At 60.1% G+C, this 115343-nt stretch carries 89 protein-coding genes, 1 pseudogene and 2 riboswitches (1 of these 92 running past the window's edge); of the genes and pseudogenes, 47 read left to right on the top strand and 43 right to left on the bottom strand.

The window, feature by feature from the left end:
• Positions 1-868, bottom strand: partial view of a cobalamin biosynthesis protein CobW gene (gene cobW / locus J1G33_RS20060; protein WP_032875935.1) — the 5' portion only. It extends 194 nt beyond the left edge of the window; the window shows 868 of its 1062 coding nt (coding positions 1-868); its start codon is at positions 866-868; its stop codon lies beyond the left edge, outside the window.
• 91 nt (positions 869-959) lie between these two features.
• A riboswitch (cobalamin riboswitch) is annotated at positions 960-1160 on the bottom strand.
• A gap of 264 nt (positions 1161-1424) precedes the next feature.
• On the opposite strand from cobW, the gene J1G33_RS20055 reads away from it, so the two are divergent.
• The 5 genes from J1G33_RS20055 (at position 1425) to cobM (ending at position 4535) form a co-directional block, all read left to right on the top strand.
• Positions 1425-1994, top strand: a complete 570-nt coding sequence (locus J1G33_RS20055) for a hypothetical protein (protein WP_177327389.1) — start codon at positions 1425-1427, stop codon at positions 1992-1994.
• A gap of 118 nt (positions 1995-2112) precedes the next feature.
• Positions 2113-2327: riboswitch (cobalamin riboswitch) on the top strand.
• Between the two features lie 96 nt (positions 2328-2423).
• A complete protein-coding gene (locus J1G33_RS20050) occupies positions 2424-2612 on the top strand; it encodes a CbtB-domain containing protein (RefSeq protein WP_032875937.1) in 189 nt (62 codons plus the stop codon).
• A gap of 11 nt (positions 2613-2623) precedes the next feature.
• A complete protein-coding gene (locus J1G33_RS20045) occupies positions 2624-3328 on the top strand; it encodes a CbtA family protein (RefSeq protein WP_032875940.1) in 705 nt (234 codons plus the stop codon).
• A complete protein-coding gene (locus tag J1G33_RS20040) occupies positions 3325-3717 on the top strand; it encodes a cobalamin biosynthesis protein (RefSeq protein ID WP_032875943.1) in 393 nt (130 codons plus the stop codon). Before J1G33_RS20045 ends, J1G33_RS20040 begins: the two co-directional genes overlap by 4 nt.
• Positions 3718-3788: 71 nt before the next feature.
• On the top strand, positions 3789-4535 hold the full coding sequence (cobM, locus tag J1G33_RS20035) for a precorrin-4 C(11)-methyltransferase (RefSeq protein WP_078821508.1): 747 nt from the start codon (positions 3789-3791) through the stop codon (positions 4533-4535).
• Between the two features lie 123 nt (positions 4536-4658).
• On the opposite strand, the gene nfuA is transcribed toward cobM, so the two are convergent.
• On the bottom strand, positions 4659-5243 hold the full coding sequence (nfuA, locus tag J1G33_RS20030) for a Fe-S biogenesis protein NfuA (RefSeq protein ID WP_003190728.1): 585 nt from the start codon (positions 5241-5243) through the stop codon (positions 4659-4661).
• Between the two features lie 414 nt (positions 5244-5657).
• On the opposite strand from nfuA, the gene J1G33_RS20025 reads away from it, so the two are divergent.
• Complete coding sequence (locus J1G33_RS20025) at positions 5658-9839, top strand: SET domain-containing protein-lysine N-methyltransferase (protein WP_347709538.1); 4182 nt, start codon at positions 5658-5660, stop codon at positions 9837-9839.
• A 41-nt stretch (positions 9840-9880) separates the two neighbouring features.
• Here J1G33_RS20025 and J1G33_RS20020 read toward each other — a convergent pair whose 3' ends face one another.
• Entirely contained in the window at positions 9881-10906 is a 1026-nt protein-coding gene (locus J1G33_RS20020; protein ID WP_223018594.1) for an acyltransferase, read from the bottom strand.
• An 81-nt stretch (positions 10907-10987) separates the two neighbouring features.
• Positions 10988-13279, bottom strand: coding sequence for a fatty acid cis/trans isomerase (locus J1G33_RS20015; RefSeq protein ID WP_223018593.1), 2292 nt, complete (start codon positions 13277-13279; stop codon positions 10988-10990).
• A 167-nt stretch (positions 13280-13446) separates the two neighbouring features.
• Here J1G33_RS20015 and metH point away from each other — a divergent pair, with 167 nt between their 5' ends.
• Complete coding sequence (gene metH, locus J1G33_RS20010) at positions 13447-17157, top strand: methionine synthase (protein WP_223018592.1); 3711 nt, start codon at positions 13447-13449, stop codon at positions 17155-17157.
• Positions 17158-17201: 44 nt separating this feature from the next.
• Here metH and J1G33_RS20005 read toward each other — a convergent pair whose 3' ends face one another.
• Entirely contained in the window at positions 17202-24443 is a 7242-nt protein-coding gene (locus J1G33_RS20005; RefSeq protein ID WP_223018591.1) for an NEL-type E3 ubiquitin ligase domain-containing protein, read from the bottom strand.
• Positions 24444-24622: 179 nt separating this feature from the next.
• Here J1G33_RS20005 and J1G33_RS20000 point away from each other — a divergent pair, with 179 nt between their 5' ends.
• Positions 24623-29470, top strand: a complete 4848-nt coding sequence (locus J1G33_RS20000; RefSeq protein WP_223018590.1) for a DUF6543 domain-containing protein — start codon at positions 24623-24625, stop codon at positions 29468-29470.
• A 114-nt stretch (positions 29471-29584) separates the two neighbouring features.
• Positions 29585-29803 carry a DUF2970 domain-containing protein gene (locus J1G33_RS19995; RefSeq protein WP_032875959.1) on the top strand — a complete coding sequence of 73 codons (219 nt, stop codon included), beginning with the start codon at positions 29585-29587 and terminating at the stop codon, positions 29801-29803.
• On the opposite strand, the gene J1G33_RS19990 is transcribed toward J1G33_RS19995, so the two are convergent.
• A complete protein-coding gene (locus J1G33_RS19990) occupies positions 29800-30867 on the bottom strand; it encodes an ABC transporter substrate-binding protein (RefSeq protein ID WP_032875962.1) in 1068 nt (355 codons plus the stop codon). The two genes, J1G33_RS19995 and J1G33_RS19990, sit on opposite strands and share 4 nt — an antisense overlap.
• Before the next feature lie 424 nt (positions 30868-31291).
• Here J1G33_RS19990 and J1G33_RS19985 point away from each other — a divergent pair, with 424 nt between their 5' ends.
• From J1G33_RS19985 to poxB, 3 genes are all read left to right on the top strand, one after another.
• Positions 31292-32950, top strand: a complete 1659-nt coding sequence (locus J1G33_RS19985; RefSeq protein ID WP_122734705.1) for a nitrite/sulfite reductase — start codon at positions 31292-31294, stop codon at positions 32948-32950.
• Positions 32934-33428: a DUF934 domain-containing protein gene (locus J1G33_RS19980; RefSeq protein WP_103734335.1), complete on the top strand. Its 495-nt coding sequence runs from the start codon at positions 32934-32936 to the stop codon at positions 33426-33428. Before J1G33_RS19985 ends, J1G33_RS19980 begins: the two co-directional genes overlap by 17 nt.
• Before the next feature lie 318 nt (positions 33429-33746).
• Complete coding sequence (gene poxB, locus J1G33_RS19975) at positions 33747-35471, top strand: ubiquinone-dependent pyruvate dehydrogenase (protein ID WP_103734337.1); 1725 nt, start codon at positions 33747-33749, stop codon at positions 35469-35471.
• A gap of 51 nt (positions 35472-35522) precedes the next feature.
• Here poxB and J1G33_RS19970 read toward each other — a convergent pair whose 3' ends face one another.
• Positions 35523-36080, bottom strand: a complete 558-nt coding sequence (locus tag J1G33_RS19970) for an NAD(P)H-dependent oxidoreductase (protein ID WP_005788734.1) — start codon at positions 36078-36080, stop codon at positions 35523-35525.
• 227 nt (positions 36081-36307) lie between these two features.
• Here J1G33_RS19970 and J1G33_RS19965 point away from each other — a divergent pair, with 227 nt between their 5' ends.
• Complete coding sequence (locus tag J1G33_RS19965; RefSeq protein ID WP_032875971.1) at positions 36308-36544, top strand: hypothetical protein; 237 nt, start codon at positions 36308-36310, stop codon at positions 36542-36544.
• A 62-nt stretch (positions 36545-36606) separates the two neighbouring features.
• Here J1G33_RS19965 and J1G33_RS19960 read toward each other — a convergent pair whose 3' ends face one another.
• Positions 36607-36945: a hypothetical protein gene (locus J1G33_RS19960; RefSeq protein WP_032880976.1), complete on the bottom strand. Its 339-nt coding sequence runs from the start codon at positions 36943-36945 to the stop codon at positions 36607-36609.
• A 183-nt stretch (positions 36946-37128) separates the two neighbouring features.
• Between J1G33_RS19960 and J1G33_RS19955 the strand changes: the two genes are divergently transcribed.
• The gene (locus J1G33_RS19955; RefSeq protein WP_032875974.1) at positions 37129-38037 is read left to right on the top strand and encodes a LysR substrate-binding domain-containing protein; all 909 of its coding nucleotides are present in this window, start codon (positions 37129-37131) and stop codon (positions 38035-38037) included.
• A gap of 8 nt (positions 38038-38045) precedes the next feature.
• Here J1G33_RS19955 and J1G33_RS19950 read toward each other — a convergent pair whose 3' ends face one another.
• From J1G33_RS19950 to J1G33_RS19930, 5 genes are all read right to left on the bottom strand, one after another.
• Positions 38046-38615 carry a GNAT family N-acetyltransferase gene (locus J1G33_RS19950; protein ID WP_078821556.1) on the bottom strand — a complete coding sequence of 190 codons (570 nt, stop codon included), beginning with the start codon at positions 38613-38615 and terminating at the stop codon, positions 38046-38048.
• A 23-nt stretch (positions 38616-38638) separates the two neighbouring features.
• The gene (locus J1G33_RS19945) at positions 38639-40894 is read right to left on the bottom strand and encodes an Orn/Lys/Arg decarboxylase N-terminal domain-containing protein (RefSeq protein ID WP_223018589.1); all 2256 of its coding nucleotides are present in this window, start codon (positions 40892-40894) and stop codon (positions 38639-38641) included.
• 105 nt (positions 40895-40999) lie between these two features.
• The gene (gene dnaQ, locus J1G33_RS19940) at positions 41000-41740 is read right to left on the bottom strand and encodes a DNA polymerase III subunit epsilon (protein WP_164699548.1); all 741 of its coding nucleotides are present in this window, start codon (positions 41738-41740) and stop codon (positions 41000-41002) included.
• An 84-nt stretch (positions 41741-41824) separates the two neighbouring features.
• A complete protein-coding gene (gene rnhA / locus J1G33_RS19935; protein WP_003173571.1) occupies positions 41825-42277 on the bottom strand; it encodes a ribonuclease HI in 453 nt (150 codons plus the stop codon).
• Between the two features lie 85 nt (positions 42278-42362).
• Positions 42363-43121 (bottom strand): methyltransferase domain-containing protein, encoded by a 759-nt coding sequence (locus tag J1G33_RS19930; RefSeq protein ID WP_032875979.1) that lies wholly within the window; start codon positions 43119-43121, stop codon positions 42363-42365.
• A 65-nt stretch (positions 43122-43186) separates the two neighbouring features.
• Here J1G33_RS19930 and gloB point away from each other — a divergent pair, with 65 nt between their 5' ends.
• The 8 genes from gloB to J1G33_RS19890 all read left to right on the top strand — a co-directional run bounded on the left by gloB (position 43187) and on the right by J1G33_RS19890 (position 53997).
• Positions 43187-43954 (top strand): hydroxyacylglutathione hydrolase, encoded by a 768-nt coding sequence (gene gloB, locus J1G33_RS19925; RefSeq protein WP_223018588.1) that lies wholly within the window; start codon positions 43187-43189, stop codon positions 43952-43954.
• 98 nt (positions 43955-44052) lie between these two features.
• On the top strand, positions 44053-45453 hold the full coding sequence (locus J1G33_RS19920) for a transglycosylase SLT domain-containing protein (RefSeq protein WP_216091547.1): 1401 nt from the start codon (positions 44053-44055) through the stop codon (positions 45451-45453).
• 210 nt (positions 45454-45663) lie between these two features.
• Positions 45664-47493: an extracellular solute-binding protein gene (locus J1G33_RS19915; protein ID WP_223018587.1), complete on the top strand. Its 1830-nt coding sequence runs from the start codon at positions 45664-45666 to the stop codon at positions 47491-47493.
• A complete protein-coding gene (locus J1G33_RS19910) occupies positions 47490-49328 on the top strand; it encodes an extracellular solute-binding protein (RefSeq protein WP_223018586.1) in 1839 nt (612 codons plus the stop codon). The genes J1G33_RS19915 and J1G33_RS19910 overlap by 4 nt, the downstream gene beginning before the upstream one ends.
• On the top strand, positions 49329-50402 hold the full coding sequence (locus tag J1G33_RS19905) for a microcin C ABC transporter permease YejB (RefSeq protein ID WP_005788756.1): 1074 nt from the start codon (positions 49329-49331) through the stop codon (positions 50400-50402).
• Between the two features lies 1 nt (position 50403).
• Positions 50404-51423 (top strand): ABC transporter permease, encoded by a 1020-nt coding sequence (locus tag J1G33_RS19900; protein WP_005788757.1) that lies wholly within the window; start codon positions 50404-50406, stop codon positions 51421-51423.
• A 1-nt stretch (position 51424) separates the two neighbouring features.
• On the top strand, positions 51425-53026 hold the full coding sequence (locus tag J1G33_RS19895; protein ID WP_032875996.1) for an ABC transporter ATP-binding protein: 1602 nt from the start codon (positions 51425-51427) through the stop codon (positions 53024-53026).
• Positions 53027-53103: 77 nt separating this feature from the next.
• The gene (locus J1G33_RS19890) at positions 53104-53997 is read left to right on the top strand and encodes an AraC family transcriptional regulator (protein ID WP_223018585.1); all 894 of its coding nucleotides are present in this window, start codon (positions 53104-53106) and stop codon (positions 53995-53997) included.
• Here J1G33_RS19890 and J1G33_RS19885 read toward each other — a convergent pair.
• Positions 53939-54526 (bottom strand): LysE family translocator, encoded by a 588-nt coding sequence (locus tag J1G33_RS19885; protein WP_032803577.1) that lies wholly within the window; start codon positions 54524-54526, stop codon positions 53939-53941. The two genes, J1G33_RS19890 and J1G33_RS19885, sit on opposite strands and share 59 nt — an antisense overlap.
• A gap of 173 nt (positions 54527-54699) precedes the next feature.
• On the opposite strand from J1G33_RS19885, the gene J1G33_RS19880 reads away from it, so the two are divergent.
• The gene (locus J1G33_RS19880) at positions 54700-56157 is read left to right on the top strand and encodes an alpha/beta hydrolase (protein WP_032876003.1); all 1458 of its coding nucleotides are present in this window, start codon (positions 54700-54702) and stop codon (positions 56155-56157) included.
• A 58-nt stretch (positions 56158-56215) separates the two neighbouring features.
• Here J1G33_RS19880 and J1G33_RS19875 read toward each other — a convergent pair whose 3' ends face one another.
• Positions 56216-58285 carry an EAL domain-containing protein gene (locus J1G33_RS19875; RefSeq protein WP_032876006.1) on the bottom strand — a complete coding sequence of 690 codons (2070 nt, stop codon included), beginning with the start codon at positions 58283-58285 and terminating at the stop codon, positions 56216-56218.
• Between the two features lie 343 nt (positions 58286-58628).
• Here J1G33_RS19875 and J1G33_RS19870 point away from each other — a divergent pair, with 343 nt between their 5' ends.
• Both J1G33_RS19870 and J1G33_RS19865 read left to right on the top strand, forming a co-directional pair.
• Positions 58629-58883, top strand: a complete 255-nt coding sequence (locus J1G33_RS19870) for a hypothetical protein (protein WP_228309798.1) — start codon at positions 58629-58631, stop codon at positions 58881-58883.
• Positions 58884-58893: 10 nt separating this feature from the next.
• The gene (locus J1G33_RS19865; protein WP_032876009.1) at positions 58894-59223 is read left to right on the top strand and encodes a DUF6388 family protein; all 330 of its coding nucleotides are present in this window, start codon (positions 58894-58896) and stop codon (positions 59221-59223) included.
• Between the two features lie 8 nt (positions 59224-59231).
• Here J1G33_RS19865 and J1G33_RS19860 read toward each other — a convergent pair whose 3' ends face one another.
• Genes J1G33_RS19860 through tssA form a run of 15 tightly spaced genes read right to left on the bottom strand, consistent with a single transcriptional unit; the run spans position 59232 to position 76539 of the window.
• Positions 59232-60074, bottom strand: coding sequence for a serine/threonine-protein kinase (locus J1G33_RS19860; RefSeq protein WP_032876012.1), 843 nt, complete (start codon positions 60072-60074; stop codon positions 59232-59234).
• Entirely contained in the window at positions 60071-60832 is a 762-nt protein-coding gene (locus J1G33_RS19855) for a PP2C family serine/threonine-protein phosphatase (protein ID WP_223018584.1), read from the bottom strand. Before J1G33_RS19855 ends, J1G33_RS19860 begins: the two co-directional genes overlap by 4 nt.
• Complete coding sequence (gene tssM, locus J1G33_RS19850) at positions 60799-64167, bottom strand: type VI secretion system membrane subunit TssM (protein WP_223018583.1); 3369 nt, start codon at positions 64165-64167, stop codon at positions 60799-60801. The genes J1G33_RS19855 and tssM overlap by 34 nt, the downstream gene beginning before the upstream one ends.
• 16 nt (positions 64168-64183) lie before the next feature.
• Complete coding sequence (gene icmH, locus J1G33_RS19845) at positions 64184-65044, bottom strand: type IVB secretion system protein IcmH/DotU (RefSeq protein ID WP_223018582.1); 861 nt, start codon at positions 65042-65044, stop codon at positions 64184-64186.
• Between the two features lie 5 nt (positions 65045-65049).
• Positions 65050-66378, bottom strand: coding sequence for a type VI secretion system baseplate subunit TssK (tssK, locus tag J1G33_RS19840; RefSeq protein WP_223018581.1), 1329 nt, complete (start codon positions 66376-66378; stop codon positions 65050-65052).
• 1 nt (position 66379) lies between these two features.
• Positions 66380-66865, bottom strand: coding sequence for a type VI secretion system lipoprotein TssJ (tssJ, locus tag J1G33_RS19835; protein WP_032876027.1), 486 nt, complete (start codon positions 66863-66865; stop codon positions 66380-66382).
• Positions 66866-66870: 5 nt separating this feature from the next.
• Positions 66871-68067 (bottom strand): type VI secretion system-associated FHA domain protein TagH, encoded by a 1197-nt coding sequence (tagH, locus tag J1G33_RS19830; RefSeq protein ID WP_223018580.1) that lies wholly within the window; start codon positions 68065-68067, stop codon positions 66871-66873.
• A gap of 11 nt (positions 68068-68078) precedes the next feature.
• On the bottom strand, positions 68079-68210 hold the full coding sequence (locus J1G33_RS19825) for a type VI secretion protein (protein ID WP_223018579.1): 132 nt from the start codon (positions 68208-68210) through the stop codon (positions 68079-68081).
• Positions 68211-68245: 35 nt separating this feature from the next.
• Positions 68246-69775: a sigma 54-interacting transcriptional regulator gene (locus J1G33_RS19820; protein WP_223018642.1), complete on the bottom strand. Its 1530-nt coding sequence runs from the start codon at positions 69773-69775 to the stop codon at positions 68246-68248.
• Between the two features lie 8 nt (positions 69776-69783).
• A complete protein-coding gene (gene tssG, locus J1G33_RS19815) occupies positions 69784-70797 on the bottom strand; it encodes a type VI secretion system baseplate subunit TssG (RefSeq protein WP_032876032.1) in 1014 nt (337 codons plus the stop codon).
• The gene (gene tssF, locus J1G33_RS19810; RefSeq protein WP_223018578.1) at positions 70761-72548 is read right to left on the bottom strand and encodes a type VI secretion system baseplate subunit TssF; all 1788 of its coding nucleotides are present in this window, start codon (positions 72546-72548) and stop codon (positions 70761-70763) included. The genes tssG and tssF overlap by 37 nt, the downstream gene beginning before the upstream one ends.
• Positions 72538-72939 (bottom strand): type VI secretion system baseplate subunit TssE, encoded by a 402-nt coding sequence (gene tssE / locus J1G33_RS19805; RefSeq protein ID WP_078821536.1) that lies wholly within the window; start codon positions 72937-72939, stop codon positions 72538-72540. Before tssE ends, tssF begins: the two co-directional genes overlap by 11 nt.
• 14 nt (positions 72940-72953) lie before the next feature.
• Positions 72954-74432 (bottom strand): type VI secretion system contractile sheath large subunit, encoded by a 1479-nt coding sequence (tssC, locus tag J1G33_RS19800; protein WP_005788785.1) that lies wholly within the window; start codon positions 74430-74432, stop codon positions 72954-72956.
• A gap of 27 nt (positions 74433-74459) precedes the next feature.
• Positions 74460-74957 carry a type VI secretion system contractile sheath small subunit gene (gene tssB / locus J1G33_RS19795; protein WP_032876040.1) on the bottom strand — a complete coding sequence of 166 codons (498 nt, stop codon included), beginning with the start codon at positions 74955-74957 and terminating at the stop codon, positions 74460-74462.
• 28 nt (positions 74958-74985) lie between these two features.
• On the bottom strand, positions 74986-76539 hold the full coding sequence (gene tssA, locus J1G33_RS19790) for a type VI secretion system protein TssA (RefSeq protein WP_223018577.1): 1554 nt from the start codon (positions 76537-76539) through the stop codon (positions 74986-74988).
• Positions 76540-77022: 483 nt separating this feature from the next.
• On the opposite strand from tssA, the gene J1G33_RS19785 reads away from it, so the two are divergent.
• On the top strand, positions 77023-77538 hold the full coding sequence (locus tag J1G33_RS19785; RefSeq protein WP_005788794.1) for an Hcp family type VI secretion system effector: 516 nt from the start codon (positions 77023-77025) through the stop codon (positions 77536-77538).
• Between the two features lie 53 nt (positions 77539-77591).
• Here J1G33_RS19785 and J1G33_RS19780 read toward each other — a convergent pair whose 3' ends face one another.
• On the bottom strand, positions 77592-78413 hold the full coding sequence (locus J1G33_RS19780; protein ID WP_032876043.1) for an aldo/keto reductase: 822 nt from the start codon (positions 78411-78413) through the stop codon (positions 77592-77594).
• 106 nt (positions 78414-78519) lie between these two features.
• Between J1G33_RS19780 and J1G33_RS19775 the strand changes: the two genes are divergently transcribed.
• The 12 genes from J1G33_RS19775 to J1G33_RS19720 all read left to right on the top strand — a co-directional run bounded on the left by J1G33_RS19775 (position 78520) and on the right by J1G33_RS19720 (position 94050).
• Complete coding sequence (locus J1G33_RS19775) at positions 78520-79014, top strand: DUF1543 domain-containing protein (protein WP_032876046.1); 495 nt, start codon at positions 78520-78522, stop codon at positions 79012-79014.
• A gap of 107 nt (positions 79015-79121) precedes the next feature.
• Positions 79122-79403 carry a peptidylprolyl isomerase gene (locus J1G33_RS19770; RefSeq protein ID WP_005788801.1) on the top strand — a complete coding sequence of 94 codons (282 nt, stop codon included), beginning with the start codon at positions 79122-79124 and terminating at the stop codon, positions 79401-79403.
• 130 nt (positions 79404-79533) lie between these two features.
• Positions 79534-81393: an extracellular solute-binding protein gene (locus J1G33_RS19765; protein WP_032876050.1), complete on the top strand. Its 1860-nt coding sequence runs from the start codon at positions 79534-79536 to the stop codon at positions 81391-81393.
• Positions 81393-82451 carry a microcin C ABC transporter permease YejB gene (gene yejB, locus J1G33_RS19760; RefSeq protein WP_032876053.1) on the top strand — a complete coding sequence of 353 codons (1059 nt, stop codon included), beginning with the start codon at positions 81393-81395 and terminating at the stop codon, positions 82449-82451. Before J1G33_RS19765 ends, yejB begins: the two co-directional genes overlap by 1 nt.
• The gene (locus tag J1G33_RS19755) at positions 82451-83473 is read left to right on the top strand and encodes an ABC transporter permease (protein WP_005788807.1); all 1023 of its coding nucleotides are present in this window, start codon (positions 82451-82453) and stop codon (positions 83471-83473) included. Before yejB ends, J1G33_RS19755 begins: the two co-directional genes overlap by 1 nt.
• A 10-nt stretch (positions 83474-83483) precedes the next feature.
• The gene (locus J1G33_RS19750) at positions 83484-85055 is read left to right on the top strand and encodes an ABC transporter ATP-binding protein (RefSeq protein ID WP_223018576.1); all 1572 of its coding nucleotides are present in this window, start codon (positions 83484-83486) and stop codon (positions 85053-85055) included.
• A 22-nt stretch (positions 85056-85077) separates the two neighbouring features.
• Positions 85078-86481, top strand: a complete 1404-nt coding sequence (locus J1G33_RS19745; RefSeq protein WP_032876059.1) for a sigma-54-dependent Fis family transcriptional regulator — start codon at positions 85078-85080, stop codon at positions 86479-86481.
• A 280-nt stretch (positions 86482-86761) separates the two neighbouring features.
• Complete coding sequence (locus J1G33_RS19740) at positions 86762-88153, top strand: GntP family permease (protein WP_005788811.1); 1392 nt, start codon at positions 86762-86764, stop codon at positions 88151-88153.
• Positions 88154-88160: 7 nt separating this feature from the next.
• Complete coding sequence (locus tag J1G33_RS19735) at positions 88161-88934, top strand: 3-hydroxybutyrate dehydrogenase (protein ID WP_032876062.1); 774 nt, start codon at positions 88161-88163, stop codon at positions 88932-88934.
• A gap of 162 nt (positions 88935-89096) precedes the next feature.
• Entirely contained in the window at positions 89097-91052 is a 1956-nt protein-coding gene (locus J1G33_RS19730) for an acetoacetate--CoA ligase (RefSeq protein ID WP_223018575.1), read from the top strand.
• Between the two features lie 141 nt (positions 91053-91193).
• A complete protein-coding gene (locus tag J1G33_RS19725) occupies positions 91194-93731 on the top strand; it encodes a PAS domain-containing protein (protein ID WP_223018574.1) in 2538 nt (845 codons plus the stop codon).
• Positions 93732-93774: 43 nt separating this feature from the next.
• A complete protein-coding gene (locus J1G33_RS19720; RefSeq protein ID WP_003174397.1) occupies positions 93775-94050 on the top strand; it encodes a peptidylprolyl isomerase in 276 nt (91 codons plus the stop codon).
• Positions 94051-94159: 109 nt separating this feature from the next.
• On the opposite strand, the gene J1G33_RS19715 is transcribed toward J1G33_RS19720, so the two are convergent.
• The 8 genes from J1G33_RS19715 to J1G33_RS19680 form a co-directional block, all read right to left on the bottom strand.
• Positions 94160-95065: a sugar kinase gene (locus J1G33_RS19715; RefSeq protein ID WP_148853688.1), complete on the bottom strand. Its 906-nt coding sequence runs from the start codon at positions 95063-95065 to the stop codon at positions 94160-94162.
• Between the two features lie 109 nt (positions 95066-95174).
• Positions 95175-96383, bottom strand: a complete 1209-nt coding sequence (locus tag J1G33_RS19710) for an amino acid deaminase (protein WP_223018573.1) — start codon at positions 96381-96383, stop codon at positions 95175-95177.
• Positions 96384-96392: 9 nt separating this feature from the next.
• Positions 96393-97157, bottom strand: a complete 765-nt coding sequence (locus J1G33_RS19705) for an IclR family transcriptional regulator (protein ID WP_032876076.1) — start codon at positions 97155-97157, stop codon at positions 96393-96395.
• Between the two features lie 167 nt (positions 97158-97324).
• Positions 97325-97714, bottom strand: a complete 390-nt coding sequence (locus J1G33_RS19700; RefSeq protein WP_005788829.1) for a RidA family protein — start codon at positions 97712-97714, stop codon at positions 97325-97327.
• A 15-nt stretch (positions 97715-97729) separates the two neighbouring features.
• Complete coding sequence (locus J1G33_RS19695; RefSeq protein ID WP_103734357.1) at positions 97730-98512, bottom strand: amino acid ABC transporter ATP-binding protein; 783 nt, start codon at positions 98510-98512, stop codon at positions 97730-97732.
• Complete coding sequence (locus J1G33_RS19690) at positions 98509-99171, bottom strand: amino acid ABC transporter permease (protein WP_032876082.1); 663 nt, start codon at positions 99169-99171, stop codon at positions 98509-98511. Before J1G33_RS19690 ends, J1G33_RS19695 begins: the two co-directional genes overlap by 4 nt.
• A gap of 12 nt (positions 99172-99183) precedes the next feature.
• Positions 99184-99846: an amino acid ABC transporter permease gene (locus J1G33_RS19685; RefSeq protein WP_005788836.1), complete on the bottom strand. Its 663-nt coding sequence runs from the start codon at positions 99844-99846 to the stop codon at positions 99184-99186.
• Positions 99847-99898: 52 nt separating this feature from the next.
• Positions 99899-100747: a transporter substrate-binding domain-containing protein gene (locus J1G33_RS19680; RefSeq protein ID WP_223018572.1), complete on the bottom strand. Its 849-nt coding sequence runs from the start codon at positions 100745-100747 to the stop codon at positions 99899-99901.
• Between the two features lie 325 nt (positions 100748-101072).
• Here J1G33_RS19680 and J1G33_RS19675 point away from each other — a divergent pair.
• A pseudogene (locus J1G33_RS19675) lies at positions 101073-101345 on the top strand (thioredoxin family protein); the annotation flags it as partial.
• A 37-nt stretch (positions 101346-101382) separates the two neighbouring features.
• Here the strand turns inward: J1G33_RS19675 and J1G33_RS19670 are convergent.
• The 3 genes from J1G33_RS19670 to rpiB form a co-directional block, all read right to left on the bottom strand.
• The gene (locus J1G33_RS19670) at positions 101383-102951 is read right to left on the bottom strand and encodes a TerC family protein (RefSeq protein WP_223018571.1); all 1569 of its coding nucleotides are present in this window, start codon (positions 102949-102951) and stop codon (positions 101383-101385) included.
• A 394-nt stretch (positions 102952-103345) separates the two neighbouring features.
• Positions 103346-104326, bottom strand: a complete 981-nt coding sequence (locus tag J1G33_RS19665; protein WP_005788844.1) for a sugar-binding transcriptional regulator — start codon at positions 104324-104326, stop codon at positions 103346-103348.
• A gap of 63 nt (positions 104327-104389) precedes the next feature.
• Entirely contained in the window at positions 104390-104851 is a 462-nt protein-coding gene (gene rpiB, locus J1G33_RS19660; RefSeq protein WP_032876090.1) for a ribose 5-phosphate isomerase B, read from the bottom strand.
• A gap of 283 nt (positions 104852-105134) precedes the next feature.
• Here rpiB and J1G33_RS19655 point away from each other — a divergent pair, with 283 nt between their 5' ends.
• The 7 genes from J1G33_RS19655 (at position 105135) to dhaL (ending at position 112500) form a co-directional block, all read left to right on the top strand.
• Positions 105135-106622: a sugar ABC transporter ATP-binding protein gene (locus tag J1G33_RS19655; protein ID WP_223018570.1), complete on the top strand. Its 1488-nt coding sequence runs from the start codon at positions 105135-105137 to the stop codon at positions 106620-106622.
• Positions 106619-107596, top strand: a complete 978-nt coding sequence (locus J1G33_RS19650) for an ABC transporter permease (protein WP_005788849.1) — start codon at positions 106619-106621, stop codon at positions 107594-107596. Before J1G33_RS19655 ends, J1G33_RS19650 begins: the two co-directional genes overlap by 4 nt.
• Before the next feature lie 34 nt (positions 107597-107630).
• On the top strand, positions 107631-108638 hold the full coding sequence (locus tag J1G33_RS19645) for a substrate-binding domain-containing protein (protein ID WP_148853687.1): 1008 nt from the start codon (positions 107631-107633) through the stop codon (positions 108636-108638).
• Positions 108639-108791: 153 nt separating this feature from the next.
• Positions 108792-109547 carry an SDR family oxidoreductase gene (locus tag J1G33_RS19640; protein ID WP_032876097.1) on the top strand — a complete coding sequence of 252 codons (756 nt, stop codon included), beginning with the start codon at positions 108792-108794 and terminating at the stop codon, positions 109545-109547.
• 28 nt (positions 109548-109575) lie between these two features.
• Positions 109576-110691: an alcohol dehydrogenase catalytic domain-containing protein gene (locus J1G33_RS19635; protein ID WP_032876099.1), complete on the top strand. Its 1116-nt coding sequence runs from the start codon at positions 109576-109578 to the stop codon at positions 110689-110691.
• 157 nt (positions 110692-110848) lie between these two features.
• Positions 110849-111850, top strand: coding sequence for a dihydroxyacetone kinase subunit DhaK (locus J1G33_RS19630; RefSeq protein ID WP_032876100.1), 1002 nt, complete (start codon positions 110849-110851; stop codon positions 111848-111850).
• 2 nt (positions 111851-111852) lie between these two features.
• On the top strand, positions 111853-112500 hold the full coding sequence (gene dhaL / locus J1G33_RS19625) for a dihydroxyacetone kinase subunit DhaL (protein ID WP_005788858.1): 648 nt from the start codon (positions 111853-111855) through the stop codon (positions 112498-112500).
• Here the strand turns inward: dhaL and J1G33_RS19620 are convergent.
• A complete protein-coding gene (locus J1G33_RS19620; protein ID WP_078821554.1) occupies positions 112457-113353 on the bottom strand; it encodes a LysR substrate-binding domain-containing protein in 897 nt (298 codons plus the stop codon). The two genes, dhaL and J1G33_RS19620, sit on opposite strands and share 44 nt — an antisense overlap.
• A gap of 150 nt (positions 113354-113503) precedes the next feature.
• On the opposite strand from J1G33_RS19620, the gene J1G33_RS19615 reads away from it, so the two are divergent.
• Positions 113504-115012, top strand: a complete 1509-nt coding sequence (locus J1G33_RS19615; protein ID WP_078821555.1) for an MFS transporter — start codon at positions 113504-113506, stop codon at positions 115010-115012.
• Positions 115013-115343 lie beyond the last annotated feature (331 nt).

Here is a 115343-nt window from a genome sequence, read left to right as displayed (position 1 = left end):
GCAAAATGCCGTGTTGCACCACCAATTGGGTCAGGGCGTCCAGCAACAGTGCTTCGTCGGCTTGAGGCAGGTCGATGGAGATGGAGTCGAAAGCATCGTGATCGTGGTCGTCTTCGCCTTCATGGTGATGATCGTGATGGCTGTGGCGAGCGTCGATATGCTCTTCGGAGCCGGCACCCAGGCCGATCAGCACGTCCAATGGCAGGCGACCGCTGCTGGCTTCGATGATCTTAACCGCCGGCGGCAGCTCCTCGGCCACTTCCAGGCGCACGCGGGCCAGGTCTTCGGTGCTGATCAGGTCGGCTTTGTTGAGGATCACCAGGTCGGCGCTGGCCAGTTGGTCGGCGAACAGCTCGTGCAAAGGCGACTCGTGGTCCAGGTTCGGGTCCAGTTTGCGCTGGGCGTCGACTTGATCCGGGAACGCAGCGAAAGTGCCGGCGGCCACGGCCGGGCTGTCGACCACCGTGATCACCGCGTCAACCGTGCAGGCGCTGCGGATTTCCGGCCACTGGAACGCTTGCACCAAGGGTTTTGGCAAGGCCAGCCCCGAGGTTTCGATCAGGATATGGTCAAGGTCACCACGACGGGCGACCAGTTCGCGCATCACCGGGAAGAACTCTTCCTGCACGGTGCAGCACAGGCAGCCGTTGGCCAGTTCGTACACGCGGCCGTTGGCTTCTTCTTCGGTACACCCGATGGAGCATTGCTTGAGGATTTCGCCGTCAATGCCCAGTTCGCCGAACTCGTTGACGATCACGGCTATGCGACGGCCCTGGGCGTTATCGAGCATGTGGCGCAGCAACGTGGTCTTGCCCGAGCCGAGGAAGCCGGTAACGATGGTGACGGGGAGTTTGGCCAGTGTTTTCATCGGATGCCCTTTGGGGCGGGCATACGGGACGACAGGCCCTGCGGCGCGCGCAGCAGCGGATTTCGTCACCGGATCACCCCGCCCGGTTGAATTGGAAAATCGGTGACGAGGCAGGTCTCCTGGCTTGGGGCGTGCAGGTCTTGTGACCAACGCTGACTGCGCCTTCCCGCCGTCTCGGCAGTGGCGTGGCAGTCAACTGAACCCTTCACAGTTGCGGGGGCAGCCGCGGCTTGAACCGCGTTCCCTTCTTAGCTTCGACCTGGGCCGAAGAACCTCGAGGGTGCAAGGCTACGCAGTGCAACGGAGCGGGTCAATGTCGCGCCGCCTAAAGCATAAACTTACCCAGCCTGTGCCTTGACCAACTCAGTCTTTGTAAGGCTTGCGCCGATCCCGCAAAAGCGCCCTGCAATATGATGTCATATTCAATACGGAACGGACGCGCAGAACGACACCACGCAGCAGTGCTCATTTCATACAGAGACTCCTGCCATTTCGCAATTAGCGGAGTGTTTTTGAAATGTGGCGAATTTTAATCCATTGGCTTCAGGAATGAATCATGCTGATATCGACTTCTAACGCGCCCACCCCCCTCGCTCTTTTTAACAATACGGGTGCACTCAATAACAAACAGCCCGTCAGTGCTGACGCTGTTGGGCGTGCGCCGCTGGATTCTCAGGACAACCCTCCCGCAGCCCTGAACGCTCGCGGCAACTTACCGCGATTCAAACGATCAGAGCCGCTTATGAGCAGCCTTGTGGAACAAGGGATCAGCAAACGTGGCCCCCTACTCCATTGCTTCCAAGACGATCTGATAAATGGGATAAAAAAGCACTTTCGTGAGTACGCCGCAGGCGAAAACGACCGATTTGTAAACTTTAACGAATTGAAAGAAGCGGCAGGTCAAATACCAACCACCAGAGCTTTTTCCGCCGAGGCAACCCTCTATGCCAAAATACTCCTGCAGAACCCTCGGGTACTTCGTGAGTTAGATATCGGAATTGGTGACCATGGCCGGCCCGGCGCGGAAGATGGGAGATTTGATATTGAAAACATCGAGCACATGTTAACAAAGCCAACTTATATGGGAGAGCACTTTGCGATTTTGCTGGATTACCGACTCACCTGATTAGTTCGGTCAGATACAACACAGTCGGCGGTGCTTGATACAAGATGGCAAGGTTTCGACAGGCAAGCTGCGTTCGTCACTACGTATCAGTTTGACGCACATCACTGCGTCATGCTCTCCTACACATCTTGTTTCGGGTGCCCTTCACAGGGTGAAACGGGAAACCGGTGCGTCATAGACTTATGGCCAGTCCGGTGCTGCCCCCGCAACGGTAAGCGAGCGAAGCGTCAAATCCACTGTGCTGTGCATGGGAAGGAGACGCTTGTCAGGATGGACTCTATCAAGAGCCGCCCCTCGCAAGCCCGGAGACCGGCCCGAAAATATCAGATAACAAACCCGCGGTGGGCGGGCGCTGTTCAGAACCCTGCGTGCCTGGCTCGCGGGGTTTTCATGCGCTCGTTTCACCCTGATACCTGAAAGGGACGCGCCATGTCGATCATCAGCAGCACTTCGCACTCCGCCAGCAGCACTGCCACCTTGAGCCAACGCCTGACCGCCGCCATCGGTGCGTCAATCCTTGGTGCGTGCCTGGTGTATTTCGCCGGTTTCTCCCATATCGAAGCCGTGCACAACGCGGCCCACGATACCCGCCACAGCGCCGCGTTCCCGTGCCACTGAGACCTGCCGACATGATCAAGCGTATTGCCCAAACCGCAGGGTTCACCGGCTTATTGGCCGCCCTGCTGCTGACCCTGCTGCAAAGCTTGTGGGTCGCGCCGTTGATTTTGCAGGCGGAGACCTTTGAAAAGGCTCCAGCTGTTGCCGAAGTCCCCCATGAACATGCTGCTGGCACCGCTGCCCACACCCACGACGCCGAAGCCTGGGAGCCGGAAGATGGCTGGCAGCGCGTGCTGTCGACCACCGGTGGCAACCTGGTCGTTGCGGTCGGGTTTGCGCTGATGCTGGCCGGCCTGTACACCCTGCGCGCACCAACCCGTACAGCTCAAGGGCTACTGTGGGGCCTGGCCGGTTACGCGACATTCGTACTTGCGCCGACCTTGGGCCTGCCGCCTGAACTGCCGGGCACCGCCGCCGCTGATCTGGCGCAACGGCAGATCTGGTGGATCGGCACTGCCGCGTCTACCGCTGCTGGCATTGCTTTGCTGGTGTTCGGTCGCGGCTGGTTACTCAAAGTGCTGGGCGTGGCGATCGTCGCCGTACCCCACGTGATTGGCGCTCCGCAGCCGGAAGTCCACTCGATGCTGGCCCCTGAGGCCCTCGAAGCCCAGTTCAAGATCGCATCGCAGTTGACCAATGTGGCGTTCTGGCTGGCCCTTGGTCTGATCAGTGCCTGGCTGTTTCGCCGTAACCGCGACGAACACTACTCGGCATGACCCTCGTCGTCGGCCTGGGTTGCCAGCGGGGTTGTGATGTCCGAACCCTGCTGGAACTCCTTGATAGCGCCCTCGCCGAAGGCGGCATTGAACGCCAACGCATTACCGCGCTGGCGAGCATTGATCGCAAACAGGCTGAGCCGGGGTTGGTGGCCCTGGCCCAATTATTGAGCCTGCCCTTGCAGTGTTTCAGCGCCGAACAACTGGCCGGCTTTGAACATCGGCTGAGCCACAAATCAGACGTAGCATTTAGCCATACCGGCTGTTACGGCATCGCCGAAAGTGCCGCATTGGCCTTGGCCGAGCAACTCGCCCACGGCCCTGCCCACCTGCTCATCACCCGCAAGAAAACCATCCAGGCCACCCTTGCATTAGCCTGCGCCGGTTAAAATCCCGATAATTGCCGCTCTCGATCATGAGCAATCTTCATGCTCGCCCGTTTTTTCAACAGGAATTCCCCATGACCGTCTACTTCATCGGCGCAGGCCCCGGCGACCCGGAACTGATTACCGTCAAGGGCCAGCGGCTGATCCGCAGCTGCCCGGTGATCATCTACGCTGGCTCGCTGGTGCCTGCGGCAGTACTGGAAGGTCATCAGGCACGCCAGGTGGTCAACAGTGCCGAGCTGCACCTGGAACAGATCATCGACGTGATCAAAGCCGCCCATGCGCAAGGCCAGGATGTGGCGCGCGTGCACTCCGGCGACCCGAGCCTGTATGGGGCGATTGGTGAGCAAATCCGTCACTTGCGCGAGCTGGGCATTCCCTTTCAGATCATTCCCGGGGTCACGGCGGTGGCTGCCTGCGCGGCGTTGCTGGAAACCGAACTGACCCTGCCGGACATTGCCCAGAGTGTGATCCTGACCCGTTATGCGGATAAAACCAGCATGCCGGCGGGTGAGGACTTCGACAGCCTGGCCCGGCACGGCACGACAATGGCCATTCACTTGGGGGTCAATCATCTGGACAGGATCGTCGCTGAGCTGCTGCCGCACTATGGTGCAGATTGCCCGATCGCCGTGGTGCACCGCGCGACATGGCCGGACCAGGATTGGGTGGTGGGTTCGTTGAGTGATATTGCCCAGAAGGTCGCGACTAAAGGCTTTCGGCGTACGGCGCTGATTGTGGTCGGGCGGGTGTTGGCAAATGATAGCTTTGGCGAATCCTCGCTGTACCGCGCAGGTCACGCCCACCTCTATCGTCCTTGAAGATATGGACTGAACCACAGCCAATCCAAACTATCAGACAATCATCATAGCTGGCTGAATTTAGAGCATAAAAAAACGGCGCTCACGGGGCGCCGTCTTTTAAGCTCGCAGTGAACACCTTACTCAGTAGTAGGCGTTTTCTTTCTGCGTGTGATCAGTCACGTCGCGCACACCCTTGAGCTCAGGAATACGCTCAAGCAAGGTGCGCTCGATGCCCTCGCGCAGAGTCACGTCCGCCTGGCCGCAACCCTGGCAGCCGCCGCCGAACTTCAATACCGCGATACCGTCATCCACTACGTCGATCAGGCTCACCTGACCGCCGTGGCTGGCCAGCCCCGGGTTGATCTCGGTTTGCAGGTAGTAGTTGATCCGCTCATTGACCGGGCTGTCGGCGTTAACGTTGGGCACCTTGGCGTTGGGCGCCTTGATAGTCAACTGGCCGCCCATGCGATCGGTGGCGTAGTCGACTACGGCGTCGTCAAGGAAAGCTTCGCTGAAGGCATCGATGTACGCGGTGAAGCTTTTCAGCCCCAGGGCGGTGTCTTCAGGCTTCTCTTCACCAGGCTTGCAGTAGGCAATGCAGGTCTCGGCGTACTGGGTGCCGGGCTGGGTGATAAAGACGCGGATGCCGATACCCGGGGTGTTCTGCTTGGACAGCAGGTCAGCCAGGTAATCGTGGGCGGCGTCGGTAATGGTTATGGCAGTCATGGAAACTCCTCACAGGCTTGCCGGCAGTTTACGCCAAATTATTACGCAGGTACAAAGTCCGAGCATTTTTGTCGGAAAAGCCCCCTATCCCCCTGACCGATGGCGAACAACCGCCCCATTGCCCGTGAAAACAGATCGATCGCCAACGCCTGCCTTGCACCTAGTTATATAGGCCTCCCGCAAAATCATGCTGAATATAGTGAATCCTCTTCGGCTATTGGTTGTGAGGATTCAATGAGTATTGCTATGCAGAGTTTCCATTTCAAGGGTTTGCCTGAACAGCCAGCGCATCTGGACCATTTGATTGATTACGTGACCGCACACATCCCACTGAAGTCGTCACCCGCTTCTGATTGTTATTATTACCCCCCGCAAGATTCCGCATTGGGTCGCGAGTGCAAGGAAGCCTTTCGGGTGCTGAAAAAACTGCAGGAGGATGAAGACTTTCAACAGTTCCTCTGCAAGAAACCAGAGCCTGACAATTCCGTACTGGGGCGGGACTTTCTCTACGACCTGCTCTCGACAATGCTCAGCAGCACCCGCCCGCCGATGCCCGCTCTTCCCGAAGTTTTCAGTATCGACGACCACGCCGTGGTCCTTCGACATGTCCCCACTTATTGGTCCATCGACGTCGATGTATTGCTCGACATCAACCGCCGCGTGGGCAATGGACTCAAAGCCGATGGCTCGGTAAGGCTTGATCTGGTCTTCAAGTATTACTCCATCGCCCCCCCACAGCCCAAGACCACCGCACAGTGGAAATCGGTGCTCTATGGCCTGCAGGAGCACCGCGTTCTGCAGCGACTAGGACACGACGGCCACGTAAGCGACTTGGAGCATTTGTTGGATGCACCGGCCGACGAAACTATCAAGGAGGTGACCCGCCAAATCGAAAAGGAAACCGGCCGATCTCTGTTCCGTACAGTATTGCCTGAGCACTATTCCCCATCGCAGCAGGAACTGCTCGCAACGACACCAACGGTCTTGCTTGAGCAGATTCTCAACAGCCCGCAGAACCTGGCACTGGCCGAACGGATAGCCACGGCGTTGGGCTGGTATGGCAGCCAAAAGCACGAAAGTTGCCCACAGCCGGTTCTAGTGAAATTACTCTGGCGCGCGCTATGGCTGACGATCATCCCCGCACCTCAAGCGTCCATTGATAATGAATTGAAGTTGTTCATCTCAGCGGGAACTTATTATTCGTCGATCCGCAATTCTTTGGCCCGGCGCTTTGAAAACGCCCTGTCGATCAGCCCTGAGTCGACACCCTTGGTGATGTGCGTGGCCAAGGCCAATATCGCCAGCGAGGTATGGGTCGCCGATATTCCCCAGGACCTGCCCTACGGTGTCACCACTGCCTGGGTCAACTTCAGAAGCGGTTTCCTTCTGGCCGAAGCGCTGGCACCAGGCTCATCGCGCCACATGACCTTCGAACAATTGCTCAACCTGCCAGCGGCACACTATAGCGCCCATGCCAACAGCCCCGAGCAACAAGCACTGGTAGCGGCCGCCAAGCTCGCGCCGAGCGTTTACTGGGCGCAAGCCAACGGGTTGATTGCCACTCGGCAGTCAGGCCACTCCCGTGAGGAACTTGCCCAAGCCGTAGCCGCCCTCGAGCAACATGAGCATGAGGTGTTCAACGCAGTCCGCGATCTTGCGCTCAAGCTGCCCAGTCGTTGGCGCTCGGCGTCGGATGCCGAGTACGACAAAGCTTTCCGTGAGGCCCTTGAGACGCCCAGGAACGCCTACAAGGTCTTGATCCAATCCCTGCTTGCCCACCTGGGTTCTGACACCCTTAATGTGGATCAAGACGAAATCACGGTGTACTCATTGCGAAAAGCCCTGGACAAGGTTCCGGTCGAATATGAAGACAAACGCAAGACCGATGCCGTTCGTTACCGGGCAGGTTTCATCCTTCGAATCGTAAAACCACGCCAGCCCTTCCAGGCCAACTACATCGAGGTGTTCCCCCTCGCCGGATTGATTCGTCGACGTCCTGACATCAAGACCCTGCCGCTGGACGGCAAGGTCGTAGAACTACGCGATGCGATGAGTTGGTGTAAATACAGGTTGGCCACCGAAGTCCCCTTTGATCCGAATGCCTACAAGGAGAGCAATACCCCTGTTGCAGGCCGCAAGGCCGAGTTGATCGTTGAGCAAGTCGGCGAAACATTGCCGGCCATCGATGCCCTGGGACGTCGAATCGAATCGTTCGCCCCTAATACCCTGTATGCCCCGCGCAGTGAACAATTGGCGAGTATGATCGCCCGAGAGCTGTTTTTCCGCGACGAAGAAGCGCTCCTGGAACAGACCCGCAAAAGCACACGGGAAATGGACATCGGCCGCGATGTACTGGAAGACATGACGTTCTGGGGCAAGGTACTTGTTCCCTTCTGGGCCGGCATTGACGACCTCGCATCCGGGGATCCCCAGCGCATCAAACCGGGGATCGCGAGCCTGACCATCGACTTCGTGTCTTTTGCCTTACCGGTCGGAAGGTATGTTGCCGGCTCCAGCCGTCTGATCATCCAGGCCGGGAAAACCGGGTTGCGCCTGGCCTTGCCAAAACTCGCAAAACTGACAGGCACGCTGGTGATTTCAGTTCTGCAGGAACTCAACCCCCTGGCGGCGGTACCCAGCCTGCTCAGGCTGGCGCGCTTTGGACTGGTCAAGCTTGGCCGTATTGCCATGCGCCAGACGAAACGCGGGGTCGCCCTCCTACGCGATGGAACCCTCGCTGCCCGCCACATGAAGTCAGTTGACCCCACGACCTGGAAGCCACTTCAGGCCGGCGATCGACTCTTTACCGTCGACGGTTTCCCTGACATTCCGATGCGTAACGTCGGTAGCCTCGACGCGCCAGATTTTCGCCTCATCGATGCCGCGTCCAATAAAGCCTTCGGCCCGCGTTATCGCGAACCGATCACGGTGATCAGCAACAGCAGCCCGTTGATCCGTCAATACGCCGTCGACCCTCAGTTGATCAGCGGTCTCAAACCCGACGCACGCGGTATCTTCTCCCACGCGGACTACAACCAGAAGTTCATCTGCAATGTCGATGACAAGGGCAAGATCGCGGTGTATCAGGTACGTGACAATTCCTATGGATTTATCCAGGAAACCGCCGCGGGCGCCGACAACAGCTTCTCGGTGGTCATGGTCAACCCGAAGAACAATCGCGACCTGTCGATCACGCTATCCTCCGTAGAACCGGGGCATTGGTACTCAAGCCAGATCAAAGTCACGGGTGGCGCGCCGGATGTCACGAACGTCGTGACCCCCTCGATCCTGCAGAAATGGACCGAATCCAGTGAACACGCCTTGAAAAAAACCCTGGACACCTTCATCAAGACCTACAATCTGGACCCCACCGCATTCCGCCAATTTGTCAAAAGCCGCGACACGTTGACACCCCGAGGGCAACAGATGCTCGACCGTGCGGGAACCGCCCGTACCGCCATTACCCACGACCATCTGGAGCATTGGCGCAACAGCTCGCAACGAGAACGCAACAGCCTTACCCTTGAAGGCTTCGCCGCTGACCATAACCTGGACCCACGGGATTTGGCACAGTACGTCAACCTCGATGGCAGCTATCGCGCCGCCGGCAAAGTGCTCGCCAAGCATGCCAACGGTGGAGAATTCACCGTACTGACACCTGAACACCTGGACGAATGGCACAAGCACTACATTACCCCTGGTTCAAGGCATTCCGTGCTCACGTTTGTCGATGAGAAAAACCTCAATCCGGTGATCTGGAGCGCCTACGTCAATGACAATGGCAGCATGACCCGCGCCGGCAGGGAAATGTTGATCTTCGGGCAGAGGAGCCCGCTGGATCAACCGATCGCCAGGAAACGCCCCGCTCCGCCACCTACGGCAGGCGGCTCGAAACATCCGCGCCTGGATGAAGAGGCCGTCCCTGCCCGCCGGCGCTCCACTTCAATCACGGCGTCCTTTGACCATAAAATCAACAACAACGCACCGATCCTGCAGGACCCAAACGATGTCAGGCGCAGCTTGACCCTGGAACTGGAAGGCCCACTGCAAAACATCAAAATTACCGATGCCAACGGCTTTTTCGATGAGTTCATCGGCATGCAACATGTGGAAGTCAAGGAGGCTGCCACCAAGAGCATTCGCGAATGGATCTCCAAGGAGGGCAACCATCATCGCAAGCTCGATCGATTGCTGGAGGTCAAGAAACTCAACGAGGGCACGGAACGCGGACTCTCGGTCGTGGCCCGCACCGACATCAAGCGGTTCGATGTGCTGGGGCCGTACACCGGCAAGCTGCACTTGGACCAAGCTTCGGTGAATACCGAAATACTTGAAAAGGGTGAAGCGGCGGTCGGCACATATCTATTTCAGACCAACACCAGCGGTGCCAGCATTAGCGGCCACGGCAACAGTAATACGCTGAGCCTGATCAATGCGGTCAAGGTACCGGGCATTACCGATGTCGGTATCGAGAACGTCGGCTCCCTGTGCGTAGGTAAATACATGGTATTTATTGTCGCGTGGCGGGATATTCCGGCCGGGACCGAGTTATTGATGGACTATGGCAAAAGCTATTGGAAGTACTTGAAGCCCTGAGACCGGCCACTTGTAAAGCGCTTCGCCGACCAGATCCCTGGTCACCGAGGCGCTGTCGAAAGGGGTGCCGGAGCATCAACGCCAAACCAGCGTGTGAGCGTGCGGTAGGCAGGCCTCTCCAGCCATTGGTAACTCACAAATGCGCCCAGTCCGATGATGACGATACATCCAGGCAATATGGCGTAAGGGTCGATCCCCGTGCGGTCGGCGATCCAACGCCCGGCGCTGAGCACCAACACGTGGAGTAGATAGACCGAGTAGGAGCAATCCCCGAGCACCTTCAACAAGCGCGCGCCCTGGAAGTAAGGTTCCAGCGCCACGCAACTGAAGACCACTATCGCGCTGGGTACTCCCCACTCCAGGGCTCGGGGTATGTCCGCGCCATGATCAATAGCCACCAGGGCCGCTGCGATACTCAACAATGCCAGCCACGGCTTGGCCCGGCATAGGCCGCGCCGATACAGCATGCCGATCACCACGCCCATCAGGAACTCGAAAATAATGTCCTCATGGTAGAAGTCACTGGCCAGGTCAACGGCGGGAGTGATGATGTAGCACACCAGATACAGCAGCGCTGCTACCACCCACAAGCGATAGGCCGCGGGCACCAGCAAGGCAAAGGCAAACAGGCAATAAAACAGCATCTCGAAATTCAGTGTCCACCCGACATCGAGCAGTGGGTAGACGCCGAAGCCTCCCGGGTTTTGGGCCGGTATAAAGAGCATCGACATGAGTACATGACCGGGTTCGAGCCGAGCCTCTGGAAAGATCGCAGGCACAACGGCAACCACGAGAATCATGAGCAGGGTATAGAACCAATACGCAGGAACAATCCTCGCCACGCGCATCAGCATGAAACGCCCGGGGTTCAGCGCTTTGTCGGCAGTCGCCAGGTAAATCACCAAGCCACTGATGACAAAGAACACATCCACCCCAATGGCGCCTTTGTCGACAAACAGAAATTCCAGCGCGTTGCTGGCTTCAAAGTTGAAAAACCCTTGCATGAAATGGTGGCCCACCACACTCCATGCCGCCAAGGCGCGTAGAAACTGCACTGAAATCAACATCGGTGTCCCCTGTCCAGTCCGTAGGTAGGTATCCGACTGCTTCAGCGCTCACTTGGAGAAATGACCGGACCAATACAGTAGTTATAGATTCTCGTAGCGGTTCATGTCCAATACACCCTCTTCCACTGGCGTGGTTTCACGAATGTACCGCGACAAATCGTGGAAGTATTGCCAGAACTGCGGATGACTGCGGCGTACCCCCCAGCGATCGACTATTTTCTCAAACCGCTTGGCATCCTTGGCCTGCTCCATTTGCGTGACGAATTGCGGCACCTCTTGAGCTGGAATGTTGAACATGAAGTTCGGGTAACTGCTCATCACCCCCGGATAGATGGTCAGTGTGTCGAGGCCCGGCTGATAGCGATAAGCCTCACCCAACAGGAAAGCCACGTTACTGTGGGCACGGTTACGCAGCATGCTGTAGACCACGCGCTGGCCACTCTGGGTTTCGATGCGCAGCATGGTGGCTTCGGGCAACTGGTCGATCACCTTGAGCCCCGCCGCCGGGCGCGACGTCAGGCGGCTAAGCGCCTGTTCGGCGTCCTGCAAGGCCGGGTCGATACCGGTGCGCGAGCAATAGGCCCCGGTGCAGCGGTTGATCGGGTCCGGGCTGACGTTCAAACCGCCGTAACGCGTCAGCAGTTGGTTGGCAAAATCGCGCTTGGGATCTTTCTCGTCCAGATGCAGCCCCGTGGGCTTGTCGTCATCAATGGCTTCATAGTCCAGCCACAGCTTGAGCTTGCCACTGTTCTGGTACCAGTCGTCAAGGAAGTCCTCGCGGGTGTCGGCCGGCATCAGACGCAGGAAGTTCTGTTCGGCGCCGTTGCGGATCAGGTCGAAGTACAAGCGCGTCTGGGCCTGGTGCGACACATTGCCGAACACGTCGAAGTTGACTGCCAACTGGTAATAAGTGCGCTCCAGCAGTGGGTAATCGAACAGCCACATCGTCTGCGGCACCTCACCGATCAGGCCCTTGGTCACCGAGGCGCTGTCGAAATGGCGAAAGATGGTCAGCAAGGCATTGTCATTACCCGCCCACAAGCTCGACCAACTCGGCGGCGGCACATCTGAGTAGCTATCGCGGCGCAACGCCTCATACTGATTACGCTTGTCGCGATAGGCCAGCCACAGGCCCAGCACACTGCCCACATCATCGTTTTGCCCAGGCATGGCCAACAATGGCGTGGCCTGGCCGCGGTAACGGGCATCGGTGATGTACAGGTCATGGTCCGGCTCCTGGAACAGTGTCCAGAAGTTGTCACGGATCACGTCCGTGGCGATCTGCCCACGGCATACAGGACCGCGGATGAAGGTGCGCACGAAGTATTCGGCGTTATCCAACATGAACTGATAACGCGCCTTGGCCGGTATGGCTTCGAAGGTTTCGAACGGGTTGGCACGGCGCCCCGGTCCGTAGCCCGGCAAGGCGCTCACCTGCCAGTCACCGGAATAGAACAGGTCTTTGATCCGTGCCATTTTCGCCGCGCTGAACGGGTAAGTGATGTGGGTTTTATGCACGATCACGCCCTGTACCGGCCACAGGCGGTAATAGACCTGAGTGCCTGGGTCATCGTTAGGACGACGGGTCGCGATCAAGTCGATCGGCTGCCCGCTCGGCGTACGCGAACGCACCCACTGGAAGTAATGCCCCGGCTCGCCGTTTTCGAAGTAAATGTGGGCGAGGAACAAATGCTCGTACAACCAGCGCGCCACCAGGCTTTGCCGGGCGCCCGGCTGGTTGAACAGGGTTTCCCATTGCTGCACCTGCAAGGCTTCCCTGGTGCTGGGAGCCAGACTCTGCTCATCAATCGGCGCACCGGAGGCCAGCCAGCGTTGCAGGGTCTGGTATTGCTGGTCGGTCAGGCCGGTGACGGCCAGCGGCATGCCCTCCTTGGGATGGGCGCCGGCATAGGCGTTGAACTCGCCGGGCGTCGCGCACATGTTTTGGCGGTTCAGGCCCAATACAATCTCGTCGGGCAGTTTGGCATTGGGTGGCAATGGCGCGTTATGCCCCAGCTCCAGCATACGTGCCATCAACGCAGCCTGGCTGCCCTGGGCATCCAGTACCGAATAGAAGCCCTTCTGCTGCCAGGCTTGTTTGCCGAACGCGTCATAGAACAGCCGTGTAGTCGGTGTGGCCTGGCTACGCTCGCCGTCGTACACCGGCACCTTGCTCGCGCCACGGGCCGCGCCCTCTGCGCTGCCAAGGTTGAGTTGGCAAGCAGAGTCGTAGCAGGCATGGCAGGCCACGCACTTCTCGGTGAAGATCGGTTGGATATCGCGGGTATAGGAAATCGCCGAAGCGCGGCCGTCAGCCTGCGCGGTACTGGCTATCAAGGCCAGGACGGCGCTGACGATCAAACGAAGTGACATGTATCGGGTCCCGATTCAAGGCGTGCGGTCTGTGAAGTGGCGGTGATTCTACCGGGCCATGACTGCCGACAACATGAGCGATATTCATGCAGAACCCTGACATGCTCTAAATCGGCACAGGTTTGCTATGATTCACGCCCTCCGTAATGCCTGACCAGAGTAGTCCCATGCCCGATCGTAGCGCTCGCCTGCAAGCCCTTCACAAAGCCCTCAAGGACCGTATCCTGATCCTCGACGGTGGCATGGGCACGATGATCCAGAGCTATAAGCTTGAGGAGCAGGACTACCGAGGCAAACGCTTCGCCGACTGGCCAAGCGACGTGAAGGGCAACAACGACCTGCTGGTCCTCACTCGTCCCGACGTGATCGGCGGAATCGAGAAGGCCTACCTGGACGCCGGCGCCGACATCCTTGAAACCAACACCTTCAACGCCACGCGGATCTCCATGGCCGACTATGGCATGGAAGAGCTGGCCTATGAATTGAACGTGGAAGGCGCCCGCCTGGCGCGCAAGGTGGCCGACGCCAAAACCCATGAGAACCCGGCCAAGCCGCGTTTTGTCGCCGGTGTACTGGGCCCGACCAGCCGTACCTGCTCACTGTCCCCGGACGTGAACAACCCTGGCTACCGCAACGTGACTTTCGACGAACTGGTGGAAAACTACACCGAGGCCACCAAGGGCCTGATCGAAGGCGGTGCCGACCTGATCCTGATCGAAACCATCTTCGATACCCTCAACGCCAAGGCGGCGATCTTCGCCGTGCAAGGCGTGTTCGAAGAACTGAATATCGAACTGCCGATCATGATCTCCGGCACCATCACCGATGCCTCCGGCCGTACCCTGTCGGGCCAGACCACCGAAGCGTTCTGGAACTCCGTGGCCCACGCCAAGCCGATCTCGGTCGGTTTGAACTGCGCTCTGGGCGCAAGCGAGCTGCGCCCCTACCTGGAGGAGTTGTCGAACAAAGCCAACACCCACGTTTCGGCGCACCCCAACGCCGGCCTGCCCAACGAATTCGGCGAGTACGACGAACTGCCGTCACAAACCGCCAAGGTCATCGAAGAGTTCGCCCAGAGCGGTTTCCTGAATATCGTCGGCGGCTGCTGCGGCACCACACCGGGCCATATCGAAGCCATTGCCAAGGCCGTTGCCGGTTATGCGCCGCGCCCGATCCCGGACATTCCCAAAGCCTGCCGCCTGTCTGGCCTGGAGCCGTTCACCATCGATCGCAGCTCGTTGTTCGTCAACGTCGGCGAGCGTACCAACATTACCGGCTCGGCCAAGTTCGCTCGGCTGATCCGCGAAGACAACTACACCGAAGCCCTGGAAGTCGCCCTGCAGCAGGTGGAAGCCGGCGCCCAGGTGATCGACATCAACATGGATGAAGGCATGTTGGATTCGAAGAAGGCCATGGTCACCTTCCTCAATCTGATTGCCGGAGAGCCGGACATCTCCCGTGTGCCGATCATGATCGACTCCTCCAAGTGGGAAGTGATCGAAGCCGGCCTCAAATGCATCCAGGGCAAGGGCATCGTCAACTCCATCAGCATGAAGGAAGGCGTCGAGCAGTTCATTCATCACGCCAAACTGTGCAAGCGTTACGGCGCTGCGGTAGTGGTGATGGCCTTCGACGAAGCCGGGCAGGCCGACACCGAAGCGCGTAAAAAAGAGATCTGCAAACGCTCCTACGACATTCTGGTGAATGAAGTCGGCTTCCCGCCGGAAGACATCATCTTCGACCCGAATATCTTCGCCGTCGCCACCGGTATCGAGGAGCACAACAATTACGCCGTCGATTTCATCAACGCCTGTGCCTACATCCGCGACGAACTGCCGTATGCGCTGACCTCCGGCGGCGTATCCAACGTGTCATTCTCGTTCCGCGGCAACAACCCGGTGCGTGAGGCGATCCACTCGGTGTTCCTGCTGTATGCGATCCGCAACGGCCTGACCATGGGTATCGTCAACGCCGGCCAGTTGGAGATCTACGACCAGATCCCGGTCGAGCTGCGTGACGCCGTGGAAGACGTGGTGCTTAACCGCACGCCGGAAGGCACCGACGCCCTGCTGGCGATTGCCGACAAGTACAAAGGCGACGGCAGCGTCAAGGAAGCCGAGACCGAGGAATGGCGTGGCTGGGACGTCAACAAGCGTCTGGAACATGCGCTGGTCAAGGGCATCACCACGCATATCGTCGAAGACACCGAAGAGTCGCGCCTGTCGTTCGCACGTCCGATCGAAGTGATCGAAGGCCCGCTGATGTCCGGCATGAACATCGTCGGCGACCTGTTCGGCGCCGGCAAAATGTTCCTGCCCCAGGTGGTGAAATCCGCCCGCGTAATGAAGCAGGCCGTGGCCCACTTGATCCCGTTTATCGAGCTGGAAAAAGGCGACAAGCCGGAGGCCAAGGGCAAGATCCTGATGGCCACGGTCAAAGGCGACGTGCATGACATCGGCAAGAACATCGTCGGCGTGGTGCTCGGGTGCAACGGCTATGACATCGTGGATTTGGGTGTAATGGTGCCTGCCGAGAAGATCCTGCAGGTGGCCAAGGAGCAGAAGTGCGACATCATCGGCCTGTCCGGCCTGATCACGCCGTCCCTGGATGAAATGGTGCATGTGGCCCGCGAGATGCAGCGCCAGGACTTCCACCTGCCGTTGATGATCGGTGGCGCGACCACCTCCAAGGCGCACACGGCAGTGAAAATCGAGCCCAAGTACAGCAATGACGCCGTGATCTACGTGACCGACGCCTCGCGCGCCGTGGGTGTGGCCACGCAGTTGCTGTCCAAGGAACTGAAGGCCGGTTTCGTCGAGAAAACCCGCCTGGAATATATCGACGTGCGTGAACGCACCTCCAACCGCAGTGCGCGTACCGAACGCCTGAGCTACCCGGCGGCCATCGCCAAGAAGCCGCAGTTCGACTGGAGCAGCTACACCCCGGTCAAACCGACCTTTACCGGCGCCAAGGTGCTGGACAATATCGACCTCAACGTCCTGGCCGAGTACATCGACTGGACGCCGTTCTTTATCTCCTGGGACCTGGCCGGCAAGTTCCCGCGCATCCTCGAAGACGAGGTGGTCGGTGAAGCCGCCACTGCGCTGTACGCCGATGCCCAGGAAATGCTCAAGAAGCTGATCGACGAGAAACTCATCAGCGCCCGCGCGGTGTTCGGTTTCTGGCCGACCAATCAGGTGCAGGACGATGACCTGGAAGTCTACGGCGACGACGGCCAGCCCATCGCCAAACTGCATCACCTGCGCCAACAAATCATCAAGACCGACGGCAAGCCGAATTTTTCCCTGGCCGACTTCGTCGCGCCCAAGGACAGCGGCGTGACCGACTACATCGGTGGTTTCATCACCACCGCCGGCATCGGTGCCGAGGAAGTGGCCAAGGCTTACCAGGACGCTGGCGACGACTACAACTCGATCATGGTCAAGGCCCTCGCCGACCGCCTGGCCGAAGCCTGCGCCGAATGGCTGCACCAGCAAGTGCGCAAAGAACACTGGGGCTATGCCAAGGATGAACAACTGGACAACGAGGCGCTGATCAAGGAGCAGTACAGCGGCATCCGCCCTGCCCCCGGCTACCCGGCGTGCCCGGATCACACCGAGAAAGCCCAGCTGTTCCAACTGCTGGACCCCGAGGCCCGTGAAATGCACGCCGGGCGCAGCGGCGTGTTCCTCACCGAGCACTACGCCATGTTCCCGGCAGCAGCAGTCAGCGGCTGGTACTTCGCCCACCCGCAGGCGCAGTACTTTGCCGTGGGCAAGGTCGACAAGGACCAGGTCGCCAGCTACACCGCGCGCAAAGGCCAGGACCTCAGCGTGACGGAGCGCTGGCTGGCGCCGAACCTGGGGTATGACAACTGAGGTTAAACCCCGACCACCCGGTTCGGCGCTCTTAAATTGCCGCTTCAGGGACGCCAGGACGGACCGGGCTGGGGTGACGACGGAGCGGGCGTGGCAGGTTCCATGCCCGATAACCGTTGTATCTCCGCCCGGGACAGCTCCATGCGTTTCTGAGTACGGGCGGCGGCCCGTTCGATCTCCAACTGGCCTATGGCTTGCTCATAGCGCGCCATGCTCTGGGCATCGCCCCGATCACTGTGCGCGTCCTCCAAGGCTTCATAACGGCGTGCCAGTTCGTCCTCAAGGGCCTCGAACTGTTCGGCGTAACGCTCATCCAGATAACGCAACCAGTACTCACGTTGAATCAGGCTTTCGACAAACGCATCGGTACTTTCAGTTGCCAGGATTTGTGCGCGTAACTGTGCCTGTAGCTCGGCATTGATCGGGTTTGCGAACGCCATGTAGGTCGGCTGCCCAGGCAGCTCCAGGCCGTCGGGCCAGCCGCGGGTCAAGCCGATCCGGTAACTCAAGCGCACCTCGGCCCGGTCCATGCCCACCGCGGCGGCTTCTGCGAGTTGATCGGCCCTGCTCAACCGAAACAACTGCCGCGACAGGTTCAGCAGCGCCCGGCCCCTGAGGTCGAGCCGCTGCTGTGGGATATCGCGCAAGGCGCGGTATTCGAACACCCGCACTTCCATCTCACTGAACGTGAGGATGCGGCCATCGATACAGGTGCCATGGGTTTCGGCTTCGATGAACAGGGTACCGCGCAACTCGGCATTTTCTGCGGCCCCCGCGATAACGCCCCATACCCGTTGCGTGAGGCTTGGACGATTGAGGTTGAATTCCGAGGTCAGGCGCAACAGCGAAATGAGGTGGAAAAACCGATCATGATCCTGCGCCTGTGCCAGTTGATTCCACAGCGCTGTTCGTTGTGTCGCCAACTCCGCTGAGGTATCGGCCAACCAGGGGTCAAGTGCCGGCTGCGCGGTATTTTGCAGCGGGTTTTCAATGCTCTCAGCCGGCAGGTAGCCGGCGTCCGGATCACTATCATCGTCGTCAGAACCAGAGCCCGAATCAGCATCGGAGTCGGAGTCCGGGTCCGACTCAGTGTCGGACCCGCCATAATTGCGACGATGGGCGCGGTCGAGTTCTGCTCGCGAAAAGCCCATGACCTCATTGGCCTCATGCGCCTCGGCGTAATTGCGCATTTGTTCAAGGGCTTGCGCGGTCAGGTTATGGTTATCGGACAGGTCCGTACCTGACACCAAGCCGTCGTGCGCGCCTTCGAGTAGAGACTGCGGGAAGGACACCAGCGCATTGCCGCTCAGGTTCAGCCGGGTCAGGTGCTGCGACTCCAACGCACCCTCGGGCCAGCTTGCGATGTCGTTGTAGCTCACGTCCAGTGTCTCCAGGCGACTGAAGTCCCGCATATCAAAGGCCTGCAGGTTGTTATGATTCAGGTCCAACCAACGCAAGCGCTCACTGCGCAATCGAGCAGGCAACGACGGCGCTTGCGTGAAGGCATTGTAGGCCAGTTCCAGACGTTCAAGCTGCTCCATGCGTTGAACGGCTTCGGGCAGTGCTGTCAGCTCGTTACCGCTGAGTATCAACCGGTTCAATGGGACAAAGGCGGCTAAAAACCCGTTGCTGCCTTGCGCAGTGAGCTTGACCCCCGTCAGATTGAGGCTGCGCACATGGGTAAACGGCACGGAGAGCGCGGGAAAATCACCAGGTTGGGTCGCCTGCAAGCTCAACGTCTCGACCTCGCCAGCCGGGCGCCCTTCTACCACAGCCCGAACCCAGGATTCGCGGATCGCCTGCGCGGGGGTTACTCGCTTCAGACTGTCGAGACTGTCGCCAAAAGCGCGCGCCTCGCGGGTAAACAACCAACCATTCAACTCACGCGTCAGCACGTCGTGGGTCTGATACCACCGAGCGACCTGCGTATCTATTTGCAGGTCGCTCAGCCCCGTCTCGCGCAGTTGCCTGACCCTGGCCATGGCTTGCTCTTGCGTCAAGAGCGGGCTTAACGCCCTTATCGCATTTTCCGGAACCCCCTCAAAGTGTCCACTACCCGATGGCAAGGGCAGCAAATAGTGCGCTACCGAACCTGCGGTGTGCTTCGGGGGAAACACCAGGGGTTCCTGATCCAGCGCAAACCGACTCAACGCTCCCTCAGGCAATCCTTTGGTCGTCTCGACCCGACGCCGCGCTGCATTGAGTACCGTCGTGCCTTCGACGCTCAACGGGTTGCCTGCCAACTCAGTGCGCATCAACACATCTGAATCATCAAGCGCGAGCGGTGCAAGGCTCGTCAACTGATTGTCACGTAAGTCCAGGCAAGCCAATTGCGCGAGGTGTTCAGCACCTTGCGGCCATTCCCGTAGCATCGATTCGCGCAGGTTCAGCGCCGTCAGGCGGGTCAGTGCGCTGACGTCGAGGGTGCCCAGCCGGTTATATTGCAGGCTCAGCACTTGCAGCCTGTTCAACCCATTGAATTGAGCCTGTACTGCCGGGGTCACTGCGATCTGGTTGTCGGACAAGTCCAGGTGTGTCAATTCCGGCAGGATGTCCGCACTGATCGGTACCTCAGTGAGGCGACTGAAGCGCAGTTCAAGGCTTTGCGTTCCGGCGAACGCCTGGATGAAACCACTGAGCTGATCAGGCGGCACATCCTCCAGCCAATTCACCTTTAACGTTTTGACATGCGAAAAGGTACCGGCCGGCAACACTGGCAATTCGCGGATTTTTTCAGCGACCAGGGGATTGGTCGGCGACATCTTTGGATCCGGCAGTTCAAACATCGAAATATCGATATCGGTCGGCAGGCCATAGCGTTGGCATACCGCCCCGCGCCAGCTTTTCTTCAGCAACGCCAGGATGCTTGCATTCTGCCCGTCCCTCCAGCGCACCCGGAGTACGGGGACCAAAGAGGGTTCGTAGAACGGCTTGAAAATGCCGAGGTGTTCTTCACGCAGCGCTTGCACGGCGTTCATCCGCGTTTGTGGCGTGTTCCACAGGCCCATGACCACGTCCGTCATTCGACGGCCGACAGGGACCTCGCCCATCAGCAGGCTCAGTTCTCCGCGCGCAAAGCCTCTGACCATTTCGTCCAGGTTCGCCAGGTGTGGCCCGAACGACCCCGCATAATTCCTGACGTGCTCATAGGCTGGCTTGAAGTCTTCATAGCTGAACGTCGACCAGTCCAGCGATAACCCGCTCCATAACCGCTCGTACCCGCTATAGAGCTCGGCAGGCAACGTGGCAATGGCGGTCTGGGCCAGATCCAGTCGCTCCAGAAGCGGCAGTTTCTGCACATAGGCGGGCCATTGCATTGGCACGTTGGGCGCCACGATCTTCAAGCGTTTCAAGCGTTGCAAGGGGCTTAAATCCAGGCCGTTGAGGACGTGGCCGTCGTAGGCGAAATAACCGAGCTCCAGGTGTTCAAGGCCGGCCAGTGCCGTCAATTGCGACGATAACTGCGCGGTCAACTGATGTGCATCGAAGCTGACTGCCAAATGTTTGAGCCCTGTGAACTGTGCCAACACCTGGGGCACGCGGGTCAACTTCGGGCTGGCATCCGTGGTTTCTACGGTTGGGAAATAGGGCGGCCGCAAGGTCAGTTTTTCGAGAGAGGGAAACTGGCTCAGAAACCCATCGATATTGGTGTCATGCAGGGCCGTACCGAGAACAGATAGTTCACGCACGTATGAAAAGTTCGCCGTCAATGAAGGCAACGGTTCATTGAGGGTCAACGCCAAGGCATCGGCACTCGGCACTTTCCCGGCCAACCAAGAACGGCCCCAGCTACGCTTGAGCGCTTCCCCGGCGAGGAAATTGCTCTGACGATTGGCTACCGACGAGCGATTGACCCAATGATTGAGCGCGTCATGCAGCGCCTGGCGCTCTTCAAACAGTGCTTTCAACCTGCTGACGATTGCTCGGCCATCGTTCCCCGCCCGTACCAGCTCAAGGAAAAACGCATTGATCTGCACCTCATCCAGATCCGGATAGATTATGCGCACCTGATGAGCCAGCAGCGGGCTCACACTCGGCCCCCGCCCACTGGCCTGATAACCTATCAGCGTGTCGTTGATGCGCACCGGCGGCTTGAACCTGGGCACTTTTGGCTCCAGCCACGCCGAGGCCTCCAGACGATGCGCATCGGCTTGCTCGATCAGTTTGCGTTGCAACACGGCGTGTTGGCTGACCTGCGGCACTCCCAGGCTCTGGCGCGCCTCATCGGGCAAGGCATGCATCAGCGAGGCGAAAAAGTTGTCGCCCTCCGGTGCCAGACTGTTGAGTGCTTCGCCCCGCTCATCGAACGCCTGGTAGCTGGGGCCGTGCTTGACCAAGTATTTTTTCTGCGCCGCGGTGGGCGCACCAATGCTGTCGATCAGCGTGCCACGCGTGTGGGTGCTGCGCACTTCCAGGCGCAACGTATCCGGCCAGCCCGGCAGCGTTTGAAGGGCATGCAGCGCCAGCCGTCGGCTGTCGGCCGCGGCAATCGTCTCGCTACGCAGCCCGGCGTAGGCTCGGGCCAACCGTCCTTGTCGCGCATACCAGCGAGCTTCCTCGAGCATGTTCAAGGGTACGCGCGCGGTGGCGGCTAGCCGTTCAAGCTCATCGACACGGGCGTGGTCGAGCACCGTTTGCGCTGCCGCCTTGCTGAGCCCCGGACAAGTGCGTTGCAGCAGGCTGATACGCTTGTCCAGCGGCTCGGTGCCGCCGTAGATACTGTCGAAAATCGCCGGCCTGCGCTGGCGCGCATAGTCGGCCAGTCGCTGGTTGAACCTCGCCTTGCGCGCGTCGAGGCTGCCTGGGCCGTCGGTGCCGAGCAACTGCACCCGCTCTGAATCGTCCAACGCCAATAGAATCCGCGCAGGCACTTCGCCGCCGAGAATATCGCTGCGCCCCACCTTGATCGGCAGCGCTGCGCGCCCACCTTTAAACGAGCGGTGAGCACCATACTTGACCGACTGGCCGAAGGTACCGGCCCCCTCGAACACTTCCAGTACGCGCCCTCGCGGCCAACCGGGCATTTCAACGATCAACGGCAGCGCATACAGGTACAGGTCATCAATATCACGGGTACCCTCTAGTTGCTCGATCACCCGTGACACATCTGCATCCGCCTTGAACAGGCGCAGCGTATCAATCAGCTCGGGCGGCGCAAGCGTATGGTCCATATGCATCTTGCGCAGCGTGTTGTCGCTGACGCCGCTGACATCGGCGATCTTGAGCAACTCCTGGTCAGTGAATACCTCGGTTTGATGCCCCATGCGCCGCAACAGCGTCAACCGATCCCACTCCAGCGGGCGCTCCAGGGTATGCCGCCAGGCGCCGTGACCGTTGTGCTCAAGCACCGGTTGGTAGGCCTGGGGGTCGGAGGGGTGCTTGATCCGCCACTTCTGAATTGACTCGTCAAAGTATTGCTCGTAAACCTGAGGGCCTTGGCGGATATAGGTCCTGCCCTCTTTCACATACTGCCCTTGGGCGTTGGGGTAGGCGGCGCGGTCCAGGGTCACGGGGTGTTCATAACCACTCAGGCTCGGCTTCCACAAGCGTACCTGGCCATCGGGCCGCTTAACCTCGCTCAGTGCCTCGATCACCGGCTCGGCCTTGGCCGCTCGCCAGCGACTGACGCCCGCCCCCACACCGGCCATCACGGCGATCTGTGCCAGGTTATCGGCCACGTCAATCAAGTGCGCCTTTGCCGCCTGGCGGTCACCTTCGCCCCATTCAATCGCACCTTCCAGGGTTTCATAGAGCAACTGCCCGGCCATCACCCCCATCATGACCTCGCCCAGCACCGGTACGAACATCGACACCATGTTCAACCCCAGCATGCCGATTTCCAGCAGGTGCGCCAGTTTGGCGTCACGGGCCTTGGCATCCACGTCCGCGGTGGGCACGGCATGGGCCCGTGCATCTGCGATTACCTGCTCGCGGTGTTGCTCGTAGAAGTACTGCCAAGGGTCGATGTTCGCCGCCCAGATCCCTTTACCGCGCCGCGTGCGCGTTGAGGGATCAAGGAAAGGGTCGGGGTTGGGTTCAAGCTTGGCAGGCGCCTCGGGCGGCAACTCCTTGATGCCGGTGATGAAGTGCGGCGTGGTGAAATCCAGCAATTTCTTCCACGGTGAGCGCCAGATGTCGGTGGGTGAGTCGGCTGCTTTCTGGGTGAACTGGCTGAAGTAGTAGGGCCGCTTGTCGTAGGGCACGAAGCGACTGAAAAACTGCTGGTACGGCGTCGGCGAGGGATCATTGGCCTTGGCCGGGTCGCGGGCGGTGAACAGGCGCTTGAATTCAGCCTGCATTTGCCGCCAGCGGTAGCGCTTGAGCGGATGCTCAGGGTCCTGGGGCACATAGATGATCAGCTCGTCCGGGTAGCTGTATTTCTTGCAGATCGAGAACACCATGCAGCCGGTCATACGCAGCCGCATCAGGCCCAGGGTCCTGAACCAGACCTGCTTGTCGCCCATCCAGGGATGAATTTCACCCTCGATCACCGACAGCAGCATGCGGTGATCGGCCGGCTCGATATCGCCGGTCAACAGTGCCTGCTCGGCGGCGGCCCTGACGGCGGCCTTCTGATTGGCGATGAACTGGTCACGCAGGGTGACTTGCGCGCTGGCGTCTTCGGGGTAGAAAAATGATTGCAGGTAGGCCTGGTATTTGGCGCCGATATTGAGGTTTCGACACAGCGTCAAAAACTCACTGACCTTCAGGTTGATCGCCACCGAGTGGTAGGTGCCGGAGGTGCCGGTGGCTTGCATGAACCCGGAGGTCTTGTGGTAAGCGCCCTCCTTGCACTCGTAGGCCTCAAAGTTGTGCAAGGCCGCTTCCAGCAGGGGCAGTTTCAAGAACTCGAAATCCCCCGCCTCGACTTCGGCAATCCCCACCGCCAGCGGGCGGCGCAGGCACAACAGGGTTTTGTCGACATCGAGGTCCAGTCGGTACTGATCCTTCAGGGCTGTGAGCAGCAAGGGCCGGGCGAAGTCGTCGATGCCCTGGAAGGAGGCCATCGTCTTGTCCAGTTGCGTCTGGGTGGTGAGGTTGGCAAGAAAACGGCCGGTCACCTCATTGCGTTGCTCAGGCGTGGCGTTCGCGAGCCACGCTGGCATGACCGTGCTGGCGTCCTTGAGCGCCTGCTTGCGGGCCGGCGTCGCGCTGATCAGCCAATCAGGACTGCTGCGCTCCAGGAAGTCACCGTGCAGGCTTTGGGTGGCGTTGAGCTTTTTCACCGGCTCAGGTACGTCGTTGGTTGGCACGCCCGGCGAAGAAAGCTGGGATGAAGAGTCCATCGTGTCACTCCTTTGAAATGGACTGACAGCACATCACGGCGCCCGCTAGGCCAGGCGGTGCATATATGACGTCGTGCGCGTTCGGGGCGGGGCGCCGGCAGTGGTATTCCTGTACCGCCTGCGGGGTCACCACATTCGATTTCCTGTCGCTTCTCTCAAACAGGTAAAAGGATTTCATCATGCCCACCCCGAGCACCCCCACGACCCTGAGCCAACTGCCCGCCCAGGCCATCCATGCGCATTTCGCTACGCGCCCGGCCTTGTATTCCGTGGTGTTCAATACCCTGCGCGACCGTATCCTGGAGCGCTATCCGTCGCTCAAGCTGGACTTGGCTACCGTCAAGCTGGCCATCCCGCACCCCGATGGGGTGTACACCTACCGGTCGTTGATGGAAGTTGCCATCGCCCATGTGCTCAACCCACAGCTGCTCGACCTGCAGCCAAAACGCGAGCTGGCGTACTACTTGACGCAACAGATCCCCACGATCCTCAAGCCTGATGCCGCGCCGCTGATCGACATGCAGGCAATCGCAAGCATCATTGATGAACTGCCCGAATCGATTCACCTGTATTTCCAGGCTGCGCTGGCCGACTACTGGAGCGAAACCGACAGCCATGGCAGCAGCCGTTGGCAGTGGCTGGGCGAATTTCTCAACGGCCGGATGACGGCAATAGCCGCCAGCCAATCGAGCTTGAACCCGACCCAGCGGGACATGCTCAGGGTCGTCGCTACCTGGCCGGTGCAAGCCGAGCGCCTACCCCAATCCTCACCCGCCACCTATGTTTATTTGATTGAGAACACATTCACCCATGCCGGCGAACAGGTCAGCCTGCTAACCCCCGACCTGCTGCTGGTGCGCGACAAGCAGGTGCTGCTGTACAGCGTGGCCGGGGATATCCAGGCGTTTGACGGCCTCGATGACTTCGGTGTTGCCTGGGGAGCCAGGATGCAGGCGCGCTTCCAGTTCGACAGCCTTACGTGGCGGCGCAACGAACCGGACGGCAATGTGTTCGAGCAACAGGCCGGCCTGATCCTCAATCAGCAACTGGAAGATCTGGCGACGTTGAAATTTCAGGGCCAGGACGAAAGAACGCTTGAACGACGCCTGGGAAAACTCACCGATCCGGCGCTGCTGTTTACCCAGGTGCCGACAGCCGCTGAGCCGACCTTGCAAAAGGTCAATGAGCAACTGCCGCCATGGCTCGCCCAGGCCAGCGCCACCGACCGTTTTGCCTACCATCGCCACGTACAGGACATGGCGCAGGTGCTGCAACGCAACCAGGGCCGCTCGTTCAACGAGGGCATTGAAAACATCTACGGTTTCAGCCGCGCCGCGCTGCGCAAGCAGATGCAAGCCGATCATGGCGACTGCGACCCTGACGAAGTGGTGCTGGACTTTGCCGTGGCCGCCGGTTATCCAGGCGGCGCCGGTATTATCGAGCATGTGCGCATGTCGCTGACGGAGTTGGCGCTGAAGAACCTGGCCGGCAAACCTAAAGGCACACTGACGCTCTCAGCCAAAGGCTCCCAGGCGCTGCCGACCTGGCTGGACGAAGACTACCTGCTGGGCAGTACCGGGCTGATCCAGCGTGTCGATATCGGCGCCACCTATCCACAAACAATCAAAGACACCTTGTTGTCCGACACGGTTGACGCGCGCCGCCGGGAAACCCTGTTTACCCGCGAACTCAAGGTCAAGCTGCCGATGCAGGCACTGGAATACAAGATTCGCGGGCAGCATGGCGTCACCGTCACCGGTTATCGCTACGTCAAAGCGTTGATGGGTGAAATGCCCTCGGACCGAATCGTCGACGAACAGGAGATTGTTCTGCGCCCATTGGCCCTGTGCCGCAAGCCCGGGGCCGCACCGGATGAAGTCAACAACGCGTTCATTATCGAGCCGCGTGATACGAGTGTCGGCCCGCACCTGCTGTACCAGCCGCTGTATGCCGAGGCCCTGCATGAATACCCGACCCGCCAGGCCTTGCTCGACGCACTGGCCGCGCCCGGTGCGTTGCAAGACACGGTGCTGGCGTGGCTGAGCGACACGGCCCGCCCCATCTATGACCATGGCGGCATCAAGGAACCGCACATCATTCGTTTCCTGCCCGGGGATGAATTCAGCATCCCTGAAAAGCCAGCACCTGCGACGCTCGCCGTCGATGAAGGCGCGGGCGAATGGCTGCAATCGCAAGTCAACGGTCAACTGCTCAATCATCTGTTCGGCAGCACGGCACGGGCCTTGGTCGACCTGGCGGACCGCGAGTCGGTGTCCAACCACGAAAGCCGCTGGGCCGTCGTGATGGAAGGCGCGTGGTTGCTGTTCAATACCCTACTGTTACCGCTGGTACAGGGCCCGGCCATGCTGGCTGGTTGGTTCATGGTGCTGGTCAGCAGCCTGGAGCAGGATCTGGCCGGCCTGGACAGCAACGATCCCACCACCCGTGAGCTGGCCCTGATCGATCTTTTGCTCAACACCGCCATGGTGCTGCTGCACGCCACTGCCCCTTCCGATCGGTCTCGACAGCCGTTGTCGGAGCCCTCCGCGCAGGAGCATGCCCTGCACCTGGAAACGTGGCACCGCTCGGCGGGACTGCCCGCTGCGCAAGAAGCGCCCATAGTGCGCCATGGCCCAGTATCGCTGCCCGGTGAACCACCGGCGACCGGCCACACGGCCCTGGACTTCGGTCACTCGATTGCCAGCCCTCAAGCCGGCGCGAAGTTGCTCAAGGCGCTGCTCGATGTGCAAGTTCCGTGGCCCACTCCGCTACCCTCCCCTCTAACACACGGTGTTCTCAAAGGGCTGTACTGGATTGACGGCAAGTGGCACGCCAGCATCGGCGGGTTGTTGTTTCAGGCGAACGTGGTGCCGGGTTTCAACGAGGTCTATCTGGTGCATCCGGACCATCCCCAGCATCCCGGCTTCAAGCTGGTCAGCGATGACCAAGGGCATTGGCGGCTGGACCGGCGTGCCAGGCTGGAGGGTGGCATGCCCAGGGACAGCTTGAGTGGGTGGAAGTCAAAGCGTGACCAGCGTATTCGCACGTTAAAACAAGAATTTGACGCGCTCTTGATAGAGATGAATTCAGAAGTGATCTCTACCGCTGTGTTGGAGTCCATCTTGAATACGACCCGCGCCAATCTGGCCGACCAGGCGACACTTCTGAGAAAGGACTGGCTACTCCTCGGCACCTCAGCCAGCATCCCGCAGCTTCACGCCCAGGTCGCCAGGCGCCACGCGGCCAGGCGAGTCGATACAGCACATGCCAGGGCCCAGTGGGAAACAGCACTCGACAACTACCAACAAAACGGCCGGACATTGATCCCTGTGATGCAACGAATCGAAGCCAAGGCCGATGAACTGATGCAAGCCGACCGCACAGATTCCACACGCAGGCAAACACGAGATAAGGCCACAAGAATCATCTATAGCTACTGGAGTTCGGTCTTTGCGTGTCTGGCGCAAAAAATGGCCGACACTCTGGTAAGCGACAACGGCGAAAACTCCGACGAGCTCGGTGAGCGCGCCAATCGAGAATTACCGGAAAACATCACCCATGCCTACGATGAGTACATAAACACCAAAAAGCGCCAAGTAGCGGCCCTCAATCAAATGATCGAGCCGGCAGAAAAGATCGAGACCTTCCTCAAGCAAGCCGACCCTGCACTGCGCCCATTACTGTTGGAAGGAGACCCTTCCGATCAAAACATCTCCTCAGTGGCGATCAAACAGCATGCACTGCTAGTGTTCACTGATTTGGTGTTCAATCGAACCCATCGCCCAATGGGGGTGATGGAGTTTCCGTTCATCCGTGTACTCCACGACCCCCAAATCGTCAGCATTGTGCTCGCACATACAGAAATGCGCACCACCTCAGGCTACTCGACGGTGGAGCAAATCAATGTCCTCAAGGGTGCCCTTGAGCGCTATGAGCAACTGGAGAATGCCGTTAAGTCGTTGTACGAAATGAACTCCGGTTTCGTGCGGGAGGCTTATCGCGTGTCGTACCTGGAACACCTGGGTGAGGCACGTTCAAGCCTTGAGGCGCAACTGGCCAACTTGATCCTCGTTGAAGAAAAGATTGCCCCCAGGCCGGCTCTCGACAAAACCAAACGACAAAAATCCACCACCCGGCGGGTGATCAAAACCGCAGACAAGAAGAGTCTGGTGGGCGACATGCGTACGCACCAGCCCAATGAACCGGGCAATTATGTCGACATTGCCGACCCACTCACCGGCGCAATCATCGCCTCTTACCACGAACATCCCAGCGAAGGCGTTTGGAAAATCGTCAAGCCCGAGAGTGTGCCGGCAAAAACGCCCGCGCCTGTGGTTCGCTCATTGAAAAGAATCAAAGCGGATGCACAAACCATCGAAAACGAGCGAACCAGTATCAATGAACGTATTAGCTTCCAACAGCGCAAACTCCAGGAGCCCAGTCAACGCGAGACAGTCAACCCCAGGGATTGGGAGGAGATGCTGAGTCAACATGCGGCAAAATTTTCAGCATTGGCCAAGGAGCTTGAGAGCGCGACTGGCGAAGAAGCCGCTGCCCTGCGCAAGCGCTACGATGACGCGGCAAAAGCTGCCTCTAAACAGGCTCACAAGGTGTGCGCAGAAGGGTATCTGTTACAGCGCCCCAAAGCCTACAAGGTCGATTATTTACACACACATGGTTTTGTTGATATCAACCTGGTGAAGAAAAAAAAACGTATTCCACTGAAGGCCGGTGACTTTCTCACCGAATATGTCATACGTGACAAACGTAAAATCAAACCAGGAATAAAGTGGGAGGAAGCTAACCTGTGGTACGCGCACTTCCATTACACCTCCGTCGACTCTCCCGTCTCACCGCCTAATTACGGCCACCTGAAGACCCCAGCAGAACGCCTGTTTACGCGCAAAGAACTGATGGAGCGGGACAAGGCCAATAACCGCGTCGTGATCTATCTGGATGACGCACGGATCGATGCGCCGCTTGATCAGAAGCTGTTCCTGCACCTGGAGGTGTACGGTCGTTCTTGATCGTTTCCACTCGTGGGAACGATCAAGAAGCAGGGTTCAGAGGGCTGATACAAGCCAGCCGCGTGCTGCCCAATTGTCTATGCTCTGTAAGACAGCCTTGCGCACGAGGGTTTTATGAACGATCCAGCCAACAACAAGCCGCCAACCTTCTGGCAAATGCTCCACAGCGTCCTGGCAGCGGCCTTTGGTGTTCAGAGCGGCAAGAACCGCACCCGTGACTTTACCCACGGCAAGCCCAGCCACTTTGTGATCCTGGGCCTGCTTTTCACGGCGGTATTTGCCTTGACGTTGTTCGGCATCGTCAAGCTTGTGCTGCACTTGGCCGGGGTTTAACGCAGCAGTAATTGCAGGCTGAACGGGTACCGGTAGGATGCCGGTTTGCCTACGGCCGACAGTGCGCGAAAATCCACCGACGGCGTCGACGCCTGCAACTGTCGCGCCTGGTCGGCATCGATCAGTTGGAACAATGCTTGTTGACGGTCGCGCGTGCCGGTCGCGCCGATATCGATACCCTTGGCATGGTCATTGATCAACACCATCGCCCATCCGCCCAAAGTGAAGTGCCCTGCCACCAAGGTACTCAGGCGCCCATCCAAGCGTGCCCTGAGGATTTCTGGCGAGCTATTGAGCGCACTGAACAACACGTCTTTACCCGGCACCCGCCCGCTGTCTTGCAGGGCCTGCATGGCACCCAGTGCCATTTCATCATTGGCCGACCACACCAATGCGGCCTGCGGGTAGCGTTTGAATAACAGTGTGGCCTGCTCAAAGGCACGCTGGCGGTTCCACTCACCGTAGACAAGCTGACGCAGACGCACTTGGGGGTGCTCGGCCAACGCACGGCGCAAACCTTTTTCACGCAACTGCGCAGCCGGGGTGTTCTTGGCTCCGGAAAACGCCAACAGCTCAAGGGATGCCCCTGGCGCGAGCGGGGCATGGTTGCCTAGCAGGTCGATGAGCATCAGGTAACCGGCCTGCTCATCGTCGGCCACCAGGCTGCCGATCCACTCAGCGTCTTTATGGGCATCCAGCAATTGCACCTGATCGCCGGTCAGTGCGTTATTCACAATCAGTAGCTTGACCCCACTGCCCCGGGCCATGCGCAAGATCGGCGGGGCTACATATTGCTCATTGACCAGCACCAGATAGTCGGGCCGCTGACTGCCTTGCAGCGTCTCACGGGCTTGTGCCAGGGTGTTATCGGCATTCCGCTCGGAATAGCGCACGCGCAAATCCAGGCCGAGGTCCTTGGCGGCGGCCTGCATGAATTGCGCATAACTGACCCAAAAGGTTTCCGTGGACGAGCCTGGGTTAAGAAAAACCACCGACGCCGCCCGGGCCATCGCCCCGTACGTCGATCCTGCTAACCACATACACGTAATCAGAACCTTCAACATGGTTGTTTCGAGCCTGGAATATTGATCGCCATAATAGTGGCAATGCGACAGCAAATCGAGGCTCAGTCAACGCTCTTTTACTGGTGGCTGACCCAGAACACGGCCGTCCCGACCACCAAGATGATCAGGAACAGAATGGCCCAAGCATCCACGGTACTGTCAGGTTTACGGGCTTTGGTGGAATTGCTCATTGCATCGCCTCTTGTCAGTTTTATAGGTGACGGCACCAAGACTCGACCACAGTAAAGACCAGAGTTGCCCCTATGACAAATGTGGGTATGGCGATAACAGTTCTCATTAGTCAGTTTGGTTATTTACATATACCCAAACATCACTTTTGCGCATATACGCAAACTGGTATCGTGCGCCGGCTCCGTTGGGAGTGCGCGGCCGTGCGCGCAGATTTGCCGAGAACAGGACCTATATGTACGTATACGACGAATACGATCAGCGCATCATCGAGGACCGCGTCAAGCAGTTCCGTGATCAGACCCGACGCTACTTAGCAGGTGAACTGAGCGAAGAAGAGTTCCGCCCTCTGCGCCTGCAAAATGGCCTTTATGTTCAGCGCTTTGCGCCGATGCTGCGGGTCGCCGTGCCCTATGGCCAGCTGACTTCGCGCCAGACGCGAATGATGGCCAGGATTGCCCGCGACTTCGACAAAGGCTATGCCCACATCAGTACCCGCCAGAATGTGCAGTTCAACTGGCCGGCCCTGGAAGACGTGCCGGACATCCTGGCTGAACTGGCCACTGTGCAAATGCACGCCATTCAGACCAGCGGTAACTGCCTGCGCAACGTGACCACCGATCAGTTTGCCGGCGTCGCTGCCGACGAGTTGATCGACCCACGGCCGTGGTGCGAGATCGTGCGCCAGTGGACTACCTTCCACCCTGAGTTCGCCTACCTGCCGCGCAAGTTCAAGATCGCCATCAATGGCTCGACCTCGGACCGCGCCGCCATCGAAGTGCACGATATCGGCCTGGAGCCGGTGTACAACGCTGCCGGTGAGCTGGGTTTCCGCGTGCTGGTGGGTGGTGGATTGGGCCGTACCCCGGTGGTCGGCGCGTTCATCAACGAGTTCCTGCCGTGGCAGGACCTGCTGAGTTACCTCGACGCCATCCTGCGGGTCTACAACCGCTACGGCCGTCGTGACAACAAGTACAAAGCCCGGATCAAGATCCTGGTCAAAGCGCTGACCCCTGAGGTGTTTGCCCAGAAAGTCGATGCCGAAATGGAACACCTGCGCGGCGGCCAGACCACCCTGACCGAAGCCGAAGTGCACCGCGTCGCCAAGCATTTTGTCGATCCTGAATATAAAGCCCTGAGCAACCAGGACGCCGAACTGGCCGCCCTTGACCAGCAACACCCAGGTTTCGCCCGCTGGCGCACGCGCAACACCCTGGCGCACAAGAAGCCAGGCTATGTGGCGGTGACCCTGTCGCTCAAGCCCACCGGCGTTGCCCCAGGCGATATCACCGACAAGCAGCTGGACGCCGTTGCCGACCTGGCCGAGCGCTACAGCTTTGGCCAACTGCGTACCTCCCACGAGCAGAACATCATTCTTGCGGACGTCGAGCAAAGCCAGTTGTTCAGCCTGTGGGGCGAGTTGCGCGAAGGCGGTTTTGCCACGCCGAACATTGGCCTGTTGACCGACATCATCTGCTGCCCGGGCGGCGACTTCTGCTCCCTGGCCAACGCCAAGTCGATCCCGATTGCCGAATCCATCCAGCGCCGTTTCGACGACCTGGACTACCTGTTCGACATCGGCGAGCTGGACCTGAACATCTCCGGTTGCATGAACGCCTGTGGTCACCACCACGTCGGCCACATCGGCATCCTGGGCGTGGACAAGAAAGGCGAAGAATTCTACCAAGTGTCCCTGGGTGGCAGCGCCAGCCGCGATGCGAGCCTGGGCAAGATCCTTGGCCCATCCTTCGCCCAGGAAGCCATGCCCGAGGTGATCGGCAAGCTGATCGACGTCTACATCGAACAGCGCACCGAAGATGAACGTTTCATCGACACCTACCAGCGCATCGGCATCGACCTGTTCAAGGAGCGCGTCTATGCAGCGAATCATTAAGAACAACGAAGTCGTCGACGAAACCTGGCACCTGCTGCCCAAGGACGCGAGCTTCGACGGCATCTCCAACTGCGACGACCTGATCGTGCCGCTGGCCCTGTGGCGCGAACACGGCCACGCCCTCAAGGCCCGCGATGGCGGCCTGGGCGTGTGGCTGGACGCCGATGAAGAAGCCGAGGAAATCGGCGCCGACGTGGAACACTTCCAGGTCATCGCCCTGAACTTCCCGGCGTTCACCGATGGCCGCAACTACTCGAACGCCCGCCTGCTACGTGACCGTTATGGCTACAAGGGCGAACTGCGGGCGATTGGCGATGTGCTGCGTGACCAGTTGTTCTACCTGCACCGCTGCGGGTTCGATGCCTTCGCCTTGCGCGCCGACAAAGACCCGTACGAAGCGCTGGAAAGCCTCAAGGATTTCTCGGTGACCTATCAGGCGGCCACTGACGAGCCGCTGCCGCTGTTCCGTCGACGCTGAGTATCAAAATGTGGGAGGGGGCTTACCCCCGATGACGGAGTACCAGTCAACAGATTCGTTGCCTGATCCACCGCTATCGGGAGCAAGCCCCCTCCCACATTTGGTCCTGCTTGGCTCTGCAAATTTAGGTGGGCAGACCAAGGCCAACGTCGCCCCGTGCATTGCGCTGGTACGTGACCAGTGGTTCATCCCCCGGCGCCCCCGCCAATACCGCGTGGCCATGAAGCAATCTTCACACTATAGGGTGAGCATTCGCTGTAATCGAACTGTCCTCTACTGATCAGCAGTTTTTAACCTCACTGACGACTGGAGTTCCTTATGGCGAAAATCAACCTGGCCCAGCAACTGGCGACCACCCTTGAACAGGCGGGTATCAAGCGCATCTGGGGCCTGACCGGTGACAGTCTCAATGGCCTGACCGACGCACTGCGCAGCATGGACAGTATCGAGTGGATGCATGTGCGCCACGAAGAAGTCGCCGCCTTTGCCGCCGGTGCCGAAGCCGCCGCCACGGGGGAGTTGACGGTGTGTGCCGGCAGTTGCGGGCCGGGCAACCTGCATTTGATCAATGGTTTGTTCGACTGCCATCGCAACCATGTGCCGGTGCTGGCGATTGCTGCGCAAATTCCGTCGTCGGAGATCGGCCTCAACTATTTCCAGGAAACCCATCCCCAGGAACTGTTCAAGGAGTGCAGCCATTTCATCGAGCTGGTGAGCAACCCCGAGCAGATGCCCCAGGTACTGCACCGTGCCATGCGCTCGGCAATCCTCAACCGCGGCGTAGCGGTGGTGGTGATTCCGGGGGATGTGTCGTTGCTTGAAGTGGAAGATAAACTCAAGCCCTGGCCAGCTCTGCACGCACCGCGCACCTTACCGGCTGAGCAGGACCTGCAACGCCTCAGCGAGATCCTTCAGGGCAGTGAAAAGGTCACCCTGCTGTGCGGCAGCGGCTGTGCCGGTGCCCACGACCAAGTCGTAGCGCTGGCCGATGCGCTCGGCGCGCCGGTGGTGCACGCGTTGCGCGGCAAGGAACATGTGGAGTGGGATAACCCGTTTGACGTGGGCATGACCGGCCTGATCGGTTTCAGTTCCGGTTACCACGCCATGCTCGACTGCGACACTTTGATCATGCTCGGCACCGACTTCCCCTACCGCCAGTTCTACCCCACCGATGCCAAGATCATTCAGGTTGATCGCGACCCGCAAGCCCTGGGACGACGCGCCACGCTGGATCTGGGCATCGCAGCCGATGTCAGGGAGACCATCGATGCCCTGCTGCCGCGCCTGACCCGCAAGACCGATCGCAGCTTTCTTGAGACCTCGTTGAAGCACTACGAGAAGGCCCGTCAGGGGCTGGATGACTTGGCGCAACCCTCCAAGGCGAATCGACCGATCCACCCCCAGTACGTCGCACGCTTGCTCAGCGAGCTGGCCGACGATGATGCGATCTTCACCGCCGACGTCGGCTCACCCACGGTGTGGGCGGCGCGTTATTTGAAGATGAATGGCAAACGCCGGCTGATCGGCTCGTTCAATCATGGCTCTATGGCCAACGCCATGCCCCAGGCCATCGGCGCCCAGGCGGCATTCCCTGGGCGCCAGGTGATTTCAATGTCGGGCGATGGCGGGTTTACCATGTTGATGGGGGATTTCATTTCACTGGCGCAGTTGAATCTGCCGGTCAAACTCATTGTGTTCAATAACTCGTCCCTGGGGTTTGTGGCCATGGAAATGAAGGCTGCCGGGTACCTGGACACTGGCACCGAGCTGAAAAACCCGGACTTCGCGGCCATGTCCAATGCCATGGGCATCCTGGGGATTCGCGTGGAGCAATCCGAAGACCTCGAGCCGGCTTTGCGCCGCGCATTGGCCCATGATGGCCCGGTGCTGGTAGACGTGGTGACCGCCACTCAGGAACTGGTGATGCCGCCAAGTATCAAGCTGGAACAGGCCAAAGGGTTCAGCTTGTATATGCTCAAAGCGGTGATGAGTGGGCGCGGGGATGAGGTGATTGAACTGGCCCGGACCAACTGGCTGCGTTAAACGAAAAGGTGGGAGGGGCTTGCTCCTCCCACACCTGAGCGCATTGCCCGATCAAGCCTTCTGTTTTTCCACCCATTTGCCGTAGGCATCGATAAATGCTTGCAAGAATGGTTTGGTCTTTTCCGACACCTTGCCCGCCTCATCGAACACACTGCCCGCCCCACCCAGGTAAGCTTCCGGCTGCTGCATGCACCACACATCCAGGAACACCAGTGACTGGCGCAGGTGATGATTGGCGCCGAAACCACCAATGGCACCCGGCGACACACTGATGATCGCACCAGGCTTGCCGCTCCAGGCGCTTTGCCCATATGGACGAGAACCTACGTCGATAGCGTTCTTCAACGCTGCCGGTACGGAGCGGTTGTATTCCGGGGTCACGAACAGCACCGCGTCGGATGAACTCACCTGTTGGCGGAAAGTACTGTAGGCTGCGGGCGGTGTTGCACCGTCGATGTCCTCGTTGTAGAGCGGCAAGTCGCCGATTTCAACAATGTTCAACTTGAGATTGGCAGGCGCCAGCTCGGCCAAGGCCAGGGCGACCTTGCGGTTGATCGACGCTTTTCTCAAGCTGCCCACCAGGACGGCAATCGTGTAGACCTTGCTCATTGAGGTTTCCCGACTTCTGAATAAAGGAGCTTGTAGTTATAAAGGCTTAGCGGCGTGTTCACCAGAGGGTTTCGATGATTACCAGGGCGTTTTCCTTGCAATAACCTGCGTAGGAAGTGTCTGAAAATATCAGCGAATAGTATTTTTTTCTTATAGGTAAACTACCCCACTCCCTGACGGTCTACAGAACCGCAAATCGAGCGTTTATCTCCAGAGGTTCTAAACAGATGGCAGCAGTACTAGTCGGACAGTTCCATGCCAGAGACGCGGAAGGCCGCGTATATTCGGTGCATGAGTTCCAGGAATCCAACCCGGCGCAAGGCGACCTGGCTGGCTCGACGCCCACCACCACCTACAAGCTGGCCATTGGCGACCGTGTAGAGAAACTGGAAGGCGATGAATTCAAACTGATCCAGTCGGGGACCATTCTCGTCCGCGAATCGAAAACTACCCTGGCATCATAAGGGTCCCCGTTTGTACACCCGCTCAGTCCTGGCCATCGATGGCGTTGACTGGGCCGGGGCCATCAAGGACTGCGGATCTGCGTCACTTCGATGCCCTGCTCACTTTGTTTGAGCGTCACCACCAGTTGCCCTCTCTCCCCCTCCACCGCGTACATCGAGCGCTTGTAGCCCGACCGGTTGGACGCGGGGTACGCCTCCACTTGCTTGATCAAGGTAACCGCCAACACAGTGCCGACCTGCTCGTTCACTTTTTCCTGGGAACGGATGAACGTTTCAAGTGCAAGGCCTTCGGATGGGTGTTCCGTGGGGTCGTTGAAGAGGTAAGCCGCCACGCATCCCACGGTCACAAGAACCACGAGTTGCTTGGCCGTCACCCCGAAGAACGTCGAGGGTAGAGGCATTTGAGACCAGACCTGTTTTTTGTTGTAAGTACCGGCAAGCCGGCATTGGTCGTTGCTGATCAGACGCACCATTCTAATGAGGTCATGGCCGAGCGCCATAGGCCGGGGCGACCCGCGCAGTCTTTTTTGCGCCTGAGGGCTTGCACCATTGAATACCCATCGCGCTGCACATAGACTCCGGCCATGCGTTTACGTCATATCGAAGTGATTCAGGCCATCTTGCAAACCGGACACCTGGGCACGGCCGCCGAATGGTTGCAACTCTCTGTGGGTGAAGTAGACGCAATCCTGAAGGACGCCGAGTTGCAGCTGGGGTTCATGCTGTTTGCCAGCGTGCGCGGTCGGCTCCAGGCAACACGGGAAACGCTGGAGTTGCAGACGCACATTGCCCAACTGTACGAAGCCTTTGAGCCAGTACAGCGATTGGCCAGCCGTTTGAAACACCATCACGCTCCAACCCTGCGTGCCCTTTGCACCCCGCCCCTGGCCAACCAGCTGTTGCCGCACAGCATCGCCGTGCTGCGCAGACGTTTCCAGGATACGCCGTGCAATCTGTCGAGCCAGCCGACCCGGGATATCGTCAGGAGCCTGCTGCTGCACGAAGCGGATGTGGGCCTGAGCCTGCATGACCCGGAACATGCGCAAATCCAAAGCACGGTGCTGGCCCAGGGCAAGCTGCAATTGCTCGCGCCCCATGGCTGGCTCAAACCCAGGCAGAAGTACATTGCGCTGCAAGACCTGGCCGGGCAGTCGCTGATCGGACTTGAGGGGCATGACCCGCTCAGCCGCCTGCTGGATGCCAAGCTGCAAGCCCTGCGCCCGCTGCCGGTGGTGCAAACGCGGGTGCAGACGTACCAGATGATGCGCAGCATGGTCGAGGCCGGAGAAGGCTTGGCGATTGTCGACCCCTTTACCGCCTTTGGTGCAAGGGAGGCCGGGCTGGATGTATGCCCGGTGTCGCCCCCCATACTGGTCAGCCTCTATGCACTGACCCTGAAGGACGGTGCGACATCACCAGCCTTGAATGCGCTGCTGGAAATAGTCACCCAGAAAGCCGAAAGCCTGGCTTGCAACGACACCAAACCCTTGTAGAAGCGAGTTCAGACTGCTTCCACCTCGGTCTTGAACAACCGATACCAGAAAATCGCCACCTCGCGTGTTTGTGGATCAATCCCGCGATAACGCAGTTGGTCTATCCCGCCCATCACGTACCCGCAGCGCTCATACAGGCGGCAGGCACCCAGATTATTGTTCTGGGTTTCCAGCATCATGCCCGGTAGGTTTTTCTTGCGCGCCCAGAACTGCGCCACATCCAGCAGCGCCTTGGCCACGCCATGGCGTCGCGCCGGCAACACCACGGCCAACTCATCAACATGCGCAAAACCGTTCCAGTTGGTGCTGACCACAATGTGCCCTACCGCACGGTCATCCAGGTAGGCCATGAAGATCGCACTGTCGGCGGCATCGCGAAAGCTGGCGAACTCTTCCGGGTCGATGCCATAGCATTTGCGATACGGCAGGACGCGCTCAACCGGCCATTGCTCGACGCGCTGGCCCATCTGCGGTATGCCATAGGCGCTGACCTCGAAGCTGAAGTCATTGCCCCATACGTATGCGTCGAAGCCTTCGTCGGCGACGCGCACACTGAGCCCTGGGTACTTCGGGTTCATCACAGCTTGCTGCATAAACATTCTTAACCCTTGATGCAATCGACGGTGTAACGACGGCCACTGCCGTCATCTTCGTGTTGCAGCCCATGAACATCGGCGACAAAACCGGGGAAACTGCTATCGAACGTGCGGGCAAATGCCAGGTAGTCGATGATTGACCGCGTTGATTCGGTAAAGCGCTCGCCGGGCATGATCAATGGAATGCCCGGTGGATAAGGCACCAGCATTACGGCTGCGATGCGTCCTGGCAAGGCATCGATGGATACCGCTTCAACTTCGCCTCTGACCAGTTGGTCGTAGGCATCGGCGGGTTTCATCGCGATCTGCGGCAATACCGTGTACATGCGTTTAAGATGCTTGGCGGTGGCGTTGCTACGGTAACAGCTGTGCAACTGGTCGCAAAGATCGCGCAGGCCCAAGCCCTGATAACGTACCGGCCCCTGGGCGTACACCGAGGGCAAACAACTGGCCAGGCTGACGTTGGCATCGTAACTGCGCTTGAACTCCAGCAACTCGGTGAGCAAGGTGCTCCACTTGCCTTTGGTGATCCCCATGGAAAACAACACGAGGAACGAATAAAGCCCGGTTTTTTCCACCACCAGGCCACGCTCCCAGAGAAACTTGCTGACCACCGCGGCGGGAATCCCACAATCGCTCAAGGCGCCACCTGCATTGAGGCCAGGCATCACCAGGGTGACTTTGATCGGGTCCAGCAAGACATAATCTTCAGCCACATCGCCAAAGCCGTGCCAATCATCCTGGGGATGCAATAGCCAGTCCGCCGTGGCAACGCGGTCGATACCCGCCACCGATTGTGGCTGCCAGATCGAAAACCACCAATCCTCGGCAGCAATATGCTGGCGCAGATTGGCCAGCGCGCGGCGGAAACTCAGGGCCTCGTCGAACATTTCCTGCAACAGCGAGCGCCCGGCGGGGCCTTCCATCATCGCCGAAGCGACATCCAGCGAAGCGATGATGCTGTATTGCGGTGAAGTCGAGATGTGCATCATGAAGGCTTCGTTGAAACGGTCACGGTCCAGCTGCCGTGCTCCGCCATCCTGCACATGAATCATCGATGCCTGGCTGAATGCGGCCAGCAGTTTGTGGGTGGAGTGGGTGGTAAATACCAGCGGGCTGTCCGGTGTGCGCGAGGTGCCCATGCCATAGCGCCCGGCGAAAAACTCGTGAAATGCCGCATAGGCATACCAGGCTTCATCGAAGTGCAGCACCTCTACGCTATTACCCAATTGCTGCTTGATCAGTTCGGCGTTGTAGCACAGGCCGTCGTAGGTGGAATTGGTCACCACCGCCAGCTTCACCTTGGGTGGCCGGCCATATGCCAACGGGCTGGCGTCGATCTTGGCGCGGATTGACTCGGGGCTGAATTCGCTCAGGGGGATCGGGCCGATGATCCCCAGTTCGTTGCGCTCCGGGCACAGGTACAGCGGGATAGCGCCGGTCATGATGATCGAGTGCAACACCGATTTGTGGCAGTTGCGGTCCACCAACACCAGGTCGTCGCGACCGACCATGGAATGCCAGACGATCTTGTTGGCGGTGGAGGTGCCATTGATGACGAAGAACGTATGGTCGGCGCCAAAGTTGCGCGCGGCGCGGGCCTCGGCTTCGGCCAGGGGCCCGGTATGATCGAGCAGCGAGCCCAGTTCAGGGACAGAAACAGACAAGTCCGAGCGCAGGGTGTTCTCCCCGAAGAACTGGTGAAACGCCTGCCCCACCGGGCTTTTACGATACGCCACGCCACCGCCATGGCCAGGGGTGTGCCAGGAATAATTGGAATCGGCGGTGTGCTGCACCAAGGCCTTGAAGAACGGCGGTAACAGGCCGTCCAGGTAAGTGCGTGCAGAGCGGGCGACCTGGCGCGCCAGGAACGGCACGGTGTCTTCGAACAGATGAAGAATGCCGCGTAGCTGGTTAAGCTCGCTCATCGCATCGGCCGGCGCGTTTTCCAGGGTGACTTGCTCACCCAGGGCAAAGATCGGCAGGTTGGGTGCCCTCACCCGCGCCAGGCGGATCAGCTCGACCATGTTTTGCAGCAGGTGGGTATTTTCCCCGGCCCCTTCTGCTGCGATCAACATGCACGCCAAACCGTGATGGGTGGAAGCCACCAACCGCCCTTCGGCGTAGTCCACCGCAGAAAATATACTGAAGCCCTCTTGTTCCAACTCCCTGGCGATGCCTCGAACCCGGTCACCGGCAACGGTGTCGGCCTTGATGTCACGGTGCACGATAAGAATAGGGAACTTGAGGTCTTTGTACATGAGCGCTCTTACTCCGGAGGGCTTTGCACTCAGGGTAGAAGCTGGAAGCGAATGTGGCGAATGAAGATTTGGCAGCCCATCAAGATCAACTGCACTGCCCCGTGCTTATTGTTGTGTCAATTGAGTCCACAACGCCGGCGCACCCGCCGCCTTGGCAATCGCTTCCAGCCGCGCCACGTGCTCGGCCAGGTCCTGCTCGCTGGCGCGGATGATCGGCGTAGGCTTGCGATCGGCCGGCAGGCGGCGGATTTCCGAAGGGCGATTGCCGGAGCCTTCTGCCGAGCCGCTGCCATCAGAGGCATTACCAGCCAGGGACAGGCTGGTTTGCCCGCCGGTCATGGTCAGGTAAACGTCGGCCAGGATCTCGGAGTCGAGCAAGGCGCCGTGCAGTTCACGGCCGGAGTTATCGACACCATAACGCTTGCACAAGGCATCGAGGCTGTTGCGTTGGCCCGGGTGACGCTCACGGGCCATCATCAAGGTATCGAGGATCGTGCAGTGCTGGGAAATGTCCGCACGGTCCGTCTGCCCCATCAGGGCAAATTCGTTGTTGATGAAGCCGATGTCGAACGCCGCGTTATGGATGATCAACTGGGCGCCGTTGATGAACTCGAAGAACTCATCAGCGACTTCGGCAAAGCGTGGCTTGCCCTTGAGGAATTCATCGGTGATGCCGTGGACGCCGATCGCGCCTTCGTCACTGTCACGGTCCGGTTGCAGGTAAACGTGGAAGTGGCGGCCGGTCAGCCGGCGCCCCATCAGTTCGACGCAACCGATTTCGATGATCCGGTGACCATCGGTCACCGGCATGCCGGTGGTTTCGGTATCGAGTACAACAGATCGGATGGCCATCAGGGTTCAGCTCTCAACGGTGTGGTGTGCAATGTGATGTGGTGAATCAAAGGGCGCGATGTTAACACGTGAGCTGATTCAGCTCTGCTTGTAGCCGCGCACTTCATCCACGCCACGATTGGCCAACTGGTCGGCGCGTTCGTTGCCAGGGTGGCCGATGTGCCCACGCACCCATTTCCAGGTGATGTCGTGACGGTTGCATTGCTCGTCGAGCAACTGCCACAAGTCAGCATTCTTGACCGGCTCCTTGGCCGCCGTCTTCCAACCGCGCTTCTTCCAGTTGACCATCCACTCGTTGATGCCCTTCATCACGTATTGCGAGTCGGTCACCAGCAAGACGTTGCAGCGCCGCTTGAGCTCTTCCAGGCCACGAATAGCGCCCATCAGCTCCATGCGGTTATTGGTGGTATTGGCTTCACCGCCCCACAGTTCCTTCTCCACGCCCTTGCACACCAGCAAGGCGCCCCAACCGCCGGGGCCGGGGTTGCCCTTGCAGGCGCCATCGGTGAAGAGTTCTACGCTATCGGTCATCGGTTGTATCCATCAAAACGGGCTGGCGGTAATCGACCGACAGTATCCCGAGGCCGGACAAACCGGCCTGAAATCAAAAAAGGGTTCAGCGTTCGCTTTGCTTGCGGTTGACCTTGGCCATCGGCATCGGCACGAGCTTGCCAATGGGCTGGCGCGCAACCTGACGCACCGGCCGCAACCCGACCACGATCTTGCGCGCTACCAGTAGATAGAAGCCGCCGCCGGATAATTGCCAGGCACCCGCACGGCGTTCCCAGCCCGCCAGGCGGCCCTGCCACTTGGCTGTCGCAAGCGGCGGACGATAGCACCCGAAGCGACGTTTCTCCAGCGCAAAGCCCAGCAGGTTCAGCCAGTCTCCCACCCGCGATGGCGAGATGCAGCGCGCCTGACGCAGGCCATCACGGGCGAACACACGGCGCAAGCCCCAGCTGCTCCAGGGGTTGATACCGACAATCAGCAAATGGCCACCTGGGCGCACGCTGCTCGCGGCTTCGCGCAGCAACCCATGGGGCGACAGGCAGAAATCCAGGCCATGCTGCAGCACCACCACATCAGCGGCGTGCTCGCTCAAGGGCCAGGCCTGTTCCTCACAGACGATTTCCACCCCCGGCAGCGGCGCGCCCAGGCGAACATTGCGTTGCACCTGGGGCGCCGAAGGCGGCGTCTGGGCCGAGGGGCCGTAATGCACCAGATAGCCGCCAAAGAACCGGCCCAGCTCGTCGTCGAGCATACGCCGCTCTTCGTCCAGCAGAAATTGTCCAATCGGCCCGGACAACCATTCGCGGGCCGCGCTGATCAGGGCCAGCCACTCAGGATCGGCCTGGGCGAACGCTTTATCAGTCATTGCATTCTCCAACTCGCCTAGACGTTCTAAGATGCACCAATGTGTTCAGCTTGGCGAATCGAAGAATGATACAGATCAGTGCCCTACCCGCCTTCACCGACAACTACATCTGGTTGTTACAAGACCCTTCCACCCTGCGCTGCGCCGCGGTCGACCCCGGCGATGCCGCGCCGGTGCTGGCCTGGCTCAAGCAGAACACCGAGTGGACCCTCAGCGACATTCTGGTCACCCACCATCACCATGATCATGTGGGCGGTGTCGAGCAACTGAAAAATATTACCGGCGCCAAGGTCTACGGCCCGGCCAATGAAAAGATTCCGGCGCGGGATGTAGCCCTGCACGACAATGACCGCATCAACGTGCTGGGCTGGGACTTCGACGTGTACGCCGTGCCGGGGCACACGCTGGGGCATATCGCCTTTTACCACCAGGGCGTGTTGTTGTGTGGCGATACGCTGTTCGCTGCCGGTTGCGGCCGCCTGTTCGAGGGCACGCCGGAGCAGATGCATGCCTCCCTGCAGCGCCTGGCTGCCCTGCCTGCCGATACACTTGTGTACTGCACCCATGAATACACACAAAGCAACCTCAAGTTTGCCCAGGCCGTTGAACCGGACAACACCGATATCGCCGAACGGGTGGAAAATGTTGCCCAACTCCGCGCCCGTGGCGAGATCACGCTGCCTTCGAGCCTGGCGCTGGAAAAACTCACGAATCCCTTTTTGCGCACCGCTGAAACATCCGTTAAACAAAAAGCGGACGAACGGAATGGCCGCGACAACCGCTCTGGGGCCGAGGTGTTTGCTAGCTTGAGGGCTTGGAAAGATAAGTTCTAAGAGGATGCAATCTGATACGTAATTTCTGAATGGTTGACCGGAACCAAAGCGCTTTCTAGAATCGCCCGACATTTTTGCCCGGAACTTACTTCCAGCCAATGTCGTCATCTATTCGTAAATCAATTTCTTCAGACGCATTGACCCGCCTGGCTCAAGCCGTGGCGGTGGCCGTTTCCGCAACTCTGGCGGGCTGCCAATCGACCAATTACGCTGCACAATCCACCGTGCAACCCAAACCCAATCTTGCTGCCAAGATCAAGCAAAAACCTATTTGGCTATCAGAGAAGCCCAGCCCCGAAGTACCCCAGGATGTCTGGGAACGCATGCGTCGGGGCTTTCAATTGCAGGACGGTGTCGGCGTCAACCCACGCATCGAGCAACAGCGTCTGTGGTTCGCCAGCAACCCGTCCTTTCTGGAGAACGCCGGTGAACGCGGCAGCCTCTACATTCATTACATCGTCGAACGCCTTGAAGAACGCAACATGCCTCTGGAGCTGGCCCTGCTGCCAGTGATTGAAAGTGCCTACAACCCGATGGCTTATTCGCGCAGCGATGCGGTCGGCTTGTGGCAGTTCATTCCCTCCACCGGGCGCTACTTCAACCTGCGCCAGACCCGTGCCTACGACGGCCGCCGCGACATTACCGCCTCCACCACCGCCGCCCTGGACTATCTGACACGTCTGCATGACATGTTCAACGGCGACTGGCTGCTGGCATTGGCGGCTTATAACGCCGGCGAAGGTACGGTCAGCCGGGCGATCGAGCGCAACGAAAAGCTCGGCCTGCCTACCGATTACTGGAACCTGCCCCTGCCCCAGGAAACCAAGGACTATGTGCCCAAGTTCCTGGCCCTGTCCCAGGTGGTTCTGGCGCCAGAGGCCTACGGCGTCAACCTGAACCCGATTGCCAACACGCCGTACTTCGAAGTGGTTGAAGTCAAGCAAAGCATGGACCTGTCACGGGTTGCCGCGTTGGCCGAAATCGACGAAGACGAACTGTTCCAGCTCAACCCGGCCCTGAAACAACGCACCACCCTGGACGGCCCCCAGCATTTGCTGGTGCCGACCTCCAAGGCGCAGCTGCTCACCAGCACCCTTTCGACGATGAAGCCGGAAGAATTGCTGAGTATGCGCCCCAAGAAGCCGGTGTTCGACGAAGTCGAGACCAAGTCGGTGGCCGGGCGTACCCGCAGCTACAAGGTGCGCAGTGGCGATAACCTTACCTTGATCGCCAAGGCCAACAAGGTCGACGTGCATGACCTGCAACGCTGGAACAAGCTCAACGGCCAGGCACTCAAGGTCGGCCAGACCCTGGTGATGCAGGACACCCGCAAGGCCGCAGCGAAAAAACCGGTGCAGTACAAGGTCAAGAAAGGCGACTCGTTGTACATGGTCGCCAAGCGTTTCAACGTTGAGATGCAACATCTCAAGCGTTGGAACCCGCGCACCGGCCAGGCGTTAAAGCCAGGGCAGATGCTGGTGGTTTCCGGGCCAAGATAAAGCCCTCAAGAACACCGGAGGCTAATGTGGGAGGGGGCTTGCTCCCGATAGCAGTGGGTCAGTCAGCCTATGTATTGGCTGACATGCCGCTATCGGGAGCAAGCCCCCTCCCACATTGGATCGCCATCGCCCTAACTGGCTTTTTCCAACCGGAACAAGCTGTTACTGTACCGATCATAAAGCCCAAGCCGCCTGGATCGGATCTCTGACTTGAAGCGTCCTCTCCTTCTACTAACAAGTCTGGCCTTGAGCTTTGCTGCGAACGCGACGATTACCGAGAGCCACGGTTACGCGCAGTTCGGCTCACTCAAGTACCCGGCCAAATTCACCCATTACGATTGGGTAAACCCTGCAGCGCCCAAAGGCGGCACGCTGCGGGTTATGGCCTTTGGCACCTTCGACACGCTCAACCCCTATACCTTCAAGGGCACCAGCCCGGTTTCCACCGGCAATTTCCTGCAATACGGCGTCAATGAGCTGAACGAACCCTTGATGGTCGGCACCGGCCAGTACGCGCCGTCGGGCGACGAGCCCACTTCCAGCTATGGCCTGATTGCCCAGTCGGTGGAATACAGCGAGGACCGCAGTTGGGTGGTGTTCAACCTGCGCCCCGAAGCGCGCTTTCACGACGGCAAGCCGATCACCGCCGCAGACGTGGCGTTTTCCTATCGCACGCTGTTGACCGAAGGCCATCCGCAATACCGTACGAGCCTGCAGGAAGTGGCCCGGGTCGATATTCTCAACCGCCACCGCATCCGTTTTGTATTCAAGCGTGCGGGCAACCCGTTGCTGATCCTGCGCCTGGGCGAATTGCCGGTGCTGCCCCTGCACTACTGGAAGAACCGCGATTTCAAGGCCACCACCTTCGAGCCGCCGCTGGGCAGCGGGCCATACCGCATGACCAAGGTCGCCCCGGGCCGACAGTTGGTATTCGAGCGGGTCAAGGATTACTGGGGCAAGGACCTGCCGGTCAACCGAGGCTTCTACAACTACGACAAGGTCGAGGTGGAGTTCTATCGCGACAGCGACGTGGCTTTTGAAGCCTTCAAGGCTGGTGAATTCGACATTTATATCGAGCATCAGGCCAAGAACTGGGCCACGGGCTACAACTTCCCGGCGGTCAATCGTGGCGATGTGATCAAGGCGCAGATTGCCCACCAGATCCCCACCCAGAGCCAGGGCCTGTTCATGAATACCCGGCGGCCCGCCTTCAGCCAGGCCAAGGTCCGCGAAGCCCTGGGGTTGATGTTCGACTTCGAGTGGACCAACCGCACCCTGTTCAGCAGCGCCTACAAGCGTTCGGTGAGCTATTACCCCAACAGCGAATTCTCGGCCACCGGCCTGCCCGTGGGCCATGAGTGGCTGATGCTCTCGTCCTATCGCGACCAACTGCCGGCCGCACTGTTTACCCAGCCGTTCAGCCTGCCGCAGACCGACGGTCGCGGTATCCCCCGCGACACGCTGCGTCGCGCCCTGGCACTGCTCGGCGAAGCCGGCTGGAAACTGTCGGGCCAACGCCTGCTCAACAAGGATGGGCAACCGCTGCGCCTGGAGATCCTGTTGGTCAACCCGAACCTTGAGCGCATCCTGCAACCTTATGTCGAAAATATGACCCGCATCGGCATCGACGCCCGCTTGCGCACCGTCGACCGGGCACAGTACAAACAGCGCCTCGATCAATTCGATTTCGACATGATTCTGATGACTCTCAACCAGACCCTAAGCCCGGGTCTGGAGCAGTGGCAGTACTTTCACTCCAGCCAGGCCACGATCAAAGGCAGCAAGAACTACGCCGGCATCGCCAACCCGGTGGTCGACCATCTGTTGGATCAACTGCTGGCGGCGCAGACCCGCGAAGAACAACTGGCGGCCGGCCGCGCCCTGGACCGCGTGCTGCTGTGGCAGCACTACAGCATTCCCAACTGGTACCTCAACTATCATCGCCTGGCGTACCGCAACCGGTTCGCCTTCGTTACCACGCCGCCCTATAGCCTGGGCCTGAGTGCGTGGTGGCTGAAAGCTTCGGAGAAAGCCCAATGATGTCTTTGCGTACTACCCTGCTCGCCAGCCTGTTGCTGTGCACCGCGGCCCAAGCCGCCCCGCAACACGCGCTGACCCTCTACAACGAGCCCCCCAAGTACCCCGCCGACTTCAAGCATTTCGACTACGTCAACCCCGACGCCCCCAAAGGCGGCACCTTCCGCGAATCGGCCATGGGCGGCTTCGACAGCCTCAACCCCTACATCAGCAAGGGCGTGCCGGCGGATAACCTGCCGTTGATCTACGACACCCTGGCCATGCAAAGCCTGGACGAGCCCATTACCGAATACGGGCTGGTGGCGGGCAAGATCGAAAAAGCCCCGGACAACAGTTGGGTGCGTTTCTACCTGCGCCCCGAAGCGCGCTTCCACGATGGCCATCCGATGCGCGCCGAGGACGTGGTGTTTACCTTCCAGACCCTGATCAAGGACGGTAACCCGCTTTACCGCAACTACTACGCCGATGTCGACGAAGTCGTGGCCGAAGACCCGTTGCGTGTGCTGTTCAAGTTCAAGCGCACCAACAACCGCGAATTGCCGCTGATACTCGGGCAGTTGCCAGTACTGCCCAAGCACTGGTGGGCGACTCGCGACTTCTCCAAGGGCAACCTGGAAGCGCCCCTGGGCAGCGGGCCGTACCAGGTGGCGCAGGTCAAGCCCGGACGCATGATTCGCTACGAGCGGGTCAAGGACTACTGGGCCAGGGACCTGCCGGTGAACAAGGGCTTCTACAATTTCGACACCCGCATCACTGATTACTACCGTGACAGCACCGTCTCCCTGGAAGCCTTGAAGGCCGGGCAGTTCGATTACTGGCTGGAATTCAGCGCAAAGAACTGGGCCAATGCCTATAACATCCCGGCGGTGACCCAGGGCCGACTGATCAAGGAAGAGATCCCCAACGGCAACCCCACCGGTATGCAGGGCTTTGTGTTCAATATGCGCAAGCCGATGTTCCAGGATGTGCGGGTGCGCAAGGCGATCAGCCTGCTACTGGATTTCGAATGGAGCAACAAGCAGCTGTTCAACGGCGCGTACACCCGAACCCGCAGCTATTTCGAAAACTCGGAAATGGCCGCCACCGGTTTACCTGGCCCGGATGAACTGGCGATCCTTGAGCCTTTGCGCGACAAGATCCCGCCCGAAGTCTTCACTCAGGCCTTCGAACCTTCCAAAACCGATGGCAGCGGCATGATCCGCACCCAGCAGCGCGAGGCTTACCAGCTGTTGCAAGCTGCCGGCTGGAAGATTGTCGATGACAAGATGGTCGACAGCACCGGCAAACCGGTGACTATTGAATTCCTGCTGGCCCAGACCGAATTCGAACGCATCCTGCTGCCGTTCAAGCGCAACCTGGCCGACCTGGGCATCGACCTGGTGATTCGCCGAGTGGATGTCTCGCAGTTCGTCAACCGCCTGCGCTCACGGGATTTCGACATGCTGGTGGGCAGCTTCCCACAGTCCACCTCGCCCGGTAACGAGCAGCGCGAATTCTGGAAGTCGTCCAGCGCCGACAAACCCGGCAGCCGTAACTACATGGGCCTCAAGGATCCGGCCGTTGACCAACTGGTCGAAGAGCTGATCGATGCCGGCTCGCGCCAAAGCCTGATTGCCCACGCCAGGGCGCTCGACCGCGTACTCCAGTTTGGTTACTACGTGGTGCCCAACTGGCACATCAAGACCTTCCGCGTGGCGTACTGGGACCACTTGGGTCATCCCAAAGTCTCGCCACGCTACGACGTGGGCACGGCCACCTGGTGGGCCAAACCCGATGTCAAACCGGCGGTCTCCCTGGACACCACACAAAACGCCGATGCGGCGAGCGGAGGCGATTGAATGCTGGCCTATATTGTTCGCCGCCTGTTGCTGATCATTCCCACGCTGTTCGGGATTTTGCTGATCAATTTCGTCATCATCCAGGCCGCCCCCGGCGGGCCGGTGGAGCAGATGATCGCCAAGCTGGAAGGCTTCGACGGCGCCACCAGCCGTATTGCCGGGGGCGGGGCCGAAGTTGCGGTGGCCGGCTCCAGCTACCGTGGCGCCCAGGGCCTGGACCCGGCGCTGATCAAGGAAATCGAAAAGATGTACGGCTTCGACAAGTCGGCGCCGGAACGCTTGTGGATCATGGTCAAGAACTACGCCCGGCTGGATTTTGGCGACAGTTTTTTTCGTGACGCCAAGGTCATCGACCTGATCAAGGAAAAGATGCCGGTGTCCATCTCTCTCGGGTTATGGAGCACCCTGATCATGTACCTGGTGTCGATTCCGCTGGGGATCGCCAAGGCCACGCGACACGGCAGCCACTTCGATGTGTGGACCAGCTCGGCCATCATCGTGGGTTATGCGATTCCGGCGTTCCTGTTTGCGATCTTGCTGATCGTGGTGTTTGCCGGCGGCAGTTATTTCGACTGGTTCCCCTTGCGCGGGCTGACCTCCAACAACTTCGACGAGTTGAGCGTTGGCGGCAAGATCCTCGATTACTTCTGGCACTTGGCGCTGCCTGTCACCGCACTGGTGATCGGCAACTTCGCGACCATGACCCTGCTGACCAAGAACAGCTTTCTCGACGAGATCAACAAGCAATACGTGGTCACTGCCAAGGCCAAAGGGCTGACCAACCACCGCGTGCTCTACGGCCACGTCTTCCGCAATGCGATGCTGCTGGTGATCGCCGGCTTCCCCTCGGCGTTCATCGGCATCTTCTTTACCGGCTCGCTGCTGGTGGAGGTGATCTTCTCCCTCGACGGCCTGGGCCTGATGAGCTTTGAAGCGGCAATCAACCGCGACTATCCGGTGGTATTCGGCACGCTGTTTATCTTCACCCTGCTGGGGCTGGTCGTGAAACTGATCGGTGACCTCACCTATACCCTGGTCGATCCGCGTATCGACTTCGCCAGCCGGGAGCATTGAGATGAACCTGTCCCCCCTCAATCGCCGCCGGTTCGAGCGGTTCAAGGCCAACAAACGTGGCTGGTGGTCGCTGTGGCTGTTCCTGATCCTGTTCGGGCTGAGCCTGGGCGCCGAGCTGATCGCCAACGACAAACCCCTGGCCGTACATTACGACGGCGACTGGTATTTCCCGGCGCTCAAGCGCTACCCCGAGACCACCTTCGGCGGCGAATTCCCCCTGGAAGCCAACTACAAGAGCCCGTATATCCAGGAGCTGCTCAAGGCCAAGGATGCCTGGACCTTGTGGGCACCGATCCCGTTCAGCTACCAGAGCATCAACTACGACCTGAAGGTCCCCGCCCCTGCCCCCCCTTCAAGCGTCAACCTGCTGGGTACCGATGACCAGGGGCGTGACGTGCTGGCGCGGGTGATCTACGGCTTTCGCGTATCGGTGCTGTTTGCTCTGACCCTGACCGTGCTCAGCTCGATCATCGGCGTGATTGCCGGCGCGTTGCAGGGGTTCTATGGCGGCTGGGTCGACCTGGCCGGGCAACGCTTTCTGGAGATCTGGTCGGGGCTGCCGGTGCTCTACCTGCTGATCATCCTCGCCAGTTTCGTGCAACCCAACTTCTGGTGGCTGCTGGGGATCATGCTGCTGTTTTCCTGGATGAGCCTGGTGGATGTGGTGCGCGCCGAGTTCCTGCGCGGGCGCAACCTTGAGTACGTGCGCGCAGCGCGGGCCCTCGGCATGCAGAACGGCGCGATCATGTTCCGCCATATCCTGCCCAATGCAATGGTCTCGACCATGACCTTTCTGCCGTTCATCCTTACCGGCGCCATCGGCACCCTCACCGCCCTGGATTTCCTTGGCTTCGGCCTGCCGGCGGGTTCGCCGTCGCTGGGTGAACTGGTGGCCCAGGGTAAATCCAACCTGCAAGCGCCGTGGCTGGGCATGAGTGCCTTTGCCGTACTGGCGATCATGTTGAGCCTGCTGGTGTTTATCGGCGAGTCCGCTCGCGATGCGTTCGACCCGAGGAAATGAGATGAATCCGGACAATCTGATTGAAATCCGTGACCTCAGTGTCGAGTTTGTCACCGGTGAACATCACCACCGCGTGGTCAACCAGGTGAGTTTCGACATCAAACGGGGTGAGACCCTGGCACTGGTCGGCGAAAGCGGCTCCGGAAAGTCGGTAACGGCCCACTCGATCCTGCGGCTGCTGCCCTACCCGTTGGCGCGACACCCGAGCGGCACTATCGAATACGCCGGGCAAGACCTGCTGACCCTTAAAGAAAAGACCCTGCGGCATATTCGCGGCAACCGCATTGCAATGATCTTCCAGGAGCCGATGACCTCGTTGAACCCGCTGCACTCCATCGAGAAGCAAATCAACGAAGTACTCGGCCTACACAAGGGCCTGACGGGCAAGGCCGCCACCCGGCGCACCCTGGAATTGCTGGAGCTGGTGGGCATCCCCGAACCGCACAAACGCCTCAAGGCGCTGCCCCACGAATTGTCCGGCGGCCAGCGCCAGCGGGTGATGATCGCCATGGCGTTGGCCAATGAGCCGGAGCTGCTGATCGCCGATGAGCCGACCACGGCCCTGGATGTCACCGTGCAGTTGAAGATCCTGGAGTTGCTCAAGGAGTTGCAGGCGCGGCTGGGCATGGCGCTGTTGCTGATCAGCCACGACCTCAACCTGGTGCGACGCATCGCCCATCGCGTGTGCGTGATGCAGCAAGGTTGCATCGTGGAGCAGGCCGAGTGCGAGACATTGTTCCGGTCGCCCCAGCACCCCTATACCCAGGAATTATTGGCAGCAGAGCCCAGCGGCGGGCCGGCCGGCAATGAGGTCGGCCCACCGTTGCTGGAAGTAGACGACCTGAAAGTCTGGTTCCCGATCAAGAAAGGCTTTTTGCGCAACACCGTGGATTACGTCAAGGCGGTGGACGGCATCAATTTCAGCCTGCCCCAGGGACAAACCCTGGGCATCGTCGGTGAAAGTGGCTCGGGCAAGTCCACCCTGGGCCTGGCGATTTTGCGCCTGATCGGCAGCAAGGGCGGGATACGCTTCGAAGGCCAGCAACTGGACACGCTTACCCAGCAACAGGTGCGCCCGTTGCGCCGGGAAATGCAGGTGGTGTTCCAGGACCCATTCGGCAGCCTGAGCCCGCGCATGTGCGTCAGCGAAATCGTCGGCGAGGGCTTGCGCATCCACAAGATGGGCACGCCTGACGAGCAGGAAGCAGCGATTATCGCAGCGCTCAGGGAAGTGGGCCTGGACCCCGAATCCCGTCATCGCTACCCCCACGAATTCTCCGGTGGCCAACGCCAACGTATCGCCATCGCCCGCGCCCTGGTGCTCAAGCCGCGCCTGATTCTGCTGGACGAGCCCACCTCGGCCCTGGACCGCACGGTACAACGCCAGGTGGTTGAGTTGCTGCGCGGCTTGCAGGCCAAGTACAACCTGACGTACCTGTTTATCAGCCATGACCTGGCGGTGGTGAAGGCGCTCAGCCATCAACTGATGGTGGTCAAGCAAGGCCAGGTGGTGGAGCAAGGCGATGCCAAGGCGATTTTTGCCGACCCACAACATGCCTACACCCGCCAATTGCTCAAGGCCGCCTTTTTGGTACCTGCCTGACATCACATCAAGGCTGACGCCACTGGCGGTGTGTGTAAAGATCAGCCCTCGATCTCTCAAGGGATGGAGCCACCGCCATGTCGCTGAACACCACTGCCCGCCCCGCTCAGGCGCCTTGTTTCTGGCGCGACGAACGCTTGCCGTTTATCGAGGCGCGCACCATTGCCGACGGGCGCAAAGTCACCTATACCCGGCACGCCCATGAGCACTTTTCCATCGGCGCGATCACCGCCGGGCGCAGCTATTACCACTACGACACACAGACGTTCGAGATCAGCGCAGGCACCGTGGTGCTGATGAACCCCGGCGACGTGCACGCCTGTAACCCTATCCAGAATGAGCATTGGTCCTACCATATGCTCTACCTGGACACACCCTGGCTGACCGACCTGCAGCACCAGTTGGGTTTCAGCACCGACCAGGGTTACCGCCCGTTCAGCACCCCCTATACCCTAGACGTCTCGCTGTATAACGGCTTATTGGCGTTGTACCGACTGTTGGTGGATGAGCAGGCCGAACTGCTGCACAAACAGAGCGCGCTGGTGGGTTACTTCAGCGAAGTCCAGCAGCGTTTGAACCCCTCGCTTACGCCGATACGGGAGGTCAATCACAAGCTGGAGCGTGCAGCGGACTTCATCCGTGAACACTGCACCGAGGCGTTGAAGCTGGAGGACATTTGCCTGGCAGCCGAGCTATCGCCGTCGTACCTGATTCGCGCCTTCAAGCAGTATTACGGGCTGACACCCCATGCCTTCCTGGTCAATCGCCGTATCCAGTTCGCCCGCGCTCGATTGCGCGACGGCGAACTGATTGCCGATGTCGCCCTGGCCGCAGGCTTTGCCGACCAGGCGCACTTCCAGCGCACGTTCAAACAGCACTTTGCCGCCACGCCCGGGCAGTACCGCGAGAACCTCAAGCCATCAGCAAATAACCCACACTGGCCACCAGCAACGCGGCCATTGAGCGGTTGAACAGGCGCACGCCCTGCGGGTTGTTCAGGTAGCGACGCAAAAACGTCCCGGCATACGCCCAGCACGCTACCGACAGGTAGCAAATCACCAGGTAAAGCGCCGCAAACAGCCATACCTGCCCCGCATCGCCATCGGCCACGAACAGCCCCATCCCGGCCACGCAGGCCAGCCAGGCTTTGGGGTTGAGCCATTGCATGATCGCGCCGTACAGCATCGATGGCGCGGTAGCGGCGCCTTCAGCGTCAAGTCGACCGTCATCCATCGCCAGTTTCCAAGCCATATACAACAGGAAAGCCACCCCGCCCCACTGGATCACCTGAGTCAGTATCGGCCAGCGCACCAGCACTTCATGCAGCCCCAGGCCGATCAGCACCAGCAGTAAAGTGAAGCCGACTGCCGCGCCGAACACATGTTTCTGGCTGGCGGCAAAGCCAAAGCGTGCACCGCTGCTCAGGGCAACCACGTTGACCGGGCCAGGGGTAATGGAGGTGGCCAGGGCGAAAGCAGCCATGGAAATGATCAAGCTCATTGCAGTCCCTTCTTGTTAAGTCAAACACAGGTGACTTCACGGTAAAGGCTCAGACACTGCGGATATTGAACAAAATGCCCCTTGGTGAACATTTGTGGTGATTCTGTAAAGGCGTGATTCCAGGCCACCTATCTCGGTTAAGGTAGGCGCCCTTTGGCCTTGACTCACTCTTCATGTCAACACTCAAGCACCTGCTGGTACTGCTCCCGCTGATCATCCTGTCCCAGTCTGCCCACGCCCAGCCCGGCGCTGTGCGTTGGCAGCCGTGCACCGACAGCCCGTTCGACAATTGGTTTGACGCTGAGCCACCGGAGGATCTGCTGTGCGGCTATGTTGAGGCGCCTTTGGGATATTCGGGCCACGCCAAGGCGGACAAGGTACGACTCGCGCTGACCCGCTTGCCTGCCACCAGCGTCAAACAGGGCAGCGTAGTGGTGATCAGCGGGGGACCGGGGCTGCCCGGGATCAACCCCTTCCTGGCCGATGACGACACCGTGGCCAGGCTCACGCGGTCCTACGACATTATCGGCTACGACCCGCGAGGCGTGGGGCAGTCAACACCGAAGATTTCCTGTGCCTTGCCCGAGCGGGACGAAAAAACGGTCATCGACGAAAACGACGTTGGCGCCTTGGAAGCCCAGGTCCGCAAAACCCTGGCCGCCTGCATCGAACATACCGGCGCAAAGGTCTTGCAGCACATGGGCACCGACGACGCGGTCAATGACCTTGATGTGATCCGGGCTGCGTTGGGCGAACCCGGTTTAACCGCAGTGGCCTACTCCTACGGCACCCAGGTCGCGGCACTCTATGCCGAACGTTTTCCAGCGCAAACCCGTGCATTGGTGCTGGACGGCGTGGTGGACCTTTCAGAGGACGATTACACCCAACTACTGAATCAGGCTCGCGGCTACCAGCAGACCTTCAAGCGCTTTGCAGCGTACTGCGCAAAAAACCGTGACTGCCCTTTACCGCCCGATGAGGCGGGAGCGAACGAGGCGTTTCATCAACTATTACGCCAGGTATACGACACAGCCTTGATCACGCCCGACGGGGACGAAGTGACCGCCGACGACCTATTGACCACCACTCAAGCACTGCTGCTGTGGTCCGACCGCTGGCCCGAGCTGATGGCTTTGTTGCAAAAGGCCAACGACAGGATCGCCGATGAACAGGTAGCCGGGTTGATTGACGAAAACGTCGGGGAAGATGCCGATGATGCCCTGAGCGTAATCTCTTGTGCAGACGTCGCAATCCCGGGTCGCGATGTTCAGTTATTGCGCAAACAGAGACAGGCGATTCGAGAGGCCTCGCCCTTCACCAATTACCTGGCGGTGCAGCAGTCGGGCCTGGAACTGTGCGACCTGTGGCCATGGCGCGGCACACTTTCAGCCCACGTGCCGGTGGCCGCACCGAGCCTGCCACCGTTGCTGTTTGTCGGCCAGCGATTCGATCCGACTACGCCCTACATCAACGCACGGCAGATGGCGAAATGGTTTAAAAGCCCACTGGTCACCCGTGAGGGAGACGGGCACACCCTGGTGCTCAATGGCATCGACCGCTGCGTGGACGAGGCTGTCGTCGACTATCTGCTGGCGCCTCGTGAGACCAGAACGGACAAGACCTGCCGCTAGCCAAGTGCCGAGTGGTGGGGCAAGAGCGTCTGGCTATCCGGTCGTCCCCACCGCCGGATCAAACCACCGCCGCCCGCTCGCGCACAAAGCGCGGCAACTGGTCACCCGGCAATGCCTTGCTGAAATACCACCCCTGGATAAACAACTCAGGTCCCGTACTCAAGAACGCCAGTTGCTCGGCAGTCTCCACCCCCTCCACTACCACGCCCAGGTTCAACGCCTCACAAAACCGCAACATGCCGGTCAGCACTTGGGCGCCCTTGGGGTCGCGCTGGGCCACCACAAAACTGCGGTCGATCTTGATAAAGTCCACAGGGAACTGGTGCAGGTAACTCAACGCGGAAAACCCGGTGCCAAAATCATCGAGATACACTTTTGCTCCGGTGGCCTGCAGTTTATGGATGGTTTGGCGGGCGGCGGGAATATCGCTGACCAGCGCATCTTCGGTGATTTCCACCGACACCCGGCCATCGGCCTGGGCAAGAATTTCCACCAGGCGATCACCATAGGCAGCGTCCTTCAAGGTGGCACTGGAAATGTTTATGGTCATGGGCAGTTCAAAGCCGATCTTGCGCCACTTCTGATACTGGCGCACGGCCTGGGACGCCACCCACACGTCCACGTCCGGCATCAGCCTGGCTTGTGCCAGCCATTGCAGGAACTCCCAGGGTGAATGCACCGTGCCGTGGCTGTCCCGGGCGCGCATCAATGCCTCGCACCCGGTGCACAAGCCGGTACGGGTAGACACCTGGGGTTGGAATTCAAGGTAGAACTCGTAATCGCTGATCTGCTGGATCCGGCTCAATTCAACGGCCTGCCGCGCCAGGGTCCGGTGGGAGGCCATTACCGGATCGAACTCCAGCAGGCGGCCTTTTTCTTCGAGGCCGCGAAAGGTCATGTCAAGAGACTTGAGATAAACCGTGCCACCGTCGATGGACTGACGATGAATGGCCCGCACGTAGGGCGCATACACCAGCGTGCCCATGCCCAACAGCAACACTTGCAGGGCCACAGCCGCCACGTCGCCATGGGTGCTGAGGTAGGCATTGAGCAGCACCGGCGCGGTAAACGGCACGCTGGCCACCGCCGGCGAGACCCAGCCCAATTGCACCACCGTCAAAGCCACCATCGCGTTGAACGCCGGCACCAGTAGAAACGGTATGAACAAACGCGGGTTGAGGATGATCGGCAAGCCAAACAACAGCACCTCGCTGACGTTGAATAACGACAACGGCAAGCTGGCGATCGCCAGCAACCGCATGGAGTGGCTGCGGGAAAACACCAGGATCGCCAGCAGCAGGCACAAGGTCGCGCCCGATCCGCCGATAAACGCAAAACTGCCGAGCAGGCCGTTATTGAGCAGATATTGGACCGGCTGCCCCGCCGCCAGCGCCGCACCGTTGAGCACCACGGCCTGGTCCAGTACATCGAACAACGGCTGCATGGCATAGACGCCGTGAATGCCGAAGAACCACAGCAGCGAATTCATCAGCGTTACAAACAACCCAGTGCTGTAAGGCGATTGCAACGCATCGAGCACCTGAGGCCCCTGCAATTGCGCCACGTAGGGAATCAGCAACAGCAACGTCAGTATCATCACCAATGACAACGCCGTGATCGCGCCAGGGATCACCATGTTGATGGTGCCCTTGAGGTTATGCCCAACCAGGTCTTCGTTGACCAGGCGTGTCCAGCGAAAACGGTGCAGCCAGGCAATGACCGGCACATTGATCAAGGGCGAAGCGATGGCAATAAACAGCAGGAAGGTGGCCGACGCCCGGGGATACTCGCGCAATACAAACGTGGCAACCACCACGTGGGTCAGGCACAGGAAGGCGACCGGCAGCTGTGGCAGGCGATGCTGGATCGCCAACATGTAACCGATGGAGGCCGCAACCAGCAAGGGAATCACCGAGCTGATCTGGTTGTGCAACCCCGCCAGGAAACTCACTACCTGGGGGGCGAACCCCAACGCCTGGGCGCACTCGGACAGGATCAGGAATCCGGCGGATACCAACAAACACGGCAGTATCCACAACAACCCCTCGCGAATCGCACGCAACGACTCGGTGCTGGCCAAGACCGCCAGGCGCTGGGTAAGGAAAAGTTTGAACAGCGTTTGCGCCATGAGCCGTCCTCTGCCCGTCACCTATTGCCGCTGGAAGCCAGGGCCGGAAACACACGCTAACGCTACACGCCCTGAGAGCAGGAGCGAAAGACTTTTGCCAACCCGTACCGCGCTTCTTGGGATAAAACGCACGATAGCCGCACCTATTTCCCACCGAATTATCGAACTTTCTGACTTGAAGCAACCCCTAAGGCTATCTGAGTCGGTATCATCCGCGTCTGTCTGCGTGTTAAAGGATGTTACAACTTGCAAACCAGCAGGTACGCAGTCAGGGAATCAGGCCTGGAACGACAACAGGCACAAAGGAGAGAGCTTCACTATGCAAGACAAGCGGTCAAGCAACATGCGTCCCCTATTTGTCACCATTTTGCTGTGGTTGTGCAGTGTGGTGCTGCTGTTTGTAATCAAGAATGTCATTGAGCTGTTCACCGGGCCTGTCGCTGAAACCTGGGTTGACCTGGCATTGGTGCTAGTCGCTTACCTGATGTTCTTCTTGCTGGCGCCGTTGCAGAACTGGATGCGACGCAGAGCCCGCAAACGTGCGCGCCTTCACCCCAGCGCGCACTCAGGCGATTCCAAGTCCCGTCCTTCGCACTAAGGGCACATCCTTGTCAGCACCCAGCGATACTTACCAGCTCGCCTTGGACAGGTTTTTGCGCGATCAGCCACACATCGCCGCTGAGCTGGACAACCTCAACCCGTTGGCCGCCCAGGCCAGGGGGGAAACCCTGGCGCAGTATCGCGCCGAGCGCTTGCACGAAGCGTTCGAAGCCCACGCGGAGCAGCAACACCTGTTCGCCTGGGAACTGACCCTTAAACTGACGGCCGACTCCACCGAAACCTTCGAGGCCCAGCGCCGCGAAGTGCATAAAGAAGTCGCACAGATGGCCGGTATGGACTGGGTGGAGTATTGCCAGCTGCATGGCCTGGCGGTCTGACCTTTACCCTACAAGTACCAGCGTGGCCGGCTACAGGCCATCACTTGGCGCAATTCGGCGACTGTTACGGTTCGACGCTGCGGATCTATCGCCAACGCCGAATGTAATGCCGGCCAGCAGTGCCTGGGTAATTGCGCGGGCCGGGCCAGCCGGTCAGTGAAAGAGCGTGCGCCGATGCGCTGGCCACTAGCCAGCTCATACACAATGCAAGCCATGCCGTATACGTCCGCAGCGCCGCTCAGCGCACCGCCGTCCAGTAACTCCGGGGCCGCGTAGGCGGGTGTCCAGGCATTGAAACGAGTACGGCTGACACTTGGCAAACCCATCGCCTCCTGCGTCTGAGCATGCCCCAGGCCAAAATCGAACAAACATACGCCCTCCTCTCCCACCATGACGTTGGCGGGTTTCACATCGCCATGCAGGACGTTCTTCTGGTGGATGTAGGCCAAAGCATCCAGCAACTGCAGCGCGATGGGTTGCAGTTCCTGCCAGGGCAAACCATAGGGGCACTCCAGCAGCAGCCGGTCGAGGGTCACCCCTTGCAGCAGCTCCATGGTGAAAAACGCAATTTTGCTGTGGGTGTCGACCTCAAAGGAAAACACCCGTACCACACGGTCATGTCGCAGGCTGCGAGCCAACGCAAACTCGCCGTACAACAGCACATGCGCGTCGGGGCACTGGGAAATGGACTCGCCCAGCAGCTTAAGTGCCACCCTGGAGCAAGGCTGGCCCAATTGCTCATGCAACAGATCGCGCGCGCGGTACACCACACCCATGCCGCCGCTGCCCAGGACGTGCTCAAGGTGATAACGCCCTGCCAGCAGACGGGATGGTGCGACCGCCAGGTTCAAGGTTGCACCACAACTGCGGTCAGGTCATCTCGCACCGGCCTGCGCAACGCCCCGGCGAATAATTGTTCCACCGCCTGCCGGGGCGTTCTCCTGCTCAACGCCCGTCCCACCTCGACATGGCTGAGGGTCTGATACAGGCCATCGCTGCACAGCAGGAATACATCCCCAGGGCGAGTACTGAGCTCCAATACCTCAAGGTCCAAACGCGAGCGCGCACCAACGGCGCGGGTCAAGGCCCTGGCATCGGGGTGCGCCTGGGCTTGCGCCACGCTGATATGACGCTCGTCCATGAGGCGCCGCAGCAGCGAGTGATCCTTGGACAACTGGTACAAGTTCTGGCCCCGCCATAGATAGCAGCGACTGTCTCCAGCCCAGACACAGGCCGCCCGCCCGTTCTCCAACAGCAAGGCAACCACGGTACTGCCCATCGTCGCGCCATCATTTGTGTCGGGCTCTGTCCACGCGCGCCGCAATCGCTGGTTAACGCCTTGCAAACTTTCCCGAACGGCATTGATCCGTTGATGGAGGTTGCCATGAGCCGGCACTGAAGCCAGGTGGCTGACCACCCAACGACTGGCGACATCACCGTGCCGATAGCCGCCCATTCCGTCCGCCACAGCCCAGCAACCGCCATGCGGGTTGTCCAGAAACACATCTTCATTACGCAGTCGCGCCTGCCCTCGCTGGGTGCGCCCGGCACTGCGCCAATGGGCGCCGGCCTGGCTCACAGTTGCTCCGGCAATCGAAAGGTGCGCCATGTGTCCATATCAAACGGCCCTGGCGTGCGCTGGCTGGTCAGCAGGTAATTGGCGCGCAGACCGGCGAGGTCTGCCTTGAAAATCTGCATATTTGCACCACTTGCGGGTTCTTTCTGCAGCAGATCGAAAAACCGGAACAGCGACCAGGCCCCTGCGTTTTTCTCGATCCCCAACGGGCGCTGCTCCGTACCTCTGTCCAGCACAAGGCTGCTGCGCCCATTCTCTGCCTCGGTGGGCCAATGAAACGGCATGGGCGTGATCGGGCCGTGCCGATATTCCAACTGCTGGTCGCCAAACCGCAGTACGGCTCGGCTGACCGATTGGTCCAGGCTGTAGGGCGCCAAGGTAAATCGCACAGATAACTCCCCCGAGTCCTCGCTGAAAAAGCCGCGGCGGATTACCTGGGTTTTCGTCAGTTGGTCCAGCAGCGAGCGCGAAACCGGCAAACTCTGGCCATCCAACCCACGCAACCTGTAGCGGCTGCCATCGGCGCTGATGAAAGGCCGAAGATATCCCTCATAAAAACGTGCCATTACCCCCTGCGGCTTGAAGAACTCCTGAAAATCATGCAGCGCAACATCACTGCTTGCATGGGCATTGAATGGATAACGTCGGCGAAGGGCCTTGGCATAAAGGCTATGTACGTCGCTTTGATACCGTTGATTGACATGCACATACGCCTGCTCCAGCAAATGCCGCCAACTGTCGTCGGCCACGCCCTCGAACCAACCGGCAAGCGGCAGCGGCAGACGCGCAGCAGCATCACGCAAATTGCCCAGTACATCCTGCTGCCCCTCCATACGCTGTCGAGCCCGCAGGAAGGCCGCCTGTTCTGGCGCACTGTCACGGTTCAATGCCGTGAGTTGCAGGTGCAGCTCACCGAGCAAACGCAACGCCTGGGCCAGCTCTGCGCCGGGGTTGTGCTGCTCATCGAGCAACTGATGCAAGGGTTCAAACCGCTGCTGCAATGCCCGCCGTGGCGCATCGTCAAAAACCGACTGCCCATCCGTCAACGTCGCCTTGGCCAGCCCTGCCAGCTCTCCCGAATGCTGGGACACCTTATCCAGCAGCACATGGCCTGGCAGCAAACGAGTGTTTTCCCGCAACTGCTGCAATAGCCGAATCAACGGGGACTGTGCCGAGGTCAGGCTCATGAGCTGGTCGGCATCCTGGCGCAGGCTGTCGGTCTGTTGCAGCCTGACTCGTCCGAGTACGTCGCTCCAGGCATCGGCATACTCACTGAAGTAGCGTTGCTGCAGTTCTGCCATCAACCGCCGCAGATCCTGTGGCCCCAGGTCGGTGCCCTGCCCCAGCACCCAATTATCCTGAGCGATGGCATTGACCAGCCTCGGGCCCTGCGCCTCAAAGTACTGCACATATCTTTTTGTATAGAAACCGGGAACAGGCGGGTCGATCGTGGCAAATACCTTACCCTCGGCCAGGCGCAACGGTTCCAGGTTGCGCGCTTGTTCGCGCAATACTCGATACACGCCATCGGCCAAAGATTCCCCTCTCAGCACTTCGCGGGCCTGGGCCACTCGTTCATCGTTGAGCGGTGTGACAAACGGCCGTTCAAGCAGCCGTGCCAAGTGCTCTCCCAGACGCTTCTGCGTGGGCATATCCCCGGCAAAACGCACCGACCAAAGGCCTGTCACATGCTGTGCCAGCCAGGTGGCGTCACGGCGCTCGCGCAGATTGAGCATCAAATACGCACGCAGGTTATCCAATAACCGTTCGCGGTCCCCCAGGCTTGCGTCTATCTGTTCTTCAAGCTGCGCGGTTATCCAGACCAGCAGTTGCTGTTGCAGCGCCTGCTCATAAGCCTGGTCTACCCAGGCACGACTCACCTCGCCCTGATACAGGCCGAGGCGCTCGACCAAGCGCACATCCTGCGCCGCCGGAAACACCCGGGTCGCCGCCAACCGCGCATCCAACAGCCCCAACAACGCCGGGCTTTCATCGTTTTGAGCCCCTGTGGCCGGCATCGTCTGGGCGACCAATGCCGCCAGTTGGACCAGGCGTAGCTGGTTGACGCTGTAGCTGTACATCCACAGGCCACCGACACCGCCAAGAATCAGCGCGACTGTCATCGCTTGCAGGCCCTGGCGCTGACGGATGCGCTGCTGCTCCTGGGCTTGCAGGCTGGCAAGACCGGCTTCGGCAAAGATCACCTGGCTGAACAGCCCCCTCACAAAACGTGCATGCCTGTCATCGGCACAGGTCAGGAAGAACCCTCGCAAACCATTGATGGGTTGGTAGCGATGAGCAGAAAAGGCCATTTCAGCGAACAGGCTTACACGCTCACCGACGCGTGCCGCCTGTTGGGGAAACTCCAGGATCTGACCACGACGTTCAACGTTGCCCTCCTGGTGCAGTCGCGCAATCAGCTCACCGTTCAAACGCTGCAACAATCCCTCGACGGCCTCGTGCACCTGAGTAATTTCAGGCATGCCGCTGCCGACGTCCAGTGGCTGCCCCAGCAGACTGTCGGCACTTTCCCCATGGGGTGAATCAAAGAACTCAGCGAATCCCGGCAATCGATCGGCCTGGGTCAACACCAGATAGATCGGCACATCCACATGTAGCGTTTGCCGGATCTCCTGCAAGCGCGCGTGCACACGACGGGCATGGTGATCCAGGTCGTACTCGCTGGTGTTGAGCAACGTGTCTACCGACAGCGCCACCACCACGCCGTTGAGCGGGCGCACCCGGCGGCGCCACCTGAGGAGATTCAGCAGGGTGGCCCAGCCTGCGGCATCCACTGCACTGTCAGGTTGGGTCAGATAGCGCCCCGGGGTGTCGACGAGTACGCCTTCGTCGGCGAAATACCACTCGCAATGAGCACTGCTGCTCGTCGGTCGCCTGTCAGCGTGTTCAGGCGATAACTGCAAGCCGGCTGCCGCCAGCAGCTGCGTCTTGCCACTGCCCGGCTCACCAATCAACAGGTACCAGGGCAACTCATGGCGCCAACGCGCGCTGCGCTCTCCATAACGGCTGGAGGTTTTCAGCAGGTGAACCGCATCCTTGAACCGAGTGCGTACGCAGCGGTATTCGTTCTCCACACGTGTCGACGGCTGCTGGCGGGGCTGGCGCTCAGACCGTGGACGCCGGGCGGCACGACCACCGCCGGCAAGGACCATCACCAACCCCCAAAGCAGAAACACGACACTGATGGTGACCAGGCGAGCCGTCGCGCCCTGCCAAACAGGCTGATCATTCACCGCCAGCAGCGGCCCCCAAAACCACACCACTGCCGCACACGAAAGCGCCAGCAACAGGCTCCAAACCCAAATCCGGCCCAGCACGGCGCCCACACCCTTGAAGAATGCGCTCATTCTTTGCTCCCTGCGTTTACAAGGACGTGCGGATCAAATCCGACGCCGAAAATTGAAGCGGTTGCAGCGCGTTCGCGCGCTCCTTGCTCAGCACCCAGGCAAATCCTGTGTACATTGCCAGCAAGCAAACCAGGGTGAAGATGACCAACCAGGTAACGGGAACAACGCACAACCCCGTACGCCGGCTCGCCCCGTGCATCGCGGGCACGGTTGGCGCCGGCGACGGCTCCCCGCGTACGTGCCGGATCTGGCGATACAAGGCATCGCGAACACCCTCCAGTTGCGACATGCCGCGCTCCATCACTCGGTATTTGCCCTCGAACCCCAGGGATAGGCACAGGTAAAGCAGCTCCAGCATCGGCAGGTTCTTCACCGGGTCGCGTGATAGACGCTCCAGCAGTTGGAAAACTTTTTCGCCCCCGAAGGTTTCGTTATGAAAGCGGCTCAACAGGCTAACCTTCGACCATTCACTCTGTGCCCCCCACGCCGTAGTAACAACCGCCTCATCGATCACACTGCACAACACATAACGCGCAGACATGACTTGGCTGCTTTCAACACCACCCTGCAAGGCGCGGGTTTCGAATTGAGTCACCGTCAATGACAATCGGTCGTTGAGCGTGCCCAGGTCTTCGCGACCAGAGCAGACCCTGAGCGCCACGATCTCGGACAACACCACCCAAGCCGCAGCCACCAGCGGGTTGGGCCCAGCCTTGAAGCTCGACGCATCGAGCATACGGCCGGCATAGATCATGCGATCTTCCAGCTGCTCATAGCGTGGCGGCGATGGGAAGTCCGTCAATGCCCCCTGTGCAGGCCAATGACCCTCGCGGTCGAGCAGGACGGTTCTTTCATCCTGTGTGTACTCACTGTCCATGGCATTCAATTCCTGATGGCCCAAAAGTTGAGTTCAAGCCCGGCGAAGTCACCGCCTACGTGGAACGCGAAACCGCCCGACTGCTGCAATTGCGCGATCTCGGGGGCACTCATATCGAGGATGAAGTAGGTCTTGCCGGCATGAAACGGAATCTGCCGCGGCGCCACTGGCAGCGGCTTGACCTTGATACCGGCCAGGTGCAGGTTGACCAACTCACGTATGCGCTCTACCGGCCCGACTTTCAGGTGTGCCGGCAGGCGCTGGCGCAGTTCCTCTGCCTCACACTGCGCGGTGGCTGCCAGGATGAACGTGGCCGTACCGAGCAATTTCAACTCGTTGACCGGGCAGACCAGAACGCCGTACTGGCGTGGTTGCAATGTCAATTCGATCGCATGTTGCTCAAGCACCACCGACAGGACGGCGCGTAGGCGCTCCATCAACCCACGAAAACTGGCGCCCTGGTCGCTGTGTCGATAATGCACGTCCAGCTGCGCGCGTTTACTGTCACAGGCGAACGTTGATAGCTCGCCGAGCATCGACACCAACAGGCGGAACAGCGCTTCGGGTCGAACCTGGGCCTGGCTCAGGCAGTGCCGCAGCGCAAGTTCGGTACGATTGATCACCTGCAGCATCAGGAAATCACCGAGTTGTGTGCTTGCAGCCGTGCTCTCGCCACGAATGCGCGCCGCGATGGCATCGCCGCGGCTGGCAAGCAGACCGACGACTTCGTTAAGGCACGACGCCAAGTAGCCATGCTCCTGCACGAAAATGAAGGTCGGGATGAACGCGGTATCCAGGCTCACGCCCCCTTCACCGCTGACGTCCAGTACCTGGGCAACCTTGAGTTTGACGAAGCTCTGATCACCCGCCTGCTCGCCCAATACAAGGCGTAAGTCGGGCCGTGCGCAGCTGATTCGGCAACGCGCATCTACACCCATGTTGGAGTCTCCCACTTCCACTTCGCATCGCAGGTAACGCGCCAGAACATCGCTCTGTTCAGGCTGACGGACCTCAAGGTGATTGCCGCTGGCCAGGGGCAGTGCCAGGTAAATGCCCTGCCTGCCCGCATCAGTTGGCACCTGCAACACCAGCGGTTCCATAGCGGCACTCAAATCAAACAAGCTACCGTCCGGCAAGACGCCACTCGCCTGGTTGACCACCAGCTTGCCCAGCTTTAGGTATTGCTCATTCAATTCCAGCGTAAGGAAGCCCCAGGCATCACTGCCCAACAGGCGCGTCTGGTTGAGTTGCTGCTGGTAATAGCGGTCGTTGTGCTGCAAGTGCTGTGGCCGCAGCAACATGCCTTCTTGCCAGATCACTTTATGAACAGGCATCTCAGCGCACCTCCATCCCGGCGAGCGAGTCGACGACGCGTATACCGTCCTGGTCCAGCACCAGATCGGCACGGTTGCGCTGGTGCATAGTCACGGGGATCAACTGCCGCCATTGAACGTGCGGCAAGTCTCGGTAAGCCGCCAACACCCCTACAAAACGACTGTCGGGACCGATACGGAGTTTGAGCGCCAGGTGGTCACCTGGACGCAGCTCGACTTCTTCACTGCTTACCCAGTCCTTTGCCAGCAATTGCTGCGCCTTGTCATACAGGCTGAAGAAGTCGGCATGTTCGAAGGCTACGCCATGGCGCAGTTCGATCAACTGCACCACCACGGGAGAGGGGCGACCGTGCAGGTCAGGGTTGACGTGCTCGTTGGCGGTCAACACAACGTCCAGCTTGGTCAGCGTGGAAAAAGGCGATACGGCGCTGCAACCCGCCAAGAAACCAAACAAAAGCAACACCAAAGCACGGGTAGCTCGATACATGAATATCATCCTGAAAAATCAATGTGCAGGGAGGAGATCAGGCGCACCTGTTCTTCATAGGCCGTGGCGAAATCGCCGTTCAACGGGCGATCGTTCAACGGCCCTTGCGCCACCAAACGCTGGTAGTGACGCTGGTAAGCACGCCAACGCGCGCCATCGGTGAAAAATCGTGGCGGCTTGCCCTGAGATTCAAAGCACCAGGCCAAATGGTTCGGCTCGAAGGCCGTGTACACCTTGTTCACGGTGCTGCGACAGGCAGCCTGCAGCGCGACCTGATGTACCTGCAGCTCCCGATGAGCCAGACCAATGGCCCGCGAGGCGGGCATTTGGCCCAAAGCCCCTGTATCCAGCAGTGCGGATAACGCCGCGTTGGTGTCGCTGAACATTTTCAAAGGGTTCCGGGCTGCGCCCTGACTGTCGAACGACGACCTCCCCCATTCGTGATGCAACTCTTCACGCGTGCGCAGGGCTTGTTGCAGCCCCTGGATCGTCAAGCGAAACAAGCCCGCGACCTTGATCGCCAGCACCTCCCTGGCCGCTGGGTCGAGTGCGTCGAGCCCCACGCCCAAGGCCGCCGCGAACTGTGACCAGAACACTTCATCAGTCGAGGGTGCCATTGCACTAACGTGCACCGCAGCAACCTCTACCCCGGGTTCTGCCCGGCGCGGGAATGTCACATGCTCCCTATCGGTCCCGTGGCGTTCGGCCCACACCCCTTGCTCATCAACAGCCTCGCTCAATGCTGCCAGGTCATCCGAGATGGCCTGCTGCTGGTGCTCCAGGTCCAGCGCGTGCAGAGGGTCCAGGGACAGGAAGGCATCATCGGGAATCGGTACTGCCGCACTGGCACGCAGCTCGCCGCAAGGTCGTGCGGGTTGCAACAAACGCGCACGTAGCGCCAACGCCCCAAGTTCGAATACATCCCCATCATTGATCAATCGCGCCTGCCCCTTGCGCAGGCGTTCAGCACTGCCTGCCACGCCAATACCGTTGCGGCTGATATCAGTCAGGAAATAGCGGCCCTCACGGTAACCGACTAATCCATGGTGACTGGAGAGCACGCGGCTGGGGTCGGGTATCACCCAGTCACATCCGGGGCCGCGGCCAATCACGCCGCCCACTGCGTCAAATACCTTATGGGCCGAGGGTTCGGCGCTGGCGCTGTCGACCTTACAGACCTCAAACACAAGCTGCATCGTCATGATCCCTCTATTCATCGGCCACGAGTAATTGCCTGTGGGTCACCCAGAGGACGGTACTCGGCATCATCGAACACGTAGTTGGCGTTACAGCCACCCAGCAAACACAACACAAGCAACACGGCGTGCCATGGACGGTCAGGCATCAGGTTTCTCCCACAGTAAAAATCAAGTGCGCCATTCAACATTTCTCCCTGGCATCGCCGACGGGGATATTCAAGCGTGCAAGGCGGTAAAGCAGCGTGCGTCGGGCAACCCCTAGCTCCCGCGCGGTACGGGTGCGATTGCCATGGTTCTTGTGCAAGCAATCGAGCAGGAACACTCGCTCTACTCGTTCCATGCGCTGGCGCAGCGTCACATCGTCGCTCGCGGCCGGCGTCGCAGTCGGTGGCAGCGCCAGGTGCTCCGGCAAGATCACGCCGGCGTCACACAACAACACGGCACGCTCAACCATGCATTTAAGCTCGCGTACGTTGCCGGGAAAGGCGTGGCCGGACAGTTGATCAAGGGCCAGGGTGGACCAACCCACGGGTGACCTCTCCAGCGCCGCGCACGCCTCGTCAGTGAAATAGCGCGCCAGTTGCAGCAGGTCGCCGTCTCGCTCGCGCAGGGCCGGTAACGTGATCGGAAACTGCACGAGCCGGTAATAGAGGTCTTCGCGAAAGCGCCCCTCGGCGACCATCGCAGCGAGGTCGCGATGAGTGGCCGCAATGATCCGCACGTCGACCTTATGTGCCGCGCTGGCACCCAGCGGCCGGACCTCGCCCTCCTGCAAGGCCCGCAGCAATTTGGCTTGCAGTGCCAGCGGCATGTCGCCGATTTCATCCAGCAGCAATGTACCGCCGTGCGCGGCATCAAACAGACCCGCATGATTGCGCTCGGCCCCCGTGAACGCACCTTTGCGATAACCGAAGAGCTCGCTCTCAAGCAGCCCTTCAGGGAACGCTGCGCAGTTCTGCACGACGAAGGCTTTCTCCCGGCGCGGGCCGGCCGCATGAATGGCCCGAGCTACCACTTCCTTGCCGGTACCGGTCTCGCCGCACAGCAGTACGGTATACGGGGTATGCAGGACTTTACTGATCAAATGGCACGTCTGTTTCATCGCCGCACTGGAGCCAATCAATCCGTACTCCCTGGCCAATGGCTTGTTGCACCTGAGCCTTGAATCAACGTTGGGCTGCATACTGCGCAGTACCAGCAGCTGGTTCACGGCGAAGCTGCCCAACTGCGCCAGGGAGGTGGCGTAGCCTTGCAACTGGCCCGGCTGTTGCCGAGCGCACAGCAGCACACCGGCGACCCGCTCACCACGATTGAGCAACGGCACGCTCAACAGCGCCCGCCAGGGCTTCACCGGTACGGGCAGGAAATTAACGTCATGGCAACTGCTCTGCACATCTTCCAGGCTCAGGACAGCACCTTGGCTCAAGGTATGGTTCAACAGGGGTGGATGGTGCAGATCAGAATCTGCGACCGCGACGACCATCGATGCCGCCTCGGACAAATGTTGGGCAATCAGTTCAAGGCGACCGGTCACTTCATTGAGCAGGTAAAACTGGCTGAGTTCGCACTGGCTCAGTTGTGCCACACCGGCGACGAGCGCGTCAGGCAGCGCCTGTTCATCACGGTACAACGCCAGGCGTGTAAAGCAGGCGGCCAGCGCATTGGCGTATACCAGTGGGTCGGACAATTCGCCTGGCAGGTCCACATTCATCATGATCATCAACCCCTGTGAAAATTGCTGGCAAGCGTAACCACGCCGTCGGCCTGTTCATGCGCCAGCCAGGTAGTCCAGCCCAGGCGGCAAAGCGTGTTTTCGCCGATGTGCAACGGCCTGACCTCGCCCGGCGCCAACGTCAGGCGCAGGTCGTATTCCAGAGGGTCGCGCAGGGTCAGTCGCACCAGCGCGCACAGCCGCTGGTACGCCTCAGCGATAGGCAGAAAATCATGGAAACGCTGCCAACCCAGCGCCAGAAGATGCACCCTGAACTTACCGCTGCGGTCAGCGATGCGATGCCCCAGGACAAGGTCCTGACCAAGGGCACTGTTGGCCCGCCCCAGATGATTGCATTGCAACTGGCTGACCTCGACCGTGCGCTCCACCCATTGCTCGATAAACAACGCGTCGTGCTTGAAGTAGTAACGCAGGACAGCCTCGATCAGCGCAGCCGAGTGCACTCGCAAACTCAGCAGGCCCAGATAAGGCAGCAGGCGCTTGCAATCAAGCTGCGAAGCACTGCGAATTGCGCTGTCGCCCAGCCCCATCAAGGCAAACATCTGCTCGGAAAACCTGTCGTTAGCACCTGCCCGGAAACACGCCCGATAACGGTATTTGCGCCAGATCGGCAACATCAAGCGCTGCAGGCGATGATGGAACAGATCAAGGAAATCTCGAGTCGGGTTGCCGCCCGAACGCTCGGCAAACGCTTGCTCGGCGTAAAACGCAGGTAGCGGCGAGCCAGCACCGAATAACCCCAATACGTTGAGACGCAAGCGAGCGCGCAAGGCCCCGTGCTCGCTGAAAAACTCCACACGGTCGATATCGTGCGCGGCAAACCCAAAACCGGGGTTGGCCTGGAACTCCAATTGGTCATACAGCGCCTCGTCATCCAGCAGCGGATGAGCCTCGCGCAGTCGTTCGATGACCTGCACAATCGCCTGAAATAGCGTGTACTCACGAATCACACGGCAAAGTTGAGTCAAAACAGCGGTTGCTGCCCCATCCGGGATGGCCATAGGTACACGTCTCCTTGTGTGCTGATGACCCGCAACTCGTGATACGAATTGAGGCTTGCATAGAGCGCAAAGAACTGATTGAGAACAGAGGCGAATACAAACAGATCGCCCTGACCGACAAAGCCCTGGGAATCAACCGTCAGCTCGACCTGCAAGCCTCGAACAGGCAGACCGCGGTGCAGACGGTCCACTGCCTCATGGCGAATGGAGCGCAAAGCGCTCAACCTTTTCTGACTTACCTTCAGCGCCTGTCGATCGTGATAGCGCGGCAAGTCGTAGGTTTGGAGTATCACTTTCAAGGCATTGATATCGGTCAACGACAGATAGTTGACCGACATATTGCTGATGAGCTTCCACAAAAAATCCTGGTCCAGTGGCGGCGCAAAGCTCGCGGTGGGTGTGGTGATGTTGCAAAACCCCAATGACTCCGGGGTCTGTTCCCCGGGCAGGCTGATTTCGCCTGCACGAAGTTGGCGCGGCAGGTTGCAATTGGTACAGGTCAGTTCGACCGACAGGGTTTCCTGGCCCTGTTCGCGGCGGCTGGGGAATGCGATCCAGGTATCAAGCCCGCCATGCTGTACCGACGAACGCTGGCGAATGCTGTAACTGGAGGGTGCCGCCGAAGCCTCGTGATCGCAGTCATGTTCAAACGACTCGAACGGCACGTAGGGCTGGTAGCCCAACCCGCCGGGGCGCCACCCGGTGACCTGGTCCACGGAAAACACACTGGCATTGCCCGGCGTATATTCCCCAGGTACCAACAGGTACTCATCCTGTTTACCGTCCAGGCGAATGGGGATCGCATCCTGTTTGAACAGGTTGACGATGGGCGTGCAATACAGCTTCACGTTGTCCAGGGTGGGACGCAGGGGATCACGGCCCTGGGTGTGAAGTTCGAAGCGCATCACCATGCCATGCGCCTCTCGGAGCAGCTCGTCAGGCAGCGTGTGCACCACGTTCAGCCCTTCGACGTCGACAAACAGGTATTTCTCGGGAAAAGCGAAGTACTCCTGCAGATGCCGATAACCATCGAAGGTGTTCTGCGGATAAGGAATCAGCGCCTGCTCCGGGGAAAACCCCACTGGCTGAACCTGGCCGGCACTGAGGCGCAGCGTCACAGGTTGCCCGTCGCGCGTCCTCACCGGTACACCCTCGTGATCCAGCAGCGACAGGCAGATACTGTCGACATGGCGCAACAGGCTGAGGTACAGGCCCTGACTGATGTAGTGGTCGCCAGCCAAGTGCAGCCTCAGCGAATCAAATGCCAACTCACTGAAGTTACCTTGGGTACTCATGGTCAGTTGCAATTCCAGCCAGGCCCCCTCGCCCTGGCAGCGGTATTCCAGGCCACTGAGTTGCAGGGGCATGATGTCGGTGGCATAGCATGTGCGGAACCGGCAACGCTCACCCTTGGTGGGAGCGCTTTCCACGGCGGTGTCCCGGGCCACTCGAACACTGGGGCCGGCACGTTTCAAGGGGTCGAATTGCAGGATGCTGAAGGCCGGTGTTGGCCGCATGTAATGGGGCCATAACAAGTGCATCAACGAATGCGTCAGCTCCGGCAGTTCGTCATCCAGCTTTTGTCGCAGGCGAGCGGTCAGAAATGCAAACCCCTCCAGTAAACGCTCGACATCCGGGTCCTGGCCGGCCTCAGCAAGAAACGGCGCCAGAGCTGGATTGCGCTCGGAAAAACGCCGCCCTTGTTGGCGCAGCGCGCTGAGTTCACTTTGAAAGTAGCGGTTAAACGTCATGGACGAAAACCTCTACCCGCCCGGCTTGCGCAAGACGGGCCTGAAACACGACCGGTTGCAGGACGCCGTCGATAACTCGCTCAGCTTCAATTGCAAATGCCAGGACCAGGGACCCACGCACATCGGGCAACAGCCTGACATGCACATTCGCCAGTCGCGGTTCGTAGGCCTGGATAAAACGCTCGATATGCAGCCGCGACTGAGTCAATGATTCATGCAGGCTCAGTCGCATGTCGTTGAGATCAGGCAAACCATAATCAGCCAGTGTCTGGACACTGCCCGCACGTGTGCTGAGCATTTTCCCCAGATGTGCGGCGATGGACGCCACAGGACACCCTCGCGTCGATGCACCGTATTCAAGACGCTCGAAAAGGCTGTTGTGCTGAATCATGCCCTGGCCTCTGCTCATTCTTTATCGAGCTTGCCAACCAGGGACAAGGTGAAGTCTGCCCCCATGTACTTGAAATGCGGGCGCACTGTCACGTTGACGCGGTACCAGCCTGGCTCGCCCTCGACATCACTTACGACGATGCGCGCGGCACGCAGTGGGCGCCGTCCACGCACTTCGGCGCTGGGGTTTTCCTGATCCGCCACATATTGGCGAACCCACTTGTTGAGTTCCTGCTCAAGGTCCGTGCGCTCTTTCCAAGCGCCCAACTGTTCGCGTTGCAGCACCTTGAGGTAATGGGCCAGGCGGTTGACCACCATCATGTAGGGCAATTGGGTGCCCAAGCGGTAATTCAGTTCTGCCGCCCTGCCTTCTTCACTGATGCCAAAGGATTTGGGCTTTTGCACGGAGCTGGCGGAAAAGAACGCTGCATTGTCGCTGCCCTTGCGCATGGTCAAGGCGATGAACCCTTCTTGGGCCAGCTCGTATTCGCGCCGATCCGATACCAGCACTTCGGTAGGGATCTTGGTTTCAATCTCGCCCATGCTCTGGAAGTGATGCAGTGGGAGGTCCTCGACGGCCCCGCCGCTTTGCGGCCCGATGATATTCGGGCACCAGCGAAAGCGAGCGAAACTGTCTGTCAGGCGCGTGGCAAAGGCATAGGCGGTATTGCCCCACAGGTAATGCTCGTGGCTGTTAACCACGTTTTCCTGATACGCAAAGGTTTTGACTGGGCACTCAAGGGGGTCATACGGGGTGCGCAACAGAAAGCGCGGGACGGTAAGGCCAATGTAACGGGCGTCTTCGCTCTGGCGAAAGCTTTGCCATTTGGCAAACTGCGGCCCTTCGAAGTGATCCCGCAGGTCTTTCAGGTCGGGCAGCCCGGTGAAGCTTTCCAAGCCAAAGAAACTCGGCCCCGCCGCAGCAATAAAGGGGGCGTGAGCCATGCTGGCGACGCTGGAGGCGTATTGCATCAGCTTTACATCGGGCGCACTGGGCGAGAGAAAATAATTGGCAATGATCGCACCCACCGGCTGCCCACCGAACTGACCGTATTCAGCGCTGTAAACATGCTTGTAAAGCCCGGACTGAGTGATTTCCGAGGAATCCTCGAAATCATCCAGCAGGTCTTCGCGTGAGACATTCAACAGCTCGATCTTGATGTTCTCGCGAAAATTGGTGCGGTCGACCAGCAACTGCAACCCCCGCCAGGAAGCTTCCAGCGCCTGGAAGTCGGGATGGTGCAGGATCTCATCCATTTGCTGGCTGAGCTTGGTATCGATTTCGGCGATCATCCGGTCGACCAGGCGTTTCTTTACCGGTTCGTCACGGTTGTGTGGCTTGAGCAGCTCCGCGATAAACGCCGATACGCCGCGCTTGGCGATGCCGTAAGCCTCGTCGTCGGCGCTCAGCAATGTCTGGGCGGTGATGTTGTCGAGGATGCTGCAGGTGTGGATAGTCTGTACCGATTGCAGCTCGTGTTGAATCGTGGTCATGGTATCAGTGTCCTTTTACTGAAAATGTCAGGCGTCTGGGCTGGGCAGCCCAAGCTCGGCCAGAACTCGTGCGCGGGAATCACCATGGGTCAATGCCTGCTCGATCGCCTTGCGAAAGCTTGGGGTGTTGCCCAATGGTCCCTTGAGCGCCACCAGTGCTTCACGCAGTGCCATCAGCTTTTGCAACTCCGGGATCTGCTCGACAAGATTCGCGGGATTGAAGTCTTTCATCGCGTTGATGCGAACCTGGATCGCCAGTTCTTCCACGTCGGCTTGATCCTGGAGGCGATTGGGTACGTTCAGCGTCAGGCTCACTGCTTGCTTGGCCAACACCTCGTCGAGGGTGTGCTTGTCGATACCGATGGGCTTGCGATCTTCCAGCTTGCGCAGGTCCGCACGTTTGGAAAAATCCCCCAGCACCAGCAGCTTCAACGGTAGCTCGACCTCTTCCTGGGCACCGCCGAGGGCGGGTTTGAAGGTGATATTGATACGTTCCTTGGGGGCTACCGAACCGTCTTTGGCCATGGTGCTTTTCCTTTTATTTGATGAGGCGCTATTGAAGTACTGCTTCCAGGTCGAAATGACACAACCGGCGATGCAGGGCATCCTTGCCGTCGCGTATGGCTTGGCTTTGAGGTAGCAGGTCGTAGCAGCGGTACAGGAGCTGAGCGACTTGCAGGGCCAACGCCGGCTCCCAACTTTCCAGGCCCGTGCGCTGTAATTGAAGATCGAGTTGCTCCAGCTGGATCCTGGCCAGCTCGTGTTTGCCGGCCGCCATGCACAGCCTGGCCAGCGCCAGGCGCCAATGAAAACGGCAGCGATCACTGACCGCGCCCTGCAAGCCTTGCTTGATCACACCCACCGCGGCTTTGAGCCCGTCCTTGCGCAGACAAGGCATTACCGCGTCCAACGCCGCGTCCCAGGGTTGGGTCGTCAGGTCGGTCACGACTTCACTGGGCGCAGGCTTGCGCACATGGCGCATCACGTGCAGCGCAATCCACTCGGCTGTCGCAGTGTCGGCAAAGGGGGTGCCGTCGTCGAAGCGGTACTCCGTCAGGTTTGGCAGGCGCTGCAGCAGCAGCGCGAAATGTATCTCCAGTTCGGCCATGGCCAGGTCCGCGTGCAAGCCGTCCAGACACTCCCAGGCCATGCGCAAACCATCGAACCAGAACAACGCACCGGCCAGACTGACTTCCAGTTCGAACAACACATCGGCGTAATGGCCTTGGCTCAAGCGCTCCTGATAACGCTTGAGCTTGTCGGCGGCCAATGGGCGCAGCGCGGTTATGCGTTCACTGTTGGCGTCGGGGTAGTTGACGAGCATCAGCCACGCTAAGGTTCGGCCCAGGCGCAAAGCCCGCAGGTCGGTGGCGTTCTGGCGCAACCACCAGGCGCATAAAGGCCGGGCCTGTTCCTGTAATGAGCGCAGTAATTTGTGCGCCTCTTTTTCGCTGTTGACCGATTGCTCGGGGGTGGGCAACTGGACCGCCGCTTGCCTCACGCCGGGAATAGCACCCGCGCCCCCATCAGCTTCTGGCGCCCCTTGCGCGGCATCGGCCAGGCGCTCCGCCAATTGCCGTCGAATCGGCAGCAGCACGGGAGCATCACTCCCCAGATGTTGGGCCCATAGTTGGTCCAGATGTTCGAGGTGTTCCAGCAACGCTTGAAATAAAGGCTGTTGATCATTGAGCGAGATTTTTTTTGCAAACGCTTGCTCAAGGCGCGACACCAACCAGCCAAACGCTGCAACGCGGGTACGCAGTTTGCCAGGGTAGACGTGCACCCAATGGTGCTCGCAGAGCTCACGCAGCACACCGAGGCCGGCCAGCAATCCAGCCAATGAATCACGCTGATACAAGGCCCAGGTCAACCAGCAGGCGACACGCAGATCCTTGGAGTGCTCACGCAGCAGGCATTCGCTGATTTCGCTGACCCGCTGCCAATCCGGCAGCCCATTGCCATGAACCGACTGCGCTTTGCCAAGTTCGCCTTCCAGCGCTTCGAACTCGTTGGAAAAGCGCATATCAATGCCCACGAAACTACCTGGCGAACAGGCTGCTCGTGCAAGTAGCAAATAATAGGCATACAGTTCTTTTGAATGACTCATTTTCGGCCGCACACAACCATCCAAGGCAAAATAGGCAAACTTAACGCCATTAAAGTACGTATCAGAGAGCCCTTAAGTTCCGTTCAAACATATCGAGACACAAGAACCTTAGCCATGCATAAAGCAATGAGCAAGCGACGGACCAAAACTTAAGAAACATCCTACGCGCCTCTATAATCTTGGCCTGCGCAGCTATTTGCGCACACATTCGAGTAACAACAACTCTGTTAGCTCGGCCAGCCGTATACTTCACCGTAAAAACACGTGAGCAACTAAGTGCGCATCGATGCGCAACTTTTATAACTAAAAACAGCCCATAGCCCGGAATAAAAACCCAATACGCAGTGCACCAAACAGTGCTAGCCCTTATTTCATTGAACTTCACACTTTCAGGCACGCTTCTTGTTATAGGTTATAGGCACCTACCCGTTCAGCCATTTCGCTGTTCGGCAAAACCTACTCAACCCGGCAAGGAAACCAATCATGCCAACACCCGCGTACCTCTCCATCACCGGAGTCAAACAAGGTTTGATCACGGCAGGCACATTTACTCAGGACTCGGTAGGCAACATTTATCAGGAAGGTCATGAGGATCAGATACTGGTCCAGGCATTTGCCCATCAGGTGATCATTCCTCGCGATCCGCAATCGGGCCAGCCGACAGGTCAGCGCGTGCACAAGCCGCTGATGATCAGCAAGGTTTTCGATAAATCGTCACCGTTGCTGTTCAGCGCCCTGACCAGCGGTGAAGAAGTCTCCTGCCGCCTCGAATGGCTGCGCACCTCGTCCGCCGGAACCCAGGAGCACTACTTCACCATTGAACTGGAGGGTGCGACTATCGTGGACATCCAGTCACGCATGCCCAACTGCCAGGACCCCGACAACGCCCACTTCACTCATCTGGAGGATGTGCACTTCACCTATCGCAAGATCATCTGGACTCACGAAGTGGCCGGAACTTCCGGCTCGGACGACTGGCGCAGCCCAGTGGCCGGCTAACCACGGCTAGAGCGGGAACAGCTGCCAGGGAAGGCGCCGTTCCTGCTGGCCGGTTACACCATCGCCAATGGGTGCTTACGCTTGGGCGCTGCGAACACACGATCGATAGCGTCCAGGTCATGTTCATCCAACACCAGCTTCGCAGCTGCGGCGTTGAGTCGGATGTGTTCAGGTGTGACCGCCTTGGGGATTGCGATGACACCCTCCTGGCGCAGGACCCACGCCAGCGATACCTGGGCCGGTGTGACCTCATGGCGACGTGCGATCTGCTTGAGGGTCGGGCTCGACAGCAGCTCACCACCCTGGGCGATGGGACAATAAGCCATCAGTGGTAAATGATGCTGTTGCCACCATGGCAACAGGTCGAACTCGATCCCGCGCTCTTCAATGTTGTAGAGCACTTGATTGGTCGCACATGCAGGGGATGCGAGCTCCTGCAGGTCTGCCACATCGAAGTTGGAAACACCCCAGCGGCCGATTTTGCCGGCCTCGCGCAAACGCTCGAACGCTTCGACAGTTTCTTCAAGTGGGTACTGGCCGCGCCAGTGCAACAGATACAAATCAATGTAATCGGTGCCAAGGCGCTGAAGGCTGGCTTCGCAGGCGCGAGGCACCCCCTTTTGGCTGGCGTTATGCGGATAGACCTTGCTGACCAGAAATACCTGGTCGCGCTTGCCACGAATCGCCTCTGCGACCACCTCTTCGGCACCGCCGTCGCCATACATCTCGGCGGTATCGATGAGCGTCAGGCCCTCATCTATACCCAGTTGCAGCGCAGCAACTTCGGCGCGGCGCCGGCTTGGGTCTTCGCCCATGCGCCAGGTCCCCTGGCCGATGACAGGGACGGGAACACCGGCCAGATCAATGGTACGCATGACAACCTCCTGGTGAGTGTGCTGATTAACAATGTGGCATTGAGCGGACAAAAGGGTTCAATCGCAGTATGGTTGCCCTTTCGCCAGTCGCCAGGAATCACCGGTAATGCTGTTTGTCGTCATGCTCGGGGGCAAGCATCCACGGGCAAAAATCGAAGTACACGATGTAGTGTTCGCCGTGGCGGATACGTTGCAGGCCAGCTACCCGCAATTGCGCGACGCCTGGTTTGGCAGCCCCAAGGGTGTGCACATCGACTCATGGATGGCGGTCGACGGCGTCGACGGCTGGAAAGTTGAACTGAGCCATCTGGCGCCTCATGGCGACGCGCCCCGCCTGTACTTCATCAACCTCGGGGGCTATGAAGCCCATAGTTTCGGCGAGGCCCATCACTACCTGCTGGTAGTCGCTCGTAACAAACAGCAGGCCATGAGCCAGGGCAAGCAGCAGATGCTGCGCCACTGGTCCCAGGCCCACACCGACGGCGTGCTGGATATTGACGACTGCCTGCCGATCGACTTGGTGGACGGCCGTTACATCCACCTGGTGCAGGGGCCGCACCAACCGATCGTGCAGCGCAACGACTACATCGTGTTGCCTTGAACCGCCACGCTGAAAAAGACAGGACTGAACAACAGCGGAACTTTGCCAGGAAATAACCGCCTGAATCCGGTACGCTCACCGTTTTTTTACTCTAGGAGTTATTCCCCATGGCCAAAGCCACCGCCCGTCACATCCTCGTTTCCACTGAAGACAAGTGCAACGAACTCAAGGCCCAAATCGAAGGCGGCGCTGATTTCGCAGAAATCGCCAAAGCCAATTCGTCCTGCCCATCCAGCCGCCAGGGCGGTGATCTGGGTTCGTTCGGCCCAGGCCAAATGGTCAAGGAATTCGACACTGTCGTATTCAGCGCCCCGGTCAATACCGTGCAGGGCCCGGTTAAAACCCAGTTCGGTTATCACCTGCTGGAAGTCACCAGCCGCCAGGATTGATTCAATCGGCGCAGATGCGATAAACAACGGCCCGCCCTTTGGCGGGCCGTTGTGCATGTGATGACTGGCGATGCCCAGGCCGTTAGCGTACAAATCCCTATTCTTCTTAACCCGGCGTTCAAGGCTGATAATGCGATTGGCTTTTTCATCTCTGCTCTGCTCCACCCTGGCCCTGCTGATGGCCAGCACTGCGGCGATCGCGGCCCCGCAAACCTACCTGACGGTTTACGGCGAGCCCGCCAAGTACCCCGCCGGTTTCAGCCACTTCGACTATGCCAACCCCAACGCGCCCAAGGGCGGCAGCCTGCGGCGCTCGGCGCTGGAGGTCGGGCGGTTTGATCATGTGCTGCCGTATATCGACAAAGGTATTGGCGTGTCTCAGGTCGACGGCTGGGTGTATGCTCCCCTGGCGCTGCGCTCGCTGGATGAGCCCTACACCGTTTATGGCCTGGTGGCAGAAAAAATGGAGCGCGCCGACGACGGCCTGTCGCTACGTTTCTACCTCAATCCCAAGGCGCGTTTCGCCGACGGTACCCCGATTACAGCCGAAGACGTGCGCTACAGCTTCGATCTGCTGATGACCCAAGGCAGCCTGCGCTTTCGCACGTTGTTTGCCGACGTCAAGCACGTCGAAGTCGAAGGCGAGCGTCAGGTACGCTTCGACTTCTCCAGCAACGACAACCGCACCCTGCCCCTGGATATCGCCACCTTGCCGGTGTTCCCGGAGCATTGGTGGAAGACCCGCGACTTTGCCAATGGCGGCGGCTACGAAGCCCCGCTGGGCAGCGGCCCGTACAAGGTCAGCAAGATCGACTCCGGCAGCACCATCACCTTTACCCGCGATCCGGATTGGTGGGGCAAGGATTTGCCGGTCAGCCGTGGCCTGTACAACTTCGATCACCTGAGCCTGGAATACTTCGGCGACACCGAAGTGGCGCGCCAGGTGCTGCGCGGCGGCGCCTACGACTTCAACCGTGAATTCTCCGCCACCGGCTATTCCATCGGCTACAACGGCCCGGCGCTGGACGATGGTCGCCTGCAGCGCGCACACCTGGCCAAAGAGATGCCGCAACCGGCCCAAGGCTATGTGTTCAACGTGCAGAAGCCGATTTTCAAAGATCGCCGCGTGCGCCAGGCCTTGGCGATGCTGTGGGATTTCGAATGGGCCAACCGGCAAATGATGCGCAACCTGTACATCCGCCAGCAAAGCTACTTTTCCAACAGCCCGCTGGCGGCCAGCCAATTGCCGACCCAGGAAGAACTGGCGATCCTGGAACCGTTGCGCGGGCAAATCCCGGATGAAGTGTTTACCCAGGTATTCAAGGCCCCGGTCACCGACGGCAGCGGCATGATCCGCGATAAACAACTGCAAGCCCTGGCACTGCTTGAGGACGCTGGCTGGAAACCGGTGGGTGACAAACTCGTCAACGCCCAGGGCGAGCCGCTGGAGTTCACCTTCCTCAACGTCCAGAACGGGCTTGAGCGCCTGTTGCTGCCCTACAAGCGCAACCTGGCGCAGATCGGCATCACCCTCAATATCCGCCGCATCGACTCGTCGCAGTACGTGAACCGCCTGATGGCCCGTGACTACGACATGATCGTCACCGGTTTTCCGGTCACCACCTCGCCCGGCATGGAGCTGTACAACTACTTCGGCTCCGCCGCTGCGTTCGATCCGGGCGCCAACAACTACATCGCACTCAAGGATCCGGCCGTCGATACGCTGATCAACGGTTTGGTGAAGGCCGACACCCAGGCGCAGATGCTCACCTACGCCCACGCCCTGGACCGTGTGCTGCAATGGAATTACCTGTGGATCCCCAACTATTACCCCCCGGGCACCTCCGCCGCGTGGTGGAACCGTTTCGGCCGCCCGGCGATCGAGGCGAAGAATGACGAAGCCCTGGAAACCTGGTGGGAAGTCAGCCCCACGCCACTGACTAACGAGCAAATGCAGGCCGAGCTGAAAAAACGCGGAGGAGCCCGTTGATGTTTGCCTATATCGTACGGCGCCTGCTGCTGATCATCCCGACGCTGGTGATCATCCTGCTGGTGAACTTCGTGATCGTGCAGGCCGCGCCCGGCGGGCCGGTGGAACAGGCCATTGCCCATCTGCAAGGCATTGGCGGCGGCGGTGTAGCGGGCGCATCCGGCGAAGGTATCAGCGGCTCCCGGGCCAGTCGTGGCCTGGACCCGAAGCTGATCAAGGACATCGAAAAACAATACGGCTTCGATAAGTCCGCACCGGAACGCCTGTGGCTGATGCTCAAGAACTACGCCCAGCTGGACTTCGGCAACAGTTTCTTTCGCGGCGCGACGGTGACCGACCTGATCCTGGAAAAGATGCCAGTTACCATTTCCCTTGGCCTGTGGGCGACGCTGATCACCTACCTGGTGTCGATACCCTTGGGGATACGCAAGGCCGTGCGCCATGGCAGCAGCTTTGACATGTGGAGCAGCACGGCCATCGTGATCGGTTACGCGATGCCGGCGTTCCTGTTTGCGATGTTTCTGATTGTGGTATTCGCCGGCGGTACGTCGCTGAACTGGTTCCCGGTGCGCGGGCTGGTGTCGGAAAACTTTGCCGAACTGAGCACCGTGGGCAAGGTTGCCGACTATTTCTGGCACCTGGTTTTGCCGGTGACGGCGCTGGTGATCGGCGGGTTTGCCACCTTGACCATCCTCACCAAGAACTCGTTCCTCAATGAGATTACCCGCCAGTACGTGGTGACCGCCCGTGCCAAGGGCCTGAGCGAACGCCGGGTGCTGTATGGCCATGTGTTTCGCAATGCCATGCTGCTGGTGATCTCGGGGATTCCCCAAGCGTTTATCAGCGTATTTTTTGCCGGCTCACTGCTGATCGAAGTGATCTTCTCCCTCGACGGCCTGGGCCGCATGAGCTACGAGGCGGCAGTGTCCCGTGACTACCCGGTGGTATTCGGCTCGCTGTTTATCTTCACCCTGTTCGGCCTTTTGATAAAACTCATCGGTGACCTCTGCTACACCCTGGTGGACCCGCGTATCGACTTTGCTGCGAGGAACGCCTGATGCTTGACCTGTCTCCCGTTGCGCGTCGGCGTTTCGAACGCTTCAAGAAAAACCGGCGTGGCTGGTGGTCGCTGTGGTTGTTTATCGGCCTGTTTATCCTGACGCTGGGCGGCGAGCTGATCGCCAATGACAAACCCTTGGTGCTCAGCTTCAAGAACGAACTGTATTTTCCGGTGTTCAAGCGCTACACCGAACAGCAGTTCGGCGGGCAGCTGCCGTTCCAGGCGGATTACCGCAGTGACTATGTGCAAAAGCTGATCAAGCAGGACGGCGGCTGGATGCTGTTCCCGCCGATTCCCTTCAGCGACGACACCCCCAATTATGAGCTGACCCGCCCTGCCCCGAGCCCACCGTCGGCGGTGAACTGGCTGGGCACCGATGACCAGTCCCGCGATGTATTGGCGCGGGTGATCTTCGGCGCAAGGGTGTCGATCCTGTTTGCCCTGGCCTTGACCGCCATCAGCGCCGCCATCGGCATTGCCGCCGGGGCGTTGCAGGGTTACTACGGCGGCTGGGTGGATTTGCTCGGGCAGCGCATTCTGGAGGTGTGGTCCGGCCTGCCGGTGCTGTACTTGCTGATTATCCTGTCGGGGTTCGTCGAGCCGAATTTCTGGTGGTTGCTGGGGATCATGGCGCTGTTTTCCTGGCTGGCGCTGGTGGATGTGGTGCGCGCCGAGTTCCTGCGCGGGCGCAACCTGGAGTACGTCAAGGCCGCGCGCGCCCTGGGCCTGGGCGACGCCAAGATCATTCGCCGGCATATCCTGCCCAATGCCATGACCGCGACGCTGAGCTATCTGCCGTTTATCTTGACCGGGGCGATATCCACCTTGAGCGCCCTGGATTTCCTCGGCTTCGGTATGCCGGCTGGCAGCGCGTCCCTGGGTGAGCTGATCGCCCAGGGCAAGCAGAACCTGCAAGCCCCCTGGCTGGGCCTGACCGCGTTTTTCACCTTGGCGCTGATCCTGTCGTTGCTGGTGTTTATCGGCGAGGCGTTGCGTGACGCCTTCGACCCTCGCTCATGAGTAATTGCCTATGAACCTGATCGAAATCCGCGACCTGTGCGTCGCGTTCAGCGGCCAGACCGTGGTACGCAATCTGAGCCTGGATGTGCGCCCCGGCGAGTGCCTGGCGCTGGTGGGTGAGTCGGGCTCGGGCAAGTCAGTGACCGCCCATTCAATCCTGCAACTGCTGCCGCAAGCCGGTACCGAAACCACGGGCTCGATCAAGTATCGTGGCCAGGAGTTGATCGGTGCAGCGCCGTCTACCCTGCAAAAACTGCGCGGTAACCGAATTGCGATGATCTTCCAGGAGCCGATGACGTCCCTGAACCCGTTGCACAGCATCGAAAAGCAAATCGGCGAAACCCTGCTGCTGCACAAGGGCCTGGGCGGCAAGCAGGCGCGGGCGCGGATTCTCGAACTGCTGGAGCTGGTGGGTATCCAGAAACCCCAGGAACGGCTCAAGGCCTACCCGCATCAGTTGTCCGGCGGCCAGCGCCAGCGGGTGATGATCGCCATGGCCCTGGCCTGCGAGCCGGAGTTGCTGATTGCCGACGAGCCCACCACCGCGCTGGACGTGACCGTGCAGCGCAAGATCCTGCTGCTGCTCAAGTCTTTGCAGCAACGCCTGGGCATGTCGCTGCTGCTGATCAGCCATGACCTTAACCTGGTGCGCAGTATCGCCCAGCGGGTCTGCGTGATGCGCGCCGGGGAAATTGTCGAGCAGGCTGACTGCCAGACCTTGTTCACGGCCCCACAGCACCCTTACAGCCGCCTGCTGCTGGACGCCGAGCCCACGGGCGATGCGCTGTGCAGCGATGCGCGCGAGACGGTGTTGCAAGTAGACAACCTCAACGTCGATTTCCCCTTGGGCGGCGGGTTGTTTCGGCGCAAGACCTGGCTGCGTGCGGTCGACGGCATCAGCCTCAGCGTGCAGCGCGGCAAGACCCTGGGGATTGTCGGTGAGTCCGGCTCAGGCAAATCGACGTTGGGCCAGGCGATCCTGCGTTTGCTTGACTCCACCGGCAGCATCCGCTTCCAGGGCGAGGCCCTCGACCCGCTCAACCATCAGCAGATGCGCCCGTGGCGCAAGCAGATGCAGGTGGTGTTCCAGGACCCCTATGGCAGCCTCAGCCCGCGCATGTCGGTCGAGCAGATCATCAGCGAAGGCCTGGAAGTGCATGCGCCATGCAGCCTGGCCGAGCGCGATGCCCAGGTGATCCAGGTGCTCAAGGACGTGGGCCTCGACCCCGCCAGCCGGCATCGCTACCCCCATGAGTTTTCCGGTGGCCAGCGCCAACGCATCGCCATCGCCCGCGCCCTGGTGCTCAAACCGGCGCTGATGCTGCTCGACGAACCCACTTCGGCCCTGGACCGTACGGTGCAGAAACAAGTGGTGGCGTTGCTGCGTGAACTGCAGGACAAATATGGCCTGACTTATCTGTTTATCAGCCATGACCTGGCCGTGGTGCGCGCCATGGCCCATGACATGATCGTGGTCAAGGATGGCAAGGTAGTGGAGCGCGGTGCCAGTCATGATGTGTTTGATTCGTCCCAGCACCCCTATACCAAAGAACTGCTGGCTGCAGCGCACATCCCTTTGTGATGATCAACAGGACTCTGCCTCCATGAGTACCAGCCTCAAGGATTATCAACACGTTCGCGGCCTGGCCATTCAGTCGTTGTTCGAGATCATCGAGCAGTCCAGCGAAGGCACGGTCATCGTCGACCGCGACGCGAACATCGTGTGGATGAACGAGCGCTACGCCAGGCGTTTCGGCCTGCACAGCGCCGATGAGGCCATCGGCCAGCCCTGCGAGCAGGTGATTTCCAATAGCCTGTTGCGCCAGGTGGTGCACAACGACCGGCCGATACTGCTGGATATCCAGGACACCCCCAAGGGCCCGCTGGTGGTGATGCGCCTGCCGATCCACGACGATGCCGGAGTGGTGATCGGTGCGATTGGCTTTGCGCTGTTCGATGAGTTGCGCAACCTGTCACCGCTGATCGAGCGCTACCTGAGCATGCAGCAAGAGCTGGCCTCGACGCGCTCGCTGCTGCGCTCGCGGCAAAGCAAATACAACTTCGCGCATTTTATCGGCACCAGCGCTGCCAGCCTGGAGGTCAAGCGCCGGGCGCGGCGCAGTGCGAGTGCCGAGTCGCCAGTGTTGCTGCTGGGGGAAACCGGCACCGGCAAAGAACTGCTCGCCCAGGCTATCCACGGTGCGTCACCGCGGGCGCACAAAGCCTTCGTGAGCATCAACAGCGCCGCGATTCCCCATGACCTGCTCGAAGCGGAGTTCTTCGGCACCGCCCCCGGCGCGTTTACCGGCGCCGACCGCAAGGGTCGCCCCGGCAAGTTCCAGATCGCCCAGGGCGGCACGCTGTTTCTCGATGAAATTGGCGACATGCCGCTGCCGCTGCAAAGCAAATTGCTGCGGGTGTTGCAGGAAAAGGAATTCGAACCGGTGGGCTCCAACGAGATGCTGCACAGCGATGTGCGGGTGATTGCCGCGACATCCATGGATCTGGAGGCAGCGATCAAACGTGGCGAGTTTCGTGCGGATTTGTATTACCGCCTCAACGTACTGCCGATCCAGGTACCGCCGTTGCGTGAACGGCTGGAGGATATTCCAGCGCTGAGCGAGGCGATCCTCGAAGAGCTGCGCAGCCAGCACGAACTGGACCCTGAGGCGCTGGTGTTGCTCGCACAACATGCATGGCCGGGCAATATCCGTGAACTGCGCAATGTGCTGGAGCGGGCGGCGTTGCTCAGTGATGACCTGATGTTGAATGCCGCGCAGGTTCGTGCAGCGATTGGTACGTTCAGCCCAGTAGTCCGTGGCCCGGTGGACGCGATCGAGGGTGAAACCTTTGCGGCGGCGCGGGAGCGGTTTGATCGGCAGGTGATTGGGGCGGCGTTGCAGGCGTGTACCGGGAATGTGGTAGAGGCCGCCAGGCAGTTGGGGCTTGGACGGTCGACGCTGTACAAGAAAATGGTGGCGCTGGGACTAACTCAGTCTCCATATTGAGACCCAATTCTCAATACAAAGACAATCCATTGTGAGAGGGGCTTGCTCCCGATGGCAGCCTGTCAGGCTGAGCATCTGTACCTGACCCACTGCTCTCGGAAGCAAGCCCCCTCCCACATTAGGTATTTGCTTGTCTCAAAATAGAGATAAAATTTCAAAGCGCTGTTGAAAATTCTGAAAATATCGTTGTTTTTCAAATAGTTAATAACATGGCACACATCTAGCTATAGCCCTCCCACCGCTTCACCCCACAACAATAACAATCCGATGGAGACACACCATGAGTGTGATCATTGCCCTGGCCGCGCTCGCGCTGCTGATGCTGGCTGCGTACCGTGGCTATAGCGTTATCCTGTTCGCCCCCATCGCCGCCCTCGGCGCGGTGCTGCTCACCGACCCATCAGCCGTCGCCCCCGCCTTTACCGGGGTGTTCATGGAAAAGATGGTCGGTTTTATCAAACTGTACTTCCCGGTGTTCCTGCTCGGCGCAGTGTTCGGCAAGCTGATCGAGTTGTCGGGTTTCTCGCGCTCGATCGTGGCGGCTGCGATCCGCTTGCTGGGCACGCGCCAGGCAATGCTGGTGATCGTGCTGGTCTGCGCCCTGCTCACCTACGGCGGCGTGTCGCTGTTCGTGGTGGTGTTTGCGGTTTACCCGTTCGCGGCGGAGATGTTTCGCCAGAGCAATATCCCCAAGCGCCTGATCCCGGCAACCATCGCCCTCGGCGCGTTCTCGTTCACCATGGACGCCCTGCCCGGCACGCCGCAGATCCAGAACATCATCCCCAGTACCTTCTTCAACACCACTGCCTGGGCGGCGCCGTGGCTGGGGCTGATCGGCACGATCTTCGTGTTTTGCACCGGTATGCTCTACCTGGCCCGCCAGCGCAACAAGGCCCAGCGGGCCGGGGAAGGTTATGGCACCGAGTTGCGTAACGAGCCGGAAACCGCCGAGAACCTCAGCCTGCCCAATCCCTGGATCGCGCTGTCGCCGTTGATTCTGGTCGGGGTAATGAACCTGCTGTTTACCCACTGGATCCCGCAGTGGTACGGCAAGACCCACAGCCTCAGCCTGCCAGGCATGAGCGCACCGGTGACCACCGAAATCGCCAAGCTCACCGCGATCTGGGCGGTGCAGGCGGCGTTGCTGGTGGGGATTATCGTGGTACTGGTGTTCGGCTTCTCCGCGATCAAAAGCAAGCTGGCCGAAGGCAGTAAAAGTGCGGTCAGCGGCGCGCTGCTGGCGGCAATGAACACCGCCTCGGAATACGGCTTTGGCGCAGTAATCGCCTCGCTGCCAGGCTTTCTGGTACTGGCAGACTGGCTCAAGGGCATCCCCAACCCGCTGGTCAACGAAGCAATTACCGTGACCCTGCTGGCGGGCATCACCGGCTCGGCTTCCGGCGGCATGAGCATTGCCCTGGCGGCGATGTCCGAGAGCTTTATTTCAGCGGCCCATGCGGCCAATATCCCTCTTGAAGTGCTGCACCGGGTCGCGGCCATGGCCAGCGGCGGCATGGACACCCTGCCCCACAACGGCGCGGTGATCACGCTGCTGGCGGTCACCGGCTTGACCCACCGCGAAGCCTACAAGGACATTTTCGGCATCACGATTATCAAGACCCTCGCGGTGTTCGTGGTGATCGGTACTTTCTATGCCACCGGCATTGTGTGAGGTTTTCATGACGACTTTGAATGGCAAGACCGCCTTGGTCACCGGCTCCACCAGCGGCATCGGCTTAGGGATAGCATTGAGCCTGGCCAAGGCTGGCGCCAACCTGATTCTCAACGGCTTTGGCGACGCCAGCGCGGTGATCGCCCAGGTGCAGGCGTTTGGTGGCAAGGTCGGGCATCACCCGGCGGATGTCAGCGACCCGGCGCAGATCGCCGACATGCTCGCCTACGCCGAGCGCGAGTTCGGTGGCGTGGATATTCTGGTCAACAATGCCGGCATCCAGCATGTGGCGGCGGTGGAAGACTTCCCGGTGGAGCGCTGGGATTCGATTATCGCGATCAACCTGTCCTCGGTGTTCCACAGTACACGTTTGAGCCTGCCGGGCATGAAGGCCAAGGGCTGGGGGCGTATCGTCAATATCGCCTCGGTGCACGGCCAGGTCGGCTCAGTGGGCAAGGCTGCCTACGTGGCGGCCAAGCATGGCGTGATCGGCCTGACCAAGGTGGTGGGCCTGGAAACCGCCACCAGCAATGTGACCTGCAATGCGATCTGCCCGGGCTGGGTGCTGACGCCGCTGGTGCAGAAGCAGATTGATGATCGCGTGGCCAGTGGGATCGACCCGCAACAGGCGCAGCAGGATTTGCTGGCTGAAAAGCAGCCGTCCCTGGAGTTTGTGACGCCGTCGCAGCTGGGTGAGCTGGTGCTGTTTTTGTGCAGCGAGGCTGGCGCCCAGGTGCGCGGTGCGGCGTGGAATATCGACGGTGGCTGGCTGGCCCAATAACCCCCCAGACACCGGAGATCAAAATGTGGGAGGGGGCTTGCTCCCGATAGCAGTGTGTCAGGGTAGACATTTGTAACTGAACCACCGCTATCGGGAGCAAGCCCCCTCCCACATTGGAACGCTATTGTTTGGAAGACCGATACTAGAACAAGAGATTTCGCTATGTCCGACATCCTCTGGCAACCCTCGCCCGAACGCATCGCCAACACACGGATGGACCAGTTCCGCCGCTTCATCAACCAACGCCACGACCTGCACCTCCACGACTACCCTGCCCTGCACCAATGGAGCATCGACCAGCGCCCGGACTTCTGGCAGGCGATTGTGGCGTTCTTCGACGTGCAGTTTCGCAGCCCGCCCAGCGTCACACTGATCGAAGACATCGAGATGCCCAGCGCCCAATGGTTTCCCGGCGCCACCCTGAACTTTGCCGAACACCTGTTGCGCCGCCGCGACAATCATCCTGCGGTGGTGGCTGTCAGCGAAGACGGCCAACGTGAACAACTGAGCTATGCGCAACTGGCGGAACACGTTGCCGGCCTGCAAAAAAGCTTGCGGGCGGCCGGGGTTGGCATGGGTGACCGGGTGGCCGCGTGCATGCCCAACACCTGGCAAACCCTGGTGGGTATGCTTGCCACCACCGGCCTCGGCGCGATCTGGTCATGCTCTTCGCCGGATTTCGGCACCCAGGGCGTCATCGATCGATTCGGCCAGATCGAACCCAAAGTGCTGATTACCTGCGCCGGCTACCGCTATGCAGGCAAAAACATCGACCAGAGCGCCAAGCTCAATGAAATCCTTGCGCGCCTGCCCTCCCTGCAACAGCTGATCATCGTGCCGTACGCCCGGCCTCAGGCACAGGTCGACGATTACCTGAGCCAAGCCCGGGTCACGCTGTGGGACGACTTCTATCAGGCCGGCGGCGTGCCTGAATTTGTCGCAGTGCCGTTCGATCATCCGCTGTATATCCTCTATTCCAGCGGCACCACCGGCATCCCCAAATGCATCATCCATGGCACCGGCGGCGTGCTGCTCACCCACCTCAAGGAACACGGCCTGCACGCCGACCTGAGCCGCGAGGACTGCCTGTTCTACTACACCACCTGCGGCTGGATGATGTGGAACTGGCTGGTGTCGGTGCTGGCGATGGGCGCCACGGCGGTGCTGTATGACGGCTCACCGTTCCACCCCGGCCCCGAGCGTTTGATCGACTTGATCGATGCGGAAAAAATCAGTGTATTCGGCACCAGCCCGAAATTCCTCGCTACCCTGGAGAAAGCCGGGTTGCGGCCACGCCTGAGCCACGACCTGAGCAGCCTCAAGGGCCTGATTTCCACCGGCTCGCCACTGTCACCCCAGAGCTACGACTATGTGTACCGCGAGATCAAGAACGAGCTGTGCCTGTCGTCGATGTCCGGTGGCACCGATATCGTCTCCTGCTTCGTGATCGGCAACCCGGTGCTGCCGGTGCGGCGCGGTGAGATGCAATGCAAGAGCCTGGCCATGGCCATCGAGGTGTGGGACGACCAGAGCCGGCCGCTGATCGGGGAAAAAGGCGAGCTGGTCTGCACCCGGCACTTTCCGGCCATGCCCATTGGGCTGTGGAACGACCCGCACCAGCACAAGCTGCGCGCCTCCTATTTCAGCCAGTTCCCCGGCGTATGGGCCCAGGGTGATTATGCTGAGCAGCGGGCCAATGGCAGCCTGCTGATTCATGGGCGCTCAGACGCGGTGCTCAACCCTGGCGGCGTACGCATCGGCACCGCCGAGATATACCGCCAAGTGGAAAAAATCCCACAGGTGCTGGAAAGCCTCGCCATCGGCCAGCGCTGGCAGGACGATGTGCGTGTGGTGCTGTTTGTACGCCTCGATGACGGCGTCGAGCTGGATGAAGCGCTGCAACAGCAGATCCGCCAGGTGATCCGTGCCAACACCACGCCGCGCCACGTACCGGCCAAGATCCTCGCTGTCACGGATATCCCGCGCACCATCAGCGGCAAGATCGTGGAGTTGGCGGTGCGCAACGTGGTACATGGGGAGCCGGTAAAGAACACCGATGCCCTCGCCAATCCCGAAGCACTGGAGCAGTTTCGCCGACGCCCTGAACTGGATTTTTAGATGAAAGGTTTCAGCGCTGAACCGCTGTTTTGAAGAAAAACCGTCAATGCGTGCTATTTTTCCGGGGTAGTCATCCATTGATGATCCTTGGGACAATGGATGTGGTTATTTTTCAAAGCGTCGTGCTCAGGGCTTTTTTTCATGAATGGAACATCCACCGGTAGCGAAGCCGCTGCATTGATCAAGCGGCTGGACTGGGCGCAAAGCCCCCTCGGTGAGGCCACTGATTGGCCGCAGAGCCTGCGCACCGCCGTCGATATCGTCGTGCATTCGCCGATGCCGATGGTGCTGCTGTGGGGCCCGCAACTCATACAACTTTATAACGATGGCTTCGCCCAACTGGTGGGCAACAAGCACCCCGGCGCCCTGGGCCAACCTGCGCACCAGACCTGGCCGGAGCTGCAAAGCTTCGCTGCGCCGGTGTACGACGCGGTGCTCGGCGGCCAGGTGCGCACCTTCAGCGAGCAGCGTTTTGTCTTGCAACGCGAATGTCGCGACACCGAAATCTGGCTCGACCTGACCTACAGCCCGGTGCGCGACGAAAGTGGCCAGGTGGCAGGCATCCTGGTCACCGCCATCGAAACCAATGAACGGCGCAGCAAAACCCTGGAACTGCAGCAGCGTTCCGAAGCGAGCCTCAAGGCCCAGCACAACACCGAGCAGCGCCTGCAACTGGCACTGGCGGCGACCGATGCCGTGGGCACCTGGGACTGGGACATCGGTGAAGATCACTTTATCGCCGATGCACATTTCGCCTACCTGCACGGTGTCGACCCGAGTGACGCCGGCCTGCTGCCCATCAGCGCCTATCTTCTCGGTGTGCATCCCGAAGACCGTGGCATGGTCACGCGCAGCATCAAGCATTGCATCACCTTCGGCACTGAATACGCCGAGGAGTACCGCCTGCTGCAAGCCGACGGCCAGGTGCGCTGGGTGTTTGCCCGTGGCCGCTGCTACAAGGACCAACAAGGCCGACCCGCACGCTTCCTCGGCGCCGCGCTGGACCTCACCGAGCGCAAGCACACCGAACAGGCGCTGCGCCAGAGCCAGACCGAGCTGCAACTGATCATCAACGCCATGCCGGTGTTGATCGGCTACGTGGACCATGAGCAGCGCTTTCGCCTGAACAACAGCGCCTACCTCGACTGGTACGGCAAGACGCCCCAGGAGCTGTACGGCAAGACCATCCGCGAAGTGCTCGGTGATGAGGTGTATGCCGGACGAATAGACAAGATCGAAGCGGCCCTGAACGGCAAGGCGTGCAGCTTCATGACCCTCACGCCCCATCGCGACGGCCGCCCGCGCCACGCGTTGATGAAATACCTGCCGCGCTTCAGCAATGACGGTTCGGTGAATGGCTTCTACATTTTTGTCATCGACGAGACCGAACGCAAACTCACCGAGGAAGCCCTGCGCCATCTCAACGAGAACCTCGAAGAGCGTGTGGCCCAGCGTACCCAGGCGCTGGCCGAGGCCAACCAGCGCCTGCAGAACGAGATGTTCGAGCGTGAACGCGCCGAAGACGCCCTGCGCCATGCGCAGAAGATGGAAGCGGTGGGCCAGCTCACCGGCGGTATCGCCCATGACTTCAACAATATGCTCACCGGCATCATCGGCAGCCTGGACCTGATGCAGCGCTATATTGCCGCCGGGCGCAGCGATGAGATTGGCCGCTTTGCCGATGCCGCCGTATCCTCGGCCCATCGCGCCGCCGCCCTTACCCACCGCCTGCTGGCGTTTTCGCGGCGCCAGTCGCTGGACCGCCGCCCCATCGACCCCAACCAGCTGGTGGCATCCCTGGAAGATCTGTTCCAGCGCACCAAGGGCGCGCATATCGCGCTCAAGGTGCAACTGGGCAAGGACATCTGGCCGGTGAACACCGACGCCAGCCAATTGGAAAACGCCCTGCTCAACCTGGTGATCAACGCCCGCGACGCCATGCCCGACGGCGGCGAGTTGCTGATCGAAACCGCCAACAGCTACCTGGACGGCACCGACATCACCACCCTGGAGCCGGTCAAGGCCGGCGACTACGTAATGCTCGGCGTGAGCGACAACGGCAGCGGCATGGCGCCGAAAATCCTCGCCAAGGCATTCGACCCGTTCTTCACCACAAAGCCTATCGGCCAAGGCACCGGCCTCGGGCTGTCGATGATTTACGGCTTTGCCCAGCAGTCCGGCGGCCATGTAACGATCCAGAGCGAACCGGGCCAGGGCACCTGCGTGCGCCTGTACCTACCGCGCCTGTACGGCACCGCACTGGAAAGCGACCTGCCCGTCAGCCTCACCGAAGCCCCGGTGGCCCTGGCCGGTGAAGCCGTGGTGGTGGTCGAGGACGACCCGGCGGTGCGCATGTTGGTGATCAACGTCCTCGATGAACTGGGCTATACCGCGCACCAGGCGGCCGACGCCCGTGCCGCGCTGCCGCTGCTGGAGTCGGATTTGCGCGTGGATTTGCTGGTGACCGACGTCGGCCTGCCAGGCATGAACGGCCGGCAACTGGCGGAAATCGCGCGCCAGCATCGCCCCTGCCTGCGGGTGTTGTTCATGACCGGTTATGCCGAGAAAGCCGCTGAGCGCCAGGGCTTTTTGGAAGACGGCATGGACATGGTCGCCAAGCCCTTTTCGATCGACCTGCTGGCCACCAAAATCCGCAGCATGATCGGCGGCGAGGCCTGAGTTCAGGCATAATCGCGCGCCGTCGCACACCTGGTAGAGATCAATGAAAGCCCAAGCCCGTCATATCCTGGTGAAAACCAGCGAAGAAGCCGAACAACTCAAGCAGCGCATTGCCAAGGGCGAAGCCTTTGACGTGCTGGCCAAGAAGTACTCCACCTGCCCGTCGGGCAAGCGTGGCGGCGATCTGGGCGAAGTGCGGCCCGGGCAGATGGTGGGCGCGATTGATGCGGTGATCTTCAAGAAGCCGGTGAAGGTGGTGCACGGGCCGATCAAGAGCAAGTTTGGCTATCACCTGGTGCAGGTGTTTTACCGGGATTGAGCACTTGGCTCCAGACGCTATCGCAGGCAAGCCAGCTCCCACATTTAACGGTGTACACCCGGCAAAATGTGGGAGCCGGGCTTGCCCGCGATCCGCCGCAGGCGGCCATTCACCTCGGTATCAGCGCCCCCGGCAGCTGAATCACCCGACTCGCCAGCCGATGCCCCGCCAATGCAGCCTCTTGCGGCGAGCCACCTTTGAGCCGCCCGGCCAGATACGCCGCACTGAACGAATCTCCCGCCGCCGTAGTGTCCACCACCTTTTCCACCTTCAACGCCGGCACCGCAAAACGCTCTCCCGCACAGCGAATCAAACACGCATCCGCGCCACGCTTGAGCACCACTTCTGCAATCGATGGATAGGCCGCAAACACCTGCTCGCTGTCCTCATAGCCAAACAACGCGTGCTCGTCATCCTCGGTCAACAAGGCTATATCCACTTCGGCCAACACCTTGCGATAAGCCGCACGGGCCGCTTGCACATCGGCCCATAGCCGTGGCCGGTAATTGTTATCGAACACCACCTTGCCACCTCGGCGGCGGGTTTCGACCAGGGTGTCCAGCAAGCGCTCGCGCCCAACCTCGCCCAGCACCGCCAGGGTAATGCCGCTGAAATACACCACGTCATAATCCGGTAACACTGCCAGGATCGGCTCGGCCGCAGGCGTGGTGAAGCAGTCACGCACGGCCGCTTCGTTGCGCCAGTAGAGAAACTTGCGCTCGCCATTGGCGTCGGTCTGGATGCAGTACAAACCCGGCAGACGCCCGGGCAGGCGCTGGACCATGCCCAGGCCAAGGCCCTCGGTTTGCCACTGCTGGCACATGGCGTCGCTGAAACTGTCATCGCCCAAGGCGGTGACGTAGTCGACACTGGCGCACTCGCCCAGCTCACGGCGCAGGTACACCGCCGTGTTCAGGGTGTCGCCGCCGAAGCTCTGGTGCAGGCTGCCATCGGCGCGGTGTTGCAGTTCGATCATGCATTCGCCGATAAGGGCGATGCGGGGTTGGGTGGTCATGGCTGCTGTCTCGGTGGGGCTGATGGCCTCATCGGGGGCAAGCCCCCTCCCACATTTGGAATGCATTCCCCTGTGGGAGGGGGCTTGCCCCCGATAGGTGCGACTCGGTCTAGAAACAGGTACGCAGCGACTCGACCACCTGCAACTGCTCATCCACCAGGCAACCCACCTGCCATTTGTCGAAGGTCAGGCAGGGATGGGACGTGCCAAACGAAATGATGTCGCCAATGCGCAACTCAACCCCCGGCGCTACGGTCATGAACGCATGTTGGTCCATCACCGCGGTGACCTTGCACGCGCTCACATCATCACCGTGCGCCGGGACGATCCCGGCCTTGTAGCGCTTGAGCGGCACCGGCAAGCCGGCGTCATAGGCCACGTCACGCTTACCCAGGGCAACCACCGCAAACCCCGGCTCCGGCAGCGACTGCACGTGCGCCCAGACTTCCATCGCCGGGCGCAGGCCCTCGTTGAGGTCGCTGCGTCGGTCGAGCACGCAGCATTGCGCGTCTTTGTAGATGCCATGGTCGTGGGCCACGTAGCTGCCTGGGCGCAACACACTGAGGAAACGACCGGCAGCGTTCTGCGCCTCGAACGACTCGGCGATCAGGTCGTACCAGGCCGAGCCCGACGCCGTGATGATAGGTTTGGGCAGGTCGAACAGGCCGCTGTCTTGCAGGTCCATCGCCAGGCGCACCAGGCTGGCAGCGAAGTCACGGATGCCGCTGATGGCGTGCTCGCCGTGGATCACCCCTTCGTAGCCTTCGATGCCGGTCAACGCCAATGCCGGTTGGGCCTTGATTGCCCGGGCCAGTTCACGCACTTCCTGCTCGCTGCGACAGCCACACCGGCCGCCGACCACGCCGTATTCGATCATCACGTTCAGACGCAGGCCGCGCGCGGCGAAGAACAGGCCCAGATCCGCGACGTTGTCCGGGTGATCAACCATGCAATGAAAGTCGAAATCCTGATCGGCCAGCAGGTCGGCGATCAGCGCCATGTTCGGCGCACCCACCAATTGGTTGGCCATCAGCACACGACGCACGCCACCGGCATAGGCGGCGCGGGTTTGTACGGCGTTGGCCAGGGTGATCCCCCAGGCACCGGCGGTGATCTGGCGCTCGAACAGCGCAGGCATCATGCTGGTCTTGCCGTGGGGCGCCAGCTCGGCGCCGCTGTGGCTGACAAAGTCCTGCATCCAGCGAATATTGTGCTCCAGGGCGTCACGGTGCAGCACCAGCGCCGGCAGGCTGACATCGCGGACCAAATGGGCACCGACGGCGGCGGCACCTTTTTCAACGGCATTGAGGGCAGACATGGAAAACTCCTATTCGTTGATGCGCCGGGCCAGGCTGTTGGCGCTGTCGATCAGCACCCGGCGATAGTCGTGGTAGTGCTTGCTGGCATCGGCTCGCGGGGCAACGATGCACAGGGTCGCAATGCTGATGCCCTGGGCGTCCCGCACCGGGGCGGCGAAGCAATGGGTGAAGGTGTCGGCCACACTGTCGAAGGAAAAGAACCCATCGACGGTGGCCTGGCGGATCTGCGCCAGGAAGGTATCGAGCGGCAGGCGCAGGCCGTCCGGCAGGATGAAATCGTCGGGGTCGATCAGCTCGATGATCTGCTGGTCGCTCAAATGCCCCAGCAACAAACGCCCGGAAGCGGTCCACGGGATCGGCGCGTTTTCACCGATATCCGAAGAAATACGGAAATGCCGCTGGCCTTCGCGCATCAGCGCCACCGTGTACTTGCGCCCGTTGAGCAGGCACATCTGCGCGGTTTCGTGGGTCTGGCTGACGATTTCCTGCAGGGCGTGATCGGCCTCGCGGGTCAGGTCGAAGTGCCGCAGGTGCGCCTGGCCGAGGAAATACAACTGGCGCCCCAGATACACGTGACCGTCCTTGCCCACGGTTTCCAGAATGCGCCGCTCCAGCAGCGACGCGACCAATTCGTAGACCGTGGACTTGGGGCTGCCGATGCCGCTGGCAATGTCATTCGGGCGCAGGGGTTGGCCGATCTCCTTGAGAAAATCAAGGATATCGAACGCACGGTCCAGGCCTTTGGCGCGGCGTTTGATGGTGTCTTCGGTCATGGCAGTGATGGGTCCGGTCAAAGGTGTTTGCTGCACGGTGATCCCCTGTGGGAGCGGGCTTGCCCGCGATGACGGTGGGTCAGTGACAAAGGTGTTATCTGGCACTACGTCATCGCAGGCAAGCCAGCTCCCACATTGATCTTCAGTGATCTCAAGAGTGGGGGCATTCAGCCCTTTTTCTTGTAGGCCACGCAGTCGATCTCAACCTTGCAATCAACCATCATATTGGCCTGCACACAAGCCCGCGCCGGGGCGTGCTCGGGGGTGAAGTATTCGCCGAAGACCTTGTTGAAACTCCAGAAGTCCCGTGGATCTTCCAGCCACACGCCCACGCGCACAACATCCTTGAGCTCATAGCCGGCTTCTTCGAGGATCGCCACCACGTTGCGCATGGTCTGCCGGGTTTGCTCGACGATGCCGCCACTGATGATTTCGCCATCCACCGCCGGCACCTGGCCCGACACATACAGCCAGCCATCGGCCTCCACCGCACGTGCGAACGGGCGTGGCTGGCCGCCACCTGCGGTGCTGCCGGTACCGTAACGAGTAATGCTCATAAAAGTTGCTCCTTGTTAAAAACGAATGTTCTTTAAAAATTCCGCCAGTCGCGGCGACTGCGGCCGCTCGAAGATGTCCTTCGCAGTGCCCTGCTCTTCAATGCGGCCCTGGTTCATGAAGACGATCTGGTCGGAAACTTCATAGGCAAAGCGCATTTCGTGGGTGACCAGCAACATGGTCATGCCCTCCTCCGCCAGCCCCTTGATCACGCTGAGCACTTCGCCTACCAGCTCCGGATCGAGGGCCGATGTGACCTCGTCGAACAGCATCAGACTGGGGTTCATGGCAATGGCGCGGGCAATCGCCACGCGCTGTTGCTGACCACCAGACAATTGGCCGGGAAAGTGGTTGCGCCGCTCCAGCAGGCCGACGCGGTCCAGCCACTTTTCGGCCAGGGCCACGGCTTCATCCTTGCCCATCTTCTTGACCTTGAGCAAGCCAAGGGTGACGTTTTGCAGCGCGGTCAGATGCGGGAACAGGTTGAATTGCTGGAACGCCATGCCGGTCATGGCGCGGTGCTGGGCAATCACCCGCTCCGGGTGCCGTACGCGCTTGCCGCCGACCTCGCTGTAGCCAATGGACTCGCCGTCCAGGGTGATCTGCCCGCCCTGGAACTCCTCAAGCAAGTTCACGCAACGCAGCAAGGTGGTCTTGCCCGAGCCGCTGGAGCCGATCAACGTCACCACATTGCCGCGCTGCATCGACAGATCGACACCCTTGAGCACTTCCACCTGGCCGTACTGTTTACGCAGGCCACGAATGTCCAGCAGCGCTGGTTTGGTTTGAGCTTGGTTCATGGCAAAGCCACCCGCTTTTCAATGTAGCGCCCGAATAATTCGATGGCGTAGTTGATGACAAAGAACATGAAACCGGCGAACAGGTAGAACTCCAGGGTCATGAAGGTGCGGGCGATCACCTGCTGGGTGCTGAGCAGCAATTCGGCCACGCCGATCACCGACAGCAAAGTGGACGCCTTGACGATTTCGGTAGAGGAATTGACCCAGGTCGGCAGGATCTGACGCAGGGCCTGGGGCAACAACACATAGCCCAACGACTGGTAAAACGTCAGGCCAATGGCCTTGCCCGCTTCCAGTTGCCCACGGGGAATGGCTTGCAGTGCACCGCGCACGATTTCCGACACGTGGGAGCCACAGAACAGGGTCAACCCGACCGCACCGGCCTGGAATGCACTGATTTTCCAGCCCAGGGCCGGGAGCATGTAGAAACACGCCAACACCAGCACGAACACCGGGGTGCCTCGGATCAGATCGACGTACAGACGAAACGGTGCACGCATCCAGAACTTGCCGTAGGTCAGGATCAACCCGGCGACGATACCGATCAGGGTGCCGAAGATAATCGCCAGTGCCGAGACCGACACACTGGCCTGGAAGCCGGCCCACAGGGTCTCGCGGGCGATCCACAATTCATGCAGCCAACTGGGGGATTCGTACATGCAAACCCTTCCTTAACGACGGATCGCCAGACGCTGCTCCAGGTAACGGAGCAGCATGGCAATCAGGTAACAGGCAGCCACATAGAGCGCGGTCGTAACCAGCCAGGTTTCAATCACCCGGTAGCTTTCAACGTTGATCTTGCGGGCGTAATAGGTCAGCTCCGGCACCGCGATCGCGGCGGCCAGGGACGTGTCCTTGAACAGCGAGATAAAGTTGTTCGACAGCGCCGGCAGCACGTTGCGCAGCATCACCGGCACGGTGATATAGGCACGAATCCGCCATTCGCCAAGGCCGATCGCCAACCCGGCTTCACGCAAGCCCTTGGGAATATTCAACAACCCGGCGCGGAATACTTCGGTCAGGTAGGCACCGGCGTACAGCGACAGGGTGACGATGAACGAAGGGATTTTGTCCAGGCGAATCCCCAAGGACGGCAAGGCGAAATAGATCAACAGGATCAACACCAGGATCGGCGTATTGCGCACCACCGTCACGTACACCGAAGCGAGGATGCGCAACGCGCGGTGCCGGGACAGCATGGCGAACGCCATCAGCAGGCCGATCACGCAGCCGATGGCAATCGACAGCAGAGCCAACTGCAGGCCCAGGCCGAGCCCCGCCAGCAAGGTGTCGAAATCACGCCAGACGGCGGCAAAATTCAACTGATAGTTCATGGTCGGCAATACCTGAGTGAGGCGTGCTCAAGCACGCCCCGGCTGTTCCGGATCATTTGAATTCCACGGGAAAACCGATGGCCGGTTCTGGCAGGTCAACGCCGAACCACTGCTTGAAAGAAGCCTTGTAGGTGGGAAACTCCACACCGGTCATGGCTTCATGCAGCGCGGTGTTGACGAAGTTCAGCCAATCCTGGTCGCCACGCTTGACCGCACACGCGTAGGTTTGCGGGGTCCAGGCGTAAGTGGGGCTGCGGTAGCGACCGGGGTTCTGCACCATCAGGTATTTGACCGAGGACTGATCGGTGGCAGCCGCGTCGGCGCGACCGGAGTTCACGGCCTGGTACATCAGGTCGACACTGTCGTACTGGTCGACCTTGGCTTTGGGCAGTGCCTGGTGCACCAGCTCTTCGGCGTACACGTTTTGCAGCACGGCCACGGTCACGTCATCGCCTGCGGCTTGAAGGTCTTCGATTTCCTTGTACTTGCTGTTGTTGGGCAACAGCAGGCCGACACCTTCGCGGTAGTACGGCAAAGTAAAAGCCACCTGCTGCGCACGGCTGGCGGTGACGGTGATGAACTGGCAGCTCATGTCGACCTTGTCCGTCAGCAGGTTGGGAATGCGCGCATCGGATGACTGCACCACAAACTCGACCTTGCTCGGGTCATTGAACAAACCCTTGGCCACCATGCGGGCGATGTCGATATCAAACCCCTGCAATTTGCCATCCGCTCCCTGGAAGTGCCACGGCGCATTGGTACTGCCTGTACCCACGACCAGATGCCCGCGCTTGAGCACATCATCCAGCTTGCTGTCCGCCGCCTGCACCATGCTTGTGAAGGAAGCCGATGCGGCAACAAGAAAAACACACGCTTTGAATACGGAAGGTCGGTGATGCATGACAAGCACTCCAGGGGTTGTGTATTCCGTTATACCGGAACTTGGTATGTAACAACGGAATAGACAGCAGAAAGTGTGCCACAGCCACGGGAGGAAAAATATGCGGTCGGGAAACTCTTTAGGGTTCAGTAAGATAGGTATTGAAGCGCTTAACGGCTTTGCGCCGCCAGCATCGGGTGTTGCTACGCAACGCCCCACAACGGTGTTACTGCGCCCCCATACTGACCGCCTCGGATCGACGCACACCTGTGAAGGTTGACAGTAGACGGTGGTACCCCACCGGCTTAGCGTTGGCAAAAACCAACACAGCCGGAAGGGGATCGACATGGGAGTCGCCACGCGCAGAATTTCCAGCGCCAAAGAGTTCAATCGGGTACTGAACACCCCGCGCCCGGTGTTCATTCTGTTTGTTTCCGAGCACTGCCCTGCCTGTGCGCAAGCAGGCTCCTTATTCGAACAGGCCGCTTGGAAGCATCCCTGGCTAGTCAGTTTGGTACTCGATTGCGCCCATACGCCGAGGCACCCTGATGTGACAGGCACCCCGACGCTACTGATCTACCAGGAGGGAATCGTGGTAGAAAAACTCAAGGGCTTCGGCCCACTTGAAGAGCAAGAGCAGTGCGTAACAGACATCTTCAACCGTTATGACCTGAGCAAGGGCGCAAGTGCACTTGCGTCACTCGACGCTCCTCCACTTCAGCTACCGTCAAACGCCAACCCTCATGTTCCAGGCTATCGCCCACCACCGGCAAACGGTCGAGCAGGCTCATCACCAACCCCGCCAGGGTTTGATAATCCTCGGTCGCCGCAGCCTTGAAGCCCGTGCGCTGACGCACCAGATTGAGGTTCAAGGCACCGTTGGCACGAAAGCCTTCGTTCTGCTCGACGATGTCGGGCCCTTCGATTTCGCTGGCATCGGGCAATTCACCGGCGATGGATTCCAGAATATCGGTCATGCTCAACACGCCCATGAAGTCCCCGAATTCGTTGATCACGAAGGCGATGTGGGTGGACTCCTGGCGCATCTGCTCCAGGGCATTGAGGATCGAAAAGCTCTCCAGCAGGTTGATCGCCCGGCGCGCCAGGTGCTCCAGGTTCGGCTCGTTACCGGCCAGGTACTCCTTGAGCAGTTCCTTCTTGTGCACAAAGCCCAAGGGTTCATCCACCGCACCGTTGCGGATCAGCGGCAAACGCGAGTAGGACGAATGCATCAGCTTCAGGCGGATCGTGTCGGGATCGTCCGCCAGGTCGATGCAGTCAACCTTGGCCCGTGGTGTCATCAGGGTACGAATCGGCCGTTCGGCCAGTTGCAGCACACCGCTGATCATCACCCGCTCACGTCGATCAAACAGCGGGCCCTGTGCAGTATCCGGCTCGCCCAGCAAGTCAGCGACCTCTTCACCCACCTCTTCCAGCGCCAGGCTGCGGCCACCCAATAAACGCATCACTGCATGGGCCGTACGCTCACGCACCGGCAGCACACCTTGTGCCGATTTCTTGCGACGCGAGCGGGCAATCTGGTTGAACACCTCGATCAGAATCGAGAAACCAATGGCCGCGTACAGGTAGCCCTTGGGAATATGGAAGCCCAAGCCTTCGGCGGTCAGGGCGAAACCGATCATCATCAAGAAGCCCAGGCACAGCATGATCACCGTAGGGTGGGCGTTGACGAAACGGGTCAGCGGCTTGCTCGCCACGATCATCAAACCGATGGACACGATCACCGCGATCATCATCACCGCCAGCTCATCGACCATGCCCACTGCGGTAATCACCGCATCGAGGGAGAACACTGCGTCGAGCACCACGATCTGCGCCACGATCGGCCAGAACATCGCATAAGCCACATTGCCCTTGTGCTGGGCCACGTGGCCTTCCAGGCGTTCGTGCAGCTCCATGGTGGCCTTGAACAACAGGAACACACCACCGAACAGCATGATCAGGTCACGGCCGGAAAAGCTCTTGTCGAACACCTCGAACAACGGCTGGGTGAGGGTCACCAACCAGGAAATACTCGCCAACAGGCCCAGACGCATCAGCAACGCCAGGGACAAACCGATCAAGCGTGCACGGTCACGCTGCTCCGGCGGCAACTTGTCTGCCAGGATCGCGATAAACACCAGGTTGTCGATACCCAGCACCAGTTCCAGCACAATCAAGGTCGCCAGGCCCAGCCAGGCCGTTGGATCCGCTAACCATTCCATTTATAGAGTCTCTGTATTCAAAGTTTTCAGAATGCCGAACACGGCAATGCGCGGTCAGTGGACCGGGACAAGGTTAGCAGTCGGAATACGGGGTGCTTCAGGGGGAACAGCGACAGTAAGTGTCTTGGAGAAAGACGACTGGGAGGCTCCGAGAGGGTGTTCATGCAAGTCCTGAAATAACAAAAGGACTTGAATCCTACAACCCAAATACACAATTCCCACATAGCAAAACTATTACAAAACCTGTCTTCCAGCCGATGCAAAACCAATGTGGGAGGGGGCTTGCTCCCGATGGCGGTGTGTCAGTCAATATATAAGCTGGCTGACACACCGCTATCGGGAGCAAGCCCCCTCCCACACAAGCCCCCCATTCCACATTTGGAACGGTGTGGTATCAAGACTTTCGGGTGGCATCATCCAGCGCCAGGATGGTGTGGGCATTGGTGACGGTCGTCGCCAGCGTATTGATCACCCCCGACCGCAACGCCCCCAGCGTCGCCGCGGCCTTGGTGTTTTCACTGGCAATCGCCACCACATCCGGGATGCGGAACAGCTCCTGCACCGTCAACCCGATCACTCGGCCTTGAATGGCGTTGACCGCCGGCTGGCCGTGAATATCGATAAAGTCATAGCCCATCATATCGCCCACCGTGCCGGACAACCGCGCCTGGGCGATTTCCTGGGGCGAGAACCAGCCCATGCGCACCATGTTGCTGTTTTCGCTCATATCACCAATGCCGATCAGGGCAATGTCGGCACGCCGGGCGCGGTCGAGGGTGGAGCGTACCGTGTCGTTATTGATCAACACACCACGCAGTTCCGGGTTGGCCACCAGCGCCGGGGCGTACAGGCTTTCGCTCTCGCCGCCAAAGCGCAGGGCAAGGCGCCGGCAGATATGGTCGGGGTTCATGTACTCGCCGGCCTTGAGCGAACCACCGATAGCACATACGAACGTGCAGTTGCGCGTCACCGGCAGGAACACGTTATCGGCCACCGCGCCGACGTTACGGCCCATGCCCACGGCGACGATCATGCCATCGCCCAAGGTTTTGTTCAGGTAGTTGGCGACCAGGCTGGCGACTGCCGAGCGCTGGGTGTCGGGGTCGCTATGGTCAACGGCGATCAAGGCGCGGTCGAGCTTGAAGCGCTCCACCAACGCGCGCTCCAGTTCGTTGTTCATCGCCGGGTGCTGCAACACGCGCACCTCGACAATGCCTTCATCTCGCGCACGCTTGAGCAGGCGGCTGACTTTGGCCCGCGACAGGTCAAAGCGCTTGGCAATGGCTTCCTGAGTGACGTTCTCAAGGTAATAGAGCATCGCCACTTCGGTCATTTGATCGATATCGCTGGCCATGCGCTGGGTACTGTCACTCATGGGGACGGGCTTCCGTTTCGGCGTCAAAGGCGCATTCTCCCGACTCTTGCCCTGTGCCGTCCACTACTGATGCCCATCGCGCTCGATTGCGTTGATGCGCTCGACCTTGGCCCCGGAACGCGCCACCTCGAACTCCGAGGCCAGGAACGCCGTGACAATGCTCTTGGCCAGTTCGGCGCCGATCACCCGCGCACCGATGGACAGAATCTGCGCATCGTTGCTCTTGCGCGCCCGCTCCGCCGAATAGGTGTCATGGGCCTGAGCCGCGCGGATACCCAACACCTTGTTGGCCGAGATGGCCATGCCGATGCCGGTGCCGCACACCAGCACACCGAGGCGCTGCTGCCCGGCGCTGATAGCGTTGGCCACGGCCAGCGCGATGTCCGGATAGAGCACCGGCGCGATGGAATGGGTACCGAAGTCAGTGACCGGGTAACCCAGCGCCTCGATATGGCGCTTCAACAGCTCTTTAAGCTCAAAACCCGCTTCATCGCATCCGATAGCCACCGGAAAAGGTGTGTTCATGGCGTCTGGCTCCGCTGCCCTGATCTAGATTAAGACTGATCATATGATCACTCAATGAAATTTCGCTCAGTCATTTCGCGATCATTATGCCCCTCATGTCAAGCGCGATTTAACTGACCTTCCAGTCAAAGCGGGATAAACAGCCATTAAAGCCACTACAGATGAGAATCAACGCTTTTTAATGAAAGAGATTGACTGATCAGAATTTCATTTGATACACATATGATCACAGCGAAACATGACTGTGCGACCTAATAAGAATTCACAGCACGAGGACACGCCGATGGCCACGCCATTACTGCTCCAGGCTGAACACGTCGCCAAGGCTTACGCCGGGGTGCCAGCCCTGCGTGACGGACGCCTCTCTCTACGCGCCGGCAGCGTCCACGCCCTGTGCGGCGGCAACGGTGCCGGCAAGTCGACCTTCCTGAGCATCCTGATGGGCATTACCCAGCGTGACGCCGGCACCATTGCGCTCAACGGTGCACCGGTGCAGTTCAACCGCCCCAGTGAAGCCTTGGCCTCGGGGATCGCGATGATCACCCAGGAGCTCGAACCCATCCCCTACATGACCGTCGCCGAAAACATCTGGCTGGGCCGCGAACCGCGCCGCGCCGGTTGCATCGTCGACAGCAAGGCCCTGAATCGCCGCACCCGCGAGCTGCTGGAAAGCCTGGAGTTCGACGTCGACGCCACCAGCCCCATGCACCGCCTGAGCGTGGCGCAGATTCAACTGGTGGAGATCGCCAAGGCGTTCAGCCATGACTGCCAGGTGATGATCATGGACGAGCCCACCTCGGCCATCGGCGAGCGCGAGGCAGAAACCCTGTTCAAGGCCATTCGCCGCCTCACTGCACGGGGTGCCGGTATCGTGTATGTGTCCCATCGCTTGAGCGAACTGGCGCAGATCGCCGATGACTACAGCATCTTTCGCGATGGTGCCTTTGTGGAAAGCGGGCGCATGGCCGATATCGACCGCGACCACCTGGTGCGCGGTATTGTCGGCCAGGAACTGACGCGCATCGACCACAAGGTCGGCCGTGAATGCGCCGCCGACACCTGCCTGCAAGTCGACAACCTGAGCCGCAACGGCGAGTTCCACGACATCAGCCTGCAATTGCGCCGTGGCGAAATTCTTGGCATTTACGGGCTGATGGGCTCCGGGCGCAGTGAGTTTCTCAACTGCATCTACGGCCTGACCGTAGCCGATTCCGGCAGCGTCACCCTGCAAGGCAAGCCCATGCCCATCGGACTGCCCAAGGCCACCATCAACGCCGGTATGTCGCTGGTCACCGAAGACCGCAAGGACAGTGGCCTGGTGCTGACCGGCAGCATCCTCTCGAACATCGCGCTGTCGGCCTACAAGCGTTTGTCGAGTTGGTCGCTGATCAATGCGCGCAAGGAAGCCCAACTGGCCGAAGACATGGTCAAGCGCCTGCAGATCAAGACCAGCTCTCTGGACCTGCCGGTGGCGTCCATGAGCGGCGGCAACCAACAAAAAGTCGTGCTCGCCAAATGCCTGTCCACCGAGCCGGTGTGCCTGCTTTGCGACGAACCCACCCGCGGCATCGATGAAGGCGCCAAGCAGGAGATCTACCACCTGCTCGACCAGTTCGTACGGGCCGGCGGCGCCGCCATTGTGGTGTCGTCCGAAGCTCCGGAACTGCTGCACTTGAGTGATCGCATTGCCGTATTCAAGGGCGGCCGGCTGGTGACCATCAGCACCGACACTGCCCTTTCCCAGGAAGCCTTGTTGAGTCTTGCCTCATGAATGCCAAAACCCTTGCCGCCCCTGTCACCACCGCGCCACGCAACCGCTTGCGCCTGTCTCTGGACCGCTTCGGCCTGCCGCTGGTGTTTATCCTGCTGTGCGTGGTGATGGCGTTTTCCAGCGAATACTTCATGACCTGGCGCAACTGGATGGACATCCTGCGCCAGACCTCCATCAACGGCATCCTCGCCGTGGGCATGACCTATGTGATCCTGACCAAGGGCATCGACTTGTCGGTAGGTTCGATCCTGGCCTTTGCCGGATTGTGCAGCGCGATGGTCGCCACCCAGGGCTATGGCCTGTTGGCGGCAGTCAGCGCCGGGATGTTTGCCGGGGCGATGCTTGGCGTGGTCAACGGTTTTATGGTCGCCAACCTGTCGATCCCGCCGTTCGTGGCCACCCTGGGTATGCTCAGCATCGCCCGCGGCATGACCTTTATCCTCAACGACGGCAGCCCGATCACCGACCTGCCCGACGCCTACCTGGCGCTGGGGATCGGCAAGATCGGCCCAGTGGGCGTGCCGATCATTATCTTTGCCGTGGTCGCGCTGATCTTCTGGATGGTGCTGCGCTACACCACCTACGGCCGCTACGTGTACGCGGTGGGCGGCAATGAAAAAAGCGCACGCACCTCCGGCATCGGCGTGCGCAAGGTGATGTTTTCGGTGTACGTGGTTTCGGGCCTGCTCGCCGGATTGGCCGGCGTGGTGTTGTCGGCACGTACCACCTCTGCCCTGCCCCAGGCTGGGGTTTCCTATGAGCTGGACGCGATTGCCGCGGTGGTGATCGGCGGCACCAGCCTGTCGGGCGGTACCGGTAGCATTGTCGGCACCTTGTTCGGGGCGCTGCTGATCGGCGTGATCAACAACGGCCTGAACCTGCTCGGCGTGTCCTCCTATTACCAGCAGGTCGCCAAGGGCCTGATCATCGTGTTCGCAGTACTGATCGACGTGTGGCGCAAGAAAAAACGCTGAAGAACGACCGATAACAATAACTGGAGTTCGACTTATGAAACTGGGTACTACCCTGGCCGCCGCGGCGGCCCTCTCCCTGCTCGCCAGCAGTGTCGCCATGGCAGCCGATGGCAAGACCTACAAGATCGGCGCAGCCGTCTACGGCCTCAAGGGCCAGTTCATGCAGAACTGGGTGCGTGAGCTCAAGGAACATCCGGCCGTCAAGGATGGCACCGTGCAGTTGACCGTATTCGACGGTAACTACGACGCCCTGACCCAGAACAACCAGATCGAAAATATGGTGACCCAACGCTACGACGCGATTCTGTTCGTACCCATTGATACCAAGGCCGGCGTCGGCACAGTCAAGGCGGCCATGAGCAACGACGTGGTGGTCATCGCCTCCAATACGAAAGTAGCCGATGCCAGCGTGCCGTATGTGGGGAACGACGACGTCGAAGGCGGCCGCCTGCAGGCCCAGGCCATGGTCGACAAGCTCAACGGCAAGGGCAACGTGGTGATCATCCAGGGCCCGATTGGCCAGTCGGCGCAGATCGACCGGGAAAAAGGCGAGCTGGAAGTGTTGGGCAAACACCCTGATATCAAGATCATCGAGAAGAAAACCGCCAACTGGGACCGCGCCCAGGCCATGACCCTCACCGAAGACTGGCTCAACGCCCACCCCAAGGGCATCAACGGCGTGATCGCCCAGAACGACGACATGGCCCTCGGCGCTGTGCAGGCCCTGAAGTCTCACGGACTGACCTCCAAAGAGGTGCCCGTGACCTCCATCGACGGTATGCCGGATGCGATCCAGGCGGCGAAAAAAGACGAAGTCACCACATTCCTCCAGGACGCCCAGGCCCAATCCCAAGGCGCACTGGACGTGGCCCTGCGCGCCCTGGCCGGCGAGGACTACAAGCCGCAATCGGTGATCTGGGAGCGCTACGCCAAGGACGTGAAATGGGGTGACGGCACGGCCAGGAACTACATCCTGCCGTGGGTGCCGGTGACCAATGCCAATGCGGATGCGCTGTACAAGCAAGTCAGCGGCGGCAAGTAGTCAGTGGCTGGAAACACAGTCAACTGTGGGAGCTGGCTTGCCTGCGATGCAGGCACCTGGGTGCATCAGGTAGACCGGGTCGATGCAATCGCAGGCAAGCCAGCTCCCACATTGGACCGCGTTCTACCTTTTGATCTGTAACGGGAGTTATTCATGTCTGGTTTCTGGAACCAAGCCTTCGACCTCAGCGGCCGTTGCGCGGTCATCACCGGTGGCGCCGCCGGCATTGGTCTGGCCTGCGCCAACTTACTGGCGGAACGCGGCGCAAGGGTGGCGCTGCTGGACCGCGACCCGGCCGTGGTCGAGGTGGCCGCCAGCCTGGGTGCCGGGCACCTGGGCATTGCCGTCGACCTCGGCCAGACCGGCCAGATACAACCCGCCATCGACCGCGTATTCACACATTTCCAACGCCTGGATTACCTGATCAACAGCGCAGGCGTGGTGTTGCTGGACAAAGCCATCGAGGTCAGCGAAAGCGCCTGGGACACTACCCTGGACATCAACCTCAAGGCGAGTTTCTTCGTGGCCCAGGCCTGCGCCAGACATATGCTCGCCCAAGGCAGCGGGCGCATCGTCAACCTGGCGTCCCAGGCCGCTGTGATTGGCCTGGACCGTCACGTCGCCTACTGCGCCAGCAAAGCCGCCATCGTCGGCATGACCAAGGTATTGGCCATGGAGTGGGCGCCGCAGGTGAACGTCAATGCCATCTCCCCCACCATCGTCGAAACCGCCCTGGGCAAAAAAGCCTGGGCCGGCGACGTGGGTGAGCGGGCCAAATTGCAGATCCCGGCGGGGCGTTTTGCCCAGCCGGAAGAAATCGCCGGGCTGGCGCTATACCTGCTCAGCGATGCCGCGCAGATGATCACCGGCGCCAACATGGTGATCGACGGCGGCTACAGCATTCAGTAATTCCATCTTTATGTCGTGAGGTCTTGTCATGTCCACCGTCACCGAACGCACACCCGAACAACTTGCCCCGAGCATCCCCAAAACCATGCAGGCCGTGGTCTGCCATGGGCCGGAAGACTACCGCCTGGAAACCGTCGACGTGCCCACCCCCGGCCCCGACGAGATCCTGACCAAGGTCGAGCTGTGCGGCATTTGCATGGGCGATATCAAGACCTATCGCGGCGCGCCGTCGTTCTGGGGCGATGCCGAGCAACCGCGCTATGTGAAGCCGCCGATGATTCCCGGGCATGAGTTCGTGTGCCGTGTCGTCGCCCTTGGCCCAGGCGCCGAAAAGCGCGGCGTGGCGGTCGGCGACCGGGTGATTTCCGAACAGATCGTGCCGTGCTGGGGTTGCCGCTTCTGCAACCACGGCCAGTACTGGATGTGCCAGAAGCATGACCTGTATGGCTTCCAGAATAATGTGCAGGGCGCCATGGCCCAGTACATGATTTTCACCAAGGAAGGCATCATCCACAAAGTGCCGGAATCCATCGCGCCCGACGAAGCGATCCTGATCGAGCCGCTGGCCTGCTCGCTGCACGCGGCGGAGCGCGCCAACGTCGACCATGACGACATCGTAGTGGTCGCAGGCGCCGGCACTTTGGGCCTGGGCATCATCGGCGCGGTGCGATTGCGCAACCCGAAAAAGCTTATCGTGCTGGACATGAAACCCGAGCGCGCCGCCCTCGCCCTGCGCATGGGCGCCGACGAAGTCTGGAACCCGGCCGAGGTCGATGTGCTGGCCAAAATCCGCGAGATCACCGACGGCTACGGCTGCGACATCTACATCGAAGCCACCGGGCACCACAAGGCGGTCAACCAGGGCCTGGCGATGCTGCGCAAGCTGGGGCGCTTCGTCGAGTTCAGCGTGTTCAATGACGAGGCCACTGTCGATTGGTCGATCATTGGCGATCGCAAGGAGCTGGACATCCTCGGCTCGCACCTGGGGCCCTATATGTACCCGAGAGCCATCGACTTTATCGGCAACCGCAAAATCGACATGCGCGATGTGGTGACCCACAAGTTTGCCCTGGCGGACTTCAAGGAGGCGTTTGCGGTGATGGAGCGCGGCGATAAATCGCTCAAAGTGGTCCTCGAACCCTGATTGCAGCAACAACGCACAACCCTGTGGGAGCTGGCTTGCCTGCGATGGCGGTGTATCAGATAAAGATTCGCCAACTGACACACCGCCATCGCAGGCAAGCCAGCTCCCACAATGGAGGGGTGTCACCCCTTAGAACAAGAACACAGGAACCCGCGTTATGAATCGAGTCATCAACGATCCCGACCAAGTGGTCGAAGACATGCTGCGCGGCATCCTGGTCGCGCACCCCGAACTGCGCCAGTACGAAACCAACCCACGGGTCATCGTCAAGGCCCGGCCCTCCGGTCAGGGTCGGGTCGGCATCGTCACCGGCGGCGGCTCCGGGCATGAGCCGGCGTTCCTCGGCTATGTCGGCCCGGGCCTGGTAGACGCCGTGGCCGTCGGCGAGATTTTCTCCTCGCCCACCGCCAAGAGCTTTTTCGACGCCTTCCGCGCCGCCGACCATGGCGCGGGCGTAGCCTGCCTGTATGGCAACTACGCCGGCGACAATATGAACGTCAAGCTGGCGATGAAAATGGCCGCCAGCAAAGACATGCGCATCCGCACCGTGGTGGCCAACGACGACGTGGCTTCGGCGCCCAAGGCCGATATCGCCAAACGTCGCGGAGTGGCCGGGGAAATCTTCATGTGGAAGATCGGCGGTGCCGCCGCCGCCCAGCATTACGACCTCGACGGGGTGATTCGCGTCGCGCAGAAGACCGTCGACCACTGCCGCTCGATCGGTATCGGCCTCACGCCCTGCACCATCGCCGCCGTGGGCAAGCCGAACTTCCAGATCCCCGACGGCCAGATGGAATTGGGCATCGGCCATCATGGCGAACCGGGCATCGAAGTCATCCCGATTGAACCGGCCGCCGCCATGGCCGAGCGAATGCTTGCGCCGATCCTGGCCGACCGCGATTTCAGCCAGGACGACAGTGTGGTGGTGCTGGTCTCGGGCCTTGGCGCCACGCCAGTGATGGAGCTGTACATTTTCTACGCCGAGGTGGAAAAACAACTCAAGGCCAAGGGCTTGAAGATTCACCGTTGCTACGTCGGCAACTACTTCACCTCCCTGGAAATGATGGGTGTGACCCTGACCCTGCTCGGCCTCGATGCCGAACTGAAAACCCTGATCGACCAACCCTGCCGTTCCATCGGCATGACCCAGGCGGAGTAAACATGAGCCAGCACTTTTCCACCCGTGACGGCAGCGCCATCGTTGCCGACCTGGTCAGCGTCATCGTGGCTAACCGTGAATACCTCAGCGAGGTCGACGGCGCCATTGGCGACGGCGACCACGGCATCAACATGGCCAAGGGCTTCGCCCACTGCGGTCGCACTATCGAAGGCCGCCAACTGAGCCTGGCCCAAGCCCTGGATGAACTGACCCTGAGCCTGATGGAAGGCATCGGCGGCTCCATGGGCCCGCTGTATGGCAGCCTGTTTATTGGCATGGCCGACGAAGTGCGCAATTGTGAAGACATCGACGCCGCGACCTTCGCCCATCTGTTGCGCGGCGGCCTGACCTCACTGCAGGACATCACCGAGGCGGGCGTGGGCGACAAGTGCCTGATGGATACCCTTATTCCTGCAGTAGAGGCGTTTGAACAGGCACATGCATCCGGGGCGTCTTTCAACGATGCGTTGGAGGCGATGAAAACCGCCGCCTCCCAGGGGCGCGATTCGACCAAGGACCTGGTGGCCAAGATCGGCCGCGCCAGTCGCCTGGGCGAGCGCTCTCTCGGGGTGCTGGACGCCGGGGCGGTGTCGTGCTGCCTGATTCTTACGCGCCTGGCCGACTCGGTGCAGCCGCGACTGACTGCTTGACCTGCTGGATATACCGCGCCACCGCCGGCGCTTTTTCAAAACGCCGGTAAATCAACGACAACCACGACGACGCCTCATTGCCCTGGATATTGCGATACACCACGCCCGGCAGGCTCACATGCCCGACCATCGATGCCGGCACTACCGCAACCCCCTGCCCCAACGACACCAGGGCCACCACCGCCACCAACCCGCCCGGCTGCGCGCCGAGGCGCGGTGCGTAGCCGCCCTGGGCGGCGACATGCAAGGTGCCGCTGATTTGTTCCGGCAAGATAAACGTCTCGTTTTCCAGGTGCTCGCAGGTGATTGCCTTAAGCCCCAGCAGCCAGGAATCATGGGCCAGCGCCAGCACAAAGCCTTCGCTGTCCAGGCGCACCGCCTCCACGCCGTCCGGCAGAGTCATCGGCGAACGGATATAACCGATATCGCAGCGCCCATCTGCCACCGCGCCCGGTAGCGCAGCCATAGCCCATTCGCGCAGGTTCACGTTCACATCGGCAAACGCCTGGCTGAACCCCCGTACCTGGCGCTGCAACAGCCCGCAGTACAGCGCCGAGGCCACGTAACCCAACTCAATATGCCCGATCTCGCCACGCCCGGCGCGCTGGGCATTGCGCTGTGCGAACTCGAATTGGCGCACGGCGGCTTCGGCCTCGCTCAGCAGCGCGGCACCCGCTTCGGTGAGGCTGACTTCGCGCTGCCGGCGGACAAACAAGCGCGTGCCCAGGCTGGTTTCCATGTCCTGGATTTGCCGGCTCAGGGTCGGCGGCGCAATGCCCAATTGCTCGGCGGCGCGGGTGAAATTGCGCTGCCGGGCCACGGCCAGGAAGTAACGAAAATGGCGGATTTCCATGGCAGTATTAGCTCAAAGGTAATGAAGTACTTCCTGGTGCCTAACAAAAATGTGATTCGCCAGGGATAAGCTCGCAGTACCTGAACACTAGAGAGCCCTTGCGATGCAAGTCAACCGAGATTTCCGTATTGCCTACCAGGTAATTTGCTTGTGAGCCGGGTCAGTCCACGCCTGACGCTGGTGACCGCCTCCGCTGTCTGCTCGTTGATCGTGCTGGATACCAACATCGTTGCCGTCACGCTGCCGAGCATCGCCCGCGACCTGGGCGCCAACTTTGCCGATATCGAGTGGGTCGTCAGCGCTTATATGCTGGCGTTCGCCGCCTTGTTGTTGCCGGCCGGGAGTATCGCCGACCGCTTTGGCCGCAAGAAAACCCTGGTCTGGGGCCTGGGTATTTTCATCCTCGCCTCCCTGGGCTGCGGCGCAGCACCCACCGCGCTGTGGCTGGACATCGCCCGGGCCGTGAAGGGGGTGGGTGCGGCGCTGCTGCTGACCTCGGCACTGGCGTCTATCGGGCATACCTTCCACGATGAAATAGAACGCGCCAAGGCCTGGGCGTTCTGGGGCGCTTGCATGGGCGTGGCGATGACCGCCGCACCGACCCTGGGCGGCTTGATTACCGAGTACCTGGGCTGGCGCTGGATTTTCTATCTCAATCTGCCGGTGGGGCTGGTACTGATGGCCTTGGTGCTGCGGGCGATTCCCGAGTCCCGCGACACCCGATCGGCGCGCCTGGATCCCTGGGGCAGCCTGGCGTTCAGTGGCAGCTTGCTGTGCCTGATCTGGGGGCTGATCGAGGCCAATCGCATCGGTTGGGATAGCCCGCTGACCTACGCTCGCCTGCTCGGCGGTGGGCTGCTGATGGGTGTGTTTGTGCTGGTCGAGCACCTGCAGCAGCGATCGATGGTGGACTTGCAGCTGTTTCGGCACCCGCGCTTTATCGGCGCCTTGCTCGGCATGTTTGCCTACGCCGGTTGCGCCCAGGTGATGATGACGTTGCTGCCGTTCTACCTGCAGAACGGCCTGGGTTTCTCCGCGATTGCCTCGGGCCTGGGCATGTTGCCGTTTGCCTTGACCATGCTGATCTGCCCGCGCGTCGGTGTACGTCTGGCGGCACGCTTCACACCGGCGACCATGATGGCGAGTGGCTTGACCCTGGTGGGCTGCGGCAATCTGTTGAGCGCGTGGGCCGTGCAGGCCGGCGGCTATCTGCCCTTTGCCCTGGCGATCGCCGTCACCGGTGCAGGCGCGGGGTTACTCAATGGCGACACGCAGAAAAACATCATGGCCTGCGTGCCGCGGGATCGCGCAGGTATGGCCTCGGGCATGAGCACCACCATGCGCTTCAGCGCAATCATGTTGGCCATCGGCGTGTATGGCGCATTGCTGAGCAGCCACAGCGAACAGTTGCTGAGCGCGAGTATCGACCCGCAGTGGCAGGCGCAGGTGGCGGGTATTGCTTCGCGGGTGGTAGCCGGTGATATGCCCGCGGCGCTGGACCTGGTGCCCGAAGCAGCGCGAGTAACAGTGCAACCGCTGGCGCGGCAGGCGTTTGTGGGTGGGTTCAGCGGGGTGTTGTGGGTGGCGGGTTTATTGGGGTTGCTGGGCGCGCTGGTGGTGGGGAGCCTGATGCGCAAGCCGATACCCACACACAGCTGAATGTGGGAGGGGGCTTGCTCCCGATGGCGGCCTCAGGGCCGACCGGGATGCTGGATCAGACCGAGTACATATCCGTTATTTAGGTAACGGCCACCATGGGTTCCGCTCTTACAGCGGGTCACTTTCGAAAAGCCGGAATGCCGGCCCAGGCGAAAGTAACCAAAGCGCTCTTGCCCCACCACTCGGCACCTCGCCTAGGCTCGGTGTGCCCGTAATCCGACAGGGATTTGGGGGGCCGCCGCCACGCGCCATCCATGGCGCGGGGCGGCTAAACCGGCATCCCTGCCGGTTTACCCCCCAAATCCCTGTCGAATTCCGGCCAGCGTGGTTT

The organism is Pseudomonas sp. P867 (assembly GCF_019891455.1).
Classification (GTDB): Bacteria; Pseudomonadota; Gammaproteobacteria; order Pseudomonadales; family Pseudomonadaceae; genus Aquipseudomonas; species Aquipseudomonas synxantha_A.
Note: the sequence above shows the minus strand (reverse complement) of the source record. Positions and strands in the feature narration are given on the sequence as shown.

What these genes read in the sequence shown, in the direction of transcription:
- J1G33_RS20055 (WP_177327389.1), top strand. Translation starts at nt 1,425, where the DNA reads ATGCTGATATCGACTTCTAACGCGCCCACCCCCCTCGCTCTTTTTAAC.
- J1G33_RS20050 (WP_032875937.1), top strand. Translation starts at nt 2,424, where the DNA reads ATGTCGATCATCAGCAGCACTTCGCACTCCGCCAGCAGCACTGCCACC.
- J1G33_RS20045 (WP_032875940.1), top strand. Translation starts at nt 2,624, where the DNA reads ATGATCAAGCGTATTGCCCAAACCGCAGGGTTCACCGGCTTATTGGCC.
- J1G33_RS20040 (WP_032875943.1), top strand. Translation starts at nt 3,325, where the DNA reads ATGACCCTCGTCGTCGGCCTGGGTTGCCAGCGGGGTTGTGATGTCCGA.
- cobM (WP_078821508.1), top strand. Translation starts at nt 3,789, where the DNA reads ATGACCGTCTACTTCATCGGCGCAGGCCCCGGCGACCCGGAACTGATT.
- nfuA (WP_003190728.1), bottom strand. Translation starts at nt 5,243, where the DNA reads ATGACTGCCATAACCATTACCGACGCCGCCCACGATTACCTGGCTGAC.
- J1G33_RS20020 (WP_223018594.1), bottom strand. Translation starts at nt 10,906, where the DNA reads ATGTTGATTTCAGTGCAGTTTCTACGCGCCTTGGCGGCATGGAGTGTG.
- J1G33_RS20015 (WP_223018593.1), bottom strand. Translation starts at nt 13,279, where the DNA reads ATGTCACTTCGTTTGATCGTCAGCGCCGTCCTGGCCTTGATAGCCAGT.
- metH (WP_223018592.1), top strand. Translation starts at nt 13,447, where the DNA reads ATGCCCGATCGTAGCGCTCGCCTGCAAGCCCTTCACAAAGCCCTCAAG.
- J1G33_RS20005 (WP_223018591.1), bottom strand. Translation starts at nt 24,443, where the DNA reads ATGGACTCTTCATCCCAGCTTTCTTCGCCGGGCGTGCCAACCAACGAC.
- J1G33_RS20000 (WP_223018590.1), top strand. Translation starts at nt 24,623, where the DNA reads ATGCCCACCCCGAGCACCCCCACGACCCTGAGCCAACTGCCCGCCCAG.
- J1G33_RS19995 (WP_032875959.1), top strand. Translation starts at nt 29,585, where the DNA reads ATGAACGATCCAGCCAACAACAAGCCGCCAACCTTCTGGCAAATGCTC.
- J1G33_RS19990 (WP_032875962.1), bottom strand. Translation starts at nt 30,867, where the DNA reads ATGTTGAAGGTTCTGATTACGTGTATGTGGTTAGCAGGATCGACGTAC.
- J1G33_RS19985 (WP_122734705.1), top strand. Translation starts at nt 31,292, where the DNA reads ATGTACGTATACGACGAATACGATCAGCGCATCATCGAGGACCGCGTC.
- J1G33_RS19980 (WP_103734335.1), top strand. Translation starts at nt 32,934, where the DNA reads ATGCAGCGAATCATTAAGAACAACGAAGTCGTCGACGAAACCTGGCAC.
- poxB (WP_103734337.1), top strand. Translation starts at nt 33,747, where the DNA reads ATGGCGAAAATCAACCTGGCCCAGCAACTGGCGACCACCCTTGAACAG.
- J1G33_RS19970 (WP_005788734.1), bottom strand. Translation starts at nt 36,080, where the DNA reads ATGAGCAAGGTCTACACGATTGCCGTCCTGGTGGGCAGCTTGAGAAAA.
- J1G33_RS19965 (WP_032875971.1), top strand. Translation starts at nt 36,308, where the DNA reads ATGGCAGCAGTACTAGTCGGACAGTTCCATGCCAGAGACGCGGAAGGC.
- J1G33_RS19960 (WP_032880976.1), bottom strand. Translation starts at nt 36,945, where the DNA reads ATGCCTCTACCCTCGACGTTCTTCGGGGTGACGGCCAAGCAACTCGTG.
- J1G33_RS19955 (WP_032875974.1), top strand. Translation starts at nt 37,129, where the DNA reads ATGCGTTTACGTCATATCGAAGTGATTCAGGCCATCTTGCAAACCGGA.
- J1G33_RS19950 (WP_078821556.1), bottom strand. Translation starts at nt 38,615, where the DNA reads ATGAACCCGAAGTACCCAGGGCTCAGTGTGCGCGTCGCCGACGAAGGC.
- J1G33_RS19945 (WP_223018589.1), bottom strand. Translation starts at nt 40,894, where the DNA reads ATGTACAAAGACCTCAAGTTCCCTATTCTTATCGTGCACCGTGACATC.
- rnhA (WP_003173571.1), bottom strand. Translation starts at nt 42,277, where the DNA reads ATGACCGATAGCGTAGAACTCTTCACCGATGGCGCCTGCAAGGGCAAC.
- J1G33_RS19930 (WP_032875979.1), bottom strand. Translation starts at nt 43,121, where the DNA reads ATGACTGATAAAGCGTTCGCCCAGGCCGATCCTGAGTGGCTGGCCCTG.
- gloB (WP_223018588.1), top strand. Translation starts at nt 43,187, where the DNA reads ATGATACAGATCAGTGCCCTACCCGCCTTCACCGACAACTACATCTGG.
- J1G33_RS19920 (WP_216091547.1), top strand. Translation starts at nt 44,053, where the DNA reads ATGTCGTCATCTATTCGTAAATCAATTTCTTCAGACGCATTGACCCGC.
- J1G33_RS19910 (WP_223018586.1), top strand. Translation starts at nt 47,490, where the DNA reads ATGATGTCTTTGCGTACTACCCTGCTCGCCAGCCTGTTGCTGTGCACC.
- J1G33_RS19905 (WP_005788756.1), top strand. Translation starts at nt 49,329, where the DNA reads ATGCTGGCCTATATTGTTCGCCGCCTGTTGCTGATCATTCCCACGCTG.
- J1G33_RS19900 (WP_005788757.1), top strand. Translation starts at nt 50,404, where the DNA reads ATGAACCTGTCCCCCCTCAATCGCCGCCGGTTCGAGCGGTTCAAGGCC.
- J1G33_RS19895 (WP_032875996.1), top strand. Translation starts at nt 51,425, where the DNA reads ATGAATCCGGACAATCTGATTGAAATCCGTGACCTCAGTGTCGAGTTT.
- J1G33_RS19890 (WP_223018585.1), top strand. Translation starts at nt 53,104, where the DNA reads ATGTCGCTGAACACCACTGCCCGCCCCGCTCAGGCGCCTTGTTTCTGG.
- J1G33_RS19885 (WP_032803577.1), bottom strand. Translation starts at nt 54,526, where the DNA reads ATGAGCTTGATCATTTCCATGGCTGCTTTCGCCCTGGCCACCTCCATT.
- J1G33_RS19880 (WP_032876003.1), top strand. Translation starts at nt 54,700, where the DNA reads ATGTCAACACTCAAGCACCTGCTGGTACTGCTCCCGCTGATCATCCTG.
- J1G33_RS19875 (WP_032876006.1), bottom strand. Translation starts at nt 58,285, where the DNA reads ATGGCGCAAACGCTGTTCAAACTTTTCCTTACCCAGCGCCTGGCGGTC.
- J1G33_RS19870 (WP_228309798.1), top strand. Translation starts at nt 58,629, where the DNA reads ATGCGTCCCCTATTTGTCACCATTTTGCTGTGGTTGTGCAGTGTGGTG.
- J1G33_RS19855 (WP_223018584.1), bottom strand. Translation starts at nt 60,832, where the DNA reads ATGGCGCACCTTTCGATTGCCGGAGCAACTGTGAGCCAGGCCGGCGCC.
- tssM (WP_223018583.1), bottom strand. Translation starts at nt 64,167, where the DNA reads ATGAGCGCATTCTTCAAGGGTGTGGGCGCCGTGCTGGGCCGGATTTGG.
- icmH (WP_223018582.1), bottom strand. Translation starts at nt 65,044, where the DNA reads ATGGACAGTGAGTACACACAGGATGAAAGAACCGTCCTGCTCGACCGC.
- tssK (WP_223018581.1), bottom strand. Translation starts at nt 66,378, where the DNA reads ATGCCTGTTCATAAAGTGATCTGGCAAGAAGGCATGTTGCTGCGGCCA.
- tssJ (WP_032876027.1), bottom strand. Translation starts at nt 66,865, where the DNA reads ATGTATCGAGCTACCCGTGCTTTGGTGTTGCTTTTGTTTGGTTTCTTG.
- tagH (WP_223018580.1), bottom strand. Translation starts at nt 68,067, where the DNA reads ATGACGATGCAGCTTGTGTTTGAGGTCTGTAAGGTCGACAGCGCCAGC.
- J1G33_RS19825 (WP_223018579.1), bottom strand. Translation starts at nt 68,210, where the DNA reads ATGCCTGACCGTCCATGGCACGCCGTGTTGCTTGTGTTGTGTTTGCTG.
- J1G33_RS19820 (WP_223018642.1), bottom strand. Translation starts at nt 69,775, where the DNA reads ATGAATGTGGACCTGCCAGGCGAATTGTCCGACCCACTGGTATACGCC.
- tssG (WP_032876032.1), bottom strand. Translation starts at nt 70,797, where the DNA reads ATGGCCATCCCGGATGGGGCAGCAACCGCTGTTTTGACTCAACTTTGC.
- tssF (WP_223018578.1), bottom strand. Translation starts at nt 72,548, where the DNA reads ATGACGTTTAACCGCTACTTTCAAAGTGAACTCAGCGCGCTGCGCCAA.
- tssE (WP_078821536.1), bottom strand. Translation starts at nt 72,939, where the DNA reads ATGATTCAGCACAACAGCCTTTTCGAGCGTCTTGAATACGGTGCATCG.
- tssC (WP_005788785.1), bottom strand. Translation starts at nt 74,432, where the DNA reads ATGACCACGATTCAACACGAGCTGCAATCGGTACAGACTATCCACACC.
- tssB (WP_032876040.1), bottom strand. Translation starts at nt 74,957, where the DNA reads ATGGCCAAAGACGGTTCGGTAGCCCCCAAGGAACGTATCAATATCACC.
- tssA (WP_223018577.1), bottom strand. Translation starts at nt 76,539, where the DNA reads ATGAGTCATTCAAAAGAACTGTATGCCTATTATTTGCTACTTGCACGA.
- J1G33_RS19785 (WP_005788794.1), top strand. Translation starts at nt 77,023, where the DNA reads ATGCCAACACCCGCGTACCTCTCCATCACCGGAGTCAAACAAGGTTTG.
- J1G33_RS19780 (WP_032876043.1), bottom strand. Translation starts at nt 78,413, where the DNA reads ATGCGTACCATTGATCTGGCCGGTGTTCCCGTCCCTGTCATCGGCCAG.
- J1G33_RS19775 (WP_032876046.1), top strand. Translation starts at nt 78,520, where the DNA reads ATGCTGTTTGTCGTCATGCTCGGGGGCAAGCATCCACGGGCAAAAATC.
- J1G33_RS19770 (WP_005788801.1), top strand. Translation starts at nt 79,122, where the DNA reads ATGGCCAAAGCCACCGCCCGTCACATCCTCGTTTCCACTGAAGACAAG.
- J1G33_RS19765 (WP_032876050.1), top strand. Translation starts at nt 79,534, where the DNA reads ATGCGATTGGCTTTTTCATCTCTGCTCTGCTCCACCCTGGCCCTGCTG.
- yejB (WP_032876053.1), top strand. Translation starts at nt 81,393, where the DNA reads ATGTTTGCCTATATCGTACGGCGCCTGCTGCTGATCATCCCGACGCTG.
- J1G33_RS19755 (WP_005788807.1), top strand. Translation starts at nt 82,451, where the DNA reads ATGCTTGACCTGTCTCCCGTTGCGCGTCGGCGTTTCGAACGCTTCAAG.
- J1G33_RS19750 (WP_223018576.1), top strand. Translation starts at nt 83,484, where the DNA reads ATGAACCTGATCGAAATCCGCGACCTGTGCGTCGCGTTCAGCGGCCAG.
- J1G33_RS19745 (WP_032876059.1), top strand. Translation starts at nt 85,078, where the DNA reads ATGAGTACCAGCCTCAAGGATTATCAACACGTTCGCGGCCTGGCCATT.
- J1G33_RS19740 (WP_005788811.1), top strand. Translation starts at nt 86,762, where the DNA reads ATGAGTGTGATCATTGCCCTGGCCGCGCTCGCGCTGCTGATGCTGGCT.
- J1G33_RS19735 (WP_032876062.1), top strand. Translation starts at nt 88,161, where the DNA reads ATGACGACTTTGAATGGCAAGACCGCCTTGGTCACCGGCTCCACCAGC.
- J1G33_RS19730 (WP_223018575.1), top strand. Translation starts at nt 89,097, where the DNA reads ATGTCCGACATCCTCTGGCAACCCTCGCCCGAACGCATCGCCAACACA.
- J1G33_RS19725 (WP_223018574.1), top strand. Translation starts at nt 91,194, where the DNA reads ATGAATGGAACATCCACCGGTAGCGAAGCCGCTGCATTGATCAAGCGG.
- J1G33_RS19720 (WP_003174397.1), top strand. Translation starts at nt 93,775, where the DNA reads ATGAAAGCCCAAGCCCGTCATATCCTGGTGAAAACCAGCGAAGAAGCC.
- J1G33_RS19715 (WP_148853688.1), bottom strand. Translation starts at nt 95,065, where the DNA reads ATGACCACCCAACCCCGCATCGCCCTTATCGGCGAATGCATGATCGAA.
- J1G33_RS19710 (WP_223018573.1), bottom strand. Translation starts at nt 96,383, where the DNA reads ATGTCTGCCCTCAATGCCGTTGAAAAAGGTGCCGCCGCCGTCGGTGCC.
- J1G33_RS19705 (WP_032876076.1), bottom strand. Translation starts at nt 97,157, where the DNA reads ATGACCGAAGACACCATCAAACGCCGCGCCAAAGGCCTGGACCGTGCG.
- J1G33_RS19700 (WP_005788829.1), bottom strand. Translation starts at nt 97,714, where the DNA reads ATGAGCATTACTCGTTACGGTACCGGCAGCACCGCAGGTGGCGGCCAG.
- J1G33_RS19695 (WP_103734357.1), bottom strand. Translation starts at nt 98,512, where the DNA reads ATGAACCAAGCTCAAACCAAACCAGCGCTGCTGGACATTCGTGGCCTG.
- J1G33_RS19690 (WP_032876082.1), bottom strand. Translation starts at nt 99,171, where the DNA reads ATGTACGAATCCCCCAGTTGGCTGCATGAATTGTGGATCGCCCGCGAG.
- J1G33_RS19685 (WP_005788836.1), bottom strand. Translation starts at nt 99,846, where the DNA reads ATGAACTATCAGTTGAATTTTGCCGCCGTCTGGCGTGATTTCGACACC.
- J1G33_RS19680 (WP_223018572.1), bottom strand. Translation starts at nt 100,747, where the DNA reads ATGCATCACCGACCTTCCGTATTCAAAGCGTGTGTTTTTCTTGTTGCC.
- J1G33_RS19670 (WP_223018571.1), bottom strand. Translation starts at nt 102,951, where the DNA reads ATGGAATGGTTAGCGGATCCAACGGCCTGGCTGGGCCTGGCGACCTTG.
- J1G33_RS19665 (WP_005788844.1), bottom strand. Translation starts at nt 104,326, where the DNA reads ATGAGTGACAGTACCCAGCGCATGGCCAGCGATATCGATCAAATGACC.
- rpiB (WP_032876090.1), bottom strand. Translation starts at nt 104,851, where the DNA reads ATGAACACACCTTTTCCGGTGGCTATCGGATGCGATGAAGCGGGTTTT.
- J1G33_RS19655 (WP_223018570.1), top strand. Translation starts at nt 105,135, where the DNA reads ATGGCCACGCCATTACTGCTCCAGGCTGAACACGTCGCCAAGGCTTAC.
- J1G33_RS19650 (WP_005788849.1), top strand. Translation starts at nt 106,619, where the DNA reads ATGAATGCCAAAACCCTTGCCGCCCCTGTCACCACCGCGCCACGCAAC.
- J1G33_RS19645 (WP_148853687.1), top strand. Translation starts at nt 107,631, where the DNA reads ATGAAACTGGGTACTACCCTGGCCGCCGCGGCGGCCCTCTCCCTGCTC.
- J1G33_RS19640 (WP_032876097.1), top strand. Translation starts at nt 108,792, where the DNA reads ATGTCTGGTTTCTGGAACCAAGCCTTCGACCTCAGCGGCCGTTGCGCG.
- J1G33_RS19635 (WP_032876099.1), top strand. Translation starts at nt 109,576, where the DNA reads ATGTCCACCGTCACCGAACGCACACCCGAACAACTTGCCCCGAGCATC.
- J1G33_RS19630 (WP_032876100.1), top strand. Translation starts at nt 110,849, where the DNA reads ATGAATCGAGTCATCAACGATCCCGACCAAGTGGTCGAAGACATGCTG.
- dhaL (WP_005788858.1), top strand. Translation starts at nt 111,853, where the DNA reads ATGAGCCAGCACTTTTCCACCCGTGACGGCAGCGCCATCGTTGCCGAC.
- J1G33_RS19620 (WP_078821554.1), bottom strand. Translation starts at nt 113,353, where the DNA reads ATGGAAATCCGCCATTTTCGTTACTTCCTGGCCGTGGCCCGGCAGCGC.